Source organism: Nocardioides limicola, from assembly GCF_016827675.1.
GTDB classification, from domain to species: domain Bacteria; phylum Actinomycetota; class Actinomycetes; order Propionibacteriales; family Nocardioidaceae; genus Nocardioides; species Nocardioides limicola.
In genome coordinates, this window is sequence record NZ_JAERJA010000001.1 from 461374 (window position 1) to 576010 (window position 114637).

102 protein-coding genes and 1 other RNA gene (1 of these 103 cut by a window edge) are annotated in these 114637 nt (G+C 69.7%); 38 read left to right on the plus strand and 65 right to left on the minus strand.

The window, feature by feature from the left end:
- Positions 1–27 precede the first annotated feature (27 nt).
- The gene (locus JKG67_RS02290; protein WP_203335620.1) at positions 28–393 is read right to left on the minus strand and encodes a pyridoxamine 5'-phosphate oxidase family protein; all 366 of its coding nucleotides are present in this window, start codon (positions 391–393) and stop codon (positions 28–30) included.
- Positions 394–640: 247 nt separating this feature from the next.
- Between JKG67_RS02290 and JKG67_RS02295 the strand changes: the two genes are divergently transcribed.
- Positions 641–1078, plus strand: coding sequence for a universal stress protein (locus JKG67_RS02295; RefSeq protein ID WP_203335621.1), 438 nt, complete (start codon positions 641–643; stop codon positions 1076–1078).
- A gap of 75 nt (positions 1079–1153) precedes the next feature.
- Here JKG67_RS02295 and JKG67_RS02300 read toward each other — a convergent pair whose 3' ends face one another.
- The 3 genes from JKG67_RS02300 to JKG67_RS02310 all read right to left on the minus strand — a co-directional run bounded on the left by JKG67_RS02300 (position 1154) and on the right by JKG67_RS02310 (position 3696).
- Complete coding sequence (locus JKG67_RS02300) at positions 1154–2605, minus strand: RNA polymerase sigma factor (protein WP_372442032.1); 1452 nt, start codon at positions 2603–2605, stop codon at positions 1154–1156.
- 87 nt (positions 2606–2692) lie between these two features.
- Complete coding sequence (locus JKG67_RS02305; RefSeq protein WP_203335622.1) at positions 2693–3259, minus strand: HhH-GPD-type base excision DNA repair protein; 567 nt, start codon at positions 3257–3259, stop codon at positions 2693–2695.
- Between the two features lie 26 nt (positions 3260–3285).
- Complete coding sequence (locus JKG67_RS02310; protein WP_203335623.1) at positions 3286–3696, minus strand: universal stress protein; 411 nt, start codon at positions 3694–3696, stop codon at positions 3286–3288.
- Between the two features lie 108 nt (positions 3697–3804).
- Here JKG67_RS02310 and JKG67_RS02315 point away from each other — a divergent pair, with 108 nt between their 5' ends.
- Positions 3805–4293, plus strand: a complete 489-nt coding sequence (locus JKG67_RS02315; RefSeq protein WP_203335624.1) for a hypothetical protein — start codon at positions 3805–3807, stop codon at positions 4291–4293.
- Here JKG67_RS02315 and JKG67_RS02320 read toward each other — a convergent pair.
- Positions 4226–5161, minus strand: a complete 936-nt coding sequence (locus tag JKG67_RS02320) for a DUF4192 domain-containing protein (RefSeq protein WP_203335625.1) — start codon at positions 5159–5161, stop codon at positions 4226–4228. The genes JKG67_RS02315 and JKG67_RS02320 overlap by 68 nt on opposite strands.
- Positions 5162–5322: 161 nt before the next feature.
- Between JKG67_RS02320 and JKG67_RS02325 the strand changes: the two genes are divergently transcribed.
- Positions 5323–6633: a DNA polymerase IV gene (locus tag JKG67_RS02325; RefSeq protein WP_203335626.1), complete on the plus strand. Its 1311-nt coding sequence runs from the start codon at positions 5323–5325 to the stop codon at positions 6631–6633.
- 46 nt (positions 6634–6679) lie between these two features.
- Here the strand turns inward: JKG67_RS02325 and JKG67_RS02330 are convergent, their stop codons facing one another.
- From JKG67_RS02330 to JKG67_RS02340, 3 genes are read right to left on the minus strand one after another with little or no spacing between them, the layout of a single operon-like run.
- Positions 6680–7522 carry a 5-oxoprolinase subunit C family protein gene (locus JKG67_RS02330; protein WP_203335627.1) on the minus strand — a complete coding sequence of 281 codons (843 nt, stop codon included), beginning with the start codon at positions 7520–7522 and terminating at the stop codon, positions 6680–6682.
- Entirely contained in the window at positions 7522–8127 is a 606-nt protein-coding gene (locus tag JKG67_RS02335; protein ID WP_307816387.1) for a 5-oxoprolinase subunit B family protein, read from the minus strand. Before JKG67_RS02335 ends, JKG67_RS02330 begins: the two co-directional genes overlap by 1 nt.
- Complete coding sequence (locus JKG67_RS02340; protein ID WP_307816388.1) at positions 8124–8819, minus strand: 5-oxoprolinase subunit PxpA; 696 nt, start codon at positions 8817–8819, stop codon at positions 8124–8126. Before JKG67_RS02340 ends, JKG67_RS02335 begins: the two co-directional genes overlap by 4 nt.
- A gap of 25 nt (positions 8820–8844) precedes the next feature.
- Between JKG67_RS02340 and JKG67_RS02345 the strand changes: the two genes are divergently transcribed.
- On the plus strand, positions 8845–11016 hold the full coding sequence (locus JKG67_RS02345; RefSeq protein WP_203335629.1) for a S9 family peptidase: 2172 nt from the start codon (positions 8845–8847) through the stop codon (positions 11014–11016).
- 223 nt (positions 11017–11239) lie between these two features.
- On the plus strand, positions 11240–12199 hold the full coding sequence (locus JKG67_RS02350; protein ID WP_203335630.1) for a sigma-70 family RNA polymerase sigma factor: 960 nt from the start codon (positions 11240–11242) through the stop codon (positions 12197–12199).
- Positions 12200–12241: 42 nt separating this feature from the next.
- Here JKG67_RS02350 and coaE read toward each other — a convergent pair whose 3' ends face one another.
- Positions 12242–12826 (minus strand): dephospho-CoA kinase, encoded by a 585-nt coding sequence (gene coaE / locus JKG67_RS02355; RefSeq protein ID WP_203335631.1) that lies wholly within the window; start codon positions 12824–12826, stop codon positions 12242–12244.
- A 26-nt stretch (positions 12827–12852) separates the two neighbouring features.
- Between coaE and JKG67_RS02360 the strand changes: the two genes are divergently transcribed.
- Together JKG67_RS02360 and JKG67_RS02365 are read left to right on the plus strand one after the other, a co-directional pair.
- Positions 12853–14142 carry a class I adenylate-forming enzyme family protein gene (locus tag JKG67_RS02360; protein ID WP_203335632.1) on the plus strand — a complete coding sequence of 430 codons (1290 nt, stop codon included), beginning with the start codon at positions 12853–12855 and terminating at the stop codon, positions 14140–14142.
- A 175-nt stretch (positions 14143–14317) separates the two neighbouring features.
- Positions 14318–17566, plus strand: coding sequence for an Ig-like domain-containing protein (locus JKG67_RS02365; protein ID WP_203335633.1), 3249 nt, complete (start codon positions 14318–14320; stop codon positions 17564–17566).
- A 15-nt stretch (positions 17567–17581) separates the two neighbouring features.
- Here JKG67_RS02365 and JKG67_RS02370 read toward each other — a convergent pair whose 3' ends face one another.
- The gene (locus tag JKG67_RS02370) at positions 17582–18166 is read right to left on the minus strand and encodes a TetR/AcrR family transcriptional regulator (protein ID WP_203335634.1); all 585 of its coding nucleotides are present in this window, start codon (positions 18164–18166) and stop codon (positions 17582–17584) included.
- A 108-nt stretch (positions 18167–18274) separates the two neighbouring features.
- Here JKG67_RS02370 and JKG67_RS02375 point away from each other — a divergent pair, with 108 nt between their 5' ends.
- The 7 genes from JKG67_RS02375 to rpsA all read left to right on the plus strand — a co-directional run bounded on the left by JKG67_RS02375 (position 18275) and on the right by rpsA (position 26974).
- Positions 18275–19462, plus strand: a complete 1188-nt coding sequence (locus tag JKG67_RS02375) for an acyl-CoA dehydrogenase family protein (RefSeq protein WP_203335635.1) — start codon at positions 18275–18277, stop codon at positions 19460–19462.
- A gap of 5 nt (positions 19463–19467) precedes the next feature.
- Positions 19468–19959 carry a MaoC family dehydratase gene (locus JKG67_RS02380; protein ID WP_203335636.1) on the plus strand — a complete coding sequence of 164 codons (492 nt, stop codon included), beginning with the start codon at positions 19468–19470 and terminating at the stop codon, positions 19957–19959.
- The gene (locus tag JKG67_RS02385) at positions 19952–20794 is read left to right on the plus strand and encodes an HpcH/HpaI aldolase/citrate lyase family protein (protein ID WP_203335637.1); all 843 of its coding nucleotides are present in this window, start codon (positions 19952–19954) and stop codon (positions 20792–20794) included. The genes JKG67_RS02380 and JKG67_RS02385 overlap by 8 nt, the downstream gene beginning before the upstream one ends.
- On the plus strand, positions 20794–22386 hold the full coding sequence (locus JKG67_RS02390; protein ID WP_203335638.1) for a carboxyl transferase domain-containing protein: 1593 nt from the start codon (positions 20794–20796) through the stop codon (positions 22384–22386). The genes JKG67_RS02385 and JKG67_RS02390 overlap by 1 nt, the downstream gene beginning before the upstream one ends.
- Positions 22387–22391: 5 nt before the next feature.
- A complete protein-coding gene (locus JKG67_RS02395) occupies positions 22392–24389 on the plus strand; it encodes an acetyl/propionyl/methylcrotonyl-CoA carboxylase subunit alpha (RefSeq protein WP_203335639.1) in 1998 nt (665 codons plus the stop codon).
- A gap of 66 nt (positions 24390–24455) precedes the next feature.
- The gene (locus tag JKG67_RS02400; protein ID WP_238997783.1) at positions 24456–25307 is read left to right on the plus strand and encodes a GTP-binding protein LepA; all 852 of its coding nucleotides are present in this window, start codon (positions 24456–24458) and stop codon (positions 25305–25307) included.
- Positions 25308–25498: 191 nt separating this feature from the next.
- A complete protein-coding gene (rpsA, locus tag JKG67_RS02405; RefSeq protein WP_203335641.1) occupies positions 25499–26974 on the plus strand; it encodes a 30S ribosomal protein S1 in 1476 nt (491 codons plus the stop codon).
- 78 nt (positions 26975–27052) lie between these two features.
- Here rpsA and JKG67_RS18785 read toward each other — a convergent pair whose 3' ends face one another.
- Positions 27053–27184, minus strand: coding sequence for a hypothetical protein (locus JKG67_RS18785; protein ID WP_275403236.1), 132 nt, complete (start codon positions 27182–27184; stop codon positions 27053–27055).
- A 93-nt stretch (positions 27185–27277) separates the two neighbouring features.
- Between JKG67_RS18785 and JKG67_RS02410 the strand changes: the two genes are divergently transcribed.
- The 4 genes from JKG67_RS02410 to panB are packed head-to-tail and all read left to right on the plus strand — an operon-like array spanning position 27278 to position 31154.
- Positions 27278–28219 (plus strand): helix-turn-helix domain-containing protein, encoded by a 942-nt coding sequence (locus JKG67_RS02410; protein WP_203335642.1) that lies wholly within the window; start codon positions 27278–27280, stop codon positions 28217–28219.
- A gap of 53 nt (positions 28220–28272) precedes the next feature.
- Positions 28273–29094: a class I SAM-dependent methyltransferase gene (locus JKG67_RS02415; protein WP_203335643.1), complete on the plus strand. Its 822-nt coding sequence runs from the start codon at positions 28273–28275 to the stop codon at positions 29092–29094.
- A complete protein-coding gene (locus JKG67_RS02420; protein ID WP_203335644.1) occupies positions 29091–30308 on the plus strand; it encodes a lipopolysaccharide biosynthesis protein in 1218 nt (405 codons plus the stop codon). The genes JKG67_RS02415 and JKG67_RS02420 overlap by 4 nt, the downstream gene beginning before the upstream one ends.
- 9 nt (positions 30309–30317) lie before the next feature.
- Entirely contained in the window at positions 30318–31154 is an 837-nt protein-coding gene (gene panB, locus JKG67_RS02425; protein ID WP_203335645.1) for a 3-methyl-2-oxobutanoate hydroxymethyltransferase, read from the plus strand.
- Between the two features lie 26 nt (positions 31155–31180).
- Here the strand turns inward: panB and JKG67_RS02430 are convergent, their stop codons facing one another.
- Positions 31181–31477, minus strand: a complete 297-nt coding sequence (locus tag JKG67_RS02430) for a hypothetical protein (protein WP_203335646.1) — start codon at positions 31475–31477, stop codon at positions 31181–31183.
- Positions 31470–31679 (minus strand): SPOR domain-containing protein, encoded by a 210-nt coding sequence (locus JKG67_RS02435; protein ID WP_203335647.1) that lies wholly within the window; start codon positions 31677–31679, stop codon positions 31470–31472. Before JKG67_RS02435 ends, JKG67_RS02430 begins: the two co-directional genes overlap by 8 nt.
- Positions 31680–31735: 56 nt before the next feature.
- Between JKG67_RS02435 and map the strand changes: the two genes are divergently transcribed.
- Complete coding sequence (map, locus tag JKG67_RS02440; protein WP_203335648.1) at positions 31736–32596, plus strand: type I methionyl aminopeptidase; 861 nt, start codon at positions 31736–31738, stop codon at positions 32594–32596.
- 96 nt (positions 32597–32692) lie between these two features.
- Here the strand turns inward: map and JKG67_RS02445 are convergent, their stop codons facing one another.
- Complete coding sequence (locus JKG67_RS02445) at positions 32693–33097, minus strand: tetratricopeptide repeat protein (RefSeq protein ID WP_203335649.1); 405 nt, start codon at positions 33095–33097, stop codon at positions 32693–32695.
- 82 nt (positions 33098–33179) lie between these two features.
- Here JKG67_RS02445 and rnpB point away from each other — a divergent pair.
- The 6 genes from rnpB (at position 33180) to JKG67_RS02475 (ending at position 38965) form a co-directional block, all read left to right on the plus strand.
- Positions 33180–33575, plus strand: an RNA gene (rnpB, locus tag JKG67_RS02450) — RNase P RNA component class A.
- Between the two features lie 83 nt (positions 33576–33658).
- Positions 33659–35284, plus strand: a complete 1626-nt coding sequence (locus JKG67_RS02455) for a FadD3 family acyl-CoA ligase (protein WP_203335650.1) — start codon at positions 33659–33661, stop codon at positions 35282–35284.
- The gene (locus JKG67_RS02460) at positions 35284–36438 is read left to right on the plus strand and encodes an acyl-CoA dehydrogenase family protein (protein WP_203335651.1); all 1155 of its coding nucleotides are present in this window, start codon (positions 35284–35286) and stop codon (positions 36436–36438) included. Before JKG67_RS02455 ends, JKG67_RS02460 begins: the two co-directional genes overlap by 1 nt.
- Positions 36435–37388, plus strand: a complete 954-nt coding sequence (locus tag JKG67_RS02465) for an acyl-CoA dehydrogenase family protein (protein WP_203335652.1) — start codon at positions 36435–36437, stop codon at positions 37386–37388. Before JKG67_RS02460 ends, JKG67_RS02465 begins: the two co-directional genes overlap by 4 nt.
- Positions 37373–38434, plus strand: coding sequence for an acyl-CoA dehydrogenase family protein (locus JKG67_RS02470; RefSeq protein ID WP_203335653.1), 1062 nt, complete (start codon positions 37373–37375; stop codon positions 38432–38434). Before JKG67_RS02465 ends, JKG67_RS02470 begins: the two co-directional genes overlap by 16 nt.
- A gap of 81 nt (positions 38435–38515) precedes the next feature.
- Complete coding sequence (locus JKG67_RS02475) at positions 38516–38965, plus strand: TetR/AcrR family transcriptional regulator (RefSeq protein ID WP_203335654.1); 450 nt, start codon at positions 38516–38518, stop codon at positions 38963–38965.
- A gap of 123 nt (positions 38966–39088) precedes the next feature.
- Here the strand turns inward: JKG67_RS02475 and JKG67_RS02480 are convergent, their stop codons facing one another.
- From JKG67_RS02480 to JKG67_RS02510, 7 genes are all read right to left on the minus strand, one after another.
- The gene (locus tag JKG67_RS02480; protein WP_238997784.1) at positions 39089–39709 is read right to left on the minus strand and encodes a flavin reductase family protein; all 621 of its coding nucleotides are present in this window, start codon (positions 39707–39709) and stop codon (positions 39089–39091) included.
- Between the two features lie 16 nt (positions 39710–39725).
- Positions 39726–40625: an iron-dependent extradiol dioxygenase HsaC gene (gene hsaC, locus JKG67_RS02485; protein ID WP_307816390.1), complete on the minus strand. Its 900-nt coding sequence runs from the start codon at positions 40623–40625 to the stop codon at positions 39726–39728.
- On the minus strand, positions 40622–41497 hold the full coding sequence (gene hsaD / locus JKG67_RS02490) for a 4,5:9,10-diseco-3-hydroxy-5,9,17-trioxoandrosta-1(10),2-diene-4-oate hydrolase (protein WP_203335655.1): 876 nt from the start codon (positions 41495–41497) through the stop codon (positions 40622–40624). The genes hsaC and hsaD overlap by 4 nt, the downstream gene beginning before the upstream one ends.
- Positions 41497–42657 (minus strand): 3-hydroxy-9,10-secoandrosta-1,3,5(10)-triene-9,17-dione monooxygenase oxygenase subunit, encoded by a 1161-nt coding sequence (hsaA, locus tag JKG67_RS02495; RefSeq protein ID WP_203335656.1) that lies wholly within the window; start codon positions 42655–42657, stop codon positions 41497–41499. The genes hsaD and hsaA overlap by 1 nt, the downstream gene beginning before the upstream one ends.
- Positions 42658–42802: 145 nt before the next feature.
- A complete protein-coding gene (gene dmpG, locus JKG67_RS02500; RefSeq protein WP_203335657.1) occupies positions 42803–43873 on the minus strand; it encodes a 4-hydroxy-2-oxovalerate aldolase in 1071 nt (356 codons plus the stop codon).
- Positions 43870–44805, minus strand: coding sequence for an acetaldehyde dehydrogenase (acetylating) (locus JKG67_RS02505; protein WP_203335658.1), 936 nt, complete (start codon positions 44803–44805; stop codon positions 43870–43872). Before JKG67_RS02505 ends, dmpG begins: the two co-directional genes overlap by 4 nt.
- Positions 44806–44824: 19 nt before the next feature.
- Positions 44825–45613: a 2-keto-4-pentenoate hydratase gene (locus JKG67_RS02510; RefSeq protein ID WP_203335659.1), complete on the minus strand. Its 789-nt coding sequence runs from the start codon at positions 45611–45613 to the stop codon at positions 44825–44827.
- 63 nt (positions 45614–45676) lie between these two features.
- On the opposite strand from JKG67_RS02510, the gene kstD reads away from it, so the two are divergent.
- On the plus strand, positions 45677–47326 hold the full coding sequence (gene kstD / locus JKG67_RS02515; RefSeq protein WP_203335660.1) for a 3-oxosteroid 1-dehydrogenase: 1650 nt from the start codon (positions 45677–45679) through the stop codon (positions 47324–47326).
- Between the two features lie 22 nt (positions 47327–47348).
- Complete coding sequence (gene chsH3 / locus JKG67_RS02520) at positions 47349–48227, plus strand: enoyl-CoA hydratase ChsH3 (RefSeq protein WP_203335661.1); 879 nt, start codon at positions 47349–47351, stop codon at positions 48225–48227.
- A gap of 8 nt (positions 48228–48235) precedes the next feature.
- Here the strand turns inward: chsH3 and JKG67_RS02525 are convergent, their stop codons facing one another.
- From JKG67_RS02525 to JKG67_RS02535, 3 genes are read right to left on the minus strand one after another with little or no spacing between them, the layout of a single operon-like run.
- On the minus strand, positions 48236–49405 hold the full coding sequence (locus tag JKG67_RS02525; RefSeq protein WP_203335662.1) for a lipid-transfer protein: 1170 nt from the start codon (positions 49403–49405) through the stop codon (positions 48236–48238).
- The gene (locus JKG67_RS18790; protein WP_203335663.1) at positions 49402–50763 is read right to left on the minus strand and encodes an OB-fold domain-containing protein; all 1362 of its coding nucleotides are present in this window, start codon (positions 50761–50763) and stop codon (positions 49402–49404) included. Before JKG67_RS18790 ends, JKG67_RS02525 begins: the two co-directional genes overlap by 4 nt.
- Before the next feature lie 20 nt (positions 50764–50783).
- A complete protein-coding gene (locus JKG67_RS02535; RefSeq protein WP_203335664.1) occupies positions 50784–52967 on the minus strand; it encodes an acyl-CoA dehydrogenase family protein in 2184 nt (727 codons plus the stop codon).
- Between the two features lie 93 nt (positions 52968–53060).
- Here JKG67_RS02535 and JKG67_RS18795 point away from each other — a divergent pair, with 93 nt between their 5' ends.
- Complete coding sequence (locus JKG67_RS18795) at positions 53061–54263, plus strand: alpha/beta hydrolase (RefSeq protein WP_203335665.1); 1203 nt, start codon at positions 53061–53063, stop codon at positions 54261–54263.
- Here JKG67_RS18795 and JKG67_RS02545 read toward each other — a convergent pair.
- Positions 54247–56358, minus strand: coding sequence for an acyl-CoA dehydrogenase family protein (locus JKG67_RS02545; protein WP_203335666.1), 2112 nt, complete (start codon positions 56356–56358; stop codon positions 54247–54249). The two genes, JKG67_RS18795 and JKG67_RS02545, sit on opposite strands and share 17 nt — an antisense overlap.
- 116 nt (positions 56359–56474) lie before the next feature.
- On the opposite strand from JKG67_RS02545, the gene JKG67_RS02550 reads away from it, so the two are divergent.
- Positions 56475–57131: a class I SAM-dependent methyltransferase gene (locus JKG67_RS02550; RefSeq protein WP_203335667.1), complete on the plus strand. Its 657-nt coding sequence runs from the start codon at positions 56475–56477 to the stop codon at positions 57129–57131.
- A 9-nt stretch (positions 57132–57140) separates the two neighbouring features.
- On the opposite strand, the gene JKG67_RS02555 is transcribed toward JKG67_RS02550, so the two are convergent.
- From JKG67_RS02555 to JKG67_RS02565, 3 genes are read right to left on the minus strand one after another with little or no spacing between them, the layout of a single operon-like run.
- Positions 57141–58277 (minus strand): prenyltransferase, encoded by a 1137-nt coding sequence (locus JKG67_RS02555; RefSeq protein ID WP_307816392.1) that lies wholly within the window; start codon positions 58275–58277, stop codon positions 57141–57143.
- Entirely contained in the window at positions 58267–58998 is a 732-nt protein-coding gene (locus JKG67_RS02560; protein ID WP_203335668.1) for a class I SAM-dependent methyltransferase, read from the minus strand. Before JKG67_RS02560 ends, JKG67_RS02555 begins: the two co-directional genes overlap by 11 nt.
- Positions 58985–60214 carry a glycosyltransferase family 4 protein gene (locus JKG67_RS02565; RefSeq protein ID WP_203335669.1) on the minus strand — a complete coding sequence of 410 codons (1230 nt, stop codon included), beginning with the start codon at positions 60212–60214 and terminating at the stop codon, positions 58985–58987. Before JKG67_RS02565 ends, JKG67_RS02560 begins: the two co-directional genes overlap by 14 nt.
- Before the next feature lie 182 nt (positions 60215–60396).
- Here JKG67_RS02565 and JKG67_RS02570 point away from each other — a divergent pair, with 182 nt between their 5' ends.
- Positions 60397–60999: a TetR family transcriptional regulator gene (locus tag JKG67_RS02570; protein ID WP_203335670.1), complete on the plus strand. Its 603-nt coding sequence runs from the start codon at positions 60397–60399 to the stop codon at positions 60997–60999.
- 4 nt (positions 61000–61003) lie between these two features.
- Here JKG67_RS02570 and JKG67_RS02575 read toward each other — a convergent pair whose 3' ends face one another.
- The 6 genes from JKG67_RS02575 to uvrB all read right to left on the minus strand — a co-directional run bounded on the left by JKG67_RS02575 (position 61004) and on the right by uvrB (position 66518).
- Positions 61004–61759 (minus strand): glucose 1-dehydrogenase, encoded by a 756-nt coding sequence (locus JKG67_RS02575; protein WP_203335671.1) that lies wholly within the window; start codon positions 61757–61759, stop codon positions 61004–61006.
- A 64-nt stretch (positions 61760–61823) separates the two neighbouring features.
- The gene (locus JKG67_RS02580) at positions 61824–62723 is read right to left on the minus strand and encodes a 3-oxoacyl-ACP reductase (RefSeq protein ID WP_238997786.1); all 900 of its coding nucleotides are present in this window, start codon (positions 62721–62723) and stop codon (positions 61824–61826) included.
- A complete protein-coding gene (locus JKG67_RS02585; RefSeq protein WP_203335672.1) occupies positions 62720–62911 on the minus strand; it encodes a ferredoxin in 192 nt (63 codons plus the stop codon). Before JKG67_RS02585 ends, JKG67_RS02580 begins: the two co-directional genes overlap by 4 nt.
- Positions 62908–63387: a pyridoxamine 5'-phosphate oxidase family protein gene (locus JKG67_RS02590; protein ID WP_203335673.1), complete on the minus strand. Its 480-nt coding sequence runs from the start codon at positions 63385–63387 to the stop codon at positions 62908–62910. The genes JKG67_RS02585 and JKG67_RS02590 overlap by 4 nt, the downstream gene beginning before the upstream one ends.
- 1 nt (position 63388) lies before the next feature.
- Positions 63389–64372, minus strand: coding sequence for an NAD(P)/FAD-dependent oxidoreductase (locus JKG67_RS02595; RefSeq protein ID WP_238997787.1), 984 nt, complete (start codon positions 64370–64372; stop codon positions 63389–63391).
- Between the two features lie 61 nt (positions 64373–64433).
- Positions 64434–66518, minus strand: a complete 2085-nt coding sequence (gene uvrB, locus JKG67_RS02600) for an excinuclease ABC subunit UvrB (RefSeq protein ID WP_203335674.1) — start codon at positions 66516–66518, stop codon at positions 64434–64436.
- Between the two features lie 44 nt (positions 66519–66562).
- Here uvrB and JKG67_RS02605 point away from each other — a divergent pair, with 44 nt between their 5' ends.
- Positions 66563–67822, plus strand: coding sequence for a phospholipase D-like domain-containing protein (locus JKG67_RS02605; protein WP_307816394.1), 1260 nt, complete (start codon positions 66563–66565; stop codon positions 67820–67822).
- Between the two features lie 4 nt (positions 67823–67826).
- Here JKG67_RS02605 and JKG67_RS02610 read toward each other — a convergent pair whose 3' ends face one another.
- The 11 genes from JKG67_RS02610 to JKG67_RS02660 all read right to left on the minus strand — a co-directional run bounded on the left by JKG67_RS02610 (position 67827) and on the right by JKG67_RS02660 (position 78329).
- Positions 67827–68348, minus strand: coding sequence for a hypothetical protein (locus tag JKG67_RS02610; RefSeq protein ID WP_203335675.1), 522 nt, complete (start codon positions 68346–68348; stop codon positions 67827–67829).
- 17 nt (positions 68349–68365) lie between these two features.
- The gene (locus JKG67_RS02615; protein WP_203335676.1) at positions 68366–69454 is read right to left on the minus strand and encodes an MlaD family protein; all 1089 of its coding nucleotides are present in this window, start codon (positions 69452–69454) and stop codon (positions 68366–68368) included.
- A gap of 1 nt (position 69455) precedes the next feature.
- Positions 69456–70580 (minus strand): MCE family protein, encoded by a 1125-nt coding sequence (locus tag JKG67_RS02620; RefSeq protein WP_203335677.1) that lies wholly within the window; start codon positions 70578–70580, stop codon positions 69456–69458.
- On the minus strand, positions 70580–71623 hold the full coding sequence (locus JKG67_RS02625) for an MCE family protein (protein ID WP_203335678.1): 1044 nt from the start codon (positions 71621–71623) through the stop codon (positions 70580–70582). Before JKG67_RS02625 ends, JKG67_RS02620 begins: the two co-directional genes overlap by 1 nt.
- Positions 71620–72591: an MCE family protein gene (locus JKG67_RS02630; RefSeq protein WP_203335679.1), complete on the minus strand. Its 972-nt coding sequence runs from the start codon at positions 72589–72591 to the stop codon at positions 71620–71622. The genes JKG67_RS02625 and JKG67_RS02630 overlap by 4 nt, the downstream gene beginning before the upstream one ends.
- Positions 72588–73607 (minus strand): MCE family protein, encoded by a 1020-nt coding sequence (locus JKG67_RS02635; protein WP_203335680.1) that lies wholly within the window; start codon positions 73605–73607, stop codon positions 72588–72590. The genes JKG67_RS02630 and JKG67_RS02635 overlap by 4 nt, the downstream gene beginning before the upstream one ends.
- Positions 73604–74713 carry an MCE family protein gene (locus tag JKG67_RS02640; protein WP_203335681.1) on the minus strand — a complete coding sequence of 370 codons (1110 nt, stop codon included), beginning with the start codon at positions 74711–74713 and terminating at the stop codon, positions 73604–73606. The genes JKG67_RS02635 and JKG67_RS02640 overlap by 4 nt, the downstream gene beginning before the upstream one ends.
- A gap of 9 nt (positions 74714–74722) precedes the next feature.
- Complete coding sequence (locus JKG67_RS02645) at positions 74723–75559, minus strand: MlaE family ABC transporter permease (RefSeq protein WP_238997788.1); 837 nt, start codon at positions 75557–75559, stop codon at positions 74723–74725.
- Positions 75559–76386, minus strand: coding sequence for an MlaE family ABC transporter permease (locus JKG67_RS02650; protein WP_203335682.1), 828 nt, complete (start codon positions 76384–76386; stop codon positions 75559–75561). Before JKG67_RS02650 ends, JKG67_RS02645 begins: the two co-directional genes overlap by 1 nt.
- Positions 76383–77186 (minus strand): SCP2 sterol-binding domain-containing protein, encoded by an 804-nt coding sequence (locus JKG67_RS02655; RefSeq protein ID WP_203335683.1) that lies wholly within the window; start codon positions 77184–77186, stop codon positions 76383–76385. The genes JKG67_RS02650 and JKG67_RS02655 overlap by 4 nt, the downstream gene beginning before the upstream one ends.
- Positions 77187–77381: 195 nt before the next feature.
- Positions 77382–78329: a DNA-3-methyladenine glycosylase family protein gene (locus JKG67_RS02660; protein ID WP_307816396.1), complete on the minus strand. Its 948-nt coding sequence runs from the start codon at positions 78327–78329 to the stop codon at positions 77382–77384.
- A 53-nt stretch (positions 78330–78382) separates the two neighbouring features.
- Between JKG67_RS02660 and JKG67_RS02665 the strand changes: the two genes are divergently transcribed.
- A complete protein-coding gene (locus tag JKG67_RS02665; protein ID WP_203335684.1) occupies positions 78383–79051 on the plus strand; it encodes a TetR/AcrR family transcriptional regulator in 669 nt (222 codons plus the stop codon).
- 30 nt (positions 79052–79081) lie between these two features.
- Here JKG67_RS02665 and JKG67_RS02670 read toward each other — a convergent pair whose 3' ends face one another.
- On the minus strand, positions 79082–80365 hold the full coding sequence (locus JKG67_RS02670) for an acetyl-CoA C-acetyltransferase (RefSeq protein ID WP_203335685.1): 1284 nt from the start codon (positions 80363–80365) through the stop codon (positions 79082–79084).
- 243 nt (positions 80366–80608) lie between these two features.
- Between JKG67_RS02670 and JKG67_RS02675 the strand changes: the two genes are divergently transcribed.
- Together JKG67_RS02675 and JKG67_RS02680 are read left to right on the plus strand one after the other, a co-directional pair.
- Entirely contained in the window at positions 80609–81943 is a 1335-nt protein-coding gene (locus JKG67_RS02675) for a 3-oxoacyl-ACP reductase (RefSeq protein ID WP_203335686.1), read from the plus strand.
- A gap of 1 nt (position 81944) precedes the next feature.
- Positions 81945–82838 (plus strand): MaoC family dehydratase, encoded by an 894-nt coding sequence (locus JKG67_RS02680; protein ID WP_203335687.1) that lies wholly within the window; start codon positions 81945–81947, stop codon positions 82836–82838.
- A gap of 18 nt (positions 82839–82856) precedes the next feature.
- Here JKG67_RS02680 and JKG67_RS02685 read toward each other — a convergent pair whose 3' ends face one another.
- The 7 genes from JKG67_RS02685 to JKG67_RS02715 form a co-directional block, all read right to left on the minus strand.
- Positions 82857–83717, minus strand: a complete 861-nt coding sequence (locus JKG67_RS02685) for an acyl-CoA thioesterase (protein ID WP_203335688.1) — start codon at positions 83715–83717, stop codon at positions 82857–82859.
- Positions 83718–84638 (minus strand): PAC2 family protein, encoded by a 921-nt coding sequence (locus JKG67_RS02690; RefSeq protein WP_307816397.1) that lies wholly within the window; start codon positions 84636–84638, stop codon positions 83718–83720.
- Between the two features lie 118 nt (positions 84639–84756).
- Complete coding sequence (locus JKG67_RS02695; RefSeq protein ID WP_203335690.1) at positions 84757–86013, minus strand: gluzincin family metallopeptidase; 1257 nt, start codon at positions 86011–86013, stop codon at positions 84757–84759.
- On the minus strand, positions 85985–87928 hold the full coding sequence (gene dxs / locus JKG67_RS02700; RefSeq protein WP_203335691.1) for a 1-deoxy-D-xylulose-5-phosphate synthase: 1944 nt from the start codon (positions 87926–87928) through the stop codon (positions 85985–85987). Before dxs ends, JKG67_RS02695 begins: the two co-directional genes overlap by 29 nt.
- Positions 87929–87947: 19 nt before the next feature.
- Entirely contained in the window at positions 87948–88874 is a 927-nt protein-coding gene (locus JKG67_RS02705) for an SMP-30/gluconolactonase/LRE family protein (RefSeq protein ID WP_203335692.1), read from the minus strand.
- Positions 88871–89302, minus strand: a complete 432-nt coding sequence (locus JKG67_RS02710; protein WP_203335693.1) for an NUDIX domain-containing protein — start codon at positions 89300–89302, stop codon at positions 88871–88873. Before JKG67_RS02710 ends, JKG67_RS02705 begins: the two co-directional genes overlap by 4 nt.
- Positions 89303–89343: 41 nt before the next feature.
- Positions 89344–89715: a hypothetical protein gene (locus tag JKG67_RS02715; RefSeq protein WP_203335694.1), complete on the minus strand. Its 372-nt coding sequence runs from the start codon at positions 89713–89715 to the stop codon at positions 89344–89346.
- A gap of 58 nt (positions 89716–89773) precedes the next feature.
- On the opposite strand from JKG67_RS02715, the gene JKG67_RS02720 reads away from it, so the two are divergent.
- Positions 89774–94186 carry an Lhr family helicase gene (locus JKG67_RS02720; protein WP_307816398.1) on the plus strand — a complete coding sequence of 1471 codons (4413 nt, stop codon included), beginning with the start codon at positions 89774–89776 and terminating at the stop codon, positions 94184–94186.
- A gap of 11 nt (positions 94187–94197) precedes the next feature.
- Here JKG67_RS02720 and JKG67_RS02725 read toward each other — a convergent pair whose 3' ends face one another.
- From JKG67_RS02725 to JKG67_RS02765, 9 genes are all read right to left on the minus strand, one after another.
- A complete protein-coding gene (locus tag JKG67_RS02725; protein WP_203335696.1) occupies positions 94198–94503 on the minus strand; it encodes a helix-turn-helix domain-containing protein in 306 nt (101 codons plus the stop codon).
- Between the two features lie 79 nt (positions 94504–94582).
- Complete coding sequence (locus JKG67_RS02730; RefSeq protein ID WP_203335697.1) at positions 94583–95089, minus strand: CinA family protein; 507 nt, start codon at positions 95087–95089, stop codon at positions 94583–94585.
- Between the two features lie 22 nt (positions 95090–95111).
- Positions 95112–97784, minus strand: coding sequence for an ExeM/NucH family extracellular endonuclease (locus tag JKG67_RS02735; protein ID WP_203335698.1), 2673 nt, complete (start codon positions 97782–97784; stop codon positions 95112–95114).
- A gap of 129 nt (positions 97785–97913) precedes the next feature.
- The gene (gene pgsA, locus JKG67_RS02740; RefSeq protein ID WP_203335699.1) at positions 97914–98513 is read right to left on the minus strand and encodes a CDP-diacylglycerol--glycerol-3-phosphate 3-phosphatidyltransferase; all 600 of its coding nucleotides are present in this window, start codon (positions 98511–98513) and stop codon (positions 97914–97916) included.
- Positions 98510–99892 carry a 30S ribosomal protein S12 methylthiotransferase RimO gene (rimO, locus tag JKG67_RS02745; protein ID WP_203335937.1) on the minus strand — a complete coding sequence of 461 codons (1383 nt, stop codon included), beginning with the start codon at positions 99890–99892 and terminating at the stop codon, positions 98510–98512. The genes pgsA and rimO overlap by 4 nt, the downstream gene beginning before the upstream one ends.
- Before the next feature lie 108 nt (positions 99893–100000).
- Complete coding sequence (locus JKG67_RS02750) at positions 100001–101626, minus strand: RodZ domain-containing protein (protein ID WP_203335700.1); 1626 nt, start codon at positions 101624–101626, stop codon at positions 100001–100003.
- Between the two features lie 4 nt (positions 101627–101630).
- Entirely contained in the window at positions 101631–104243 is a 2613-nt protein-coding gene (locus JKG67_RS02755) for an FtsK/SpoIIIE family DNA translocase (RefSeq protein WP_203335701.1), read from the minus strand.
- A 68-nt stretch (positions 104244–104311) separates the two neighbouring features.
- The gene (locus tag JKG67_RS02760) at positions 104312–105181 is read right to left on the minus strand and encodes a M56 family metallopeptidase (protein WP_203335702.1); all 870 of its coding nucleotides are present in this window, start codon (positions 105179–105181) and stop codon (positions 104312–104314) included.
- On the minus strand, positions 105178–105588 hold the full coding sequence (locus JKG67_RS02765) for a BlaI/MecI/CopY family transcriptional regulator (protein WP_307816400.1): 411 nt from the start codon (positions 105586–105588) through the stop codon (positions 105178–105180). The genes JKG67_RS02760 and JKG67_RS02765 overlap by 4 nt, the downstream gene beginning before the upstream one ends.
- A gap of 120 nt (positions 105589–105708) precedes the next feature.
- Between JKG67_RS02765 and JKG67_RS02770 the strand changes: the two genes are divergently transcribed.
- The 3 genes from JKG67_RS02770 to cydD are packed head-to-tail and all read left to right on the plus strand — an operon-like array spanning position 105709 to position 111528.
- On the plus strand, positions 105709–107157 hold the full coding sequence (locus tag JKG67_RS02770; RefSeq protein WP_203335939.1) for a cytochrome ubiquinol oxidase subunit I: 1449 nt from the start codon (positions 105709–105711) through the stop codon (positions 107155–107157).
- A gap of 13 nt (positions 107158–107170) precedes the next feature.
- The gene (gene cydB / locus JKG67_RS02775; protein WP_203335703.1) at positions 107171–108181 is read left to right on the plus strand and encodes a cytochrome d ubiquinol oxidase subunit II; all 1011 of its coding nucleotides are present in this window, start codon (positions 107171–107173) and stop codon (positions 108179–108181) included.
- Positions 108178–111528: a thiol reductant ABC exporter subunit CydD gene (gene cydD / locus JKG67_RS02780; RefSeq protein WP_203335704.1), complete on the plus strand. Its 3351-nt coding sequence runs from the start codon at positions 108178–108180 to the stop codon at positions 111526–111528. The genes cydB and cydD overlap by 4 nt, the downstream gene beginning before the upstream one ends.
- Here cydD and JKG67_RS02785 read toward each other — a convergent pair.
- From JKG67_RS02785 to JKG67_RS02795, 3 genes are all read right to left on the minus strand, one after another.
- Positions 111515–113206: a ribonuclease J gene (locus JKG67_RS02785; RefSeq protein WP_203335705.1), complete on the minus strand. Its 1692-nt coding sequence runs from the start codon at positions 113204–113206 to the stop codon at positions 111515–111517. The two genes, cydD and JKG67_RS02785, sit on opposite strands and share 14 nt — an antisense overlap.
- An 18-nt stretch (positions 113207–113224) precedes the next feature.
- Positions 113225–114124 carry a 4-hydroxy-tetrahydrodipicolinate synthase gene (gene dapA, locus JKG67_RS02790; protein WP_203335706.1) on the minus strand — a complete coding sequence of 300 codons (900 nt, stop codon included), beginning with the start codon at positions 114122–114124 and terminating at the stop codon, positions 113225–113227.
- A gap of 61 nt (positions 114125–114185) precedes the next feature.
- Positions 114186–114637: the 3' portion of a dihydrofolate reductase gene (locus JKG67_RS02795; protein ID WP_203335707.1), read on the minus strand. Its footprint extends 31 nt past the window's final position; only the last 452 of its 483 coding nucleotides appear in the window; the start codon falls outside the window, past its right edge; it ends in the stop codon at positions 114186–114188.

Consider the following 114637-nt stretch of genomic DNA (forward strand, 5'->3'; position numbering starts at 1 on the left):
ACCGAACCTCCACGGGGACCGCCAAGGTCATGCGGCGAGCAGGCGGCGGCCGGTGACCTCCAGGGGGGTGATCCGCACCAGCAGGTTCCGGCCGCCCTCGGCCCACGGGTGTGGCCGGTCGGCCTCCTCCGGCAGTTCGTCGTACTCGAGGCTCTCGGCCCGGCCCCTGATCAGCACGCTCCAGCCGGTGGAGGTGTACTCGTCGTACTCGAAGACCTGGTAGCTCGCCGGCACCTGACCAAGCACCCGCAGCCGGCGGGCCAGGCCGGAGAACGGCGATACTCGGACCAGGATCGCGTCGTCGGCGACGGTGTGATTGACCGGGAAGACCACCGGCCCCTGATCCACGCAGTAGGCGATCTGGCCGACGCTGCGGGTTCTGACGAGATCCAAGCATTCCTCGTTGCCGATCTCACGAAGGTGGCTCGCAAACCATCGCTCGTCCATCCTCATCACGCCTCCTAGTTGCCGACACCCGATCGTCCTCCCCCAAGGATCCCTGGCCGATCGGTCGAAGGACAGGGCCCGTGGCCCCGAGCGCTCCGGGACCTTTGGACGTACCGTGGAAGGTAGGACGCCTCAGGACGCGGGTGGTCCAGATCGGGTGGAATGGAGACAAGCAAGCACGAGGAGGAGCAACATGAACGACAACGCCCCCCAGACCATCGTCGTCGGCGTGGATGGATCGGACGCCTCACGCGCGGCACTCACGTTCGCGGTGCAGGAAGCGCTGCTGCGTGGAGCCAACGTCGAGGTGGTCACGGCCTGGTCGACCCCGACGTATGAGGAGTCCATCCTCGGACTCCAGGCCGCCGCTCTTCGTGAACGTGCCGAGGAGTCCCAGGAGGCGCTGATCAAGGACGTCGTCGGAGGACTTGAGCGCACCCCGGACATCATCCGGACCGTCGAGCACACGGACGCAGGACAGCTGCTCGTCGATCGGTCCGCAGACGGCGCGATGCTGGTGGTCGGCGCCACCGACAAGGGACGACTCTCCCGGGCCGTGCTGGGCTCGGCGAGCACCTACGCAGTGCGGCACGCCAAGGTCCCGGTCGTGGTGGTACCCGACCAGGAGTGATCCCACTCCCACAAGTACGGCGCACCGGCCCCGCGGGGTCGGTGCGCCGTGCCACATCGTGGGCCGGGCTGTGGATCAGTCCAGGTAGTCGCGCAGCACCTGGGAACGGCTGGGGTGCCTGAGCTTCGACATGGTCTTCGACTCGATCTGACGGATCCGCTCCCGGGTGACCCCGTAGACCTTGCCGATCTCATCGAGCGTCTTCGGCTGGCCGTCGGTGAGCCCGAACCGCATGGACACCACTCCTGCCTCGCGCTCCGACAGAGTGTCCAGGACCGCGTGCAGCTGCTCCTGGAGCAGCGTGAACGAGACCGCGTCCGCGGGCACGATGGCTTCGGAGTCCTCGATCAGGTCACCGAACTCGGAGTCGCCGTCCTCCCCCAGGGGGGTGTGCAACGAGATCGGCTCACGGCCGTACTTCTGGACCTCGACGACCTTCTCCGGTGTCATGTCGAGCTCGGCGGCGAGCTCCTCGGGGGTCGGTTCCCGGCCCAGGTCCTGCAGCATCTGGCGCTGCACCCGCGCGAGCTTGTTGATGACCTCCACCATGTGCACCGGGATCCGGATGGTGCGCGCCTGGTCGGCCATCGCCCGGGTGATCGCCTGCCGGATCCACCAGGTGGCATAGGTGGAGAACTTGTAGCCCTTGGTGTAGTCGAACTTCTCCACGGCCCGGATCAGGCCGAGGTTGCCCTCCTGGATCAGATCGAGGAAGAGCATCCCGCGACCGGTGTAGCGCTTGGCGAGGGAGACCACCAGACGGAGGTTGGCCTCCAGCAGGTGGTTCTTCGCCCGGCGACCGTCGTCGGCGATCCATTCGAGCTCGTCCAGCATCTTGGGGCTGATCCGGCCGCCCTTGCCGAGCTTCTCCTCGGCGAAGAGGCCGGCCTCGATCCGCTTGGCGAGCTCGACCTCCATCTCCGCGTTGAGCAGCGAGACCTTGCCGATCTGCTTCAGGTAGTCCTTGACCGGGTCTGCGGTGGCGCCGGCAACCATCACCTGCTGCTCGGGCTCGTCGGTGTCATCGGCGGCGGAGACGACGAAGGCTTCCTTCTCGTCCTCCTTGATCGTCGGGTCCGCGACGACGTCCTTCTCGAACTGCTCGTCGGGGATGTCGGGGAGGATCTTCTTCCCGTCGGGCCCGATGACGACCTCGACCTTCGCCTCGGCCGCGGTGGTGGCCTTCTTCGCCGGAGCTGCCTTCTTGGCCGGAGCCGCCTTCTTCGCGGCCGGCTTGGCGGCCGGCTTGGCGGCCGGTGCCTTCTTGGCTGTCGTGGTCTTGCGCGTCGAAGAGGACGCGGCGGCGGCCGCGGTCGACTCAGACGTCAGGTGCACCTCGAAGCCGAGGCCACTCAGATGCGCAAGGAGTCCCTTGAGGTGCCGCGGTTCCACCGCGGCCTCCTCGCTGGCTCGGCGCACTTCGTCGGGGGTGAGCGCCCTGGCCCCTCCCTCGATGAGGGCCGCGACAGCCGGGTGTGACAACACGCCGGCGGGGAGCTTGGTGCGTGGGTTCGAGGACACGAACACCTCTCGTGAGCGACTGGTGGGCGCGGCAAGGCCCGGTTCCGTCAAGTGCCGCGGTTGGTCATTCTGCCACGGCATCCCAGTGACGCCTCATCCGGTGCTCTTCGCCGCCTGCTTCTTCTGCTTCTTGTAGTCGCGGACCCGCTGCAGGGAGTCCGCGTCGACGACGTCGGCGACCGACCGGTAGCCGTCCAGCGAGTAGTCCCCCGCGGCCTTCTCCCAACCGTCAGGGCGTACGTCGAGTTGCTTGGCGACCAGGGCGGTGAAGATCTGCGCCTTCTGCTTCCCGAAGCCGGGCAGTGCCTGGATCCGCCGCAACAGATCCCGCCCATCGGTGGCCTCGGACCAGATCCGGCTGGCATCGGAGTCGTACTCCTCGACCACGATGCGCGCCAGCTCCTGGAGGCGGGCTGCCATCGAGCCGGGGAACCGGTGGACGGCCGGGGGCGTCGCACACAGGGCTGCGAACTCCTCGGGGTCCGCCGACGCAATGGCGCCGGGGTCAAGCGTTCCGAACCGCTCCAACACCTTCGCGGCGCCCTTGAATGCCTGCTCCATCGGGTACTGCTGGTCCAGCATCATGCCCATCAACACACCGAACGGGGATTCGTCCAGCACCTTGTCGGCGGCAGGCTCCTGGCAGATCTGGAAGTTCATGGGGGCATCGTGCCACGCGGGTCGGGCTATCGGTTGTCGTCGGCCTTGACCGCCATCACCGGGCAGTGCGCATCGAGCAGGATGCGTTGGGCGTTGCTGCCCAGGATCAGCTTGCCCACCGGTGACCTGCGACGCAGACCGATCACGATCAGCTCCGCCTGATTGGCCTCGGCGATCGAGATCAGATCCTCGGCGGGCTCGAACCCGCGGACCAGGGGTCGGATGGTGAACTCGACCCCGGAGTTCTGGAGCTTCTCCTTGGCGGCTGCCATCTCCTGCTCGGCCTGGGAGTGGGCTTCGGCGTCGTAGCCCTGACCGCCTCGGCGCGAGTTCACCACGACCAGGGAACTCCCCCGGAGTTTGGCTTCCGAGACCGCCTTGTCGAGCGCGGCCTCCCCCTCCGGTGTGGCGACATATCCGACGACCACGCTGCCCATGGCAACCCCTTCGTTTCGACGACGCCCTCACGCTAGCGGATCAGGCGCCCCGGGGGTACCTGTGGAAATCGGCGAGCCCCGAAGACCGGCCTCGGGCAGGCTGAGGGCATGGACCCCGTGAACACCCACCCCGACCAGTGGCGCCACCACTGGCGCGAGGTCGTGCTCGGGCTACGCGAGTCCGACGCGCGCCGCACCCGATTCCCGACCACTCTGCACTGCGGTGCCCCCGCGGTCGCTTCCGTGGCACTGGCCGCCCCGCCGCGGCCCGATCACGATTGGTCCGCCGACATCGTCGGTGCGCTGATCGACCGGTGGGCCGCCGGGTCGTCCCTGGTCCCGGCGGTGTGGCTGGTCCGGCCCGGGGCGCTCACCCCGAGCGATGATGACCACCTCTGGTTGTCCGCCACGATCACCGCCTACGCCGAGCGGGCGTTGCCGTCGCCGGTGCCGGGCGTCGACCCGACCCTGGTCGTGGTGACCCGCCAGGGCTGGTTCGACCCCCGGACCGGCGACGGTCGGCAGTGGGTCAGGCTGCGTCGTCGGAGCCCGGCCGTGACATCTCCTCCCACACTGACGGTGGCACCGCCCGGTTGAGCAGGTCGGCGACCAGGTCCGCCAAAGGATGGCTCGGATCGGACCGGCGGCACCTGTCCACCGCACACCAGGCCAGCGCCCCGTTGCCCACGAGCCAGGCCGCCAACGCCAGGATGGCCGCGGGGGTGGCCGCGAGGTCGTCCGGAGCGTGCGCCACCGCATGCGTCCACCACTGGACGGCCCGAGCTGCGTCGGGGCGGTTCAGGGTCTCCAGGACCACCTCTCGTGCCGCGGCGCTGCGCACGGTCACCAGCACCCGTCCCACCACGTCCGGTGTGAGTGCGGTGCCGGAGGCGATGGCCTCGCGGAGCCAGTCGGGGTCGCCCGGCGTCGCGGCCGCGGCCGCTGCGGCCACCTGGGCCCGATGCCCGGGCTCGGCGGCCGACAGGGTGGCGGCGATGTCCTCGCGGGTGCCGACGGTCACCCGCCCTGCGAAGACGGCCTGGGTCAGGAACGGGTGACTGCTCACGTCGTACGCCGTGCCGATGCCGCGCCGCACCCGGGTCGGCCCCAACAGCGGCCACCAGCGTCGCCCGTCGGCGCGTAGCCCGTCGGCGACGTCGATGCCGGCCTCCTCGAAGGCGCGCAGCAGGCCACGGAAGCAACGTTCGGCCAGCCCCCCGTCGTCACTGTGGAGCACGAAGACGACCTGGCGGACACGGTGCTGGAGCGCCGGCGCCAGCAGCACGTCGATCACCTCCTCCAGGTCGTCGCGCCCGGGCAGGTCGACCCGGGCATGGAAGGAGTGTCGGGCGCCGAAGGTCAGCATCGTGATCGAGTCGGTGGGCGTGAAGCCGAGCAGCACCGGCACCATGGCCAGCACGTCTTCGGGGCAACGGGCCCGCATGGTCATCTCTGAAGTGGTCATGGGGAGGTTCTGCCCGGTGCCGCGGCCGTCACACCTGAGAGGTTTCGGCTGTGGACGAAGTGCCCTCCTCCACAGCTCAGCGGACAGAAGCGGTCCGCTTCTGGGGTCGGAAACCTCCAGCGCACGACGCTGGGACTGCTCCGAGGACGTAGGTTTCGGGCATGGTCCGTGCGCATGCCTCCGTACTGCACCTGGACCTCGACGCCTTTTTCGCGTCGGTGGAGCAGCGCGACAAGCCGTCGCTGCGCGGCAAGCCGGTGGTGGTCGGCGGCACGGGTGGGCGTGGCGTGGTGGCCACCGCCTCCTACGAGGCGCGGGCCTTCGGGGTCCGCTCGGCCATGTCCACCCGGGAGGCCAGGGCCAGATGCCCTCATGCAGCCTTCCTGGCCGGACGGTTCCGCGCCTACCAGGAGACCTCGGCGCAGGTGATGGAGGTGCTGCTGGCCGCCTCCGATCTCGTGGAGCCGCTCAGCCTCGACGAGGCCTTCGTGGATCTGGCCGAGGCCGACCTGCCGGATCTGGAGGTGCCCACCGTCACCGCGTTCGCCGAGACGTTGCGCAGCCGGGTCACCGCGGTCACCGGGGGGCTGACTGCCTCGGTGGGCATCGGCACCTCCAAGTTCGTGGCCAAGGTGGCCTCCGATCTCGACAAGCCGGACGGCCTGGTGGTGGTGCCCCCGGGCACCGAGACGGCGCTGCTGCACCCGATGCCGGTCACCGTGATCCCCGGCGTCGGGCCGGCCACCGCGGAGCGTCTCAGGCGCACCGGGGTCCGCACCGTCGGTGAACTGGCCTCCCTGAGTCTCGACGAGTTGGTCCGGCAGGTGGGCAAGGCGCACGGCCATGCTCTGCACGCCCTGGCCCGCGCCGAGGACCACCGTGCCGTCGAGGTGGCCCGCAGCACCAAGTCGGTCAGTGTCGAGGGCACCTACGACACCGACCTCACCGATCGATCGGTGATGGTCGGCGTGCTGACCAGGCAGGCTGCCCAGGTCGCGGCCCGGCTTGCCGAGCACGGTTTGTCGGGCCGTACCGTCTCGATCAAGGTCCGCCGATTTGACTTCACCACACTGACCCGGTCCGCCACCTTGCCCACACCGACGGACAGCGCGAACGTCATCGCGCGGACGGCCGCCGGTCTGCTGGCCGACCTCGACGTCACCGGAGGCATCCGACTGCTCGGGGTGGGTGTCTCCGGGCTGGCTGACTGGATCCAGGAGGATCTCTTCGCGGACCAGGCCGCAGCCGACGCCCCACCCGTCGGAGACGATCCGCCGATCGAGCCCCCCACGGCTCGCGGCAGGGACCGCGATTTCCCTGCCGGTGCCGACGTCGTCCACGACGAACACGGGCCCGGTTGGGTCTGGGGGTCCGGCCGGGGCATCGTGACCGTGCGCTTCGAGACCCGCGACAGCGGTCCCGGGCCGGTGCGAAGCCTGCGGGCCGACGACCCGGCGCTGCACCGGTCCTGAAGCTGCCCGGTCCTGAAGCTGCCCGGTCCTGAAGTTGCCTGGGCGATCAGGCGCGGGCGAAGTTGATGGTCTCGCCGGGGCGTGACTGGGCGGCGACCCAGAGATCCGCCTCGGAGACCACGGCGAGCACCGGGTAGCCCCCGGTCACCGGATGATCGGCGAGGAAGACCAGGGGTCTGCCGTTGGCGGGCACCTGCACACTGCCCAACACCATCGGCTCGCTGTGCATCTCCCCGGTGCGCGCACGGGTCAGGGCCGGACCCTCCAGACGCATCCCGATCCGGTCCGACTCGGTCGACACCGTCCACGGCCGGGTGCAGAGCTCCTCGAGTGCCCCGGGTGTGAACCAGTCCAGGCCGGGCCCGGGATACACCCGCATCGCCGTGGTCGGCCGTGCCGGCACCGCGTCGACGGGTTGCGGCGGTCCCGCCGGCGATCCGATCGGCAGACGTTGCCCCTGTTGGACGAAGGGCGGGCCCACCTGCGCCAGGGTGTCGGTGCTTCGCGACCCCAGCATCGGGGGTACCGCGATGCCGCCTGCGACGGCAAGCATCACCCGAACACCGGCCGGCGGCGTCCCGATCTCGAGCACGCCCCCGTCGGGCAGCCACTCGGGTCGTCCGAACCCGGCGGGCCGTCCATTCACCGAGACCGGGCAGGCCGCGCCCGTGACCGCCACCCAGTGGCCGCCGCTGCCGCGCAGCCGCAGGCCACCCATGACAGCCTCCACCAGGGCCGCCGACTCGTGGTTGCCGACCAGCCGATTGGCCAGGTCGGCGGCCGGCCGATCGAGGGCCCCGGCCCGGGGTACGCCCAGATGTGCCCAACCGGGGCGGCCTCGGTCCTGGATCGTCGTCCGGGGCGGCGCCTGCAACACCTCGAGGGTCATCACCGCACCTGCCGGAACCGCACCCGGACCCCGGGCGCGAGCAGCGCGGGAGGCTGCCGTCGGGGGTCCCAGAGCTCCGCATCGGTATGCCCGATGATCCGCCAGCCGCCGGGCGACGCCTGCGGATAGACGCCGGTCCACTGGTCCGCCACCGCCACCGCCCCGGCCGGCACCCTGGAGCGGGGCGACGACAGCCGCGGCACCGCCCACTCCTCCGGGAGGCCGCTCAGGTAGCCGAACCCCGGCGCGAACCCGCAGAACGCCACCCGATGCTCGAGGTCCGCATGCCTCTGGGCAGCCTCGTCCGGCGCCAACCCCCACAACTGCGCCACGTCGGCGAGGTCGGGCCCGTCGTAGCGCACCTCGAGCTCCACCAGCGGCCCCGGCGTACTCTGCGCCGGCCCGGGCCAGGTCGCCACCTGTTCGGTCACGAGCGACACGTCGGCGATCCCGTCGACGAGGACGCTGCGGGCCGCGGGCACGATGTCGACCGCATCCAGTCGGTCCCGCGCCCACGTGGCCAGCGCGACCGCGGCGTCCGCATCCGCGACCGACACCAGCACCGCGTGAGGTCCGACCGGACGGATCCCGGTGATCGCGTTCACCAGGGCTCCAGGGCGAAGCCCGCATCGCTGAGGGCCCGTCGTACGGCGTGGGCGTGGGCCACGGCATCGGCGGTGTCACCGTGCAGGCACACCGAGTCGACCGAGTCGGCGAGGGCCAGGGCCGCAGTCACGATCTCGGGGGTCGTCTCGATCAGTGCCCCGGGCTCGCCCCGGGGCATCAGCGTGCCGAGGTCCGTGTAGCCCCGGTCGGGGAATCCTTCATGCCCGGTCCGTCGCCCGAGCCCGCGGGCGAGCTTCAGGATCACCGCACCGGGCATCCCCAGCACCGGCAGCTCTCCAGAACCCGCCAGTACCGCCCCGGCCTGATCCTCGTCGATGGCTACGCGGTGATAGAGGGCTCCGTGAGGCTTGAGGTAGCGGACGTGGGTGCCCTCGGCCACAGCGATCTGTTGCAGGGTGCCGACCTGGTCGGCGACCTGTTCGGTGAGCACGCGGGCGGGCACGTCCAGGGCCACCCTGCCGAAGTTCTCCCGGTCCGCGTACGACACCTGGGCGCCGACGGCGACCCCACGGATCGCCGCTTCGGCGCAGACCGCCGTCATCACTTCCCGGCTGCCCGCGTGGTAGCCACAGGCGACGTTGGCGCTGGTGACCACCGCCAGCAGACCGCGATCGTCGGTGATCTCCTCGCCCAGATCGGCGTTCAGGTCAACGCGCCTGCCCTGCTCCACACCCCCGAGGCTATCGTCACCGTCCATGAGCGATGCCGCGTCCGTCACGCCCCCTGTCACCGCACCGCCGATGGCCGACCGCCGCCCGGTGACCAGCACCCATCACGGCCGCACCCGCACCGACGAGTACGACTGGCTCCGGGACAAGGAAGACTCCGCGGTGATCGCGCATCTGGAGGCCGAGAACGCCTGGACGGAGCAGGCCACCGCACATCTGGAGGGCCTTCGGGAGCAGATCTTCTCCGAGATCCGGACCAGGACCCAGGAGACGGACCTGTCGGTCCCGGTACGCAACCGCGGCTACTGGCACTACATGCGGACGTTCGAGGGGCGCGAGTACCCGAGCCAGTGTCGGGTGCCGGTCGCCGATCCGGCTGACTGGACCCCTCCTGAGCCCGACCAGACCGCCGGCCCGGACACCCCGGCACTGCCCGGCGAGGAACTGCTGCTGGACCACAACGCCCTTGCCGAAGGACACGACTTCTTCTCGCTGGGCGGCGCCTCGATCTCTCCGCACACGACGCTGCTCGCCTACGCGGTCGACGTGACCGGCGACGAGCGGTACACCATCCGGGTCAAGGACCTGTCGAGCGGAGGGCTGCTCGACGACGAGATCACCGGGGTGCTGGGCGGGGCCACCTGGCACCCCGACGGCGACGCCTTCTACTACGTGACCGTCGATGAGACCTGGCGGGCCGACAAGGTGTGGCGGCACCAGTTGGGCACTCCTCAGTCCGAGGACGAACTCGTCTTCGCCGAACCGGACGGCCGCTTCTGGGTCGGTGTCGGCCGGACCGCGACCGACCGGTTCCTGATGGTCGTCTCCGGCTCGAAGACCACCACCGAATGGCGCTACCTCGACACCGCGCGTCCGGAACTGGGCTGGCGGACCTTCGCCGCTCGTCGTACCGGGATCGAGTACTCCCTCGAGCACGCCGTGATCGGCGGCCAGGACCGGTTCCTGGTGCTCCACAACGCCTCGGGCGCCGACTTCGAGCTCGCCCTGGCGGGCATCGACCCGACCGAGGAGTGGTCGCCGCTGATCCCCCATGTGGCGGGCACTCGGCTGGAGGACGTGAGTGCCCATGCCGGTCACCTGGTCGTTCACCAGCGCAGTGAGGGGCTCTCTCGGCTCCGGGTGCTGGAGCTCGATGACACGGGGATCGCCCATGACCACCTGGTCCAGTTCGACGACGAGATCTACACGATCGGTGGTGGCAGCAACCCGGAGTTCGGCCAGCCCACCGTGCGATTCGGCTACACCACACTCGCCACCCCGGCCTCGGTCTACGACTACCACGTCGCCACCCGGGAACTGACGCTGCTGAGGCGGACGCCGGTGCTCAGTGGCGGCACCGTCGCCGAGTTCAACGACGCCGACTACGAGCAGCACCGGATCTGGGCGAAGGCCGACGATGGAGTGCTGGTCCCCATCTCCCTGGTGGTGCGTCGCGGCCTCCGCGCCGACGGTGGACCGATCCCGGTGCTGCTGTACGGCTACGGCTCCTACGAGCACTCGATCGATCCAGGGTTCTCGATCCCCCGGCTCTCCATGCTCGACCGCGGTGCGGCCTTCGCCATCGCCCATGTCCGTGGTGGTGGCGAGATGGGACGGCACTGGTACGACGACGGCAAGCTGGACCGCAAGACCAACACCTTCGACGACTTCGTGGCCTGTGCCCGAACCCTCATCGCCGAGGGCTGGACCTCTCCCGACCTGCTGGTGGCCGAGGGCGGCAGCGCCGGCGGCCTGCTGATGGGGGCGGTCGCCAATCGGGCACCGGAGCTCTTCACCGGGATCGTCGCGGCGGTCCCCTTCGTCGACGCGCTCACCTCGATGCTCGACTCGACGCTGCCGCTGACCGTCAGTGAGTACGAGGAGTGGGGGAATCCCGAGGCCGATCCCGAGGTCTACGACTACATGGCCTCCTACGCCCCGTACGACAACGTGGTGGCCCAGGACTATCCGGCGATTCTGGCCGAAACGTCGCTGAACGACACCCGGGTGCTCTACGTGGAGCCTGCCAAGTGGATCGCGCGGCTACGGGCCACCGCGACCAGCCACCAGTTCCTGCTCCGCACCGAGATGTCTGCCGGTCACGGCGGGGTCTCGGGCCGCTACCGGGCCTGGAAGGACCGGGCCTTCACGCTGGCCTGGATCCTGGACCAGATGGGGCTGGCAACCGCTCCCGACTGACGCGGCCGGATGGCCCCACGTCTCCCACCTGTCGCTACCGCCCCAGTCGTCTCGGGGATTCCCCTGAGAACTCCCTGAGAATACACCGGGCCTGCAACTCTCCCGGGCTGCCAGACGTCGTACTGGGTACAGAGAGCGACGAGTCCCCCGGGAATGCCGGGGGCCCCGAAACTCGTTGCACAAGGTGACGCGGTCCGGGCCGCGACTCAAGGAGGGCGGGGACATGGCAAGGACTGGAACCAGTACCAGGGTGAACCGAGAGATCGAGGGACGCGACAGCGTCGGCCTCTACCTCGACGAGATCGCGCGCAATCCCCTGCTGGATGCAGCCACCGAGGTGGAACTCTCCAAGACCATCGAAGCGGGCCTGTACGCCGAGCACCTGCTGCGCACCGGCCGGGTCGGCCGCCGCAAGGGCGGCGCCCCCAAGCAGGCCACGCGCGAAGAGCTCGAATGGCTGGCCGCCGAAGGGCGCAAGGCCGTGGACACGTTCGTGAGCGCCAACCTGCGCCTCGTCGTCTCCATCGCCCGACGCTACGGCCGCTCCCAGATGCCGATGCTCGACCTGATCCAGGAGGGCAACACCGGCCTCATCCGGGCCGTGGAGAAGTTCGACTACACCAAGGGCTACAAGTTCTCGACGTACGCCACCTGGTGGGTCCGGCAGGCCATCACCCGCGGCATCGCCCAGCAGGCGCGCGTGGTCCGGCTGCCCGTGCACGTGGTGGAGGAGCTCAACCAGGTCAGCGGAGCCCGCCGCACCCTGGAGCGTCAACTCGGTCGCGAACCCGACCCGGAGGAGATCTCCGAGGAGTTGGGCATGGATCTCGACCGAGTGCTCGACCTGATGAGCTGGGGCCGTGACCACGTCTCGTTGGACACCCCGATCGATGAGGACGGCGACACCTCACTGGGCGATCTGCTCGCTCAGGAGTCCTCGCCGGGGCCCGACTTGACCTTCCTCGACGTCGAGGCGCGGGACCGGCTCAACACCTTGGTCGAGAAGCTCGACGAGCGAGCCGCCGACATCATCCGCTCCCGCTACGGCCTGTCCGACGGACGGCAGCACAAGCTCGCCGACATCGGCGCCAAGCACGGCATCTCAGCCGAGCGGGTGCGCCAGCTCGAGCGCGAGGCGCTGGCCAAGCTCCGCACCATCGCCGATCCGGATCTGGCTGCCTGACCGGTCCGCGTGCCGGGGCCCCCTCGGCCCCGGCACGCGGGGTCACAGCTGGGCGAAGATCTCCTGCACCTGCGTCCGCAGGTTCTCCAGGTCGCCGGTGTTCTCGATGACGTGGCTGGCCAGCGCCAACCGCTCGTCGTCGTCGGCCTGAGCCGCGATCCTGGCCTTGGCGTCATCTTCGGTCCAACCTCGGTCGCGGACCATCCGCTCGATCCGCAACTCCGGCGGCGCGTGGACGACGAGGACCGCGTCGAAGGTGTGTGCACGACCTGACTCGGCCAGCAGCGGAATGTCGTGGACGACGACTGCCTCCGTGGGGGCACCCTGCTCCAGCTCGACGATCCGTTCGAAGACCAGTGGATGCACGATGGCCTCCAGCCGCTTGCGTGCCTCGTCGTCACCGAAGACCAGCGCACCCATCGCGGGTCGGTCCAGTTCGCCGTCCCCCGTCAGCAGCTCGGAGCCGAACTCGGCGACCACCGCGTCGAGACCGGGGGTGCCCTTCGCCACCACCTCACGCGCCAGCCTGTCCGCGTCGATGATCACCGCGCCCAACTCGGCCAGGATCTCAGAGACGGTGCTCTTGCCTGCGGCGACGCCACCGGTCAGTGCCACTCGGGTGCCCATGACCGGTGAGTATCCCGGATGGGACGATGACGTTCGTGACCGCCCGCCACTCCCCCGCCCCCGCACTCCGCGAGGGCGACCGCGTCGCGCTGCTGGTTCCGGGCTCGCACCAGTACGTCGATGCGGTGCTGTCACTACTGTCGGCGGGGATCTTCCCAATCCCCCTCGACCCTCGGCTGACACCGACCGAACGGGCCCGGATCCTCGGCGATCTGGCCCCCAAGGTTGCGGTCGAGGACGAGGCCGCGCTGCTGGCGCTGATCGATCCGGTCGGGCGGCGAGGGTTGCCACGCGGCCGCCCCATCCATGTGACCAGCGGAACCACTGGGGTTCCCAAAGGTGTCTTCAGCGGCCTGCTCAACGACCGTGCGGCGCGCGCCCTCGTCGCCGAGGAGCAGGACCTGTGGGGGTTCACCGCCGACGACGTGAACCTGGTCCTCAGCCCCCTCTACCACTCGGCCCCACTCCGATTCGCTGCTGGGACTCTGCTGGCCGGCGGCCGGCTGGTGATCCCACCCGGTGGGTTCGACCCACCGGCCGTGACCGAGGCGATCCAGCAGCAGCGGCCGACGACGATGTTCTGCGTGCCCACGCATCTGCAACGGCTCTTCGCCCATTGGGATGCGGTGGGCGTCCCTGATCTGACGTCGTTCCGGCTGGTCGCGCATGCGGGTGCGCCGTGTCCAGCCGTGGTGAAGCGACAGTTGATCGCCCTGTTCCCTCCAGGCACCACCTGGGAGTTCTACGGCTCCACCGAGGGCCAGTTCACCGCGTGTCGCAGCGAAGAGTGGCTCCAGCGGCCGGGCACGGTCGGGCGGGCTCGTCCTGGTCGGTGGCTGACCGTCGACGATGACGGCGCCATCTGGGCCGGCGTACCCGACCATGCACGGTTCAGCTACTTCGGCGACCCGGGGAAGACGGCTACCGCATGGCGCGACACTGCCCGTGGCCCCGAGTTCACGGTGGGCGACCTCGGCCGGCTCGACGACGAGGGGTACCTGTGGCTGGATGGAAGACGCGAGGATCTGATCATCTCCGGTGGGGTCAACGTCTACCCCGCTGAGGTGGAGGACGTCCTAGCCGGCCATCCGGCGGTGCGGGACGTCGCCGTCTACGGCGTCCCGGATCCGGACTGGGGGCAGCGAGTCTGCGCCGCGGTTGTCGGCGACATCGGGGGTGACGAACTCGGCCGCTGGGCACGGGAGCGGCTCGCGCCGCCGAAGCGGCCCAAGGAGTACCACTTCACCGAGGAACTCCCCCGCACCCTCACCGGCAAGGTTCGGCGCGGCGACCTGACCAGCGATTCGCGGCGGTAGCCCGGGGACCTTCGTCCCGGCCCTACCGGCCGAGGTCCCGACTATCGCCGCCAAGGTAAAAACCCGGGCAGGATTGGCGTCACACACCTCACGGGCGTGCGTTCCACCGGCACCCAGCCACGCTCCTGGAGGCTCCCCCGTGCCCTCAGCAGCGTTCATGTCAGGAAGGTTTCTCTTGTCAATTCGCCGTGTCGTCAGTGTCGCCGTCGCCACCCTTCTGGTCACAGGCTCCGCCTCCGTCGCCACCTCGCCGGCGTACGCCGATCACAGCAGCGAAGCGCATTCGGACTCCCGGTTCATCAGCGGCTCGCTGCTGACTGGTGATCTCAGCCCGGTCGTGGGCATCGACGGAGCTGAGGCCAACTACTTCGACGGGCACAGCACCGGCACTGACGATTTCCACAACGCGAACCTCGATGTCACCGCCCTGAGCGCACTGACGGTGTCCCTGCCCGATCTCGAGATCGAACTCGGCGATCTGTTGCAGGTCGGGGTGGTGAACCAGGAGGCGTGGGCAGGGCCCGACGGCGAGTCCTGGGCGGACACCAGCGTCACGGATCTGACCCTGGACCTCACCGCGTTGCTGGGATCGACTGACCTGATCAGCGCTGCGAGCCTGGAGTTGGGGGCAGTCAGTTCCTACGCAGAGATCGACAGCGACGGCGCACTGACCCGCGACTACGCGATCGCCGAAGCCCTGTTGACCCTCGAGTCTCCCGTGATCGGCGAGACGGTGACCGCGATCAACGGCGCCGTCGCTGAGGCCGGAACCGCCCTTGTCGCCCTTGAGGACCAGATCGCCGGCGCGCTGCTCGGGGCAGTCACGGGGCTACTCTCACCGTTGGGCAACCCGCACCTGAACGTGACGATCACCCCAGACTTCGACACCATCCTCGACGGAATCGTCGGCACCCCCATGACGTCGAACGGCGTCACCATCGACCTGGCGACCGGGCAGGTCAGGGTCGACCTCGAACAGATCATCGATCTCAACAACCTCGACCCCAACAGCACCCTGCTGAGCCCCGAGGTCCTCCAGCACATCGCGCAGGAGATCGAGTCACTCCTGAACGAGTTGCAAGCCAACCTGAACAACCTTGTCGTCGACAGCCTGCTCGATGCGGTTGACGTCCAGATGGACGGCTTCGTCTGCGTCGTCACCGTTCTCGGCAGCTGCACCGGCGGACTGGTGATCGGCTACGACGGCAGTATGGCTGACCTTCTGGACGGCACCCAGCAGATCGACCTGAGCGTCAGCGGTACGGGTGGGGTCATCCTCAATCCGTTGCTCGGCACGATCTCCGGCGTGCTCACAACCACTCTGGCCACGGTCGTGGAGCCTCTCGTGACCGGAATCCTCGACACGCTGGGGGCCACGGTCTCTCTCTTGGTTCAGGAACTGACTGAGACCCTGTCTCCGATCCTGGACGTGGTCGCTGACATCGTCGCCGTCAACATCAACGTTCAGAACACCGAGGCGGATGGCATCGACGAACGCGCCTACGTCACCGCTGTTCAGCTCGAACTGCTGGGCGGCTCCGGAGCTGTACTGGACCTGGTCACTTCCGCGGTCGGCCCCAATACGCACCTGCCTCTCGTCCCTGTCCTGGATGCCACCGACGACCCCGTGACCCCGGGGACGGACGCCCCGGTGACCAGCACGGGGTGGCATCCCGACTCCGAGGTGACGCTGCAACTCTTCGATGCCGAGGGCACGCCCGTCGGCGCCCCCTTCACCGTGTTCACTGACGCCGAGGGCAACTTCCCCGAGGGCACCACATTCCCCGTCCCTGCCGGCATCGATGCCGGTGAGTATTCGCTGGTCGGCACGGATGAACTGGGAACGACTGCTGCTGACAGCCTGCTCGTCATCACTCCGACCCTTGATGTCGCCGACGCCCCTGTTGCCCCGGGCGGGAACGCCCCGGTCGAAAGCACCGGGTGGGCACCGGAAAGCGAGGTGTCGCTGCAGCTCGTCGACGCCGAGGGCATGCCCGTCGGCGCCCCCTTCACCGTGTTCACTGACGCCGAAGGCAATTTCCCCGAGGGCACCACATTCCCCGTCCCCGATGGGATCGACGACGGTGAGTACACGCTCGTCGGCACCGACGAGTTCGGCAACTCGGCCGTGGACACCGTGTTCGTCGACGGCACCGCCCCCGTCGTCGCCATCACCTCGCCTGCGGATGGGTCGGTCATCAATGACCCGCTGCCGGTGTTCGAGGGCACCACCGAGCCCGGCGCCCTGGTCGAGGTCTATGTCGACGGCACCTTCATCGGCACCGTGGTCGCCGATGGCGACGGGAACTGGTCCATCCCCTCAGAGTTCGCGCTGGCCGACGGTGAGCACACTGTCACCGCCGTCGCGATCGACGAGGCCGGGAACGCCTCCGATCCGGTGTCCAACACCTTCACCGTCGACACGACCGCCCCCGATGTCGCCATCACCGCTCCGGTGGACGGCAGCGTGACCAGTGACCCGATCACCGAGGTCTCCGGCACCACCGAACCCGGCGCCCTGGTCGAGGTCTTCATCGACGGCGCCTCGGTGGGCACCGTGACCGCCGACGGCGACGGCAACTGGACCCTGGTCCTGGACGAGCCCCTCACCGCCGACGGGGTCTACGAGTTCACCGCGACCGCCACCGACGACGCGGGCAACACCTCCGACCCGGCCACCGTGACCGCCGAGATCGACACCACCGCACCCGACGCCCCCGTCATCACCTCACCGACCGAGGGCAGCGTCACCGGCGACACGACCCCGACCATCACCGGCACCGGTGAGCCCGGTGCGGTGGTGGTGGTCGAGGTGACCGACTCCGAGGGGAACACCCAGGTCCTGGAGACCGTGGTGAACGAGGACGGCACCTGGGCAGTGGAGGTCAACGAGCCTCTCGCCGATGGAGACGTAACCGTGGCCGCGACTCAAACGGACACAGCCGGCAACACCAGTGAGTCCGCCAACTCGAGCTTCGTGGTCGACACCAGCGTGCCCGAGGTGTCGGCGCCGCCTGCCCCGGTCGTGACGTCCCCTGCGGATGGAAGCGTGCTGACCACCGATACGCCGACGATCTCGGGCACCGGCGTACCCGGGGCCACGGTGACCGTCTACCTCAACGGCGAGGTGGCCGGCACCACGACGGTCGGCGACGACGGGACGTGGTCGCTCACCGTGGGCCCGCTCGCGTGCGGGGAGCACACCATCACCTCCACGCAGACGGTCGACGGCGAGACGTCCCCGTTGGGCGAACCGGTCACCGTGAGCCTGCCCTGTCCGCCGGCCAGTGGCGGCCAGGCGCCATCGAAGGATGGCCTGCTCCCCGGGGTGGGCGCGCCGGCCGGTCTGGTGCTGCTTGGTCTGCTGGCGCTGCTGCTGGTCGGTGGCGGTCTCGTGCTCACCCGGAGCCGCCGGACCGCGTGACTCGCAGCTGGCGACTCAGCCAGCGGCATGCAGGGCTGCGACGGCCATCCGCCGCAGCAGCCCTGCCATGTCATCGCCGTCGAGCCGTGCGCTGTGGGGAGTCGAGTTGATGAGGCCGAAGACGGCGTGCGCCGCGGACCTGGCGTGCGGCTCGTCCGTCCCGACAGCTGCGGTGATGGCCGCCACCCAGAGCTCGACATAGCGACGCTGCAGCCGTCGGACGGACCGGCGGTCCGCCTCGGCGGCACTGGCCAGGTCCCGGAACTGCACGGTGATCAGGGCTGGTCTGGTCAACGCGAACTCGACATGCCACGCGATCAGCGCCGCCAGCTCCGCATCCGGCCCGTCACTCCGGGCAGCACGCGCACGGGCGGTCCCCTCGGCCAGCAACGTCTCGGAGATGTCGACCAGCATCGCTCCCAGCAACGCGTCCTTGCTGGCGAAGTGCTTGTACAGGGCCGGACCCGACGTCCCCATCGCCGCGCCCAGGTCGTAGATCGAGACGCCGTGGAAGCCTCGTTCGGCGAAGAGTTCGGCCGCGACCTGGATGATCTGCTGCCGCCGCGTGGGTGGTGATGTCGACTCGTTGACTGCCGTCATGGTCGGAGTCTAGACAACCGGGTTATCGCTTGTTAACCTTCAGACCTAGGTTAGCGCTCGATAACCACGCGTGGCGTCGGGCGTCTTCGGAGAACCACGAGGAGTGAGATGTTCGAGTTGAGCCGCGACCACGAGGACTTCCGAGCCTCTGTGCGGGACTTCGCCGAGAAGGAGATCAGCCCGCATGCGGCCGACTGGGACAAGGCACACCACTTCCCGGTCGACGTGGTCCAGAAGATGGGCGACCTGGGCTTGATGGGGCTGACGGCTCCCGAGGAGTACGGCGGCGCGGACGGCGACTTCGTCTCCCTCTGCATCGCCATCGAGGAGCTCGGCCGCGTCGACCAGGCGATGGGTGTCACCCTCGAAGCCGCGGTCGGCCTCGGCATCAACCCGATCCTCACCTACGGGACACCGGAGCAGAAGGAACGCTGGCTGCCCGATCTGGTCGCCGGCCGCACCCTGGCGGGCTTCGGGCTCACCGAGCCGGGCGCCGGTTCCGACGCCGGGGCAACCAAGACCCGGGCGGAACTCGACGGCGATGACTGGGTCATCAACGGGGCCAAGCAGTTCATCACGAACTCCGGCTCGGAGATCACCTCGGTAGTGACCGTGACCGCACGTACCGGGGTCTCCGCCGACGGTTCCAAGCCGGAGATCTCCGCGATCATCGTCCCCTCCGGAACTCCCGGCTTCACCGCTGAACCGGCGTACGACAAACTCGGCTGGCACACCTCCGACACCCATCCGTTGACGTTCACCGACTGCCGCGTGCCCGCCGACCACCTGCTGGGTGAGCGGGGCCGCGGCTACGCCCAGTTCCTCAGCACTCTCGACGACGGCAGGGTCGCGATCGCCGCGCTCGCGGTCGGCTGCCTCCAGGCCTGTCTCGAGATGAGCGTCGAGTACGCCGGGCAGCGGCAGACCTTCGGGGGCCCGATCGGGCGCAAGCAGGGAGTGGCGTTCCAGATCGCCGATCTCGAGGTGATGCTCCAGGCCTCGAGGATGCTGACCTACCGGGCGGCCGCGATGAAGGACGCCATGGACGCCGGAGCCCCGGGAGCCCCGTCCGTGAGCGAGTTCAAGCAGGCGGCAGCGATCGCGAAGCTCAATGCGACCGAATCGGCGGTCACCGGCACCCGCATCGCCACCCAGGTGTTCGGCGGCTACGGCTTCATGGAGGAGTACCCGGTCGCGCGGTTCTATCGCGACGCCAAGATCCTCGAGATCGGTGAGGGAACCAGTGAGGTCCAGCGCATGTTGATCGCCCGCGGGCTCGGACTTCCGGTTGAGTGACTCCCATGACTGAGGCATCCGACGGCAAGAGGTTCGTGCAGCGCGGCCTGTGGTTCGAGGAGTTCGAGGTCGGTGCGATCTACGAGCACCGTCCCGGACGCACCGTGACCGAAGCCGACAACGTCTTCTTCACCACGCTGACCATGAACACCCAGCCCCTCCACCTCGACCAGGCCGAGAGCGAGAAGCTGCCGCCCTTCCACGACCGACTGGTGAACTCGATGTTCACCCTCTCCACCCTCGTCGGGCTGTCGGTGGGGCAACTGACCCAGGGGACCATCGTGGCCAACCTCGGCTTCTCCGACATCAGCTTCCCCGCGCCCGTGCGCCACGGCGACACCCTGTACGCCGAGACACTGATCACCGACAAGCGCGAGTCGCGCAGCCGTCCGGGCGAAGGCGTCGTGACAATGGAGCACACCGCCCGGAACCAACACGGCGAGGTCGTCGCACTGGCGACCCGTAAGACACTCGTGAGGATGGCACCCGGTGACTGAGCCAGCGACGGAGTGGGTCCCCGGCGCGGCCTGGCTGTTCTGTCCTGCCGACCGCCCCGACCGTTACGGCAAGGCACTGTCGGCGGCTGACGTGGTGATCGTGGACCTCGAGGATGCGGTGGCTCCGGCCGCCAAGGGCGCCGGCCGCGAGGCACTGCGCCAACTGGCAGCCGACGGCAGCCTCGACGTCGATCGCACGATCGTGCGTCTGAACTCCGCAGACACCCCCGATCACCCCCTCGACGCAGCACTGACCAGTGAGCTCGGCATCCGGCGGGTGATGCTGGCCAAGACCGAAGCTGCCGCCGAGGTCACCGCCCTCCCCCACGACGTCATCGCACTGCTGGAGACGCCGGCAGGGATCGAGCGCGCCGGCGAGATCGCCGCTGCCGACAACACGGTGGGCGTGATGTGGGGTGCCGACGATCTGGTGGCCGGGCTCGGCGGGACCAGCAGCCGCTACCCGGACGGGCGCTACCGCGACGTGGCCCGCTATGCGAGGTCGCGGGCACTGGTGGCTGCCAAGGCGGCGGGCCGATTCGCCCTGGACGCGGTGCACATGGACATCGCCGACGTGGCGGGCCTTGCCGCGGCCTGCGAGGACGCGGCGGCGGTCGGCTTCGATGGCGGCGTCGCGATCCACCCGTCCCAGGTCGCCGTGATCCGCGCGGCGTACGCCCCGGACCCCGACCGCGTCGACTGGGCCCGACGACTGTTGGCTCATGTGGGAGACGATCGAAGCGTGACGACCTTCGAGGGTCGGATGGTCGACGGACCGATCTACAAGCAGGCTGAGCGCGTGCTGAGGCTCGCCCGAGCTACAGGAGAGCAGTGATGGCGGAGGACCTCAGGGACGTGACGGCCCAACTGCGTGAGCGACTCGCTCGGGTGCGCAGCGGTGGGGCCGGCGGCAGCGAGGCGGCGCGACGCAAACACACCGACCGCGGCAAGTTGCTGGTCCGTGACCGGGTGGACCGCCTCCTCGACCCGGGCAGCCCGTTCCTGGAGCTGAGCCCGCTCGCGGCGTACGGCATGTACGACGCCGACAACGAGTGGGCCGCGCCGTCGGCGGGCCTGGTCACAGGCATCGGGCGGGTGGCAGGGCGTGAGGTGGTGGTGATCGCCAACGACGCGACCGTCAAGGGCGGCACCTACTACCCGATGTCGGTCAAGAAGCACCTGCGGGCCCAGACGATCGCCGAGCAGAACAGGCTGCCGGTGATCAGTCTGGTCGACTCCGGGGGCGCGTTCCTGCCGATGCAGGACGAGATCTTCCCCGACCGCGAGCACTTCGGGCGGATCTTCTTCAACCAGGCCAGGATGAGCGCCCAGGGGATCCCACAGATCGCCGCGGTGATGGGGTCATGCACTGCCGGTGGCGCGTACGTCCCCGCGATGTCCGACGAGACCGTGATCGTCAAGGAACAGGGCACCATCTTCCTCGGCGGCCCGCCGCTGGTGAAGGCGGCAACCGGCGAGGTGGTCACCGCGGAGGAGCTCGGCGGAGGCGATGTCCACGCCCGCAGATCGGGGGTCGTCGACCACTTGGCAGGAGACGACGCGCATGCCCTGGACATCGTGCGCAGCATCGTCGACACGTTCGAGCGGGGGTATGCGCGAGGTGGTCCCGATACGCTCGCTGGCGCCCGCCACTCGAGCATCGAGAAGAGGGAGTCGGTGGAGCCGCTGGAGGACCCGGAGACCCTTTACGACGTCGTCCCAGCCGACACCCGGACGCCGTACGACGTGCGCGAGGTGATCCGCCGCATCGTCGACGGCTCGCGGCTCCAGGAGTTCAAGCAGCTCTACGGAGAGACGTTGGTGTGCGGCTTCGCTCGGATCCACGGCTACCCGGTCGGAATCGTCGCCAACAACGGCATCCTCTTCAGCGAGTCCGCGCTCAAGGGAGCGCACTTCATCGAACTGTGCAATCAACGGGGCATCCCGCTGCTGTTCCTGCAGAACATCACCGGCTTCATGGTCGGTCGTGAGTACGAGAACGGGGGCATCGCCCGCGACGGAGCCAAGCTGGTGACGGCGGTGGCCTGCTCGGTGGTCCCGAAGTTCACGGTCGTCATCGGCGGCTCCTTCGGTGCCGGGAACTACGGCATGTGCGGACGCGCCTACGACCCCCGATTCCTGTGGATGTGGCCCAACGCCCGGATCTCGGTGATGGGCGGCGAGCAGGCCGCCTCGGTCCTCGCCACGGTGCGGTCCGACCTCGCCACCGAGGAGGAGGTCGAAGCGTTCAAGCAACCGATCCGGGATCAGTACGAGCACCAGGGCTCCCCCTACTACTCCACCGCCCGCCTGTGGGACGACGGCGTGATCGATCCCGCCGACACCCGCCGAGTGGTCGGCATGGGCCTCGCGGTCGCCGCCAACGCCCCGACACCCACGCCGTCGTACGGCGTCTTCAGGATGTGAGTCGCATGGTCTCGACACGCTCGACCGACGAAGCCCGCTCGACCGACGAAGCACGCTCGACCGGCGGAGCACGCTCGACCGGCGGATCAGCGGTCCTGCGGACTGTTCTGGTTGCCAATCGCGGCGAGATCGCGCTGCGGGTCTTCCGGACCTGCCGCGCGATGGGCCTGCGCACCGTCGCGATCTTCACCGACCTCGACGCCACCGCACGGCACGTGCGGGAGGCCGACGTGGCCGTCCGGGTGCCGAGCTACCTCGACATCGATGCCGTGGTGGCCGCCGCCGTCGAGACCGGTGCCGATGTGGTACATCCCGGCTACGGCTTCCTCTCCGAACGCGCGGCCTTCGCCACCGCGCTGGAGAAGGCCGGCATCGTCCTGGCCGGTCCCAGCCGGACGGTCATGGAGCAGATGGGCCGCAAGGACGCGGCCCGGGAGATCGCGGTCGCTGCCGGGGTGCCGGTGGTCCCGTCGTACGAACTGGACGACGACCCGGCCTCGTTCGCCTACCCGGTGCTCGTCAAGGCCGCCGCGGGCGGCGGCGGCAAAGGGATGCGCGTGGTCCGCTCCCCCGGCGAGTTCGCGGAGGCACTCGGCGCCGCACGCCGTGAGGCGGCGAGTTCGTTCGGTGACGACGCCATGCTGATCGAGAAGTACGTCGAATGCGGCCGTCATGTCGAGGTGCAGGTGTTCGGCGACACCCAGGGCTCGGTGGTGCATCTGTTCGAACGTGACTGCTCGACCCAGCGACGGCATCAGAAGGTGCTCGAGGAGGCACCCGCCCCGACCCTCGACGTCGCCACCCGCGACGCGATGACCTCGGCTGCGGTCGCGTTGGCGGCCGAGGTGGGATACACCGGGGCCGGCACGGTGGAGTTCCTGCTCGACACCGACACCGGCGACTTCTACTTCCTCGAGATGAACACCCGCCTCCAGGTCGAACACCCGGTCACCGAGGCGGTTGTCCGCGTGGCGGGTGAGCCGGTCGACCTGGTCGCCCTGCAACTGCGGGTCGCGGCTGCCCAGCCGCTCGGTTTCGCGCAGGCCGACGTCAGCGTCGACGGTCACGCGATCGAGGCGCGGGTCTACGCCGAGGACGCCTTTCAGGGCTTCCTGCCTCAGGCCGGCACGGCGTCCCTGGTGCGCTGGCCGAGCGGCGCGGGTGTGCGGGTCGACCACGCTCTCGAGTCCGGGCAGGTGGTCAGCACCGCCTACGACCCGATGCTGGGCAAGGTCATCGCACACGGCGCCGACCGCGACGCCGCCCGCGCGGCCCTGGTCGCCGCCCTCGACGACACCACGATCCTCGGAATCACGACCAACACCGGGTTCCTGCGCACCCTGGCGGCCGGCGACGCCTTCGCAAAGGCCGCCATCGACACCGCGTGGCTGGACCGCCATGAGGTTGCGGCTCCGGCACCGGACGTGCCCCGGATGCTGGCGGCCTGGACGGTCGCGATGCTGGCCGCGGCCGGGGTCGACCACCCGTTCGCCAGCGATGGGTTCCGGATGGGGGCCGACCCGGCACCGATGCTCGTCGAGCTCGACCGCGAGGTTGTCGTGGACCGGCATCGCGGAACCGTCGACGGCGTCGAGGTACGCCAACTGAGCGCGGCCGATCACGTGCTCGAGCTCCTGGTGTCGGGCGAGCGTGTCCGGGCGGTCATCAACGCCCAGCCCCGCCCGAACCAGCCGCTGCGGGTCGAGGTCGCCTTCGAGGGGCACCGCCACCTGTTCGTCGGCCCCGACCGACTCTCCGACCAGGCGGCGGTCGCCGACGACACCCTCATCGCGCCGATGCCCGGCACCGTGCTCGACGTACGCGTGACCGAGGGGCAGCAGGTCGCCGAGGGCGACGTGCTCGGGGTGATCGAGGCGATGAAGATGGAGTTGGCTCTGCGGGCTCCGCACCCAGGCACCGTGACCGCGATCAACGCTCGCGTGGGCGACCAGGTGGCGCTCGGAGCCATCCTCTTCGAGGTCCACGCCACAGAGGAGCACTGAGCCGGGCCCGGCAATCCGCAGGCCCGTCGGCTCCGAATCCCCTGTGTGATCCCCAGCGCCACACGTTTGTCCCAGCACGTCGATCGCCTCGGTGTCGAACACCCACCGATCGATCTGGCCTCAGTCGACTACACGGTCCACCAGCCCGAGGAGCTCGCCCAGCGGTTCGGCGGCGTACTCGACTACATGGCCCGCACTGAGCTGGAGGTGGAGCGCAATGTCCTCGAGCTGGCGACGCTGCTGCCCGACCCGCCCGAGGTGGACCGGCGGTTCTACTCCCAGGTGTGGCTCCCCCAGGAGACCCATCACGGGCTGATCCTCGATGAGCTGCAGGTCCGGATCGGCCGTCCGCCAGCGGACACCAACCTCGACCGGGTCTCGGCCAAGATCCGGGTGGTCGGCGTCTTCGCCCATCTGCCACCGGTGCAGGACGTGGTGCGGATGCTCTACTACCTGACCGGAATGACCACGGAACGCTCGGCGCTGCTGGCCTACAACCGACTCCTCGACGGCGTCGTGGAGATGGGTGAGGACGCGGTCGCGCACACGATCATCATCCCGATCCGACGCCAGGAGCCGGGCCACCACGCCTACTACCAGATGGCCGCCCGGATGCTCTGGCGCAACCTCGGCTCCTGGCAGCGGTGGCTGGTGCGCCGACTGCGCGCGGTCTCCTTCTCCCCGGTCGGTGCGGGCGATGCCGACCAGCGGGCGGATGTCGGTGACATGATGCTGGCGCTCGGGATGACCGATGCCGAGGAGGCCGCGGCCTTCGCCGGCCAGGTGGCGCGGGTCGAGAGAGACCTGCTCTTCGCCGAGGAGCAGGGCCTCGCCGTCCCGCCGTACGTCACCCGGTCGTTCCGGGAGTGCGTGGAGCTCGCGGTGGCCCGGGCCAGCAACCGCCCCGGTGAGCACTAGTCGGGCGGTTGGACGTCGAGGGGGTCGGCGGCGTATCCTGACGGCTGCGTCAGAGGTCTGCCCAAGTTCCAGACGGAGCGGACTCCGGCTCGCTATCACCAGCCCGGATCGGCGGGCCGTTCGATCGGTAGTGAAAACGGGCCTCAGGCGTGCCCGCACGACTCCATCCATCCAAGGAATCCACTTCCCTCATGACGAGTAGCACTATCGACCGGACCGACTTCGACGCGCCCCAGGTGGCGATCAACGACATCGGCTCCGAAGCAGACTTCCTCGCGGCGATCGACGCGACCATCAAGTACTTCAACGACGGAGACATCGTCGAAGGCACCATCGTCAAGGTGGACCGGGACGAGGTCCTCCTCGACATCGGCTACAAGACCGAAGGTGTCATCCCCTCCCGCGAACTGTCGATCAAGCACGACATCGACCCGAGCGAGGTCGTCACTGTCGGCGACAAGGTCGAGGCCCTGGTCCTCCAGAAGGAGGACAAGGAAGGCCGGCTCATCCTCTCCAAGAAGCGCGCCCAGTACGAGCGCGCCTGGGGCACGATCGAGCAGGTCAAGGAGGCCGACGGCGTCGTCGAAGGCACCGTGATCGAGGTCGTCAAGGGTGGTCTCATCATCGACATCGGCCTGCGCGGCTTCCTGCCTGCCTCCCTCGTCGAGATGCGTCGTGTCCGGGATCTGCAGCCCTACGTCGGCCAGACCCTCGAAGCGAAGATCATCGAGCTGGACAAGAACCGCAACAACGTGGTCCTGTCGCGTCGTGCGTGGCTGGAGCAGACCCAGTCCGAGGTTCGCCACGGATTCCTCACCCAGCTCCAGAAGGGTCAGATCCGCAAGGGTGTCGTCTCCTCCATCGTCAACTTCGGCGCCTTCGTGGACCTGGGTGGCGTCGACGGCCTGGTGCACGTCTCGGAGCTGTCCTGGAAGCACATCGACCACCCGTCCGAGGTGGTCACCGTCGGCGACGAGGTCACCGTCGAGGTGCTGGATGTGGACATGGACCGCGAGCGTGTCTCGCTGTCCCTCAAGGCCACCCAGGAAGACCCGTGGCAGCACTTCGCCCGGACCCACCAGATCGGCCAGATCGTCCCGGGCAAGGTCACCAAGTTGGTGCCCTTCGGGTCGTTCGTCCGTGTCGAGGAGGGCATCGAGGGCTTGGTGCACATCTCCGAACTGGCCGAGCGCCACGTGGAGATCCCCGAGCAGGTTGTTCAGGTCAACGACGACGTGATGGTGAAGATCATCGACATCGACCTCGAGCGTCGCCGGATCTCGCTGTCGCTGAAGCAGGCCAACGAGACCGCCACCGCGGCCGATGTGGATGACTTCGACCCGACGCTCTACGGCATGACCGCCACCTACGACGCCGAGGGGAACTACGTCTACCCGGACGGTTTCGACCCCGAGACCGGCGAGTGGCGTGACGGCTTCGACGAGCAGCGCGCGGCCTGGGAAGAGGACTACGCCAAGGCTCACGCCCGCTGGGAGGCGCACGTCAAGCAGCAGACGGAGGCCAAGCAGGCCGATGTCGAGGCTGGCGAGGCACGCACCTACTCCTCTGCGGAGACCGCCGAGGTCGAAGGCGACACGGGCGGCTCGCTGGCTTCCGACGAGGCGCTTCAGGCGCTTCGCGAGAAGCTCACCGGCGGCGGCGCCTGAGCTCCACGCAGCAATGCCCGTAGGGCCCGGTCACCCCAGGGGTGGCCGGGCCCTCGGCATTCGGGACCGCGGTTGGCCTCACCGGCGGCGAGGGGCGAAATCGTCCTCGGGATGGGAGGCGGGCGGGGATGTGAACCGCGGCTCCGTGCGCACCACGACCGCGACCGCGATGCCGACCAGCAGGATCAGTAGCACTGTCAGAATCGTCATGGCAGCAATCCTGCGCCCGACTTGTTCCTGCCACCAGTGGCAGGAATGCCGTTGTTCGTTGATTTCGTGCCAACAGTGTGTGAGGGTGGCCGCATGCTCACCAACGTCGCGGTGCCCGTCTACGACGGGGTGACACCGTTCGAGCTCGGGGTGCTGTGCGAGGCGTTCGGACTGGACCGTAGCGATCAGGGGGTCCCCACCCTCGACTTCGCCGTCTGCGGAGCCGCACCCACCGCTCGCACCACCGGAGGATTCTCGATCACCGTCGACCACGATCTGGCCCGGATGGTCGAGGCAGACCTGATCGCGATCCCGGCCATCCCCCGCGATCGGCACATCCCCCCCAGCGTCGTCGACGCCGTCCGCGCCGCCTTCGACCGCGGCGCGCGCGTCCTCACCGTCTGCTCCGGTGCATTCGTGGCGGGGGCCGCTGGCCTTCTGGACGACCGGGAGTGCACCACCCATTGGCTCTACACCGACGAACTGGCGGCCCGGTTCCCCCGTGCGACGGTGATCCCCGAGGTGCTCTACGTCGACGCCGGCCAGGTGGTGACCAGCGCCGGCACCGCGGCCGGCATCGACGCCAGCCTGCACATCTGGCGCCAGGAGTACGGCGCCGACATCGCCAGCACGATCGCCCGTCGGATGGTCATCCCACCTCAACGCGACGGCGGCCAGGCCCAGTTCATCACCCGACCGGTCCCCGAGTGCCACGCGGAGACGCTCGGCCCCCTGCTCGCCTGGGTCACCGAGAACCTCGACCAACCGCTCGACGTGACCACGCTCGCGGCGCGAGCCCTGATGTCGTCACGCACCTTCGCCCGCCGGTTCCGTGACGAGGTCGGCAGCACACCGCACGCCTGGATCACCCACCAGCGGGTGATCCGGGCCGAGCAACTCCTGGAGCGCTCCGACCACTCCGTCGACCGGATCGCCCGCGACGTGGGCTTCGGCAACGCCGCCACCCTGCGCCACCACTTCACCCGCCTCCGGGGCTTGAGCCCGCAGGCGTACCGGCGCTCCTTCGCGCACTGAGTCCAGGGCGGGCACCCGCCGACGTCACCCGGGAGCCGCATAGGCTCTTGGACGTGGAGCCACCTACTCACCCGCCGTTCAATGTGGAGCGCCGCGAGGTTGACGAGCGCGACTCTCGCGTGGCCAACCGGCAGGACTGGGATCGCTACGCCGACGAGTACCAAGCCACCCACGGGCAGTTCCTCGGCGACATCGGCTTCGTCTGGGGACCTGAGGGGTACACCGAGGCCGAGGCGCGGATCCTCGGACCGCTGACCGGCCGGCGCGCCCTTGAGGTGGGCTGCGGGGCCTCGCAATGCTCACGCTGGCTGATCGGGCAGGGGGCCACCGCCGTCGGCCTGGACCTGTCCTTCCGGCAGCTCCAACACTCCAGGCGCATCGACGACGCCACCGGGATCCCGGTGCCCACGGTGCAGGGCACCGCCACCTCGTTGCCGTTCCAGGACTCGAGCTTCGACATCGTCTTCTCCTCCTTCGGCGCCCTGCAGTTCGTCCGCGATCTCGCCGAGACGATCGCCGAAGTGGCCAGAGTGCTACGCCCGGGGGGACGGTTCGGCTTCTCCATCACCCACCCGACGCGCTGGATGTTCCCCGACGATCCCGGCGAGGACGGGCTGCTCGCCAGTCAGTCCTACTGGGACCGCACCCCCTACGTCGAGGTCGATGAAGCCACCGGTGAGGTGAGCTACGTCGAACACCACCGCACCCTCGGAGACTGGGTGGACCTGCTGGCCGGCCACGACTTCCGGATCGTGCGCCTGGACGAGCCTCAGTGGCCACTGGGCCACGACCGGGTCTGGGGAGGCTGGTCGGGCGTCCGTGGCCAGTTCACGCCCGGCACCGCGATCATCGCTGCAGACCTGGACCCGCGGTGACCGCATCCCCCACATTCCGAAGCCTGCTGCGCAGCGGCACGGTCGTGGCTCTCGCGGTCGGCGTGATGAACGTGACCACCTACGGCTTCGTGCTGGCGGCCGCCCGCCTGCTCGGCCCCGAGGAGTACGGCGTGGTGGCCAGCCTGATGGGCCTGCTGCTGATCGCCGGCGTACTCTCGATCGGTCTCCAGGCCACCTCAGCGCGGCGCGTCGCGGCGCATCCGGAGCGGCGTGACCAGGAGTCACAGCTGCTGAGCGTCACCCGGACGGTCGCCCTCGGCCTCGGGGCTCTGTGCCTGATACTGGTGCCGCTGGTCCAGTGGCTCCTCGGCCTCCCGACGCCCGCTCCGGCCCTGCTGGTTGCGATCACGGTGGTGCCGTTGACCCTGATGGGTGGCCAGGCGGGCATCCTTCAAGGCGAACGCCGCTGGCTGCCGCTGGCCTGGATCTACCTCAGCTTCGGCCTCGGGCGGCTGCTCATCGGGGCGGTGGCCATGCTCTGGTCCCCGACCGCGACCGCCGCGCTCCTCGGGGTCGCGATCGGGGCCTGCCTGCCGGCTCTGGTCGGCGGCATGATGCTGCGTCGGCGGCCCGTCCACCACGACGTACCGCCACGGATGGCGGGCGAACGTGGGGAACTGATCCGGGAAGTGGCCGGAAACTCCCACGCACTGTTGGCCTTCTTCGTGCTCGCGAATGTCGACGTGATCCTCGCCAGGGCGCTCTTCGACCCCCAGCAGGCGGGGATCTATGCCGCGGGGTTGATCCTCAGCAAGGCCGTGCTGTTCCTGCCCCAGTTCGTGGTGGTGATCGTCTTCCCCGCGCTGGCGTCCGCCCAGACCGGCCGCGTGCACCTGAAGAGTCAGATGGTGATCGCCGGCGCCGGCGGCGCGGTGATGGCGGCCAGCTGGCTCCTCTCCGGGTTGGCCGTGCAGTTCATCGGCGGCGCCCAGTACGCAGCGGTCCGCGACTGGTTGTGGCTCTTCGCGTTGACCGGGACGCTCCTGGCGATGCTGCAACTGGCCGTGCACGCGTCAGTGGCACGGCAGCGGCGCCGCAGCGCGCCTCTGTCGTGGGCAGGGGTGGTCGGCCTGGTGCTGCTGGGCTGGTGGGCGGAGGACGGGCGCGCACTGGTGCTGACGGTCGCTGTCATCCTCGGTGTGGTGCTGGTGGCGAACCTCACCCTGGCGACGCGTCGCGGCCAGGCCGAGTAGCCTGCCCCCATGAGCGAAGAGGTCGACGCACCGTACGGGCCCACCATCAAGCGGGTGCGCACCCATCACCTGCAGGAGATGAAGCGCCGCGGGGAGCGCTGGGCCATGCTGACCGCCTACGACATGTACACCGCCCAGGTCTTCGACGAGGCCGGCGTCGAGGTGCTGCTGGTCGGCGACAGCGCGTCCAACAACGTCTTCGGCAACGAGACTTCGTTGCCGGTCACGGTCGAGGAGATGCTGTCCCTGACCCGGGGGGTGAGCCGGTCGGTGACCCGGTCGCTGGTCCTCGGCGATCTGCCGTTCGGGTCGTACCAGGCGTCCGCGGAGCAGGGCTACCTGACGGCCACCCGCTTCATGAAGGAGGCCGGAGCGCACGCGGTGAAGCTCGAGGGTGGCCGTGAGATGGTCCCCCAGATCGAACGGATGACCCGCGGCGGGATCCCGGTCTGCGCCCACATCGGGTTCACCCCGCAGAGCGAGCATGCCCTGGGCGGCTACCGGATCCAGGGCCGCGGCGAGACCGCGCAGCGGATCCTCGACGACGCCAAGGCGGTCCAGGACGCCGGCGCGTTCGCGGTCGTGCTGGAGATGGTGCCCGGCGATGTGGCGGCCCGGGTCACCGAGGAGCTCGAGATCCCCACCGTCGGGATCGGGGCAGGTCCGGAGTGCGACGCACAGGTGCTGGTCTGGCAGGACGCCTTCGGGCTCCGGTCGGGGCGGCTGCCGAGGTTCGTCAAGCAGTACGCCGACGTCCGCACTGTCCTGCTCGACGCCGCCACGGCGTACACCCAGGACGTGCGGAGCGGGACCTTCCCCGGACCCGAGCACACCTTCGAGACCTGAGCGGCATCCCGCGGCTCGACTCCGACTCAGGCCCAACCCAGCCAGCGGGCCGACGCGATCACGAAGCAGAACCAACCCACGCCGGCCACGGCCGGCACGACGGCCACGAACACCGGCCGGGTGGTGAACCGTCGGGCAGCGGACATGAACAACGCCAGCCACAGCAGGAGCAGCGCGGTGATGGCCCACCAGGGCGCGTCCAGGATCACCGGCGTGGCGGCGAAGAGGAAGAAGACGCACGCCATCCCGATCATCCCCCAGATCGCGAACGGTGAGGCGGGGGTCGGTGCTGGCTGGCTGACGGATCCGGTCGGGTCAGTCATCGGTCTCCCCGGTCGGCAGGTCGTCGTTCCAGTCGGGATCGTTCTCCCACGCCTCGTTCCTCTCCGCGACCCGATCCAACGCACGTTCGGCCTCGGCACGGGTCGGGTAGGGGCCAAGGCGATCGGCCCCCTTGCAGCCGTGGAAGGGCTCCACGACGCCGTGCCGGAGGCACCAGAACCACTGGTCGTCCCGCTCGTCCATGGCCTCGAACCTACACCTCGCCGGCTCGCTCGGCGTCGCTACTAGACTTCGAGACGATGACCACCACCCGCACTCCCCTCGTCCCGGGCACTGTCTCGCCCCGTCGGCCGGTGCCGGCGCACATCCCTCGCCCCGAGTACGTCGGCAAGCCCTCACCGGCGCCGTTCACCGGCAGCGAGATCAAGGACCTCGACACCATCGAACGGATGCGGGTGGCCGGACGGCTCGCGGCCCAGGCTCGCGAGCTGGTGGGCAGCCACATCGTGCCGGGTGTCACCACCGACGAACTGGACCGGATCGGTCACGAGTTCCTCTGTGATCACGGCGCCTATCCGTCGACACTGGGCTACCGCAACTTCCCCAAGTCCTTGTGCTCCTCGGTCAACGAGGTCGTCTGCCACGGGATCCCGGACTCCACGGTGATCCAGGACGGCGACATCGTGAACATCGACATCACCGCCTATCTCGATGGCGTCCACGGCGACACCAACGCCACGTTCTGTGCCGGCGAGGTGGCGGAAGAGACGCGGCTGCTGGTGGAGCGGACCAGGGAGGCCCTGGAGCGCGGGATCCGAGCCGTGAAGCCGGGCAGGCGGGTGAACGTGATCGGCCGGGTGATCGAGGCCTATGCCAGTCGGTTCGGCTACGGCGTGGTGCGCGAATTCACCGGCCACGGCATCGGCACCCACTTCCACTCGGGTCTGGTGATCCCCCACTACGACGACCCGCACTACGCGGACCTCATCGAGCCCGGGATGACGTTCACGATCGAGCCGATGCTCAACCTGGGCACCGCCGAGTGGGACATGTGGGATGACGGGTGGACTGCGGTGACCCGCGACCGTCGTCCATCCGCCCAGTTCGAGCACACCCTGCTGGTGACCGACTCCGGCGCCGAAGTCCTCACCCACCCCTGACGAGGTGGGGTTTGTGGCCACCCGAAGTGGGGTTTGTGGCCGTGCGCGGCGGCCACAAACCCCACCTCGACCGGCCACAAGGCCCACTTCGCGGGGTCAGGGGGTGGTCAGCAGGCGCTCGACGCGCAGGACCGCGGTCTCGTGCTCGGGGTCGCCTGTCATCGCGGCCGCCAGGCGCAGGTGCGGCAGCGCCTCAGCGAACCGGGACTGTCGCTCCAGGACGCGGCCGAGGGTGTGCCGAGCCCAGTCGTCACCCGGGCAGTCCTCGACGAGCTTGGTCAGTTCGGTCTCCGCCGGACCGAGTTGAGCGCGCATGAAGTAGGCCCAGGCGCGCAGACTGCGCAGGCCGGTGTTGCCGGGCTCGACCTCGAGGCCGGCCTCCAGCACCTCCAGTGCCTCCCGCGGCGCCCGACGCGCGAGCAGGTCGTAGGCGATGCGGTAGGGGCCGGACGACTCCTGCTGTCCGGGGAACACCACAGCGGGGGCTTTGATCTGCTCCATGTGCGAAGGAACGCCCCGAGCAGCCCCGACATTCCGAAGACTCTCCGCGCGGACCGACGTACCCCTATGCTGGTCTCGCGGACGGGCCGGCCGGGCGACCGCGTCGGTTCATCCAGAGCCGCCGAGGAAGGTCCGGGCTCCACAGGGCACGGTGGTGGGTAACACCCACCCGGGGCAACCCGCGGGACAGTGCCACAGAGAACAGACCGCCACTCCGGTTCGCCGGAGCGGCAAGGGTGAAACGGTGGTGCAAGAGACCACCAGTACGCCGGGCGACCGGCGTAGCTTGGCAAACCCCACCCGGAGCAAGGTCAAGAAGCCACGCAAGTGGCGCGTGTGCGTCTGAGGGCTGCTCGCCCGAGTACACGGGTAGACCGCTGGAGGCGGCCGGCAACGGTCGCCCTAGATGGATGGTCGCCAACCGTCACCCCGCAAGGGGCACGGTGAACAGAACCCGGCCTATGAGCCGGCTCGTCCGCACCCACCTCCCCCTCGACTGTGCCGCGCCCTGGCCGCGCGCACGTGGTAACCTACCAAGCACTTGCTTGGTAGGAGTTTGCCGTGTCCGAACTGTCACTGCCCGCCGCGCTGCGACGCGCGGCTCTCGAGCATGCCGACCGCACCGCAGTGGTCGACGCCGGGACCACGATGACCTTCGCCGAACTGCACGAGCGGGTCCGTGCCTGCGCGGCCGGATACGTGGCTCTCGGCCTCGCCCCCGGTGACCGGGTCGGAGTCTGGGCCCCCAACAGTTGGCAGTGGCAGGTCGCCGCACTGGCGGTCAGCTACGCCGGCGGCGTCCTGGTGCCGATCAACACCCGCTACACCGGCCATGAGGCAGCCGATCTGCTGCACCGCACCCAGGCCCGGCTGCTGATCGTCCACGACGGCTTCCTCGGTCGGGACCAGGTCGCCGAACTCCGCGCCGCGGCCGACACGAGCATCGAAGGACCCGTCGTTCCCGGCCTGCCCGAGCTGACCGCGGTGGTGTCCCTGGTCGACACCCCGGGGCTGACCCCGTGGGCGGACCTGGACGACCACGATCGGGATCTGGCCGCCGCGGAGGCACGCGCCGACGCGGTCGACCCCGACGACATCGCTGACATCCTCTTCACCTCCGGCACCACCGGCCGCTCCAAGGGGGTGGTCACCGCCCACCGGCAGACCATCGCCGCCGCCGCGGTCTGGGCCCGCATCGCCCAGATCACCCCCCACGACCGGTATCTGGTGGTCAACCCCTACTTCCACTCCTTCGGCTACAAGATCGGTCTGGTCGTGTCGTTGCTCACCGGTTGCTCGGTGGTGCCGATGCCGGTCTTCGACGTCGACGTGATGCTGGAGCTCGTCGAGTCGGAGCGGATCACCGTCCTCCCCGGCGCTCCGGCCATCTTCGGCGCCCTGCTTGAGGCACCAGGCCGATCCGCAGCAGACCTCTCCTCGCTGCGGATCGCGGTCACCGGGGCCGCGTCGATCCCGGTGCGGCTCATCGAGCGGATGCAGTCCGAACTCTCCTTCGACACCGTCCTGACGGCGTACGGCATGACCGAGTGCGTCGTGGCAACCATGTGCCGCCCCGGCGACCCCGACGCGCTGGTGGCCGCCACCTGCGGCCGCGCCGTGGCCGATCTGGAACTGCAGGTCACCGACCCCGAGACCGGAGCCCCGCTGCCCGCCGGCACCGAGGGAGAGATCCGGATGCGCGGTCCGATGGTGATGCAGGGCTACCTCGACGACCCCGAAGCCACCGCCGCGGCGATCGATCCGGACGGGTGGTTGCACAGCGGCGACGTCGGCACCGTGGACGAGCACGGCTACCTGCGGATCACCGATCGGCTCAAGGACATGTACATCTCCGGAGGTTTCAACGTCTACCCCGCCGAGGTGGAGCAGGCCCTCGCCCGCCTCGACGGCGTGGTCGACGTGGGCGTGGTCGGGGTCCCCGACGAGCGCCTGGGTGAGGTCGGCTGCGCCTTCGTGGTCCGCCGCCAAGGCACCGAGCTGAGCGAATCGGACGTGATCGCCTTCGCCCGGCAACGACTCGCCAACTTCAAGGCGCCCCGCCAGGTGGTCTTCGTCGATGCACTCCCCCGCAACCTGGCCGGGAAGATCCTCAAGAACGACCTGCGAGCCCTCACGTCCCCGGGCGCTGGCCGGGAACACCGCGCAGATCCCGCGAAGGAGAACTGATGGACCTGGACCTCACTCCCGACGAGGTCGCGTTCCGCGACGAGGCCCGTGACTGGCTGGCCAGGCACGTACCGGCGACGCCGCTGCCGTCGATGGACACCGAAGCAGGCTTCCGCGCCCACCAGGAGTGGGAGGCACAACTGTCCCAGGCCCACTGGTCCGTGGTGAGTTGGCCGACCGAGTTCGGCGGCCGAGAGTCGTCCCTGACCGAGTGGGTGCTCTTCGAGGAGGAGTACTACCGAGCCGGTGCCCCGGGTCGGGTCTCCCAGAACGGCATCTTCCTGCTCGCCCCGATCATCTTCGAACACGGGACGCCAGAGCAGCAGCGCCGATTCCTGCCGTCGATGGGCTCCGGCGAGCGGATCTGGGCGCAGGCCTGGTCCGAGCCAGAGGCCGGATCGGACCTGGCCTCGCTCTCCTCGACCGCCACTCGCGACGAGGACCGTGGTGGCTGGGTCCTGAACGGGCAGAAGACCTGGTCCTCCCGAGCGGCGTACGCGCACTGGGGCTTCGGTCTCTTCCGTTCCGACCCCACCGCAGCCCGGCACGCCGGCCTCACCTACTTCCTCTTCCCCCTCGACGCCGCCGGAGTGACGGTGCGGCCGATCCCCCAACTCGACGGGGAAGCAGGTTTCGCCGAACTGTTCTTCGACAACGTCTTCGTGCCCGATGCCGACGTGCTCGGCGCGCCGGGCGACGGATGGCGAGTGGCGATGAGCACCGCAGGGAACGAACGCGGCCTCTCCCTCCGCTCACCGGGCCGGTTCTGCGCCGCGGCCGACCGGTTGGTCGAGCTGCATCGGACCTCGGACGTCGGCCGCGCCGAACACGCGGGCCGGGTCGCGGACGCGTGGATCAAGGCGCGCGCCTATCAACTCTACACCTGGGGCACCGTCAGCCAGCTCGTCGACGGCGGCGACATCGGTGCGGCCGGATCGGTGAACAAGGTCTTCTGGTCCGAACTCGACGTGGCGCTCCACGAGACCGCCCTCGACCTGCTCGGACCGGCCGGTGAAGTCGAGTCGGGCTGGACCGACGGGTACCTCTTCTCGCTGTCCGGGCCGATCTATGCCGGCACCAACGAGATCCAACGCAACATCATCGCCGAGCGCATCCTCGGCCTGCCCCGCGAACCCAAGGGAGAGCGCCGATGAGGTTCCTGCCCACCGAGGAGCACCGGGGTTTCGCTGCCTCACTCGATCGACTCCTCACCGCCGCCGACGTGCCGACCGTGGCCCGTGCGTGGGCATCAGGTGACGTCGCTCCGGGGCGGAAGCTGTGGTCCCGTCTGGTCGACCAGGGCGTCACCGCCCTGCTGCTGGCCGAGGAGGACGGCGGCGCGGGGGCGACGATGGTCGACGCCACGATCGCCTTCGAGCAGTTGGGACGTCACCTGGTCCCCGGCCCCTGGATCGAGTCCGCCGCCTATCTGCCCGTCCTCGGCGTACCGCTCGATCCGGAGCAGATGACCACGGTCGCGGTGCCACCGCTGACGCCGTACGCCGTCGACGCGCAGGTCGCCGACCGCGTCCTGGTGGTCACCGGGGACGCCGTGCACACGGGCGTCGTCGGTGCCGCGCTGGCCTCGATCGACACCACGCGTACGTTGCACGAGGTGACCCCGGACGGGGCCCCGGTGACCCACACTGGCGATCCGGCCAAGGCGCTGGACGCCGCCGTGCTGGCCTGTTCGGCGCAACTACTCGGCCTGGGTGAGCGGATGCTCCACGAGGCCGTGGGCTACGTCAAGCAGCGCCGCCAGTTCGGTCGCGAGATCGGCTCCTATCAGGCCATCAAGCATGCGCTCGCCGATGTCAGGATCGGGCTCGACTTCGCCCGGCCGTTGATTGCCGGTGCCGCGGTCGGGTTCGACGGCCCCGAACGCACCCGGGACTGTGCGGCTGCGAAGGTCGGTGCCGCCGAGGCCGCCGACCGGGCGATGCGCACGGCCCTGCAGGTGCACGGCGCGATCGGCTACACCGCGGAGCTCGACCTGAGCCTGGCACTGTTGAAGACCCGGGCACTGGTCGGCGCCTGGGGCAACCCCACGCACCACCGTGGCGTGGTCCTGGCTCGACTGGAGGCGCCGTGTACTTCGGCCTGAGCGAGGAGCAGCGCGAGCTCGCCGCCATCGTCGGCACCCTGCTGGAGCGGCGCGGGGACTCCCAGGCGGTGCGGGCCGCGCTTGAGTCACCGGCAGGGTTCGATGTGGACCTGTGGCGGACGCTGTGTGAACAGGTCGGCGTTGCGGCGCTGGCGATCCCCGAGGAGTACGACGGTGCAGGGTTCAGCCTGTTCGAGACGGGGCTGGTCCTGGAGGAACTGGGTCGCGCGCTCGTCCCGTCGCCGCTGCTGGCCACGGTGCTGGCCGCCGAGACGCTGCTGGCGCTCGGCGACAGCGCGGCCTGCGCCCGACTGCTGCCCGGACTCGCCGCTGGAACGGTCGGCACCATCGCTTCCGGAAGGGTGACCGGCGGGGAGGAGACCGTGACCGCCGTCGGCGACCGGCTGACCGGCACCGTCGCCGTGGTCCTGGACGGCCTGGCCGCCGAGGTGCTGCTGGTCGCGGCCACCAGCGAGGACGGTGTCGGGCTCTTCGAGGTCGACCCGTCCGCGGCCCGACTGGCCCCCGTGCCCGGCATGGACCCGACGATGCGCTACGCCCAGCTCACGCTGGAGGCCACGCACGCACGCCGGTTGCACGGCGATGCCGGGGCAGCGCTGGAGCACCTGTCCCTCGCCGGCTCCGCGATGACCGGCTGTCTGCAACTCGGGGCCGCCCGTCGGGCGCTGGAGATGACGGTGGGCTACAGCAAGGAGCGGGTGCAGTTCGGTCGGTTGATCGGCTCGTTCCAGGCGCTGAAGCACCGGATGGCAGACATGCTGGTGGCGGTCGAGATGACCCGCTCGGGGGTCTGGGCTGCGTCGTACGCCGTGGCGAGCGGCGCTGCCGACGCTCCGGACCTGTGCGCGGCAGCGTCGTCGTACGCGGGCGACTCGTTGGCCCACCTGGCCGCGGAGACGGTGCAGTTGCACGGCGGCATCGCGATCACCTGGGAGCACGACGCGCATCTGCTCTTCAAACGGGCCCATGCGCTGAACCAGTTGTTCGGTCAGCCGCACACCCTGCGCGCCCGGTTGCTCGCCTGACCGGATCCGAGCCGCCGGTGGTGACGAGCGTCTCCCCCATGCTGGCTACGCGCCGGCTCTGGACCGTGTCAGGCTGACTCCATGTCCCCGGAACCAGACCGCATCGAGCGGAGGCTGCAGCGGTTCTTCGACCTGTGCGAGAGCCCGAGGACCCGTGAGCGGGCGCTGGCGCTGGTGCGGGCCAGCGCCTCCAACTCGACGTCCGGGCGGCGCTTCTACACGTTCGTGAGCCGCCTGGTGAGGAACCCGGTCGGCCGGTCCTTGGGGATGGACGCGTCGGCGGTCCGGTTGGAGTTGGTCGCGGCCCAACTGTTGGGTGTGGCGACGATGCGTTACGTCCTCGAGGTGGAGCCGGTCGCCTCGATGTCGGTGCAGGACCTGGTGGCCAAACTGGCGCCCTCGGTGCGTGCGCTGCTCGCCGACGATCTGGTCGAGGGCTCCGGCTGGTCCCCGGTCGAGGCCGAGTGGGACCCGGGGATCGACGCCGAGGCGGACCACCTCGCCACCCTGGTGCAGCTCTACCCCCTCTGATGGCCTTCTGATGGCCCCTGCGGAACACCCTGATGTCAGGGACTGCTGACTGTTGTCAGGGGTTGCAACCCCTGACAACGTTCGGAACACCCTGATATCAGGGTGTTCCGGGCGGGCAGGGGGTCAGGTGGTGGTGTGGTAGCTGCCCCGGTAGTACACCAGCGGGTCCTGAGCGTCACCGACGGCAAGGTCGAGGACCCGGCCGACGACGACGTAGTGGTCGCCGGCTTCGTGGACGGCTTCGATCGAGCAGTCGACGTAGCCGACGACACCGGAGAGGAGCGGCGCGCCGGAGGTGGCCGGGGACCAGTCGACGCCGGCGAACTTGTCGATCCCCCGGCTGGCGAAGGTGTTCGACAGGTCCTGTTGGTCGGCGGCCAGGAAGTTGACGCAGAAGAAGCCCGCCTTGCGCATCTGCGGGAACGCCCGGGAGCTCTTCGCCGGGATGAACATCACCAGCGGCGGGTCCAGGGAGACGCTGGAGAACGACTGGCAGGTCATCCCGACCGGTTGCCCCTCGGCCACCGACGTGACCACGGTGACGCCCGAGCAGTAGCGGCCGAGCACGTCCCGGAACCGTCGTGCCGCAGCCTGGGCCGCCTCGTCGTCCACCGGGATCCCGACGTCCTCGCCGGGCCGGAACTCGAAGTCGAAGGTGCCCAGGAAGGACTCGATCAGCTCCTGCGGTGGCCAGGACTCACGCGCATCGGTGTGCATCCCGGGCGGGATGTCGGACTCTGCCATGCGGCCCATTGTCGCCTCAGGCTCCGCCACCGAAGTCATGACCCCAGTAGGAGACCGCGGTGGACTCCCGGGCCACCCAGCGAGCGTCGTCGACCTGCAGCCCCTCGGTGCCGAACTCCACGTCGAATCCTCCCGGCGACCGGACATAGAACGAGATCATCTCGTCGTTCATGTGCCGCCCCAGCGTCGCCGACAGCTTGACGCCGTGCTTCTTGACGCGCTCCAGGGCGCGGCCCACATCGTCGAGACGGTCCACCTCGAGCATGATGTGCACGCACTTGCTCGGGTTGGGCATCGGCAGGAAGGCCAGCGAGTGGTGACGGGGATTGACGCCGAGGAATCGCAGCCACACCTTGGAGCCGGGCTCCTTGCCGACGAACTCGCCGGGCATGCTCATCGAGTCGCGCAGCCGGAAGCCGAGTACGTCGGTGTAGAACCGGAGCGCTTCCACGTCGTCGCTGACCGGGACCACGAGGTGGCCCATCCCCTGGTCACCGGTCACGAAGGTGGAGCCGTACGGCGGCACCACCGGACGCGACTCGTAGCTGATCCCGTGGAAGAGCTCGAAGACGTTGTCGAACGGGTCGGTGAACGTGATCAGTTCCTGCACCCGGCGCTCCGCGCAGTCCGCTGCGCTGCCCTCGGTCCAGTCGACCCCGGCCTTGGTGAGGTGCTCGCGGGCCTCCTGGAGCGCTTGATGGTCGGCAAGCTCCCAGCCGGAGCAGGCCAACTCGTCCCGATCGGCGGGGAAGACCACCAGCCGCGCCGAGACCTCGTCGATCCGGTAGTACAGGTGTGACGGATCCGGACCACGGCCCTCGCCCAGGCCCAGCACCTTGCCGGCGAAGGTCCGCCAGGCGTCCAGGTCGGTGCTGGCCACCCGGACGTAGCCCATGGACTTGATGTCGATGGTCACGGCTTCCGCCTCCTGGTCAAGAACTCGGTGGTGATGGCCGCGAACTCCTCCGCAGCCTCGATCTGGGCCCAGTGACCGCAGTTGGGGAAGACGTGCAACTCGCCCCGGGGCAGCAGTTTGAGCGCCGCGAGAGCGCCGTCGAGGGGGTTCACCCGGTCCTCGCGGCCCCAGGTCAACAGCACCGGCTTGCGCAACCGGTGCGCCTCGCGCCAGAGCATCCCGTCCTCGGCGGTCTCCGGGTTGAAGAATGACCACCCCATCGACTTCATCGCCTCCTGGGCTCCGGGAGCCGTGGCGGCGGCGAAGCGCATCTGCACCAGTTCGTCGGTGACCAGGGACTGGTCGACCACCATCGTGGAGATGAACGCCCGCAACGCGTCGGGGGTCGGGTTGCCGCTGAACTCCATCAGCCGTTGCACACCCTCGGTCGGGTCGGCGTGGAACAGGTTGAGCGAGAGCCCGCCCGGGCCCATCAGCACCAGCTTGCCGACCCGCTCCGGGTGGCTCAGCGCCAGCCGCATCGCGGTCCCGCCGCCGAGGCTGTTGCCGAGCAGGTGCACCTTGTCCAGCCCGATCTCGTCCATCCAGGCGACCACGTGCTCGGCCGAGAACCGGTAGTAGTTCCCCTCGACCGGCGGCTTGTCGGAGTCACCGAAGCCGGGCTGGTCGACCGCCAGGGTGCGGAACCGGGGCGCGAAGTGGTCGAGCGCCGGCCCGAAGTTGGACCAGGCCGAGGCGCCCGGGCCTCCGCCGTGCAGCATCACCAGCGGCAGCGCGTCGGCCTCACCGTCGGGCGGCACTCCGGTGTCGTAGTAGTTGAGGGTGAGCTGCCCGGCCTTGGCCGAGCGCTGCACGGCGGACCTGTCGACCATCAGTACATCCCCGGGTCGATCTTGTGGCCGAACTCCAGGTCACCGAACATCTTCAGCGCCCGCTCGGGGTCGTTGGCGGCGTGCACCCGGCCCGCGTGCGCGTCGCGCCAGGCGCGCTGCAACGGCGTACCCTCGGCCAACGCTCGTCCGCCGGAGGCCTCGAAGAGTTCGTCGATGGCGTCGATGGCGCGCTGGGTGCCCAGCACCTGGTCCCGGCGCACCTTCAGCCGCAGGGACAGCGGGATCTGCTGGCCCTTGGCGACCAGCGCCTGCTCGGCGCGGATGTTCTCCATCAGCAGCGCCCAGGCGGCGTCGATCTCGGAGCCGGCACGAGCGATCCGTACGGCGGCGAACGGGTCGGAGGAGGCCTTCTCACCGAGGTAGGCGGCACGGACCCGCTGCTGCTGCATCTGCACGTGCTCGGCGTAGGCACCGGTCGCCATCCCCACGATCGGGGTGGTGATGGTGGTGGTGAAGAGCGAGTGGAACGGCAGCTTGTAGAGGTCGCTGGTGTTCACCGCCTGGCCGGGACCGAAACAGCGCCCGGTGTCCGACATCGACAGCGTGAATGCGTCCGGGACGAAGGTCTCGGCGACCACGATGTCGTTGGAGCCGGTGCCCCGCAGCCCGACCACGTTCCAGACGTCGACGATCTCGTACTTCTCCCGCGGGATCAGGAAGGTCTTGAAGTCCACGACGTTGCCGCCGTCGAAGACCAGCCCGCCCAACAGGACCCAGCTGGCATGAGCGGAGCCGGAGGAGAAGGACCACTTGCCGCTGAGCAGGTAGCCGCCCTCGGTGACCTGCGCCTTGCCGGTGGGCGCGTACGACGAGGAGACCAGGGTTGCTTGGTCCTCACCCCACACCGCCGCCTGGGCGGTGTCGTCGAAGAGCGCGATCTGCCACGGGTGCACACCGAGCACCGACGAGATCCAGCCGGTGGATCCGTCGGCAGAGGCGATCTCGCGCACCGCGGTGAAGAAGTCGATCGGGTCCGACTCCAGGCCGCCGTAGCGCTTGGGCTGCAGCATCCGGAAGAAGCCGGTCTCCTCCAGCGACTTCACCGAGGCCTCGGGCACCTGGCGGAGCCGCTCGCCCTCCTCGGCGCGCTCGGCGAAGAGCGGCAGCAGGTCGCGAATGCCGTCGAGTACCTCGGTCATCTGTGTGCTCCGATCATGTGGGGCGAGCCTGTCGGTTCCTCGCGTACGCCGAGGCCCGAGGGTGGGTGGTGGCGGACCGGGGAACTCATGCCCACCATACTAGAACACGTTCTAGTTCTCTGTCGAGTGTCGACACGCCTGCGTCTCAGTTCCCGTCCCGCAGTTTCAGGGCGATGTCGATCAGCTGGTCCTCCTGGCCACCGATCAGCTTGCGTCGGCCGGCTTCCAGCAGGATCTCGGCGCCGGAGACGCCGTACCGCTCCGCGGCGTTGCCGGCGTGCTTGAGGAAGGAGCTGTAGACCCCGGCGTAGCCCATCATCAGGGTCATCCGGTTCAGGGTGCACTCTTCGGGCATCACCGGGAGGATGACGTCCTCGGCCGCGTCGACCACCTTCAAGAAGTCGACCCCGGTGCGCCAACCGAGCTTGTCGGCGACCCCGATGAACGCCTCCAGCGGCGTGTTGCCGGCCCCGGCGCCGAAGCGGCGCACGGACCCATCGATCTGGGTGGCTCCGGCACGGGCCGCGATCACCGTGTTCGCGACGCCGAGGCCCAGGTTCTCGTGACCGTGGAAGCCGACGTCGGCCTGGCCCCCGATCTCGGCGACCACTGCGGAGACCCGATCGGCGACCTGCTCCATCACCAGAGCGCCCGCGGAGTCCACCACATAGACGCACTGACAGCCGGCGTCGACCATCACCCGGGCCTGCCGGGCGAGCACCTCGGGCGGCTGGGTGTGACTCATCATCAAGAACCCGACCGTCTCCAGACCGAGCTCCCGGGCCAGCCCGAAGTGCTGGATCGAGGTGTCGGCCTCGGTGCAGTGGGTGGCGATCCGGCAGATCTGCCCACCGTTGTCCTGAGCCTCACGGATGTCGTCCTTGGTGCCGACGCCGGGGAGCATCAGGAAGGCGATCTTCGCCCGGGTCGCGGTCTTGGCCGCGAGCTTGATCAACTCCTGCTCGGGCGTGGCCGAGAACCCGTAGTTGAAGCTGGAGCCACCGAGTCCGTCACCGTGGGTCACCTCGATCACCGGGATCCCGGCACCGTCGAGGGCGGCCACGATCGCCTCCACCTCCTCCGGCACGAACTGGTGCCGCTTGTGGTGGGAGCCGTCTCGCAGGCAGGTGTCGGTGAGCCTGAGGTCCAGGTCGCCCCAGGGGTCGCTGCCGTGGTCGGCCGACCAGGTACGGGGAAGTGCGTTGATGTCGGTCATCGAGAGGCTCCGATCAGGGTGCGGGCGATGCCTTCGCCGACCCGGGCGGCGGCGGCGGTCATGATGTCCAGGTTCCCGGCGTACGTCGGCAGGTAGTCGCCGGCGCCGGCGACCTCGACGAAGATGCTCACCTTGGTCATCTGGCCGGTGGCGTGGCTGGGGTCGTCGAACTGGGGTTCCACCAGCAGCCGGTATCCGGGCACGTACTCGGCCACCGCGGCCTGCATGGCGTGCACCGAGGCGGTGATCGCCTCCCGGTCGGCGTCCGGCGGCACGGCGCAGAAGATGGTGTCGCGCATGATCATCGGCGGCTCGGCGGGGTTGAGGATGATGATCGCCTTGCCGCGCTGAGCACCGCCGATGCTCTCCACGCCGGCTGCCGTGGTCCGGGTGAACTCGTCGATGTTGGCGCGGGTGCCCGGTCCGGCCGAGGCGCTGGAGACCGACGCCACGATCTCGGCGTACGAGACCGGTGCCACCCGGGAGACGGCGGCCACCATCGGGATGGTCGCCTGTCCGCCACAGGTGATCATGTTGACGTTGTCGGCACCGGTGTGGACGTCTCCATTGACCGGCGGGATCACCGCAGGGCCGACCGCGGCCGGTGTCAGGTCGATGGCCCGGGTGCCGGCCTCGGCATAGCGGGGCGCGTACTCACGGTGCACGTAGGCCGAGGTCGCCTCGAAGACCAGGTCGGGCAGGACGTCCTGCTTGAGCAGCCAGTCCACGCCCTCATGGCTGGTCTCCAGGCCCTTCTCCGCAGCCAGCCGCAGACCCTCGGACGACGGGTCGACGCCGATCATCCAGCGCGGGTCGATGAGCTCGCTGCGGAGCAGTTTGTACATCAGGTCGGTGCCGATGTTGCCGGGCCCCACGATCGCTGCGGTGACCTTGGCGGCGTCCCCGCCGGAGGCCGGGTTGGTCGAAGCCATGCTGGTTCCTTTCACGTGCTCAGGCGGTGAAGTCGAGTCGGACGGAGCCGAGGCCCTCGAAGCTGGCCTCGAAGGTGTCACCGGCGGCCGCGTCGATGGCGCGGTGCACGCTGCCGGGCAGGATCACGTGGCCCGCCTCCAGGGTGACGCCGAAGGCGGCCACCTTGCGGGCCAGCCAGGCGACCGCGACCGTCGGGTCGCCCAGCACGGCGTCGGAGCGACCCTCGGCGACCTGGTCGCCGTTGCGGTGCAGCACCGCCCGGATCGAGGTCAGGTCGATATCGCCGGGTTTGACCCGCTCGTCACCCAGCACATAGCCGGCGGAGCTGGCGTTGTCGGCGATGGTGTCGCCGATCCGGATGTTCCAGTTCTCGATCCTCGAGTCGATCAGCTCGATGGCCGGCGCGACGGCCTCGGTGGCGGCCAGCACGTCGGCTTCGGTGCAGTCGGCGCCGGGGAGCGTGGCGCCGAGGATGTAGGCCACCTCGACCTCCACCCGGGGCGTGCAGTACGCCCCGGCCGAGACCGGCGTCCGCTGGCTCAGCGCCATGTCGGAGAGCAGGTGTCCGTAGTCCGGTTCGTCGACCCCCATCATCTCCTGCATCGCCTTGGAGGAGAGGCCGACCTTGTGGCCGTGGATCGTCACTCCGGCCGCGAGTCGGGGCCGGATGTTGAGCAGCTGGATCTCGTAGGCGTCGACCACGTCCAGGTCCGGGTAGGTGTCGCGCAACGGGGGGATCGGCCTGCGGTCGCGCTCGGCAGCGGCCAACGCGGCAGCCGCCTCGCGGCGAGTATCGTCGGAGAGCATGACGCCATACTAGAACCTGTTACAGTTTCTGTGAAGCGTAGGTCCCATTCGGCAGGAGTGGCAGTGAGCGAAACGTACGACGTGGTGGTGGTCGGCGCCGGCGGTGCGGGGATGACGGCAGCGCTCCGCGCAGCGCATCACGGCCTCCAGGTGCTGCTGGTGGAGAAGAGCGAACACTTCGGTGGTTCGACCGCCCGCTCCGGAGGCGGTGTCTGGATCCCGGGCAACTATGCGCTCCGTGACGCCGGGCAGGCTGACGACCCGGCCGACTCCAAGACCTATCTCGACTCGATCGTCGGGGCCACGGTCACCAAGGAACGCCGGGACACCTACATCGACCGCGGTCCCGAGGTGATGGACTTCATCAAGGAGACCACCCCGGTCCGGTTCGCCTGGGTCCCCCAGTACTCCGACTACCACCCCGAGGCCCCCGGCGGCCGCGCTGCCGGGCGCAGCGTGGAACCGGTCCCGCTCGACGGGCGGGTCCTCGGCGACGAGATCGAGCGCCTGCACCCGCCGTACTCGAAGGCCCCCGCCAACCTGATCGTCACCCAAGCCGACTTCCGCAAGATCAGTCTGGGCATGCGCACCTGGCGGGGACCGGTCACGATGCTCAAGATCCTGCTCCGGCGGATGTGGGCGATGCTGACCGGCAAGAACCTCTACGCGATGGGCAACGCCCTGGCCATCGGGCTCCGCAAGGGCCTGGCCGATGCCGACGTCGAGGTCCGCTACGGCACCGAACTGGTCGATCTGGCCCTCGAGGGCGGCCGGGTCACGGGCGTGGTCGTCAAGGACGGCGACACCACCACGACCATCCATGCCCGCCGCGGTGTGGTGCTCGGCAGCGGAGGCTTCGAGCGCAACCTGGAGATGCGGGAGAAGTACAGCCCCGCCCCCACGTCGGTCGACTGGACCACCGGCTCGGCCTACAACACCGGCGGGGGCATCCTGGCCGGCATCACCGCCGGGGCCGAGGTCGCCCTGATGGACGACGCCTGGTGGGGTCCGACCATCCCCCTGCCCAGTGGCCCGTGGTTCTGCCTGGCGGAGCGGAACCTGCCCGGCTCGATCATCGTCAACGGCGCCGGCGAACGCTACATGAACGAGGCCCTGCCCTACGTCGAGGCGGTGCACGAGATCTACGCCGGCGAGGCGACCGGAGTGCCCCACGTGCCGTCCTGGATGATCATCGACCAGCGGTACCGGAACCGGTACATCTTCGCCGGGCTCTCGCCCAGGCAACCCTTCCCCGGACGCTGGTACAAGAACGGCACCATCAAGAAGGCCGCCACCCTGGCCGAACTGGCTGCCGAGATCGAGGTGCCCGCCGAGGCCCTGACCCGGACCGTCGAGCGGTTCAACGGCTTCGCCGCGACCGGCGTCGACGAGGACTTCAAGCGGGGCGAGTCGGCCTACGACAAGTACTACTCCGACCCCACCGTCAAGCCGAACCCGTCGCTGCACTCCATCGACCAGGCGCCGTTCTACGCGGTCAAGATCGTTCCCGGGGACCTGGGCACCAAGGGCGGCCTCGTCACCGATGAGCGCGCCCGGGTGCTGCGCCCGGACGGCTCGGTGATCGCCGGCCTCTACGCTGCCGGCAACTGCTCGGCGGCGGTGATGGGCAACACCTACGCCGGCCCCGGCGCCACCATCGGCCCGGCCCTCACCTTCGGCTATCTGGCCATCGAGGACATCGTCTCCCCCTGAGAAGTACCGAAAGGATCACCCGATGCCGATCAACCCCGAAATCGCGATCGGCGCCGACCTGGGCAGCCGGACCTTCAGCTGGACCTCCTCCGACGTGCTGCTCTACCACCTCGGCGTCGGTGCCGGCTCCCGCGCGGGCGACCATCTCTCCCCCACCGCCCTGCGGTACACGCTGGACTCCGACGAGTTGCAGGTGCTGCCTTCCTTCGGGGTGGTGGCGCCGACCTTCCACGAGACCGACCCGCCGCCGCTGGACCTGCCCGGCTGCGACATCAACCTCGCTCAGGTGGTGCACGGCTCCCAGGAGATCGCTGTGACCGGCCCGCTGCCCACCTCGGGCACCGCGACCGTGTCGACGACCCTCACCGACATCTGGGACAAGGGCAAGGCTGCGGTCATCTGGCAGGAGGGTGTCGCCCGGTCGACGAGCGGCGAGGAGCTCTGGCGGGTGCGCTCGTCGATCTTCGTCCGCGGTGAGGGCGGCTTCGGCGGGGACCGGGGGGCACCGACGGCGATCGAGCTGCCCGAGCGAGCCCCCGACCTGGTCACGTCGTACGACGTCACCGAACAGCAGGCGCTGCTCTACCGGCTCTGCGGGGACCGCAACCCCCTGCATGCCGACCCCCAGTTCGCCCGAGCAGCCGGCTTCGCCGCCCCCATCCTGCACGGCCTGTGCTCCTACGGCATCGTGCTGCGTGAGCTCACCGACGGGCTGCTCGCCGGCGACACCGCGCAGGTGGGTGGCTTCGCGGCCCGCTTCGCGGGCGTGGTCTTCATGGGCGAGACGATCCGGATCGACGGCTGGCGTGAGGACGACCGAGTGGTCGCCTCCGCCAGCATCGCCGGCGGTGACCGAGACGGTGCCCCGGTCCTCGCCGACTGCGTGCTGCCGCTGCGCTGACGCTGCCCTCAGCCGCGGGCCAGGATCAGCCCGGAGGTGGGCACCCCGGTGCCGGCGGTGACCAGCACATGGTGCGCGTCTGGGACCTGGTTGACCGCGTTGCCGCGCACTTGGCGCACCGCCTCCGCGATCCCGTTCATCCCGTGGATGTAGGCCTCGCCCAACTGCCCGCCATGGGTGTTGATCGGCAGTCGGCCGCCCAGTTCGATGGCACCGTCCGCGATGAACTCCTTGGCCTCGCCACGCCCACAGAAGCCGAGCTCCTCCAACTGCATCAGCACGTACGGCGTGAAGTGGTCGTAGAGGATCGCGGTCGGTATCTCGGACGGCCCCAGGCCGGACTGCCGCCAGAGTTCCCGACCGACCACGCCGATCTCGCCGATGCCGATGTCGTCTCGGTAGTAGGAGGTCATCACGAACTGATCCACGCCGCTGCCCTGCGCCGCCGCGGCGACGTACGCCGGCGGGTTCGGCAGGTCGGCGGCCCGTTCGGCCGAGACGATGACCAGCGCCACCGCGCCGTCGCTCTCCTGACAGCAGTCGAGCAGCCGGAGCGGGTCGGCGATCAGCCGGGACGCCTGGTGGTCGGCGAGCGTGATCGGGCGGCCGTGGAAGAAAGCCGCCGGGTTGCTGGCCGCGTGCCTGCGGTCCGCGACCGCCACCCGGCCGAAGTCCTCGCTGGTCGCGCCGTAGGCCTCCATGTAGCGGCGGGCCTGCATCGCCACCGTGGCGGCCGGGGTGGAGAGACCGTGAGGGTACGTCCAGGCGTTGTCGAGGCCGTTGGTGTTGACCTGGCTGGCGGCCCAGTTCTGGACCTGCCCGTACCGCTGACCCGAACGTTCGTTGAAGCCGCGGTAGGCGACCACCACGTCGGCGACGCCGGTGGCCACCGCCATCGCGGCCTGCTGGACGGTCGCACACGCCGCGCCGCCGCCGTACGAGATCCGGCTGAAGAAGCGCAGCTCCCCGATCCCCAGCTCGCGGGCGACCGCGATCTCGGAGCTGTTGTCCATCGCGAAGGTGACCAGGCCGTCGACGTCGGCCGGCTGCAGGCCGGCATCGGCCAGCGCGGCCAGGGTGGCCTCGCAGGAGAGTTGCAACTCCGAGCGACCCGACTCCTTGGAGAAGTCGGTGGCGCCGATGCCGACGATCGCGGCGCGGCCGCTGAGCCCGTTCATGCGACCTCCTCCCCGGCGAGCGCCACGGTGACCCGGGCTGTGACATGGTCACCGACGGGCACGCTGCCGACGACGTCGACCACCACCTGGGCGTGGTCGCGGTCGACCACGGTTCCGGTGAAGGTCATCGTGTCGCCGGGGTAGGCGGGTGCGCCGAGCCGCAGCGCGCACGAGGTCACCCGCGCGGCCGGGTCGCCGACCCATTCGCCGACGTACCTGTGCACCAGCCCGGTGGTGGTCAGGATGTTCATGAAGATGTCCTTGGAGCCTCGCGCGATGGCGAGGTCCCGGTCGTGGTGGACGTCCTGGAAGTCGCGCGTGGCCAAGGCACCGGCGACCACCAGCGTGGTGGTCACCGGCAACTCCCAGGCCGGCAGCGTCTCGGTGTCGTCGTCGGCGTCCTGTTCGGCCGGCGCCAGGCCCGGCCTGGGCACGTCGAGCTCCCAGACCGGCAGCGTCAGATCGTCGTCGATGCACTCGAAGGCGACCGCCACCGGGTCGCCGATCCTCCACTGGTGATCGGGCGCCGCCATGAGTTCGCCGACCATCCGCACCCCTTCGGGCAGGTCGACCAGACCGATGGTCACCGGCAGCTTCCGTCCGGGGAGCTGCGGTGCGTGGTGCACCGTGAAGGAGTGGAGTACGCCGGTGCCCTCGGCCACCACGTAGCCCCGGTTGCTGGCGTGGCAGCGCGGGCACATCGGGCCGGGTGGGTGCCGTAGCGCGTCACAGCTGCCGCATGACTGGATGCGGAGCTCGCCTGCGGCGGTGCCTTCCCAGAAGAAGTCGGTGTCGGCGTTGCGTTGCGGACGGGTGATCCGGGTCCGGTCCACCCGGGGGGCGGGCTTGAACTTGAGCACTCGGAACATCATCGTGGCCACCTCCTCGTCACCCACCCGCCAGGTGCTGCGGGTGGTGACGAAGTAGCCCTCGCCGACACCGGTGCGCTTGGGACCCACCACCGACTCGAGCCGGGTGGTGATGCTGACCCGTTCACCCGGGTGCAGGTGTCGCGCATAGGTCTGATCGCAGTTGGTGCCGAGCACCGAGGTGAAGCCGGCCTCGTCCAGCAGTTGCATCGTGCCGTGCAGCGGGTCGTGGGCGGGGCGGTGCGGGTCCAGACCGAACATGGTCCATACCTGGGCCATCGCCGGGGGCGCCACCGGTCCGCCGTGCAGCCTGGTGGCGGTGGTCGTCTCCCGATAGACCGGGTTGGGATCGCCGATGGCCTCCAGCCAGGTGTTGATCTGGGGCAGGTTGACCGGGTCCCGGGCCAGCCGAGGCGCGGTCTCGCCGCGGGACATCATCGTGTCCACCCGCTGCATCAGCGCGTCGTGGTCGAGGGTCGAGTCGTCCATGCGTGCCTCCCTGAGGCTGGTCATCGCGGCACCCGTGGCAGTCCGAGGCCGAACTGGGCGATCAGTTCCCGCTGCACCTCGTTGACGCCGCCACCGAAGGTGAGCACCAGGTTCCGCTTCGCCTGGCCGTCGAGGTAGGCGGCCAGTTCGCCGGTCGCCGGGTCCGCCAGGTCCCCGTAGCGATGCACCACGTCGGCCAGCAGTCGGCCGATGCGCTGCACCTGTTCGGAGGCGAACACCTTGGAGGCCGAGGCGTCGGCGACCGACATCGCGCCCGCGGCTGCAGCCCGGGCGACCTCCCAGTTGAGCAGTTCGTTGACCCGCATCACCGCGGTGGCCTCACCCAGCGCTGCGAGCACGTCGGGTCGTGTCCGCACACCGACGGCCTCCGACCAGGCGGCCACCCGGTCGCGCAGCCCCTCGATCCGCCCGGCAGGGCCAAGCATGACTCGCTCGTGGTTGAGCTGGGTGGTGATCAGCCGCCAGCCCGCGTTCTCCTCCCCCACCCGCATCGACACCGGCACCTTGACGTCGTGGTAATAGGTGGCGTTGACGTGGTGGGCTCCGTCGCAGGTGATGATCGGGGTGGACGAGAAGCCGGGGTCGGTGGTGTCGACGATCAGGATCGAGATGCCCCGGTGCTTGGGTGCTTCCGGGTCGGTACGGACCGCCAACCAGACGTAGTCGGCCGCGTGGCCTCCGGTGGTCCACATCTTCTGCCCGTTGACCAGGTAGTAGTCGCCGTCCGGGTCCTGCACCAGCCGGGCTGAGGTCCGCAGCGAGGCCAGGTCGGTGCCTGCGTCGGGCTCTGAGTAGCCGATCGCGAAGTGCACCTCACCGGCCAGGATCGGTCCCAGGAAGCGTTCCTTCTGTTCCTCGGTCCCGTGCACCTGAAGGGTCGGACCCACGGTCTGCAGGGTCACCGACGGCAGGTGCACATCGGCACGCTGAGCCTCGTTGGCGAAGATGGTCTGCTCGACCTCGCCGAAGCCCTGACCGCCGTACTGCACCGGCCAGCCGACCCCCATCTGGCCGTCCTTGCCCATCTGCCGCACCATCTGCTTGTACGCCGGGCCGTGGCGGTCCTTGGCGATCTCGTGGTGCTCAGCGGGACTGACCAGGCCGGTGAAGTAGTCGCGGAGCCGGGCCTTGAGTTCGCGCTGGGCCTCGGTCAGTTCCAGGTTCTTGCTGGCCGGGTCCTCGATCTGGACGGCCTGGGCGGTGGCTGCGGCTCCGCCGAGGGCCCGACCGAGGTCCTTGACCATCGAGTAGTAGCGGTGCAGGGGGTAGGTGTCGTCGACCCCGACACCACCGTGCAGGTGGTGGCAGGTGTGCAGCGCGACCGGCGCCTGGGCGGCGAACCAGTACGACGCCACGGCGAGGTCGTCGGCGGTGGGCACCTGATGACCCAGGCGCCACACCAGGTTGTCCGCGGCCAGGTCCAGGGTGCGGCTGATGATGAAGGCGTCGGCGATCTGCTGGGCGACGGCCTGGAACTCGGCGAGCCGGCGACCGAACTGCTCTCGCTCGCCGATGTAGTCGGCGGTGAGCCGGGTGGCTCCGGCGACCAGTCCTGCGCCGAGGGTGCAGATCGCTGCGCCGTGGTGGGCGGTGAGCAGCGGCACCGCCTCGGCGTCGCCGAGCTGCTCGGCCGGGGCTCCGTCGAGGTGCACGGTGTGCTCGCGGGCGCCCGAGGAGGTCGGCGAGGCAACGAGTTCGATGCCGGGTCCGCGCGGATCGACGACGACCACCACGGGGCCGTCGGGTCCGGTGGCGGTCACCAGTATCGCGGTGGCGTCGGCCGCGTCGACCACACCGGTCTTGGCGCCGGTCACGGCGGCGCCGTCGAAGGTCGTGGGCCGGACCTCCCGCAGGGCCGCGGTGAGCCGGGTGCGCCCCTCGGCGACCCCGTCGAGGAGGCGGGCCTGCTGCTCAGCGGTGCCGCAGGCGACCACCGGCAGTACTCCGGTGATCAGCGTGGCGCCGATCGGCAGGTCGACGGCGCGGCGTCCGGCCTCGCGAAGCAGCATGCTGACCTCGGCCAGGCCGAGGCCCTCCCCGCCCAGCTGGGTGGGGACCGGCAGTGCCAGCAGGCCGGCGTCGGCCAGGTCCTGCCAGCTGGCGTCCCGCTCGAGCGCCTCGACGGCGACCTCCCGCACCGCAGCTGCGGTCTCGGTGAGCGTCGGGTGCGATTCGCTGGACATGCGTCCTCCTGGCCTCGGGGTGGTGACCGACCGTCATCGAAAACTATAACGTGTTCTACCATTGCTGTGCGCTGCGCGCTACCATCACTCTCCGTGGGATTCCTTGCACGTCAAGTCGCCATCGCCGCCTTGACCGCCAACGCCGTCCGCCCCCGGACCAGCCTGCGGGCCGGGATCGGCTCCTTCGCAGCCGGCTGGCCGGCCGGTGAACTGGCCCCCCAGCTCGCCGCCGTGACCGCTGCCGACGCACTGCTGCACCTGCCCCGGGCCCGCGAGCACAAGCTCGGACTCGCACTGGCCGCAGCCAGCACCGCGACGCTGGCGACGGTGATCAAGCAGAGCCTGGACGTGGGCACCGTGCTCGACGACGCACTGGCTCATGTCGAGGGACCACTGAGCAATGCGGCGCCACTGCCGTGGAGGACGATCGCGCGACCGTTCAAGCTCCGCGACGCGACCCTGCGGGTGGTCAGGGACGTCCAGTACGCCCCCTGGGGCGGTCGCGGCCAGTTGGACGTGTACCTGCCCCCGGAGCCGGTCCAAGGCGCCCCGGTGCTCCTTCAGGTGCACGGTGGGGCGTGGCTGATCGGCGCCAAACACCAGCAGGGCCTGCCCCTGATCCGGCAGATGGCCACCAAGGGCTGGGTGTGCGTGGCGATCAACTATCGCCTCGCCGGTCGCGATCCGTTCCCGGCCCAGGTCATCGACGTCAAGCGCGCCATCACCTGGATCAAGGAGAACATCGCCGACTTCGGAGGTGACCCCGGCTATCTGGCTATCACCGGCGGGTCCGCCGGTGGGCACCTGAGCTCGCTCACGGCGCTGACGGCGAACGACCCGGCGTACCAGCCCGACTTCGAGGACCTGGACACCTCGGTCGATGTGGCGGTGCCGCACTACGGCGTCTACGACCTGGCCGGCGCGACCGGCCTGCCGTCGATGCTGGCGATGCGGGACCGTTTCCTGGCCCCCCGCGTGATGCACCGCAGTTACGAGGAGGCGCCCGAACTCTTCGAGGCGGCGTCGCCGATCCTGCGGGTCTCCCCCGACGCTCCCGACTTCTTCGTGCTGCACGGCGCCCGGGACTCACTGGTCCCGGTCAGCCAGGCGCGGCTCTTCGTCGAGGAACTACGGCGAGTCTCCCGACGTGACGTCACCTATGCCGAGCTTCCCGGTGCCCAGCACGCCTACGAGATCTTCAACTCGATCAGGTCCGTGCACGTCACCCGAGCCGTGGACCGCTACCTCTCCCAGCACTGGGCGAAGCGCCGGGCCAAGCTCACCGTGGCAGCCTGAGGATCCGCTCGGCGATCACGTTGCGCAGCACCTGAGTGGTTCCCCCGGCGATCGACAGACACCGGGTCAGCAGCATCTCGTGGGTGGCCGTGGCGATCTGGTCGCTGCCGGTCACCGCCGCCGCACCCAGCAGGTCGACGACCAGTTCCGACGCCTGCTGCCGGTTGCGCACCCCCAGCAGTTTGGCGACGCTGGACTCGGCACCTGGCCCCTGCCCGGTCAGCGACCGCAACGTGGTCCGGGTGGCGAGCAGGGCACAGACGGTGGCCAGCGCCACCTGGTGACCGACGCGGGCCAGATCCACCGGATCGCTCCCGGCGGCCACCAAGGAGACCGCCTCCTCGGTGCTGGCACCCAACCGTGAGGTCGCCATCGCGACCCGTTCGTTGGCGAGGGTGGTCCGGGCCAGCGCCCAGCCCCCGTTCACTTCGCCGACCACACAGTCGTCGGGGACGAAGACCGAGTCCAGGAACACCTCGTTGAACATCGCGTCGCCGGTCATCTCCCGCAGCGGCCTGATGTCGAGGCCGGGGCTGCGCATGTCGACGAGGAAGTAGGTGATCCCGCGGTGCTTGGCCACCTCCGGGTCGGTGCGGGCCAGGCAGATCCCCCAGTCGGCCTCTCTGGCCAGCGAGGTCCACACCTTCTGGCCGGTCAGCCGCCAGCCTCCGTCGACGCGCTCAGCGCGGGTGCGCAAGGAGGCCAGGTCCGACCCCGCCCCCGGCTCACTGAAGAGCTGGCACCAGGACAGCGTCCCCTGCAGCGTCTGCTGGACGAAGCGTTGTTGCTGGGCAGCGCTGCCGTGCTCGATCAGCGTCGGCACCGCCCAGGCACCGATCTTGAGATCCGGCAGCACCACACCCGCGGCGGCCAGCTCCTCGTCGATGACGAGTTGATGCACCGCGTCCGCGGCCAGTCCGTGCGGCACCGGCCAGTGCGGCGCCAGGAAGCCTGCTTCCGCCAGCGCCGCCCGACGTTCCGCGGCGGGCAACGCCGCGATCGAGGCGACCTGCTCGCGCACCTGCGGCCTGATCTCGGCGTCCCGGCCGGCCAGATCCACGGCGATGCTGCGTCGTACGCCGCTGACGGCCAGCTCCGCGAGGCGCGCCGCGTGCCGGTCGCCCGACCCGAGCAGGGCACGCAGCGCGGTGGCCCGACGCAAGTAGAGGTGGGCGTCATGCTCGAAGGTGAACCCGATGCCCCCGAGCACCTGGATGCAGTCCTGGGCCACGGCGACCGCACCGTCGGTGGCCACGGTGGCGGCCACCTCGGTCGCGAACCGGCGTTGGGTCGCGTCGTCGCCCTGGTCCCAGGCCGAGGCCGCGTCCCAGGCGGCCGCGGTCACCGCCTCTGCGGTCTCCAGCATCTGCGCACACAGGTGCTTGATCGCCTGGAATCTCCCGATCGGGGCGCCGAACTGCTCACGGACCCCGGCGTACTCCACCGCCACCTGCACGCAGCGTCGCGCCAGTCCGGCAGCTTCGGCCGCGGCCAGGGTGATGGTCATCGCCAGCACCTCGTCGGTGGTCACCTGCACCGGCTGCGGTCGCTGGCTGCTCACCCTCACCTGGCCGGTACGTCGGGTGAGGTCGAGGCCTGCGTGCCCGGTGACCTGGACGTCGGCGGCCGGGACCCACCACCAGTGAGCCTCGCCGTCGTCAGTGCTCGCCACCAGGAATGCGTCGGCGCCGACGGCATCGATGACCACCTCGACGGTGCCGGTCAGGCCCTCGTCGTCCCTGCGCAGTGACGGCGTCAGGCCCACTCCGACGGCGAGGCCGTGCACGGGCACCTGGCGTCCACCCAGCAGCGCGGCCGCGACCGCGGTGCCCCAGAGGCGGCCCGGCACCAGATGGTGGGCGCACGCCTCGAGCGCCACGGCGAGGTCGAGCACGGTGCCGCCGCCACCCCCGTGCTCCTCGGGGACCGAGATCAGCGGGATGCCCATCTCGGTGAGCTCGGACCACACCGGTGCGAACGTCGCGTCGGCGTCTCCCTCGGCCTCACGCGCCAGCGCAGGGCCCTTGACACTCTCGGCCCAGCCGCGGACGGACTCGGCCAGGGAGCGGTGGTCATCGTTGAGCCCGATCGACACGCCAGACACCTCCGAAGAAACTAGAACGTGTTCCACATCATAGCGAGGCATCGGCGCGGTGAACAGCCGCGACCCCTGGGCGGAACGGTCCCGAGTCTGCGGATACGGTGACGCCCATGGATGCCGACCTGCTGCAGATCGCCCGGAGCACCAAGGGCTTCATGCCTGAGGACGAAGGGCTGGCCCTGCACCGCCTGGCCTGCCAGCAACTCCCCCACGGGCCGGCGCTCGAAGTGGGCAGCTACTGCGGCAAGTCCGCGGTCTACCTCGGTGCCGCCGCACGTCGGACCGGCCCGGAGTGCGTGGTCTTCACCGTGGACCACCACCGGGGATCGGAGGAGAACCAGGCCGGCTGGGAGCATCATGACCCCGAGGTGGTCGACCCGGAGACCGGCCTGATGGACACCCTGCCCACCTTCCGCCGCACCATCGCCAGCGCCGGGCTGGAGGCACAGGTGGTGGCCGTCCTGGGCACCTCGGTCACGGTCAGCCGCCACTGGCGGATCCCGCTCGCGCTGCTCTTCATCGACGGGGGCCACGGCGTGCAGCCTGCCCGTGACGACTTCGCCGGGTGGCCGCATTGGGTGCAACCCGGTGGTCTGCTGGCGATCCACGACGTCTTCCCCGACCCCGCTGAGGGTGGACGACCGCCGTACGAGCAGATCTACCTGCCCGCCCTGGCCAGCGGCCACTTCGAGGAGGTCGAGGCCGTCGGGTCCCTGCGGGTGCTACGCCGGGTGGCGGGTCAGGCCGGGGAACGGCTCCCGGCCTGACACCTGCGGTCAGCGGACCGAGGCCCGCTCCGGCTGGGGGCAACCGCATTCGAGAGCGATCTCGGCGAAGTGGGGTGCCAATGAGGTCCCGCGCATGATCGAGGACCCCGGCGTCGCATGCCCGTAGCTCTCGCCGAGGGCATCGACCGCCAGCACCACCGCCGCTGCCGTGTAGGTGGTGTGTTCGTAGGGCCAGTAGACGTCCACCGGCTCGTCGGCCGGCTTCGGGTGGGCCGGGTCGGCGTACACCCACCCGGTCCAGTAGGCGCCATCGGCCCCTCGGAGGTGCTGCATGTCCGCGACCAGGCGCCGGGCACCAGCCGGATCCCCGAGGGCGTCCAGGGTCATCGCCAGCTCGCAGGTCTCCGCCCCGGTGACCCACGGGTTGGTGTCGACGCAGAGGATGCCGAGCCCGGGGCGCACGAAGTCGTCCCAGCGTGACTCCAGCAGCATCCGGGCGTCATCGCCGCGGACCGCGCCGCCGAGCACCGGGTAGTACCAGTCCATCGAGTAGGTCGACTTGTCGGCGAAGAGGTCCCGGTGCTCGCGGATGGCATGGCCGAGTCGACCCCCGGCAAGTTCCCATTCGGGTTGCGGGTCGTCGAGCAGGTCCGCCAGCGCGACGCCGGCACGGAGGGAGTGGTAGATGCTGGAGTTGCCGGTGAGCAGGCAGAAGTCGTCGACCGGGGTCCAGTTGATGCCTCCGAAGGCCTGCTGCAGGCTCACCACCCAGTCGAGTCCGGCCCGGACCGAGGGCCACAGCTCCTGCACGAACCGGATGTCGCGCCGCACCAGCCAGTGGTGCCACAGGCCGACCGCGAAGTAGGCCGACATGTTGACCTCGCCGCGGGCGTCCTCGACGGTGTTGTCGACGATCTTCATCGGCCACGAGCCATCCGGACGCTGCATCGTCGGGATCCATCGGTACGCCCGCTCCGCGGCCTGGACCTGCCCGCCGACCAGCATCGCCATCGCTGCCTCGACGTGGTTCCAGATGTCCACGTGCTCGCCGACGGTCCACGGCACCGCCCCGCACGGCTCCTGCATCGAGGCGATCGAGGCTGCCGTCTCGGCGACCTGTTCCGCGCTCAACAGCCCGTCGACGTAGGGAAGCCTGGCCAGCGACACCTCGGGCTCAGCCGTCACTGGTCCCGGGCTCCGGCTTGACGAAGTAGAGAACCATGCTCTTGCCGATCAGCGGGTCCAGGACCTTGCCGGCCAGGCGCAGCGCTCGCGGCTGCTTCATGATCTCCCAGACCAGCAGCTTGTGGTAGGCCTTCGCGAGCGGGTGGTCGTCGTTGGTGACGCCGACCGCGCACTTGATCCACCAGTACGGCGCGTGCAGGCCGTGCGCGTAGTCCTTGCCGACGAACTCCATGCCGGCCTTGGTCACCTTGTCGATGAGCTCGGCGTCGGTGTAGATCCGGATGTGTCCACCGGGGGTGTTGTGATAGTCCGCCGAGAGCTTCCAGTTGATGATCTCGGGCAGCCACCGTGGCACCGAGACGGCGAGGGTGCCTCCCGGACGCAGCACCCGGACCAACTCATCGATGGCCTGGATGTCGGCCGGCACGTGCTCGAGGATCTCGGCCGCCACGATCCGGTCGAACTCGTCCGCCGCGAACGGCAGCGCCAGCGCATCGCCCTCCTTGATGTCGGCCTCGGCGCCCTCGGGGACCTCGCCTGCCTCGCGCATCGCCACGAACAGGTCGCGCACGTTCGACAGTTCGTCGGCGTCCTGGTCGAAGGCGATGACGTCGGCACCGCGCCGGTACATCTCGAAGGCGTGCCGTCCGGCTCCGCACCCCATGTCCAGGACCCGCTCGCCCGGGCGCAGCCCGAGCCGGTCGAAGTCAACGGTCAGCATTGATTACCTCCTGATACGCGGCCGCGGTGGTCTCAGCGACCGCGCGCCAACTGAACCTCTCCAACGCCCGCGCCCGTCCCGCAGCGCCCATCCGGGCGGCGCGCTCGGGGTCGTCGAGCATCGCTTCGATCGCCTGAGCCAGCTCGCCCACGTCGCCGGGGGTGACCAGGTCGGCGCATTCACCGTCCGGCCCGACCACTTCGGGGATGGCGCCGGCCCGGGAGACGACCAGGGGCGTGGCGCACGCCATCAGCTCGGCGGTGGGCAGCGAGAACCCCTCGTAGAGGGAGGGCACGCAGGCCACGGCCGCCGAGCCCATCACCGCGACCAGTTCGGCGTCGCTGATGCCGTTCACGAACTCCACGTGCTCGGCGATGCCCAGCCGCTCCACGAGCCTCTCGGTGCGGCCGCCGGGCTTGGGCTTGGTGACCAGCACCAGGGACACGTCCCGCTCGGTGCGCAGTTTCGCGAAGGCCTCCAGCAGCGTCGCGATCCCCTTCATCGGGGCGTCCGCACTCGCCATCGCCACGATCCGGCCGGGCACCCTGGGCGCTGTCGGCGGCTGGAAGATCTCGTCCACACCGAGCGGAATCACCTGGATCCGCTCCGGCCGGACGCCGAAGTCGGTGGCGATGTCGCGAGCGCTGGACTCGGAGACGGTGAGGATGTGCCGGGCAGCCCGGGCGACCTTGCCCTGCATCCGCAGGAAGCCGTACCAACGCCGGGTCGAGATCCGCTTCCGGATCCCCCGCGCAGCCATCAGGTCGATGCGCCGGTCGAAGGTGATCGGGTGGTGGATGCTGGTGATCACCGGCATCCCCATCTTCTCGATGTCGAGCATCCCGTAGCCGAGGACCTGGTTGTCGTGGACGATGTCGAAGTCGTCGAGCCGCTCCTTCAGCAGCCGCGCGGCGCGGGTGCTGAACGTCTTCGGCTCGGGGAACCCGGCCACGCACATGGTCAGGAACTCCTCCACGTCCACCAGGTCCCGGAACTCCGAGGGCCGCGGCACCCGGAACGGATCGGGATCGCGATAGAGGTCCAAGCTGGGAACCTCGGTGAGGCCGACGCCTTCGTCGAGGATCGGATAGGGCTGGCCGGAGAAGACCTCGACGTGGTGGCCCATGGCCACCAGCTCCCTGCTGAGGTGCCGGATGTAGACACCCTGGCCCCCACAGTGAGGCTTACTGCGATAGGACAGCAGTGCAATCCGCATGCCGGGCCCCTTTCTGGTCGTGTCGGCGACTCGCCTGCGCCCGGACACGCCGAGGGCGGACATGGTGGAACGTGTTTCTACCATGGCGTAGGCCTTGCTAGCCTACGTGTCAACAGCAAGGGAGCGCCAATGGACGAGAATCGCCCCGGGACGCCCTCCCTGACAGATACGAGGAGTTCACGGTGAGCAACGACGTCCTGGCCATCGACGAGGTCGGCTCCGCAGCGCAGCGTGAGCGCCGCCGCCGGATCCTCGACGCCACCGTCGAGTTGGCCTCGGCCGGCGGCTTCGACGCCGTCCAGATGCGCGAAGTCGCCGACCGTGCCGACGTGGCGCTGGGCACCCTCTACCGCTACTTCCCCTCCAAGATCCACCTGCTCGTCTCCGCCCTGGCCCTCGAGTTCGAGGCCAGCCGGAAGATCATCTCGGCCAAGCAGATCCCCGGCGACAGCCAGGCCGAGCGGGTGATGTACGTGCTCCGTCGGGCCACCCGAGGACTGCAGAAGGACCCGAACCTCACCGAGGCCCTCACCCGCGCGTTCATGTTCGCCGACGCCAGCGTCAAGGACGAGATCCACGTGGTCGGGATGCTGCTGACCGACATGCTCACCAAGGCGATGGGGCACCGCGAGGAGCCGACCGCCGAGGACGTGGCGGTGGCCCGAGTGATCGGTGATGTCTGGCTCGCCGCGCTGGTCGGCTGGGTGACCGGCCGCAGCAGCGTGGGCGACGTGATCGACCACATGGACATCGCCGTGCACCTGCTGCTGCGCGACGCAGCCTGACACCTCAGCCCCCGAAGGCGTGGGTGGCGGTGACGCCACCGTCGATCGCGAGCTCGGCACCGGTGACGTAGCGACTCTCGTCACTGGCCAGGAAGACATAGCCCGGAGCGATGTCATCGGGTACGCCGACGCGGCGCATCGGGATCTTCGTGGCTCCGAAGTCCATCGCGTCCTGGCCGCCGACGTCACGGGTCATGGGCGTGTCGATCATGCCGGGGTGCACCGAGTTGACCCGGATCCCATAGCGGCCCAGCTCATGCGAGGCGGCCTTCGTCATCCCTCGGATCGCCCACTTCGAGCCGCAGTAGGGCACCACCGACCCCATGCCGCCGAGGCCCTCGATCGAGGAGGCGTTGATGATCGAGCCGCTGCGCTGCTTCTTCATCGTCGGGACCACGGCGCGCATCCCGAGGAACACTCCCCACTGGTTCACCCGCCAGATCGCCTCGACGTCACTCAGCGGCGCCGTGTCGATGTTGCCGAAGCGCAGGATCCCGGCGTTGTTAGCCAGCACGTCGATCCGCTCCCACCGCGCCAGCAACCCCTCTGTCAGCGAGGTCCAGGAGCTCTCCTCGCCGACGTCGTGGGACACGAAGTAGGCGGCCTCACCGAGGTCGTCGGCCAGCGTCTTGCCGGCATCCTCGGCGATGTCCGCGATCACTACCCGAGCGCCTTCGGCGACGAAGGCGCGAACGATCGCCTCGCCCTGCCCCTGCGCACCGCCGGTGACGATCGCCACCTTGCCGTCGAGTCTTGCCATCGTGTTCGTGTCTCCTCATAGAAGTTCATCGCCGGGCTCTCCCGGCGGAGCGTGAGGGCTGGGTCTAGACGGTGAGCTGCATGACCGCATCGGCAGCGAAGCCGACCGCAGGGTCACGAGTGTCGAAGTAGCCACCGAGCTGGGCAGCGAGATCGGCACCGTCCCAGAGGTCACCCTTGGCATCGAAGCGCTGAGCCACTTCGGGGGCTGCCAGGACGGCGACCATGCCGCCGTACACCACGAAGACCTGCCCGGTGATCCGGGCCGCTGCCGGTGAGGCGAGATAGGCGACCAGCGGCGCCACGTGCTCGGCCGAGTACGGGTCCACCGTCTTCCCGGAGGTGTCCTCGCCGAAGACCTCGGCGGTCATCGCGGTGCGGGCGCGGGGACAGATCGCGTTGGCGCGCACTCCCATCCGAGCCAGGCCGCGGGCACTGGACAGCGTCAACGCGGTGATCCCGGCCTTCGCGGCGGCGTAGTTGGCCTGCCCCGGCGAGCCGCCCAGGAAGGCCTCACTGGCGGTGTTCACGATGCTGGCGTCCACCGGCTGTCCGGTCTCCTTGAACCGGCCACGCCAGTACGCCGCAGCATTGCGGGAGAGCAGGAAGTGACCGCGCAGGTGCACCCGGATCACCTGGTCCCAGGACTCGTCGTCGAGGTTGAAGATCATCCGGTCGCGGGTGAAGCCCGCGTTGTTGACCACGATGTCGAGTCCCCCGAACTCCTCCACCGCTGCCGCGACCATCGCATCCGCGGTGCTGCGCTCGCCCACGTCCCCGGCCACCACCGTGACCTCGTGGCCCCGGGACCGCAGTTCCTCGGCCGCCTCGTCGGCACCGCCGGGGAGGTCGTTGAGCACCACCCGGGCACCGGCTGCGGCCAATGCGGTCGCCTCGGCGCGGCCCAGGCCCGCGCCGGCACCCGTGACGACGGCCACCTTGCCGTCAAGTGATCCCGACATCATTCCTCCAGGCTGATGGCCGCGCGCGGGCACGCCGCGACGGCACGTCGTACGTTGTCCAGTTCCTCGGGTGAGACCTGCTCGTCGAGGATCTGGAGGTAATCGTCATCGTCGAGCTGGAAGTGTGCCGGCGCCATCGCCTCACACAATGCGTTCGACTCACAGGCGTCGAAGTCGACCTTGATCTTCATGAGTAGCCCTTTCCGGTGAGTTTTCCGTGGTCCCAGGTGGCGACCTTCTCGGGCTCGACCACCACCACCACGCGCTTGGTGGCCTGTCGTTCGACCTCGTCGCGGCCAAGCTCTCCCAGCTCCGCGAACGAGGACACTCCGGTCATCCGGACGGCTACCGCCGCACCGATCCGGAACTTCTCCTGATGGTCCTCGACCAGCCGCCCACGGCCAGTGATGGAGACACCCCGCAGTTCGGAGTACTCGGTGCCGTCCTCGACCAGCACCGAGATCCGCGGATCGCGCCGCAGGTTGCGGATCTTCTGCGAGGAGCCGTAGGTCCAGAACGCGATCCGGCCGTCGTCGACGACGTAGAAGAGGGTGGTCAGGTGCGGGCTGCCGTCGGCGCCCACGGTGGCGACCTGGACCTTGATCTGGTCCTGGAGGAACTCGGTCACCTCGACGTCGGTCATCGCGACCGCTGCACGCTTGCTCATCTCAGGAGTCCTCGCTGGAGTGGCCGGGGAAGACGTGCGCGGTGGGGTCGATCACGACGGCGGCGTTGTTCACGGCGGTCGCGGCCTCCCCGAAGCCGACGGCGATCAGCCGCACCTTGCCCGGGTGCTCGGTCACGTCACCGGCGGCGAAGACCCGGGGCAGGTTGGTGCGCATCGACGGATCGGTGACGATGTGTCGCTTGTCCAGGGTCAGCCCCCAGTCCTTCAGTGCGGACAGGTCGGCCACGAACCCGAGCGCGGCGATCACCGCCTGTGCCTTGAGCACCCGCTCCTCGCCGGCCACCTCGAGGGTGACCCGCTCGATCCGGTCACCACCCTCGATCGCGGTGACCTGAGCGGGGGTGATGATCTCGACCGAGGAGTCGCGCACGGCATCGACGGTGCGCTGATGTGCCCGGAAGGCATCCCGTCGGTGCACCAGCGCGACCGAGCGAGCGATCGGCTCCAGGCTCAAGGCCCAGTCGAAGGCGCTGTCACCGCCGCCGACGATGACCACGTCGGCGTCGGCGTAGGGCGTGAAATCGGGGACGAAGAACTCCAGTCCGCGGCCCGACCAGCCCTCGCCGGCGGGGAGCGGCCGGGGAGTGAAGCGCCCGATCCCGGCGGTGATGATCACTGCCCCGGCATCCACCCAGGTCCCGTCGTCCAGGCCGATCCGCACCCCGGCGGCACGCTCCTGGTACCGCTCAGCGGTGCGTCCGAGCAGGTACGTCGGGTGGGCGGTGGCGGCCTGCTCGACCAGGCCTGCGACCAGGTCGCGGCCCTTGATCGTCGGGAAGCCGGCCACGTCGAGGATCTGCTTCTCGGGGTACATCGCGGTGATCTGGCCGCCCAACTCGGGCAGGGAATCGACCACGGCGACCCGAAGCCCCCGGAAGCCGGCGTAGTAGGCGGCGAAGAGGCCGGTGGGACCGGCGCCGATGATGAGGATGTCGGTCTCGACGGACATGGGTTCGATGCTCATGGCGTCGATCCTCTCCTGTCGGTGACCACAATCACACCCTAGTGGAACGTGTTCTAGTTTTTCAAGTTCTGTCGGCCCCCGCCTCCAACATCTGCCGCAACTCCTTCTTCAGATCCGAGATCTCGTCGCGAAGGCGGGCGGCCAACTCGAACTGGAGCTCCGCTGCGGCCGCATGCATCTGCGCCGTCAGGTCCTGGACCAGTTCGGCCAGGTCCGTGGTCGGCATCCCGGCGACCGTGGCCCGGCGCCGCGCAGCGGTCTCCTGGTGCCCGGCGCCCTTCCAGGTCTCCAGCAGCGCCTCGGTGGTCTCGTCCTCCCGGGCCAGCATGTCGGTGATGTCGGCGATCTTCTTGCGCAGCGGCTGCGGATCCACCCCGTGGGCCTGGTTCCAGGCCACCTGCTTGGCGCGCCGTCTGTTCGTCTCGTCGATCGCCGCCTCCATCGACGCGGTGACCTTGTCGGCGTACATCAACACCTGCCCGGAGACGTTCCGGGCCGCCCGGCCGATGGTCTGGATCAACGACTTCGCCGACCGCAGGAAGCCCTCCTTGTCCGCATCGAGGATCGCCACCAGGGAGACCTCGGGGAGGTCCAGCCCCTCCCGGAGCAGGTTGATCCCGACCAGTACGTCGTAGCTGCCCAGCCGCAGGTCGCGCAGGAGTTCGATCCGTTTGAGGGTGTCCACCTCCGAGTGCAGGTACCGGGTCCTGATGCCCGCGTCCAGCAGGTAGTCGGTGAGGTCCTCCGACATCCGCTTGGTGAGGGTGGTGACCAGGACCCGCTCGGACCGGTCGGTCCGGGTCCGGATCTCGTCTATCAGGTCGTCGATCTGGCCCTTGGTCGGCCGCACCACCACCTCGGGGTCGACCAGGCCGGTCGGGCGGATGATCTGTTCGACCACGTCACCGCCCACCAGCTCCAACTCGTAGTCACCCGGCGTGGCGGAGAGGTAGATGGTCTGGCCGATCCGCTCCAGGAACTCCTCCCAGCGCAGCGGTCGGTTGTCCATGGCGCTCGGCAGCCGGAAGCCGTGATCGACGAGGTTCCGCTTCCGGGACATGTCGCCCTCGTACATGCCGCCCACCTGGGGCACCGCGACATGGGACTCGTCCACCACCAGCACGAAGTCCTCGGGGAAGTAGTCCAGCAAACAGTTCGGAGCACTGCCTCGTGCCCGACCGTCGATGTGCATCGAGTAGTTCTCGATCCCCGAGCAGCTGCCGACCTGGCGCATCATCTCGATGTCGTAGCTGGTCCGCATCCGCAACCGCTGGGCCTCGAGCAGCTTGCCCTGACGTTCGAAGAGCGCCAACTGGTCAACGAGCTCGGCCTCGATGCCGGTGATCGCCCGCTCCATCCGCTCATGGCCGGCGACGTAGTGGGTGGCCGGGAAGATGTAGAGCTCGGAGTCCTCGGTCACCACCTCACCGGTGACCGGGTGCAGTGTGGTCAACCGTTCCACCTCGTCGCCGAAGAACTCCACCCGGACGGCGAGCTCCTCATAGACCGGGAAGACCTCCAGCGTGTCGCCACGCACCCGGAAGGTGCCGCGGGTGAAGGCGATGTCGTTGCGGGCGTACTGGATCTCCACCAGCCGCCGCAGCAACTGGTCCCGGTCGTGCTCCTCCCCCACCCGGATCCGAATCATCCGATCCACGTACTCCTGAGGGGTGCCGAGCCCGTAGATCGCCGACACGGTGGCCACCACGATCACGTCCCGACGGGTGAGCAGCGAGTTGGTGGCCGAGTGCCGGAGCCGCTCCACCTCCTCGTTGATCGAGGAGTCCTTCTCGATATAGGTGTCCGTCTGCGGGACGTACGCCTCGGGCTGGTAGTAGTCGTAGTAGGAGACGAAGTACTCGATCGCGTTGTCGGGGAAGAGTTGCCTCAGCTCGTTCGCGAACTGGGCGGCCAGAGTCTTGTTCGGCTGCATCACCAGCATCGGTCGCTGCACCTGCTCGGCGACCCAGGCCACCGTGGCCGTCTTGCCGGTGCCGGTGGCCCCCAACAGCACCACGTCCTTGGTCCCGGCCGAGAGCCGGGCACTGATCTCGGCGATGGCGCCGGGTTGGTCGCCGGCCGGCTGGTAGTCCGAGACCACCCGGAACGGAGCGACACGACGTTCAAGGTCGGTGACGGGCCTCATGCGCTCAGACTACGACCCGACCGGGCATGCCCTAGGTTTGACCCGTGAGCATCATCCGACCTCGCAGCGTGCGCACCCTCCGCTTCCTGCGTCGCCTGCTGATCGCCCTCCTCGGCAGTCAGCTCGCCCTGGCGATCGGACTCACCCTGGTGGACTCCTACCGGCGCCGGGGCAAGAAGCCACGGCCGTTCCCGGTCACTCCACCGAGCCCGGTCCAGGTCGGCGACGGCACCGTGACGACGTACACCTTCGGGCAGGACCTGTACGACGACATGCTCGAGGCGATCGAGAACGCCGAGTACCAGGTGCTGCTGGAGACCTATATCTGGAAGGCGGACGAGGTCGGGTTCCTGTTCAAGGACGCACTCGCCCGGGCCGCGGACCGGGGCGTGGAGGTGCACGTCATCTATGACGCGTTCGCGAACCTGGTGGTGCCGCCGTCGTTCAAGCGGTTCCCGTCGAACGTCAAGGTGCTGCGCTACCCCGTGTACAACGCGGGCTGGAAGTTCTTCGACCTGCGTCACTACGGCCGTGACCATCGCAAGATCCTGGTCGTCGACGACAAGGTCGGCTTCGTCGGCGGCTACAACATCGGCACCGCCTACGCCACCGAATGGCGCGACACCCACGTCCGGATCACCGGCTCGGGCGTCTGGGACCTCAAGCGCACCTTCGCGGATTTCTGGAACCTCCACCGGCGCCGCGTCTTCCGACGCTCCGAGCGGCCGCTGCTGCTGGAGACGGCCTCCACCTGGGACTCCCAGATCCGCTTCCACCGCAACGTGCCACGACTGTGGATGTTCCCGATCCGGTCGATGTACCTCGAGGCGATCCACCGCGCGTCACGCCGGATCTGGATGACGCACGCCTACTTCATCCCCGACCAGGACTTCGTGGACGCGCTCAAGGAGGCCGCCCAGCGCGGCGTCGACGTGCGGCTGCTGATGCCGCACAAGTCGAACCACATCGTCGCTGACTGGATCTCGCGCGGCTACTTCTCGCAACTTCTGGAGGCCGGCGTCCGGATCCTCCGCTATCGAGACTCGATGATGCACGCCAAGACCGCGACGATCGACGGCAACTGGTCGACGGTGGGCACCGCCAACGTGGACCGGCTGAGCCTGCAGGGCAACTACGAGATCAACGTCGAGATCATCGACACCGGGATGGCCGAGGCGATGGAGGAGATCTTCCGGGTCGACCAGTCGAACTGCCTGGAGCTGCGGATCGACGAGTGGGAGGCGCGGGCCGGCCACCGCAAGTTCACCGAGTTCGTGCTGGCCCCGCTCCGTCCCCTGTTGTAGCGGCTCAGTTGGTCAGCACGTTGTTGACCTGGACCTGATCCACCAACCAGACGCCGTCGACCTTCTTCATGTGCATCGTCACTCGGGGCTGGTCCACCCGGGGAGTCTCCTCGTCACGACTGAGGATCTCCTGGTCAACGTGCAGCAGCACCCGGACGTGGTCCGCGTCCTCATAGGCCGCGGCCGAGTCGATCACCTCACCGGTGGCGCGGGCCTGGATCGTCTTGATGTAGTCGATCGCATTGTCGGCGGTGCCTTCGAAGTAGTCGCGGAACTTGACGGTGCCGGCGTCCTCGACCCAGGTGAAGTCCTCCTCGACCGTCCGGTGGTCGTAGGTGGTCATCGCCAGCACGGCCGCGATCGCAGCCTCCTCGGCTTCGGCCGTGGCCGTCTCGGCGGCCCTCAGTGGGGCGTAGTCGCGCCACGTCAGCGCCAGCGCGACCGCCAAGGCCACCACCAGCGCGAGCAGCACGATCACCAACCAGGGGCGCGCACGCGTCGTCTCGGGTGTCTTCGGTTCCTCCACCACGTCAGTATCCACGGTCACCGGACCGGGCCGGGCGCGTGGGCGGCGCCGCGCTGCAGGGTCGTGAATGAGGCCGCACAGCTCTCGTTCAGGACCAGGTCGCGACGCGTGGTGTTCCGGGGGTTGCGCCGGGTGGTGTCATAGCGACACCGCTCGGAGCGCTGCGCCAGGATGTCGACGTGCAGGTGTCCGTCGCGCAGCACATGGGTGACGGTGTCGATGCCCCCCGCGTAGGTCTGCAAGAGTCGACGCAGATGCGGGTCGTGGGCGACCAGCATGTCGGTCAGGCTGACGCCGGTGTCCAGGAACTCGGGGAACACCTCGCCCGCCTCGGCCACCAACTGCTCCCACTCCTTCATCTGCGACGGCCCTTCGGCCAGGGTCCGACGCAGCTCGGGGTCGTACTCGCGCAGGAACCGGGCGAACTGCTTGGCCGAAGCGCCGAACTGGGCCAACTGAGGAGCGAGGTCGACGGGCACGTCGAGCACCCGGTCACTGGTGACCAGCAGGCTCTCCGCAGTCGGCCAGATCGCGTCGATCTCGTCCATCAGGGCCTTGGAGTTGTCGAGCAGGCTGCGGATGTCGGTGCTGGTGCCGGCGAGAGCGGTGCTCAGCTCGCCCAGGACCGCACTCAGCTTGTCGTCGTCGATCTGGGCCAGCACATCGCTGACCGAGACCACCATGGTGCCGAGGCTGGTGGGGATATCGGTGGCCGTCGCCGGGATCACGTCACCGTCCTCCAGCACCGGGCCACCGGTGCTCCGCGGCTGGAAGTCGACGTACTGCTCACCGACCGGTGACAGGCTGCGCACCCGGGCCACCGAGTCCGAGGGAATGTCGATGCCCGAGGTCAGCGAGACGATCGCCTCGATGCCCTCGGGTCTCATGTTGACCGCTGTCACCTTGCCGACCTTCACACCGCGGTAGGTGGCGGCCGAGCCGGTGTAGAGACCTCCCGAGCTGCTCAGCTCGACGGTGATCTGTTTGGGCCGGCTCAGCAGCGGCTGGTTGAGCACTCCGCTGAAGAGGTACGCCAACGCGACCAGGAAGGTGGCCACGATGCCGACCGCGCTCAGGTAGAGCTTGTCCTTGAGGAAGTTGGGCATCTCAGTTCCCTCCCAGCAATCCGCCGATGGTGCCCAGCAGCCCGGAGTCGCCGGTGATGGTGTCGATGACGCCGCCGAGTCCGAGATCGGGCAGGGCGAGCTCCGGCGGCAGTTGCGGGTCGTTCAGGATCGGTGGCAGGTTCGGCAGCGGCACCGGGACGGGACCCAGATTGAGCGAGTCGAGTGCCAGCTTCAGTCGCAGGTTCAGGTAGTCGCCGGGGAAGACGTCGTCGAGCACCACTGCGGCTCGGGTGATCTGGTCCAACGACGGACCGAAGGCGTCTCGGTTCGCCGCGAACTCACCCAGCACCGGCTCCACCTCGTGGATGATGGTGAGCAACTGCTCCCGGGTCAGCCGCACGGTCTGATTGGCGGTGTCGGAGAAGTTCTCGACCTCGGTGAGCAACTCCACCAGGTTCGAGGTGTTGTTGCGGAGCACACGCGAGGCCGGTCGCACGTCGCGGATGGCCTGGTTGATGGTGGCTTCCCGGGCGTTCAGCGTCTGCGAGACCGACGACAGCGACCGCATCATCCGGTCCAGGTCCGCCGTGGTCGCATTGGCCTGGCCGAGGAACTCGTCGGTGCGCCGGAACACCCGCCTGACCGTCTCCTCACGCCCACCGAAGGCGGCGTTGAGCTCGTCGGCCACAGTCTGCAACTGGGCCAGGCCGCCGCCGTTGATCAGCAGTGACGCCGACGCCAGGGTGTCCTCGACCGAGGGAGCGGTGTCGGTCCGGGCCAGCGGGATCAGGTCGCCGTCATCCAACGCCACCCCGTTCGAGGGGTTGGTGATGTCGACGAAGAGCTCACCCAGCGGGGTCGTGTAGCGCAGTCGGGCAGTGGCCCCGTCGCGGACCTCCACCGAGCTGAGCACGTCCATCGACGCCTGGGCACGGAAGTCCGAGACGGTCACTTCGCCGACCTTGCCGCTGTCGACACCGTTGACCTTCACCGGTGCCCCGACGGCCAGGTTCAGTGCGTCGTCGAAGTCGGCCAGCAGCGTCACGGTGTCCCCCGCTACCGAACTGCCGGGCAGTGGCAGGTCGGCCAGAGTGGTCCCGCAGGCGGACAGCCCCAGCGTCAGGGCCACGGCGGGCAGCGCCGTTCGCAGCGTCCTCAAGCGCATCACAGCAGGCCTCCCAGGAGCTGTTCGAGCAGCGGCGGCGTCAACGAGAGGTTGTCGCACAGGTCAAGCGGCAGGACCGCACAGATCTGGTCCAGCTCAGCGGCCAAGGGCGTGATCAGCGTCGGGTTGAGACGCACCACGAGTCGGTCGTTGCTGACCGCCCGGGGAATGTTCTCGAACGCCAGCGGCAACACCTGGAGCACTTCGGTGAACTCATCCTGCCGAGCGAGAACGATCTCCATCACATCGCTCGATCTGTTGACCGCGGTGATCACCTCGTCGCGGTTGTCGACCGCGAACTCGGCCACCACGGTGACGGCCTCGTCCAGGGCGGTGAGGGCGGCGCGGAAGTTCTCCCGCTCGTCGGCGAGCAGTTTGGTCGCCGCGGAGACCTGAGAGATGAACTCGCGGGTCTCCGTCTCGTGCTCGGCCAGGGTGCCGACCAGGCGGTCCATCGCCGTGATCGACGAGGAGATCTGCTCACGCTGCGACGCGACCCCGTTGATGGCCTGACTGAGCGAGGTGATGCTGCGGTTGATCAACGCACCCTTGCCACTGAACGTCCGCGCGCCGACGTCGATGAAGTTCTGTACGGCGTTGATCCCGTCAGCCGATCCGGAGATGCCCTGCGCCAGCTCGTTGATGGCCGCCAGCACATCGTCGAAGTCGACCGGGCTGGCCGTACGCTCGAGCGGGATCTCGCCGTTCTCGGGGAAGGTGTCCCCGCCCCGATACACCGGGGTCAGCTCGAGGTAGCGATCGGTCGCCACCGACCGGGCCACCACCACGGCCTGCAGGTCGGCCGGCAGTGTGCGGTCACCGGAGACGCGCATCTCCACCCGGACGTGCTCACCGACCGGTTCGATGTGGGTGATCTTGCCGACCGGGACACCGAGGATGCCGACCTCGTTGCCCACGAAGAGTCCGGCGGAGTCGGACAGCAGAGCGGTGATCCTCTGGTCTCCCCCGATCAGGGAGCAGCCACTGATCGTGACCGTCACCGCGGCCGCGAGCAGCGCGGCCAGCACACGTCGCGCGTTCATGAGCAGTCCCCCAGTCGGCACTTGGCATCGTCGGCCGGCAGCAGCGGATCGTTGGCCCACAGGTCCAGCCACGGGCCGTTGCCGGTGGCGTTGGCGACGTAGCGGGCCGCGGGGGCCATCAGCTCGAAGAGATCCTTCAACTTGGTCTCCTGCGCTTTGAGCATCCCCAGCGTCCGGTTCAGGTTGCGCAGTGCCGGCCGCAGGTCGTCACGGGTCGATTCGACGATGGCGGTGAGGCTCTCGGACAGCCGGGTGGTCTCCACCAGCAACTGGTGGATCGCCTGGCGTCGGGCGGTGATCTCGGCCATCACCAGGTTGGTGTGCCGCATCAGCACTGCGATGTCGCCGGTGGAGGACTCGAGCTGGTCGGAGACCTGCTCGACCGACGCCAGCAGCTCACCGATCTGGCCGCTCCGGGTGGCCACGACCACCGAAAGGCGGTTGATGCCCCGCAACGCCGGCTCGAGGTTCGCGTCCGCGGCCTCCAGGGTGGAGGACATCTGGTCGATGGCTCTGGCCAGGAGTTCGGCATCGAGCTCCTCGAGAGCCTTGGCGCCCTCGTCGATCACATCCTGCAGGTTGTACGGGACGGACGTGCGTTCCAGCGGGATGGTCTCCAGTGATCCGGAGCCGGCGGGGCTCACCTCGAGGTAGTGGGTGCCCAGCAGTGTGGCCACCTTCACCGCGCCCCGGGTCTGGTCGCCCAGCTCGATCTTGCGGTTCACCACGAAGCTGACCCGCACGTCAGTGTCGGCGAGCTCGATCCCGGTCACTTTGCCGACCGGCACGCCGGACACCTGGACGTCCTCCCCCACGCGGAGTCCGGCCGTGTGCTCGAGCACCGCGCTGTAGCTCTTGGTGCCCACGTTGACCACACTGGCCAGCACGATGAGGGCACCCACCAGAAGGCCGACACCGAGGGTGACCAGACCCAGTTTGTGCGGGTCACGGGTAGCGAAAGGCTTCACTTGCACACCTCCGAGAACGGGCCGCTGTTGCTGCCACCAAGGTTGAGTGTCTGTCCGGCGGCGGAGACGATCGCCGAGCACACATAGACGTTGAGCGCGTTCTCGTAGCTGGTCGCTCTGCCCAGTGCTCCGAAGACCTGGGCGAAGGAGTCCAGAGACGTGGTCATCTCGTCGCGACTGTCGGCGAGCATCTTGGCGACGGTGCGGAACCTGCGGACGGCCTGGGCGGAGGGCTCACGGGCTTCGGTGAGCAGATCGGAGGTGGAGACGATCAGTTGGCTGACCCCGTCGATCGAGGTGCCGATGGTCTCCCGCTCCGCCGCCAGGCCCTCCATCAAGGCGGTGAGCTCGGCCACGCTCGCGTCGATCTCGGGACCCTGGGCGGTGATGTTGTCCAACACCGGCGTCAGGTTGACGATGACCTCTTCGATCAGGGCATCCCGATCGGCGACGTAGTTGGTCAGCTGCGCGGTCTGGCCGAGCAGGCTGTCCACCGTGCCGCCCTCGCCCTGGAGCACCGCGATCAGCGTGGTGGCGAGCTCGTTGACGTCCGCCGGGTTGAGCACCTCGAAGAGGGGCCGGAACCCGTTCAGGAGCTCGGTGAGATCGAAGCCAGGGTCGGTGCGGTTGTGGCCGATGGTGCTGCCGGGCTCCAACTGGTCTCCCCGTCGGTTCGGTTGCACCAGCGCCAGGTATCGCTGGCCGACCAGGTTCTGGTAGCGCATCACGACCCGGGTGTTCGCCAAGAGCGGCTGTTCGTCACGGACCTCGATGCCGACCCGGGCACCCTCGCCCGGAGCCACATCGATGCTGGTCACCCGGCCCACCCGGACGCCGGCGGCCCGGATGTCGTCGCCGACCCGGAGCCCGCTGACATCGTGGAACATCGCCTGATAGTCCTCGGTCTTGCCCGGGACCGGGTTCAGCATGGTGTTCAACAGGATCACCACCAGGATGATCGAGAGCGTCGCGAAGAGGGCGAACTTGACGATGATCTGCTTCAGACCGGCGATCACTGGACGTCACCTTCCTGGGCCTCGTCGGCCTCGGCCACCATCCCGGCCAGGCTGGCCCGATTGGCACTGCCACCGCCATAGCTGGGCCGCTGCGCACGGGTGTAGTAGGGCGGAATCTGGCCGGTCCCGGTCCGCAACGTGGCGTCCACATCAACGAATCCGTGCTTGTGCGCCGCCTCAGCCACCGGCCCGATCCGGCGGTTCGCCCGGATCGACCCGGTGATACCGACGCGGCGGTTCTCATAGACCGCGTTCAGGACCGTGGCGGTGTTGTTGATGAAGCCGACCAGACGGGTCTGGTTCTCGTCCAGGAACTCGTCCGCAGTGGTCACCAGGCTGGTGCCGCCCAGGATGAGGGCGGTGATCTGGGCCTCGTTCGTCGCGATCGTGTCCAGCGTCACCAGTCCATCCTCGGTGGCATCGAGGAGGTCCGGGGCCACTCGGGCCACCACCTCCATGGCGGTGGCCAGCTTGCGGACGTCGGAGCGGACCAGATCCATCCGCGGGTTGATCCGACCCAGCAGCGCGTCGAGCTGGTCGAACATCTCTCCTACCTGGGCTCCTCGGCCCTCCAGGGCCAGAGCGCTGGAGCCGATGGCACTGGCCAACTCGGCCGGGCCGAGGGCCTTGACCAGCCGGTCGATGTCGTCCAGCGCCTGCTGCAGCTCCAGCGTCTCCTGGGTGCTGTCGGCGGCGATCCGGTCACCGGCCACCAGCGACGTCGGGGACGCGGCCCCGTGGGTGATCAGCTCCACGAAGGTGGTGCCGAAGGCGGTCGCGGGCAGGATGCGGGCCACCACGTTGTCGGGGACCTGCTCCAGCTGATCGGGCTTGACGGCCAGATCGACCTGGACACCCTCCACGTCGCCGTGGCTGATCCCCGAAACGCGCCCGATGATCACCCCGCGCACCTTGACGTCGGAGCCGACCCGCAGCGCGCCGCCGGCGTTCTTGAGGTCGGCGGTGACCACCGGGTCTCCGCCAACGATCCCGCTCCCGCTCAGGTAGGTGAAGCCGAGCAGCAGCCCGAACACCCCGAGCAGTGCGGCGCCACGCTTGGCGAGGTCGTTCCGGGTGAGTTCCCGGCGTACCGAGTTCTTGGCCATCTGTCCCACCTACCCTGAGATCCGGAAGCCAGGATCCCCGCCCCAGAAGATCAGGGTGAGGATCATGTTGAGGATGATGACCACGACGATGCTGGCTCGGATGGCCGCACCGGTGGCCTCGCCGACCGCCTGGGGCCCACCACCGACGCGGAAGCCGTACCAGCAGTGGATCAACGCGACCGCGACGGCGAAGATCAGGATCTTGATCACCGAGAAGAAGATGTCGCGGCCCTGGATGAACGTGGAGAAGTAGTGGTCGTACTGACCGGCGGACTGCCCGAACAGCAGCACCACGGTCGCCTCGGAGGCGAGGTAGGAGCCGATCAGACCGATCAGGTACAGCGGCAGGATGGCCAGCATGCAGGCCACGACCCGGGTGGTGGCCAGGTAGCGCATCGGGTCGACCGCCATCACCTCGAGCGCGTCCACCTCTTCGTGGATCTTCATCGAGCCGAGTTGGGCGGTGAAGCGACATCCCACCTGGGCAGCCAGCGCCAGGGCAGCGATCAGTGGCGCGAGCTCACGCGTGTTGGCGCTGGCGGAGATGAAGCCGGTGAGCGGCGACAGGCTGACGAGCTCCAGCCCGTTGAAGCCCTCGATGCCCAGCGAGGTGCCGGCCGAGATCGACAGCAGCACCATCACGCCGATGGTGCCGCCACCGACGATCAGGGCGCCGGAGCCCCAGGCGATGTCCTTGAGCTGGCGGAGCATCTCCTTGTGATACAGACGCATCGTGATCGGAATCGCCGCCAGCGTCTTCCAGGCGAAGGTGGCGAAGGAGCCGACCTCCGCGAGGCTCTTCATCGTCGAGTCGGTCACCGCGGAAGCGACCTTCGGACCGGCCATCAGGAGACCCCCTGTGGAACGAGCATCACGTAGGCCTGCGTGATCGCGACATTGGCCAGAGCCAGCATGATCACGCTCAACACCACTGCCTGATTGACCGCATCAGCGACTCCCTTGGGCCCTCCGCGGGCACTCAATCCCTTGTGTGCCGCCACGATGGTGGCGATGAAACCGAACACCAGGGCCTTGAACTCCGCGAGCAGCAGGTCCGAGGTCTGGCTGAACGCAACGAACGACTGCAGGTAGGCGCCCGACGAGATCGAGCCACCGCCCACGTTCATGATGTACGCCGTGATCATCGCGGTCATCGCCACGATGACGGTCAGGAAGAGGGCCACCACCAGGGCCGCCACCACACGTGGCGCGACCAGTCGTTGCACTGGATTGATGCCCATCACCTTGAGGGCGTCGATCTCCTCACGGACCGTCCGAGCGCCCAGGTCCGAACAGATCGCCGAACCCACCGCCCCGGCGATCATCAGCGAGGTCACCAGCGGCGCACCTTGGCGCAGGATGCCGATGCCGTTGACGGCCCCGCTGAAGGAGGTGGCCCCGATCTGGTTGGCGACCGCACCGATCTGCACCGAGGTGATGATGCCGAACGGGATGGCCACCAGGATCGTCGGCAGCAGCGACACCCGGGTCATGAACCAGGCCTGCAGCATGAACTCCGACCAGGAGAACCGCCTGGAGATGATGTCGGTCACCGCGAAGCGGGAGGCCTCCACGGCGAGGATCACCAACTCTCCGGTGGTCCTGATGCCCTGGTTCATGCGGCCACGCATCGAGTTCAAGCTGGACCGACCGACGGTCAGTACCGCGCTCATCCATGCACCTCCTGCTTGCTGGACGGAAAGTTGATGACTGCACTGAGCAGCAGGGCCTTGCTGCGGTCACCACGGATCTTCAACTGCCCCCGCAGCAGACCGGCGGCCGGGCTGAGGTGGCTGGTGGCGAGGCGGAGCAGGTCGTGACCGGCGATGGTCACCCGCGCATCCACCGGGCCGCGACCGTCGAACGGCTGCGTGCGCGCGTGGCCGCGGTCCACCTCGACCAGCCATTCGCTGTCGGGACCGGGGCCCCCGGTCACAGCGAAGGCGACCCGGAGACGCAGCCGAGCCGAGCGCCGGACATCGAGGTAGCGGGGCAGACGGTCGAAGATCCCGGCGACCACGATGCCGTGCACCTCCGAGGCCATCACCGCCTCGAGGTGGGCCGGGTCAACCCCGTCGATCGCGATGGCGACCTTGACCGGGTCGAGGTCGGTGGGGTCCACGCGATCACCGGTCGGCCCGACGAAGATCCCGCCGATGCTCAGCGCCAGCAACTCGTCGCCGTCCACCGCGACCCGGCCGGCCAGATACTCCAGACCCAGGTTCGCGCGGCCGGTCAACAGGGCCAGCATCAGCGCCTCGTCGCCCGTGGTCAGTACCACGTCCGGGTGTCTCTTCCCGTCATCGAGCAGGGTCACGGTCCGGCCGTCGAATCGCACGGTGTGGCTGCGGTGGCCGACGACCTCTAGGCGGGCCACGCCGTTCACCTGGGCCAGTCCGGCCGGGTCGGCGAGCTCGGTGAGCCGGGCGAGTGCGTCGGCGACGGCACCAGTGCCGGTGGAGCGTTCAGCCATGGACGTGTGTCCCATCCGCACTCTCCACCTCCTCGACTCTCGTCCGGCCGATCCCACGTCGCCGTGTCCGGTGCTGCGACAGGCGGATCCACGCATACCCGCCACCTGATCTGCAACGACGGGTGTAACCGTAAGTTACGCAAGTCACATTTCGGGCGTGTCTCAAGGACTGATGGCGTGTCGCCGGGCCTTTGGTCACTGTGGGAGATGTCGGCGCGGCGCCGGTCGCGGTGAAGTCCTCGCCGGAGCCGGGAAAGCCTGCCGGACCAGCGCCTGGACGCGGTGGCGGTGTGGTCGCCAGGGTTCGAGGAGCTCGGCCAGTTCCTCGTCGTCGACGGGGCGGCCCACCAACACCAGCCCGATCTGTCGCGGCACGTGGAAGTCACCGAAGCTCACCGCGTCCGGCGAGCCCAGGGCACGGACCCGCGTCTCCGCACTGGTCCAGACGCCGATCCCGGGAATGGAGCGGAGGCCGCGGTCCAGGGCCTCGTCCCCGTGCTCGACAAGGCGCTCCAAGGAGTCAGCGACTCGGGCAGCGGCCACCGCGGCCCGCGACCGGGCTGGGTCGATGCCGCACTGCAGCCAGGCCCAGGACGGCACCGCACGCACCTCGTCCGGGCCCGGCGGCACCCACAGGTCCTCGGCTGCCTCGGGTGGCCCCGGAGCCTCGGTGCCGTAGCTGGTCACCAGGCGGCGGTACCCGGCGTACGCCTCCTGTCCGGTCACCTTCTGTTCGATGATGCTGGGGAGCAGGGCGTCGAAGACCAGGCCGGTGTGCCCGATCCGCCAGTGCCGGTGCCGACGCCAGGCGTGCACCAGAGCGGGGTGTCGAGGCTCGAAGCCTTCCGGGTTGTCCTCGGCGCCCAGCAGCGCGGGCAACCGCTCCAGTGCCCAGGCGGCCCCTGGTCCCCAGGCCCGGGCGTACACGGCTTCGTCCGCCCTGGTCAGCACCAGGGTCGCGGGGCCGGTCGGTGTCCGCAAGGCCCACCGGTGCCGGTCCGGGCGGTCCCGGCGCAGGGTGGGGTCGCCAGCCCCGCGGCGATGCACGGACACGATCGCGTCCACCGGGCAGGGCCACTCCGGTCGCCAGCGTCGCTCCAGGTGGTGCACGCGGAACACGGTACGCCGGGGGGTCTCAGTCACAGGTGAGTAACTGGGTGTTACCCAACCTGTGTCCCAACACGTACGATCGGGCCATGTCAACCTCGGAAGGCCGCCGCAGCGCCACCATGGCTCGTCGCCGCGCCCGCGAGCGCGAGATCCTGGCGGCCACCCGCGCCCTTTTCGACGAGCGGGGGGTCCGGGACGCCCAGATCGAGGACATCGCCCGTGCCGTCGGGGTGAACCGGGCGATCGTCTATCGGCATTTCACGGGCAAGGAGGAGCTGTTCGCCCTCACCCTGGTCAGCTATCTCGACGAACTGCGTGATCGCCTCAGCGCGGTCCCGGAGAGCGGTACGCACTCGGAGCGACTTGCCGGGATGATCCGGGCGTTCGTGGACTTCGGCTCCACCTATCCCGCGTTCGTCGACTGCGCCCAGACGCTGATGCGGCGCCCGGGCCCGGAACTCCTCGACGAGATCAGCGAGGGCGCCCTCTTCCGGCTGGGGCGGGGCATCTCCGAGTCGCTGGATCAGGTGGTCCGCGTGCTGACCGAGGGGACGGAGCAGGGCGAGTTCAAGGTCGCCGACCCGCTGCTGCTGGCCAACACGCTGTATGCCAGCGGCCTCGGCGCGCTGCAACTGGCCCGGATCGGCCTCCTGGTCAAACAGAGCAGCCCGGGGATCCCGAGCATCGTGCCGGTCTCCGCCGACCAGATCTGCGACCAGTTCGTCGCCACCGCGCTCGCTCTCGCCCGCGGCTGATCCACTCCACCCCACCTCGGCGGAGGGGGGTCAGGGACGCTCGACGATCGCGACCACGCCCTGGCCGCCAGCAGCGCAGACCGAGATCAGTGCCCGGCCCTTGCCCTTCTCGGCCAGCAACTTCGAGGCCACCGGCACGATCCGGCCGCCGGTCGCAGCGAACGGGTGTGCCGCGGCGAGCGAGGAACCGTTCACGTTCAGCTTGGCGCGGTCGATCGCGCCCAGCGGCTTGTCACGGCCGAGGCGCTCGGAGCAGAACACCGGGTCCTCCCACGCCGCGAGGGTGGAGAGCACCTGGGCCGCGAACGCCTCGTGGATCTCGTAGTAGTCGAAGTCCTGCAGCGTCAGCCCGGCGCGGTCCAGCATCTCCGAGACCGCGTACGCCGGGGCCATCAGCAGGCCCTCGTCGCCACCTACGTAGTCGACGGCGGAGGTCTGGAACTCGGTCAGGTAGGCCAGGATCGGCAGGCCCTTCTCCTTGGCCCACTCCTCCGAAGCCAACAGCACCGCGGAGGCGCCATCGGAGAGCGGCGTGGAGTTGCCCGCAGTCATCGTCGCGGCCTCGCCCTTGCCGAAGACGGGCTTGAGCTTGGCCAGCTTCTCCACGGTGGAGTCCGGGCGCAGGTGGTTGTCACGCTCGACACCGCGGAACGGGGTCACCAGGTCGTCCATGAAACCTTCGTCCCAGGCGCGGGCCAGGTTCTGGTGCGAGGCAGCGGCCAGCTCGTCCTGCGCCTCGCGGGTGATCCCCCACTCGAGCGCGGTCAGCGCCTGGTGGTCACCCATCGAGAGGCCGGTGCGCGGCTCGCGGTTCGCCGGCGGCAGGATGCCGATGTCGCCGGGACGGATCGCGGCGACCGCCTTCAACCGACCCTTGGTGTCCTTGGCGGTGTTGGCCTTGAGGAGCTTCTTGCGCAGCTTCTCCGAGATCGCGATCGGGGCGTCGGAGGTGGTGTCCGAACCGCCCGCGATGCCGGACTCGATCTGGCCGAGGGCGATCAGGTTGGCGACGGTGATCACCGCCTGGAGGCCGGTGCCACAGGCGATCTGCATGTCCAGGGCCGGCGTACGGGGGCTCAGCTTGGAACCGAGCACCACCTCGCGGACCAGGTTGAAGTCACGGCTGTGCTTGACGACTGCTCCGCCGGCCACCATGCCGAGTTGCTCACCGGCAAGGTTGAAGCGGTCGACCAGCCCGTCGACAGCAGCGGTCAGCATCTCCTGGTTGGAGGCGTCGGCGTAGACGGTGTTCGACCGGGCGAACGGGATGCGGTTGCCGCCGACGATGGCGACACGGCGAGTCTTGGCCTGCATGGAGGGGTCTCCTGATCTGCTCAAGCAAACGTGGTCACGCACATCCTGCACCCCCGGCGACTGCCTGGGAACCGAGTGAGTGTCACGTCACTAATTGTGGACAGAGAGTTACACAAAGAGTTACATAATGCCGGACACGGACGTTCACGTGGGCCCGGATTGCGCATATCCTTGCCCACCGTAGGCGAGTGAACAGTTTCCGCCGCCCCAGCAACGCCACCAATCTATGGAGGACATCGCGCCATGAGCGACAAGTACCAGGGTTTCGTGCAGACGCCGATCGGCAAGCTGCTGGTGAAGAACCTCGGCCTGCCCAACCCGGTCACTCTGGACCGGTGGACGCCCGGCGCTCCGCTGGTCGACGGCACCGTCGTGGTTGGCGGGTCCGGACGGCTGGCCGAGTCGCTGCCCGGTGCCCTCGGCGCGCTCGGCATCACCGTCGCCACCGATGTCGTCGAAGGCAGCAAGGCCAAGGGCCTCGTCTTCGACGCCACCGGGATCACCGACGCCGCGGGCCTGAACGCGCTCCGCGACTTCTTCACCCCCAAGATGCGCAGCCTGCAGGCCTGCTCCCGGCTGGTCGTGATCGGCACCGACCCCAGCAAGGTCTCCGGGTCCGAGCGGATCGCCCAGCGCGCCCTGGAGGGATTCACCCGGTCCCTGGGCAAGGAGGCCGGCCGCGGCACCACCGGCCAGCTCGTGTACGTCGCTCCCGGGGCCGAGGGTGCCTTGGACTCGACGCTCGCCTTCCTGCTCTCGCCGAAGTCCGCCTACGTCTCCGGCCAGGTGATCCGGATCGGGGCGACCGGGACCACCAAGGCGGTCAAGGTGCCCGACTGGGAGCGCCCGCTAGACGGCAAGGTCGCCCTGGTGACCGGTGCCAGCCGGGGCATCGGCGAGCAGATCGCCCGGGTGCTGCACCGCGACGGCGCCCTGGTGATCGGGGTGGACGTCCCGCAGGCCGCCAGTGACCTCAAGGTGCTGATGGATGAACTCGGCGGCGACATGATCACCCTCGACATCACCGGCAAGGACGCGGCGAAGCGGATCGCCCACCATGTCAAGGAGAAGCACGGTGGCGTCGACGTCGTCGTGCACAACGCAGGCATCACCCGTGACAAGAAGTTGGCGAACATGGCCGAGGACCGTTGGGACTCGGTGATCGCGGTCAACCTCACCGCCCCCGAGCGGATCACCCGGGAACTCCTCGACGCGGGCGCCATCAACGACAACGGCCGGATCATCGGCGTCTCCTCGATCGCCGGCATCGCCGGCAACGTCGGTCAGACCAACTACGCGGCCTCCAAGGCCGGCGTGATCGGCCTGGTGGACGCCCTGGCCGGCGACCTGAAGAAGGGGATCACCATCAACGCGGTGGCCCCCGGCTTCATCGTCACCCAGATGACGGCCGCGGTGCCGTTCGCCACCCGCGAGGTCGGCCAGCGCCTCAACGCGATGTCCCAGGGCGGGCTGCCCGTCGACGTGGCCGAGACCATCGCCTGGTACGCGAACCCCGGCTCCACGGCCGTCAACGGCAACGTGGTCCGCGTCTGCGGCCAGATGATGCTGGGTGCGTGAGATGACCGACTATCCCACCAAGGAGATCTCCGGGTCCGGGGCTGGTGTCGCCGGCCTGCTGAAGGCGGCGCTGCCCTCCATCCCGGGAGTCAACGCGCTGCCCGGTGTGGCCAAGGCATCGGTGTCGTCGTACGCCGGCCTCACCTACACCCGGCCGCCGGTGACCATCAACGCCGCCCACGTCAAGGCCTACAGCGACGTGTGTGGCTTCCCGGTCAAGGACGAGGTTCCCCTCCCCTATCCGCACATGCTCGCCTTCGCGCTGCACATGGGGATCATGCTGGATCCGAGGTTCCCGTACCCGGCCATCGGTACCGTCCACCTCGCCAACTCGATCACCCGGCATCGGGCGATCCGGGTCGGCGAGACGCTGGAGGTCTCCGCGTCGGTGGCGCCGCCGTACGCCCACGCCAAGGGGGCGCTGCTGGAGTTCGTCACCACCGTCACCGCCGACGGGGACACCGTCTGGGAGTCGACGTCGTCGTACCTGCGACGAGGCAAGGCACCCCAGGATGCCGCCCCGGCACCGGAGGGACCCGCCTTCAACGACGTCGCCCCCGGTACCATCCCGTGGAAGCTGCCGGCCGACCTCGGGCGCCGCTACGCCGCGGTCTCCGGTGACCACAACCCCATCCACCTCTACCCGCTGACCGCCAAGGCCCTGGGCTTCCCACGGCAGATCGCACACGGCATGTGGAGCAAGGCGCGCTGCATCGCAGCGATCGAGAACCGCCTGCCGGACGCCGTCCGCGTCGACGTGCAGTTCCGCAACCCGATCCTGCTGCCCGGCACGGTGGCGTTCTCCAAGGCCGAGAGTGACGGCCGGATCGACTTCACCCTCACCGGCGCGAAGTCGGGCAAGACGCACCTGCTGGGCCAGTCCGTCTGGCTCTGAGCACGCGGCCCAGGAGGGTCAGGTCCGCAACCGGATCAGGCCCTCCTGGGCCACCGTGGCGACCAAGGTCCCGTCCGCGGTGAAGACCCTGGCCAGGGCCAGCCCCCGTCCACCCGAGGCACTCGGGGAGACCTGGTCATAGAGCCACCACTCGTCGGCCCGGAACGGCCGGTGGAACCAGATCGAGTGGTCCAGTGACGCGGCCTGCATCCCCGGGCTCGACACGTGCAGTCCGTGGGGCACCAGGGTGGCGCTGATCAGCGTCATGTCGCTGGCATAGGTGAAGGCCGCGACGTGCTGCACGCGGTCGTCGCTGAGCCGGCCGTCCACTCGGATCCACAACCGGGCCTGCGCAGGGTGCCTCGGGTCGGGATCGAGACCGCGTTCGGAGTTGCCGACGTAGCGGACATCCAGCGCCGCCCACTCACGCTCCCACTTCCCGGTGGCCGCATCCGCGCCCCGCTCGGCGAAGATCTTGCCGAGGTCCAGCGCCTCCTCGGGGGCGATCACGTCAGGCATCACGTCCTGATGCTCGAGGCCCTCCTCGTGACTCTGGAAGTTCGCGGTCATGTAGAAGATCGGACGTCCGTGCTGGCGGGCCACCACGCGTCGGGTGGTGAAGGTGCGACCGTCCCGGAGACGCTCCACGTCGTACACGATCGGGACCGCGGTGTCACCGGGCAGCAGGAAGTACGAGTGCAGCGAGTGCACGGCATGCTCTGCGCCGACCGTCTTGGTCGCCGCCAGCAGGGCCTGGGCGGCCACCTGCCCGCCGAAGACCCGCTGCAGCAGGGTGTCCGGCTGTCGTCCGCGGAACAGGTTGGCGTCGATGGTCTCGAGGTCGAGGAGGTCGGCAAGCTCCTGGGCGTTCGCGGGCATTCAGCTCTGCTCTCCGTCGGGCCGGTCCAGGCCGGCGAGGAACTGTTCGAACTGGTGGCCGATCTCCTCGCCGGTGGGCAGCGGGCGATCCTCGGCCAACAGGCTGTGACCGGCCTCTTCCGCTTCGGCGAAGGAGTCGTACTGCTGCTCCAGCCCGGCCACCACCTCGCTGACCTCGACATTGGCGGCCAGATAGCGGGCGATCTCCGCCTCGGTGTCGGCCGCGTCCGCCTCCAGCCCGGTCAGGTCGAATCTGAGTCCGGTGGCGCCCGAGACCTGCTCCAACAACGCCACCGCCGCCTTCTGGTAGTCGATATGCGCGATGTAGTGAGGCACGTGGGCGACGAAGCCCTGCGCCGGATGGCCCCACTCCCCCAGCCTGATCTCCAACATCGCCTGAGCACTCGAGGGAACCCGCAACTCCCCCTGCCACCGGCTCGGCCCGGTCAACAGCGACGGGTCATTGGCGTGCGGGGTGATCGCGATCGGCCGGGTGTGCGGCACCGCCATCGGCACCGAACCCATCGAGACCACCAGCCGTACGCCGAGTCGCTCCACCAGGTGTCGCACGGCGCCGGCGAAGGCCTCCCACTTGTTGTCCGGCTCGGGACCGGTCATCAGCAGGTACGACGTGCCCGCCGCGTCGACCACGGACCTGACCACCAGACGGGGCGTCTCATAGCCCTGGTAGTGGTCACGCATGAAAGTGATCGGTGGCCGCCGCGCCCGATAGTCGTAGAATTCGTCCACCTCGAACGTGGCGATCACCGGATCGTTGTCCCAGAGGTGGCCGGCCGCCAACTGGCCCGCATGCCCGGCGTCGAGGAAGCCGTCCAGAGCCATCACCAGCACCGGCCGCCGGGTCGGGTCCACCTCCGCGAGCTCATCGATGATGTGCACCAGCTTGCGCGGTTTCGACACCGGCCCCTCCTCCATGTCACGACTGTCCGGACCAAACTCCCGACTGGGTCAACCATAGAGAACCGCCACCACGGCCGTGGTCTTCCCGCCGCCCGACACTCCTGGCGTGTTGTCGGTCTCAGCCGAAGGTTGCCACGATCCGGCGGGCCGCGCGGGTGGCCAACGCCGCCTCGTCGTAGCCGAGGACGCGACGCAGCACCGCGTCGCCGTCGGCGTCGGAGCCGGCCGCCGCGAACGCGTCGAAGAGCCGCCACAGGGCCTGCTCCCCGGCGGTGGCCACGATGTGCTCGCAGGCCCACCAGGCCAGCCCGTAGTTGGCGGCGGAGTCACCGGTGTTGAACTCCTCGTCGCTGGGGAAGCCGTCGACCCCACGGCGGGCCAGGGCCAGCGCCTCCCGGGCGATCATCCGGGACTCCCTCGGGATCGGTTGCACCGAGATCCACTCGGCCAGCCCCTCGTTCAGCCACAGCGGCACATGCCGGTCATGGCCACCCAACGCCACGTGGGTGAGTTCGTGCCGGATCAACCGGTCCCGGGCCGCCCCCTCACGATCCAGCATCCGCGGGTGCAGCATGAACCGGTACGCCGCCATCTGGTGGCCCCCGGGGCGGGCCGGGACCGCGAACGTGACCCCGTCGAGACGCTCCGGGTCGCCACCGGGCAGGTTCGGCAGGGATTCGAAGAAGTGGGTGTCGGAGAGGGCGTAGACCACCACCCGGCGCGACCACGGCTGCGGCACGTGCGCCGCCACGACGCCCATCCCTGCCTCGACCGCGGAGAGCACGGGCAACGCCTGCCGTACCGAGGCGGCGTCGAAGATCCCCAACACCCCGCTGCCTTCACGAACCATCACCGGACCCGCGTCCCAGGGCGCGACGGCGATGCCTGAATCTCCCACCGGGGTGACCCCCGACAACCCCAAGCTGCTGCCGACCCGGGTGAACCGCAGCCGCTGCCGCATCACCACCGGCCTGGTGTCGTACTCACGCAACTGCACCCGCAGTACGGCGGTCATCGTCACCTCGGCGCCCAGATCGGTGACCGTGTCGGCCACCGGCAGGTACCGGAAGCGCTGCAACGGGAACTGGGCGAGGTTGTCGAACCAGACCCCCTGCTCGGCCCGGAAGTCCCGGTCCTCGACCAGGCCGGCCAGGAACGCGGCCCGGTCTCCGGTGCGGACCACCTGGGAGCGGTCGGCGAGGGCCTGCTCGACCAACGCGAGCGCGGAGGCACCGGTGCTGCCGGAGCGCTCCGGCCGGTCGGGGGCCAGCAGCTGACAGGAGGCCATCGGGACGGCCAGCAGCGCCACCAGTGCCGCACGCCGCGATGCGACGATCAGGCCCGGGTCAGAAGGCTCCTCTGCTGTTGTCGGCATCAATGAGAGAACGACCCTGGTCGAGTGCCGTTACGTCCTCCACGACGTCCCTGGCCAGCGTCTGGGCATCCAGCCCGGCCCGCTCCAGGATGACCGCGCGCTTGGCGTGGTCGAGGAACTGCTGCGGCACCCCCCGCACCCGCAGCGGCGTGTCCACCCCCGCGTCGCTGAGCGCCTGCAGCAGCATCGCTCCGCAGCCGCCGACCCGTCCGTTGTCCTCCACACTGACCACCAGCCGATGCTCGGCAGCGAGCTCGACGAGGCCCGGGTGCACCGGCTTGACCCAGCGCGGGTCCACCACGGTGACGCCGATGCCCTGGTCGACCAGACGCTCGGCCACTTCCACCGCGGTGCCACACATCGCCCCGACCCCGACGACCAGCACGTCCCGGCGTCCGGTGCGCACCAGAATGTCGGGCGGGCTGGGGGCGGTCGAGCCGTCGGCATCGGCGGCGAGCCGGCCCACCGCCTCGATGTCGGCCGGTGGCGGGCCCTTCGGGAACCGCACCACGGTCGGTCCGTCGTCGACGGCCACCGCTTCGTTCAGCAACTCTCGCAGCCGGGTGGCGTCGCGGGGAGCCGCGATCCGTAGCTTCGGGACCACCTGGAGCACGGACAGATCCCACATCCCGTTGTGACTGGCTCCGTCGTCACCGGTGACACCGGACCGGTCCAGCACGAAGGTCACCGCACAGTCGTGCAGCGCGACGTCCATCAGGACCTGGTCGAAGGCGCGGTTCAGGAAGGTCGCATAGACCGCCACCACCGGGTGCAGGCCACCCATCGCCAGCCCGGCCGCGCTGGTTGCGGCGTGCTGCTCGGCGATGCCCACATCGAAGGTGCGCTCGGGGAATCGGGACGCGAACCGATCCAGACCGACCGGGTGCATCATCGCTGCGGTGATCGCCACCAGGTCGGGGCGCCGCTCACCGATGGCGACGATCTCGTCGGCGAACACATCGGTCCAGATCCGACCCTTGGGGATCTCCTCACCGGAGTCGACGTCGAAGGCACCGGGGGCATGGAACTGGTCGGCCTCGTGCTGCTCGGCCGGGTCGTAGCCGAAGCCCTTGCGGGTGATCGCGTGCACGATCACCGGGCCGTTGAAGCGCTTGGCCTGGCTCAGCACCTGCTCCATCGCGGCACGGTCGTGGCCGTCGACGGGGCCGACATACTTCAGGCCGAGATCCTCGAAGAGGCCCTGGGGCGCGATCGCGTCCTTGATGCCCTTCTTCATCGCGTGCAGGGCGTCGTACGCCGCGTGGCCGACGCCGGGCACGGCGGTGATCCGGCGCTTCACCTGCTCCAGTGCCTGCTCGTAGCGTGGGTTGGTGCGCAGCGCGGTCAGCGCGGTGGCCAGCCCACCGATCGTCGGCGTGTAGGAGCGGCCGTTGTCGTTGACCACGATCACCAGCCGGCTGTCGGTGGCGATGGCGATGTTGTTCAGGGCCTCCCAGGCCATCCCCCCGGTCAGGGCGCCGTCACCGATGACGGCGACCACGTGCCGGTCCTCGCCGCGGATCCGGAACGCCTTGGCCAGCCCGTCGGCGTAGCTGAGCGCCGTGGAGGCATGGGAGTTCTCGACCAGGTCGTGCTCGGACTCGGCCCGACTCGGATAGCCACTCACCCCACCCTCCTGACGGAGGTTGGCGAAGCCATCGACCCGGCCGGTCAGCAGTTTGTGCACGTAGGCCTGGTGCCCGGTGTCGAAGACGATCCGGTCCTTGGGCGAGTCGAAGACCCGGTGCACGGCCATCGTCAACTCCACGACACCGAGGTTGGGGCCCAGGTGCCCGCCGGTCCGCGAGCAGGTCTGCACCAGGAAGTCCCGGATCTCTACCGCGAGGGTCTCCAGTTGTGCCGACGACAGGTCACGCAGGTCCCGCGGGGACGAGATCGACTGGAGGAGGCCCATGATCGGCGAGTCTAGCGCCTCACTCCCCATCGAAGACGGCCACGGCGGGCTCGTGCAGGCTGCCCATCCAGACCCGTCCGTCGTGCTCCCGGACGCCGGTCACCATGTGGAAGTGCGGGTGGTCCAGGTCGAGGTCGCGGACCTTCACCCCCGCGTCGTCGTACGCCTGCACCCGGATGGTGCGCTTCGGCTTCGGCTGCAGCCGTTCGGGGACCTTGGTGACCTGCTTGCGCAGCCACATCGGGCCCTGTTGCACGCGTTCGACGATCGGGTCGGTCGGCGAGGCGAGGGTGACCCAGATCAAGCCGTCGCTGCCGCGGGCGATGTTGTCGGGGTAGCCGGGCAGGTCCTCGACGAGCAGGTCGGTGGTGCCGGACCGCTCACCGGAGAGCCAGTGCCGGACCACGGTCCGGGCAGCGGTCTCGGCGACGGCGACAAAGGACTCGTCGGCGGCGAGTGCGACCCCGTTGGCGAAGCCGAGCCCGGTGAGCACGACCTGCGGCTCCCCGTCGCCACCGAGGCAGAGCAGCCGTCCGGTCCGGGTGTTCTGGACCAGATCGTCCTTCCATCGTTCGATCCCGTACTGCAGCGACGAGTCGGTGAACCAGATCTGGCCACGGCTGCTGATCGCCGCGTTGTTGCAGAACTTCATCGGCACCCCGTCGACGGCGGCCAGCACCGGCTCGATGCCCCCGGTGCCGACGTCGACCCGGAGCAGGCCGCGGTGGGCGTCGCAGACCAGCAGCCGTCCGTCACCGTCGACCTCGATGCCGAGCGGCCGCCCGCCGGTATGGGCGATGCGGTCGATCTTGCGGCCGTCGTGGGACAGCCGGAAGATCGCACCGTCCGCGGTCCCGGTGAAGACGGCGCCCTCGTCGGCTCCGGTGAGACCGACGACGACGTCCTCGGCTCCGTGGGCAGGGACCTGGTGGACGGTGAAGCTCATCGGGCCTCCGTGAGTCGGCGGTACTGGTCTGAGCCGAGGAAGTCGGCGAGCGCCAGGGCGGCGCTGCGGGTCAGCGGCAACTCTAAGGCCCGCTCCGGCGACACGAACACCATCTGGCGCCCCTCGTGGCACTCGATGTCGGCGTCGCTCAGGTCCAGCCCACAGACGAAGAGAGCCACCCGTCCGGCAGGCTCGCCCTCCCGGTAGGTGACCCGGTCCTCCCGCCACCACGCCAACCCGTCGGTGAGCCGGACCCCGGTCTCCTCGGCCAACTCACGATAGGCCGCGGCCAGGTCCGACTCCCCCGCGTCCACGTGGCCGCCGGGGAAACCCCAGGTCTCCGGGTCGATCCTGGCGTGCTCGTCGCGCTCCTGCAGCAACAGCCAGCCCCGACGGTCGACCGCGATCACGGAGGCGAAGCGTTGCATGGCGCCGAATCTACCGGGACGGCCGCGGTCGGCGTCGCCCCTCAGAGCCGGGGACGGAAGCGGCGCCCCCGCAACGCCTCCTCGACCAGCCCGACCTCCCGGCGTACGCCGGCGAGTCGGGCCTCCTCGATCTGCCAGGTCTGCACCGCGGCCTCCACCACCGCGGCGGAGGCGACGTCGGCCAGGTCGATCCGGGTGTCGCGCAGCCCTCGCCTGGCCGCGGTCTGACCGGCCTCCACCTGGAGCACCGCGAACCGGGCCAGCACCACCGGGTGCCGGCGCAGGCCCGGGTAGTGGCGGAACCCGGGTGGGCACAGGTCCAGCAACCAGTTGACCGCGGTCCTCTCCCAGTCCGGTGCGTCGGGTGGCCGGACCTGACGCGGCCAGCCCGGCGGCGCAGACTGTGCGAACATGTGTTCGAGTCTACTCGTGGGTGAGGAGTGCTGAGGACGGGTGCGCGAAGATGACCGGGTGACGGATCCGCTGGCGCAGTTCACCGAGCCCACTCGGGCCTGGTTCACCGCGTCGTACCAGGCACCGACGCCTGCCCAGGCCGCGGCATGGCGGACCATCGGGGCGGGCGAACACACCCTGGTGGTGGCCCCGACCGGCTCGGGGAAGACGCTGGCTGCGTTCCTGTGGAGCCTGGACCAACTGCTGTCCGGCACCCGCCCGGAGGACCCGCAGCGACGCACCCGGGTGCTCTACATCTCGCCCCTGAAGGCGCTGGCGGTGGACGTGGAGCGGAACCTGCGAGCACCGCTGGCCGGCATCCGGCACGCGGCGGCCCGCCAGGACGCGGTGGAACTGCCCGAGATCCGCATCGGTGTCCGGTCCGGGGACACCCCGGCGGCCGACCGGCGGCGGCTGGTCCGGACCCCTCCGGACATCCTGATCACCACCCCGGAGTCGCTGTTCCTGATGCTCACCAGCGCGGCCAGGGAGTCGTTGCGGGGCATCGACACCGTGATCGTCGACGAGGTGCACGCGCTGGCCGGCGGCAAGCGCGGTGCGCACCTGGCGCTCTCCCTGGAACGTCTCGACGCGCTGTTGGACTCCCCCGCGCAACGGGTCGGACTCTCCGCCACCGTCCGCCCACACGACGAGGTGGCACGCTTCCTCGGCGGCGTCGCCCCGGCCCGGGTGGTGGCCCCGGCGGCTCAGAAGGAGTGGGACCTGCAGGTGGTCGTCCCGCACCCAGACATGAGTGAGCCGGACAACGACGAACGGTCGGTGTGGCCCCAGGTCGAGGAGCGGGTCGCGGACCTGGTCACCGGGCACCGGTCCACGATCGTGTTCACCAACTCGCGTCGCCTCGCCGAGCGGCTGACCAGCCGGCTCAACGAGATCGCCGACGAGCGGGGCCTCGGCGTGCTGGCCCGGGCGCACCACGGCTCGGTGGCCAAGGAGCAGCGGGCCGCGATCGAGGACGATCTCAAACGGGGGCTGCTCCCCTGCGTGGTGGCCACCTCCAGCCTGGAGCTCGGCATCGACATGGGTGCGGTGGACCTGGTGGTGCAGATCGAATCACCACCGAGCGTGGCCAGCGCCCTGCAACGGGTCGGTCGGGCCGGGCACCAGGTCGGCGAGGTCTCCGCCGGGGCACTGTTCCCCACCCACCGCAGCGATCTGCTGCCGACGGCGGTCACGGTACGGCGGATGCGCACCGGCGACATCGAGGCATTGCGGGTGCCGAGCAACCCGCTCGACGTCCTGGCCCAGCAGGTGGTGGCCGCCTGCGCGTTGGAGTCCTGGCAGGTGGACGACCTGTATGCCCTGGTCACCCGCAGCGCCCCGTTCGCGGCGCTCCCCCGCAGCGTCTACGAGGCCACCCTGGACCTGCTCGCCGGCCGCTATCCCTCCGACGACTTCGCCGAGCTGCGGCCGCGGCTGACCTGGGACCGGGTCACCGGCACCCTCACCGGCCGGCCGGGCTCCCAGCGGCTGGCCGTGACCAGCGGCGGCACCATCCCGGATCGGGGCCTGTTCGGCGTGTTCCTGGACGGGGCATCGGCGACCGGCTCGGCGACGGGCAGGCGCGTGGGTGAGCTGGATGAGGAGATGGTCTACGAGTCCCGGATCGGTGACGTGTTCACGCTCGGCACCAGCGGCTGGCGGATCACCGACATCACCCATGACCGGGTGCTGGTGGTGCCGGCACCGGGAGTGCCGGGGCGGCTGCCGTTCTGGAAGGGCGACACCCCGGCCCGCCCGTTCGAGTTGGGGGCGGCGATCGGGGCCTTCGCACGCGAGCTCGAGTCCGCCGACGATCCGGTGGCGATCGCCACCGGGTCCGGCCTCGACCAGCACGCGGTGGCCAACCTGATCGGACTGGTCACCGAGCAGCGTGAGGCGACCGGCTCGTTGCCGACGGACCGACGGATCGTGGTGGAGCGGTTCCGTGACGAGTTGGGCGACTGGCGGCTGGTGGTGCACTCGCCGTACGGCGCTGCGGTGCACGCTCCGTGGGCGCTGGCGATCAACGCCAGGCTCCGGGAGCGGTACGGCATCGACGGCCAGGCGGTGGCGGCCGACGACGGGATCGTGGTGCGCATCCCGGACACCGAGGCGGAGCCCCCCGATGGCCACCTGGTGCTCTTCGACGCCGACGAGATCACCGCGCTGGTGACCACCGAGGTGGGTGGCTCGGCGCTCTTCGCGGCGCGGTTCCGCGAGTGCGCCGCCCGTGCCCTGCTGCTGCCGCGCCGCGACCCCGGTCGACGCAGCCCCTTGTGGCAGCAGCGACAGCGCGCCTCACAGCTGCTGGAGGTGGCGGCCAAGCACCCCTCGTTCCCGATCGTGCTGGAGACGCTGCGTGAGTGCCTGCAGGATGTCTACGACCTCCCCGGCCTGATCGAGGTGTTGCGACGGATCGGGTCTCGCCAGGTGCGGGTGGTCGACGTCGTCAGTCACGCCCCGTCGCCGTACGCGAAGAACCTGCTCTTCTCCTACGTCGCCCAGTTCATGTACGAGGGCGACTCGCCCATCGCCGAACGTCGTGCCGCCGCCCTCACCTTGGATCAGGGGCTGCTGGCCGAACTCCTGGGCACCTGCGAACTGCGGGAGCTGCTGGACCCGGCGGTGCTCACCGAGACCGAGGCCGAACTTCAGCGCACGGCCGTGGAGCGTCGCGCTCGCGACGCCGAGGGCATCGCCGACCTGCTGCGGCTGGTGGGCCCCCTGTCGATCGCCGAGGTCGCCGCCCGGGCCACCCTCGACCCGGCGCCGGCCGTGGCGGCCCTGCAGACGGCCCGTCGGGTGGTGCCCGTGCGCATCGCCGGCGAGGAACGGTGGGCGGTCGTCGAGGACGTCGCCCGGATGCGGGATGCGCTGGGCGTCCCGGTGCCACCTGGGACGCCTGCCGTGTTCACCGAGCCGGTCGACGATCCGCTCGGTGACCTGATCGGTCGCTATGCGCGCTGCCACGGACCGTTCACGGCCGCCGAGGTGGCGACCCGGTACGGCCTCGGCGCTGCGGTGGTCGATCCGGTGCTGCGGCGGCTGGCTGCCGGTGGCCGACTGGTCTCCGGCGAGTTCCGCCCCACCGGCGCCGGGGTCGAATGGTGTGACGCCGACGTGCTCCGGCGACTGCGTCGCCGCTCCCTGGCCCGGCTGCGCCGCGAGGTCGAACCTGTCGACCCTCAGGTGTTGGCGCGGTTCCTGCCCGCATGGCACCACGTCGGTGGCCGGTTGCGGGGGGTGGAGGGCGTGCTCACCGCGGTGGAGCAGTTGGCCGGGGCGGCGCTGCCGGCCTCGGCGCTGGAGTCGCTGGTGTTGCCGGCGCGGGTGGTCGACTATGCGCCATCGATGCTGGACGAGCTGACCACGGCCGGGGAGGTGCTGTGGGTCGGCGAGGGTGCGCTGCCGGGCAACGACGGCTGGGTGTCGTTGCACCTGGCCGACTCCGCGGCCTGGACGCTGCCCGCGCCGGGCCCGGTGGAGACGCCACTGGCACAGGCCGTCGCCGACCGGCTGGCCCCGGGCGGCGGCTGGTTCCTGCGACAGGTGGCCGACGGGTTCCCCGACGCCGGTGACGGTGAGGTCGCCGAGGCACTGTGGCAGCTGCTGTGGTCGGGGCGAGTCACGGGTGACACCCTGGCGCCGCTGCGCAGTCGGCTGGCCTCGGGCGGGACCACGCACCGGTCCCGGTCCGCGCCGCCGCGGGGGCGAGGGGTACGCCGCACCCGCGTCTCACTGCCGGTCCGCCCCGACGCGGTGGGCCGGTGGTCGGCCCTGCCCGCCGCCGACGGGGACGCCACCCGCCGCAGCCATGCCCTGGCCGAGAGCCTGCTGGAACGGCACGGGGTGGTGACCCGGGGTGCGGTGACCAGCGAAGGGCCGACGGGGGGCTTCGCGGCCGCCTACCGGGTGCTGTCCGCGTTCGAGGACGCCGGACACTGCCGCCGTGGCTACTTCGTGGCCGGGCTGGGCGCTGCCCAGTTCGCGACCACCGGGGCGGTGGACCGGCTGCGCACCTTCACCGAGGCAGCCTCCGGGGGCGACCCGGTCCTGCTGGCCGCCACCGACCCGGCCAATCCCTACGGCGCCGCGTTGCCGTGGCCCGCGCGTCGTCCCGACGACGAACCCGCCGGCCACCGGCCCGGTCGCAAGGCCGGCGCGGTGGTGGTGCTGGTCGACGGAGCCCTGGTCCTCTACGTCGAGCGGGGCGGCCGGACCCTGCTCACCTGGAGCCACGACGAGGAGACCCTGGTGACGGCCAGCACCGCGTTGGCGGCCGCGGTACGACGTGGCGCCCTGGGTCGGTTCACGGTCAGCAAGGCGGACGGGGCGCCGGTGCTGGGAAGCGGTCAGACAGCGCTGCGCAGCGCGTTGGAACGCACCGGCTTCATTCTGACCCCGAGGGGTCTGCGGCTGCGCGGTTGAGCGAGCCGGCGTCAGGCGGCCGAGGCGACCGGGCCGCGCAGACCGCCCACCGGGATCGGGGTGGCCGCGACCAGGGCGGCGTGCTCCTCGATGGCCACCGCGTGACTGACCTCGCGGAGCACGTCGGAGAGCGGCACGTCCAGCGCCGAGCAGAGCGAGGCGAGCAGCTCCGAGGAGGCTTCCTTCTGGCCGCGCTCGATCTCGGAGATGTAGCCGAGGCTGACCCGGGCTTCCGCCGAGACCTCACGCAGGGTCAGGCCGCGGAGCTGGCGCTGCTCCCGCAGCACGTCACCGAGCAGTCGCCTGAACAGCACCATGGCGGACCCTTTCACGTCGTGTTCTCGTCCTCGTGGGGTCAACGCTACCTGAGTGCCGAACCTTCCCGGCGGGTACGGCTCACTGGGTGGGCCCCGTGTCGACTCCGAGTCGCTGCAGCAGACACGCCAGGGCCCGGTCGCAGGCGACCGTCCGGATCCGGCCACGGTCCCCGGTCAGGCCGAGTTCGACGGCCCCGGCGCCGTCCGGGCCGGCGTACCCGAGGAAGACGGTGCCGACCGGCTTCCCCTCCTGCAGCTCCGGTCCCGCGACCCCGGTGGTGGCCAGTCCCCAGTCGCTGCCCAGCAGCCGGCGCACGCCGGCCGCCATCGCCTCCGCGCACTCGGCCGAGACGACGCCCGGGCCGGACACCACCGACTCGGGCACGCCCAGCACCTCGACCTTGACCTCGGTGGCGTAGGCGATCACGCCGCCGCGGAACATCAAGGATGCGCCGGGGGCGCTGGCCACCGAGGCACCCAGCAGTCCGGCCGTCAGCGATTCGGCGACGGCGAGGGTGAGACCCCGGTCGGTGCAGGTGCGGACGGTGAGGGTGGCCAGCTCACTGACCGCGGCCGGATCGCGCATGTGTTTCAGTCTGCCCGACGGCTCAACGCCGGCGGCCGCGGCAGCGTTCCTGACCCGGCGGTGACACGTGCGCCGGCCGACCCAGCGCCCGACCGCATCCCGCGCTCGTCGTCTCGGCGAGCAGACCCACGATGATCGGATCGTGGTCGGAGGAACGGAACGGGTCGGGCCGGTGGAAGTCGGTGGCGTGGTAGTTGTGCCGGCTGTACTCCAGGGCCACCGACTCGCCGGAGTTGATGTTCCAGATGTCCACGCCGGTGGAACGCTGCTGGGCGGCCTGGTTCATCAGCACGTGGTCCAGTGACCCGGATCGGCCGCCGAACGAGTAGGAGTACTTCTCCAACTGATGGTGGCGGGTGGCGTTCACGTAGCCGGCGTCGTAGAGGACCTGCAGCGGGTCCTCCTCCGTGTAGGAGTTGAAGTCACCGACCAGCAGCACCGACTCCACCCCGGCGGTCACCTCCGGGATCCAGTCGCGCAGCGCTTCGGCCTGCAGCATCCGGGAGGCCACCGAGGAGCCCTGGCCGTCGCCGGTGTCCTCATCGCCCGGATGCGGCCCCGGTGATCCCTTCGACTTGAAGTGGTTGACGACCACGAAGAACGGCTCGCCGCCGCCGACAGGCACGAAGGCCTGGCCGATCGGCTCACGGGCGTTGCCGAAGGCCTGACCCGGCTCGCTCTGGTCACCCAGCGCCCGCGGTTCGCCGGTGGGCACGACCGCGGCGGGCTTGTAGATCAGGGCGTTGGTGATCACGTCCTGCAGCCCGACGTCCGGCAACTCGGTCGACGACGGCACCGCCGCCCATACGCCGGCACCCTCGGCCTCGTTCAGTGCGGCCACCAGTTGCTCGGTGGCCTGATCGGCGGGGTTGCCCATCCGGGCCGAGTTCTCGATCTCGATCAGGCCCAGAACATCCACGTCCATGGCCGTGATCGCGGCGACGATCTTCTCCTGCTGCCGCTCGAACTGGGCCGCACTCCAGGCGCCCCGCTGCGGGCAGCCGGTGCGCACCGTGGACCCGTTCCCGGCGCGATCGTAGTAGGGCGCGCACGCCGGGTCCGACTCTCCCAGGGTCGGGAAGTAGTTGAGGACGTTGAAGGCGGAGACCTGCAGGTCCGCCGCGCCGATCAGCGCCTGATCGGGTGCGTCGGTGCGGGTGTCGGCGACGGTGATCGGCGCGGTGCTGTTGTCGGGGCCGGTCACGGTCCGCAGCGGCTGGAAACGGTACGTCGGGTTGCTCGGCGAGCCGCCCTCGGTGAGGATCACGTCCTCGGTGAAGGTCACTGGGGCGCCGACCCGCACCGGCTGATCGGTGGAGATCCAGGCCGGAGTCAGGTGGCCGTTGACCAGGCACGGCACCGGGCGCGGCATGCAGGTTCCGGCGCTGAAGCTCTGAGCCATGTAGTTGGCGCTGGAGCCGTCGTCCAGGACGATGACCCGGGCCTCGTTGTCCGCGGCCACCGCGGCCGCCTCGGCACTGCCGGGCCGGGCCACCTCGGTGGGTTGGATCAGCGGCTGCTCGCCCACGGCCAGCCCCAGCTCGCCGAACTGTTGGGTGAGGTAGGTCTCGGTGACCGTGAAGGTCCCCAAGGGGCTGACCAGCATCCCCTCCAGGCTCTCCTTCTCCGCTGCGGTAGCCGGCCAGGTCGCGGTGATGGCCGGCAGCACCGCGGCTGCCTCCTCGTCGAGCACGCTGACCTGACCCGCGGAGACCGAGATCTGGGTGGCTCCGGCGTACTCCGAGGCCAGACCGGTCACCTGCACGTGGTCGCCCGGCTCGACGGTCACCGGGAAGCAGCCGGCGTCGCAGTTCTGGTAGACGAAGATGCCGTCGGATGCTTCGTGACCGGCCAGGTCGATGGGACCACCGGTGCCGGCGGTCTGCAGGTAGAAGCCGAAGAACCCTCCGGTGGGGTAGGCCGCAGTGACGACGCCGCGGGTGGTCACCTGCTGGTTCAGGTACGGGGTGGTGAACCCGGTGCCCTGGATCTCGGCGATCGTCAGCTGCACCGGCTCCGCCGGGGCCGGGAGTGTCTCGCCGGATGAGTTGGTCGGGGTCATCTCGGTGGTGGTGCGGAAGTCGGCGGCGTTGTCGTCGGTGTCGGTGCCATGCGCATCGCGGGTCAGTGAGGAGGCGGCCGAGTTGGCCGGCGCGGCGGCGCTGCCCTCGTAGCGGGCGGCCGAGCCATAGCCGACGAAGTCGATCAGGTCCGCGACCGGGAACTCGTCGTTCCCGGGGCCATCGGGGTCCAGCGGTGTGGTCACCCTGGCCAGAAAGATCTGGCCGTTCGCGATCGCCATGTTGATGGAGGAGTAGCTGGCGTCGGCCTCGACGGGCAGGGCGGTGCCGTTGCCGCCACCGCTCTGCAGCTGGATCAGGTAGTGGCCGCCGCCCGGCACCTCGTCGTCGGGGAGCACGAACACCTGGCTGCTGCCGGGGGCGCCGGTGTTGCCGGCGGCGGCGTACTGGAGGCTGAGCCCCGCCAGCGAGATCGGCTCCTGGCTCGGGTTGTGCAACTCCAGCCAGTCGTGGGTCCAGACGGCGCCACTGTTGCCGCCGGCGGTGTAGAACTCGCTGATCACCAGCTCGGTGCCGTCAGGGCTGGCCTGGGCCGTGGAGATGGTGCCGGCGGCCAGGCCGGACGCGACCAGCATCAGCATGGACAGGCGGATGACGACACGAGACAGAGACACCGAGGGCTCCCGAGGACAGCGAGTGGATGGTGGACCTCAGCCTGCCACAGCTGCTCGCCCTCCCGGGCGAACTCGGCGCGACGTCAGCGCGACGTCAGGGCAACGATCGCGACAACGTCGGGTGTCGGATCAGCGGCCGCGGATCTGGTCGCGCTGCCGCCACACGTCGCGGAAGAACTCGAAGCCGGACCAGAGCGTCATCGCCACCGCCGCGGCCAGTGCCACCTGGGCGGCGTAGAAGACGACCAGGCCCGGGGTCTCCAGGACCCCCTCGACCTGTCGCAGCGGCAGCACCAGCAGCCCGAGCGCCAACGCCTGCAGCGTGGTCTTGATCTTGCCGCTGTTCGCGGCCGCGATCACCACGTTCTTGAGCACCGAGAGTCGGAGCAGGGTCACGCTCCACTCACGCAGCAGGACCACGATGGTGACCCACCACCAGATGTCGCCGACCAGCGAGAGCGCGATGAAGGCCATCCCGGTGATCGCCTTGTCCGCGATCGGGTCGGCGATCTTGCCGAAGTTGGTCACCAGGTTGTGCTTGCGAGCCAGGTCGCCGTCGATCTTGTCGGTGATCATCGCCACCGCGAAGATCGCGAAGGCGGTCAGTCGCCATCCCACCGAGTCGCCGTCGTCCATCAGCAGCGCCACCGCGAAGAAGGGCACCGCGACGATCCGTAGCGTGGTGAGCAGGTTGGGCACGTTCCAGTTCGAGACGGCGGTGTCGGTCATCGGGTTCCCACTTCCTCGCCCGCAACCGGGGTGGCGATCAGATCGATCCCGTCGGTGTCCACCACACGGGCCCGGACCAGGTCCCCCACCGCGTGCCCGGGGCCGATCCGGGTGCTGCCGTCGACCTCGGGGCCCTGGAAGCCGGCGCGTCCCTCGCCGTCGGCCGACTCGACGAGCACGTCGATGACCTCGCCGAGTCGTTCCTCGGCTCGCTGGGCGGTGAGCTCCTGCACCAGGTCGTTCGCGTGCGCGACCCGGGCCCGGATCTCGTCATCGTCGAGCTTGGTGGACGCCTCGAAGCCTGCGGCTTCGGTGCCGTCCTCGTCGGAGTAGCCGAACACGCCGACCACATCCATCCTGGCCTCGACCAGGAAGTCACAGAGGGTCTGGAACTCGTCCTCGGTCTCGCCGGGGAAGCCGACGATCACGTTGGACCGCACTCCGGCCTCCGGGGTCAGCGCGCGGACCCGGGCCAGCAGGTCCAGGAACGAGTCGGGGTCGCCGAACCGGCGCATCCGACGCAGCACACTGGCGCTGGCGTGCTGGAACGAGATGTCGAAGTAGGGCACCACACCCTCGGTCTGCGCGATGACCTCCAGCAGGCCCGGCCGGATCTCGGCCGGCTGCAGATAGGAGAGGCGCACCCAGTCGATGCCGTCGACGGCGGCCAGCTCCGGGATCAGTGACTCCAAGAGTCTGAGGTCACCCAGGTCCTTGCCGTAGGAGGTGGTGTTCTCGCTGACGCAGAAGATCTCCCTGACCCCCTGGTCGGCCAGCCACCGTGCCTCGGCGAGGACGTCGGTCGGGCGGCGGCTGAGGTAGGAACCGCGGAAGCTCGGGATGGCGCAGAAGGTGCACCGTCGGTCACAGCCGGACGCCAGTTTCAGCGGCGCCATCGGCCCGGTCTCGAGTCGCTGTCGGGCCGGCGCGTGGCCGGGCACCGTCACCCCCGCCTCAGCACGGTCGACGGGGCTGATCGGCAGCAGCAGCCTGCGGTCGGTGGGGGTGTGGGACTGGTGCTTCTCCCCCGCCACGATCGCACGCAGCCGACTGGCGATGTCGGGGTAGTCGTCGAAGCCGAGCACCGCGTCGGCCTCGGGCAGGGCGTCGGCGAGTTCGGCGCCGTACCGCTCCGCCAGGCAGCCGACCGCGACCACCGCCCGGGTCCGGCCGTCGTCCTTGAGGTCGGCGGCCTCCAGCAGGGTGTCGACGGAGTCCTTCTTGGCCTGCTCGACGAAGCCGCAGGTGTTCACCACCACGGTGTCGGCATCAGCGGGATCGGTCACCAGCCGGAACCCGTCGGCGGCGAGCCGGCCGGCGAGTTCCTCGGAGTCGACCTCGTTGCGGGCACAGCCGAGGGTCACCATGGCCACCGCCAGCGGGGTGTCGGCAGGGGTGGAGGCGTCAGTGGTCGTCATGATCGCCCCTGAGTATGCCGGTAGAAGCCGCTCCCGACCCAACCCTGACCCCGCGAGGTGTCGCGGCGGTCAGCGGTTCACGAAGGTGCCGCGTCCGGGCACCCCCGACTCGCCGAGGGTGCCGCGGTTGCGACCGGCCACCTGGATCTGCACCGCGCCCGCGTCGCTGGCCTCCAGCCGCACCGGCGGGACCACGCTCAGGTTGTGCGCGTCCCCGTGCGCCAGCGTTCCCTCCCAGACGAGTTCGCCGGCGCCGTCGTGGACAACGACGTGGGCTCCGCCGGCCACGGCCTTGAGGCGCACCGGGACCGGGTCGGCCGTCTGATGGATGCTGCCGATACCGGCCGAGCCGTTGAGCACCGGTTGGGTGAGTTCGACGGGCGCGTCCATCAGGAGCCGGGCGAACGACCAGACCAGCACCGCAGCCATCACCGCGGCGACCAGCACCGACCAGTTCGGGCCGCCGCGCGTGCCGCGGATCGACCCTCCCGAGGCCAGCTCCGCTTCGAAGACCCGTCGCGGATCGATGGGTGCGTCCGCGTACCGGTCGTCATAGGAGGTGATCAACCCGTTCGCGTCGATGCCGAGGATCCGGGCCAGGGTGCGCAGGTGTCCGCGTGCGTAGAAGTCGCCACCGCAGGCGGCGAAGTCGTCGACCTCGATCGCCTCGATCACGTGCGGCCGGATCCGGGTCCGTTCGGCGAGCGCGTCCACACTCAGTCCGAGCCGGGTGCGGGCTGCCGCCAACTCCGGTCCGATCACCGGGTCGTCGGCCGGTTCGGGCGCCAGCTCCTCCAGATCCAGCGGCGCCACCGGCTCCCCGGGGCGCGCGATCGGCAGCACCCGTTCGCCCCAGGTCTGGATGTCCTCGACGAGGCTCACGCCGCCCTCGTGACGGCGGTACTCACGACCGCCGGTCTCATCGATGACCGGGGCGACCACGGTCGCCTCGGCGCGCACCGCGTCGCGCAGCCGCCGGGAGGGCTCCGGAGTTGGCGAGGGGGCCACCTCCGGGTCACCCTGGCGACGGGCGGCGAGTCGGCCGGCCAGCGCGCCGATGACGGCCGCCAGCAGCGGACGGGGGTCGCGCAACCGGCGGCGGGGTTCGACCACCGGCGTCAGTGGTTCGCCGTCGACCAGCACGGCGGTCTGTCCGGCGAGCAGCCGCAGCGCGTCGCCCAGTTCGGCGCCGGCCTCGACCCGGGTGCTCAGGCCCAGCGGCACCGCGAGCGGCGCTCCGTGCAGTCGTCGGCTCCACGCAGCATGCCTGCCGGCGGCGGGCTCGAGCTCGGCCAGCACCCGGTCCAGGTTGTGCGGGACCAGGACCAGCCGGGCGTCGGTGAGCCGGTGGCGTGGCAGGAGCTCCACCGCCTGCAGGGCACCCCACGGCAGCCCGGTCCAGGCGCGTCCCAGCCGGAGCCGGACCCCCTGGGAGTCCGCGATCAGCAGCGGGGTGCGGGCGTCGGCGAGGCTGCGCAGGTGCGCCACCGCGATGACGGCCATCGATCCGCCGACCAGCAGGTCGACCAGGGCACCGGACGACAGGCCCCGGCCCAGCCACAGCGCCGCCACCACGCCTGCGACCAGTCCGATCAGCCCGGCGGTGCGGCCGTTCCGACGTACCTCGACCGGCTCCGGCGCCAACGACAGCGGTTCGGTGTCCTCGATCTCGGCCCAGTCGCGTGCCTCGCTCATGCCTTCACGCCTCTCCGGTCAGTGTTGCGATCACGTCGTCGACCTCGTCCGGCTTGACCAGCACGTCCCGGGCCTTCGAGCCTTCGCTCGGGCCCACCACGCCACGACTCTCCAGGATGTCCATCAGTCGGCCGGCCTTGGCGAACCCGACCCGCAGCTTCCGCTGCAGCATCGAGGTGGAGCCGAACTGGGTGGAGACCACGAGTTCGACGGCCTGGACGACCAGGTCGAGGTCGTCACCGATGTCGTCGTCGAGCTCCCGCTTGCTCGTCTGCGGGGCGGTGACGTCTTCGATGTACGTCGGCTCGAGCTGCTGCTTGCACGCCGCGACCACCTTGGCGATCTCGGCCTCGGTGACCCAGGCCCCCTGGACCCGGATCGCCTTGGAGGATCCCATCGGCAGGAACAGTCCGTCGCCCTGACCGACCAGCTTCTCCGCGCCGGGCTGGTCGAGGATCACCCGGCTGTCAGCCAGAGACGAGGTGGCGAAGGCGAGCCGGGAGGGCACATTCGCCTTGATCAGTCCGGTGACGACGTCCACGCTCGGCCGCTGGGTGGCCAACACCAGGTGGATGCCGGCGGCTCGGGCCAGCTGGGTGATCCGCACCACCGCGTCCTCGACGTCGCGCGGGGCCACCATCATCAGGTCGGCGAGCTCGTCGACGATCACCAGCAGATAGGGGTACGGCGCCAGGGTGCGTTCGCTGCCCGGCGGCACCTGCACCTTCCCGGCGCGCACTGCCTTGTTGAAGTCATCGACGTGACGGAACCCGAAGTTGGCCAGGTCGTCGTAGCGCATGTCCATCTCGCGGACCACCCAGGCCAGCGCTTCGGCTGCCTTCTTGGGGTTGGTGATGATCGGGGTGATCAGGTGCGGGATGCCCTCATAGGCGTTCAACTCGACCCGCTTCGGGTCGACCATGATCATCCGGACCTCGTCGGGAGTGGATCGCATGAGCACCGAGGTGATCATCGAGTTGATGAAGCTGGACTTGCCCGAGCCGGTGGCGCCGGCGACCAGCAGGTGCGGCATCTTGGCCAGGTTGGCGACCACGAAGCCGCCCTCGACGTCCTTGCCGAGCCCGGCCACCATCGGGTGCGGGTCGCGACGCGCGTTGTTGGAGCGGAGCACGTCGCCGAGGGAGACGATCTCCTTGTCGATGTTGGGGATCTCGATACCCACCGCGGACTTGCCGGGGATGGGGCTGAGGATCCGGACGTCCGAGGAGGCCACCGCGTAGGCGATGTTCTTCTGGATGCCGGTGATCTTCTCCACCTTGACCGCCGGGCCGAGCTCGACGATGTAGCGGGTGACCGTCGGCCCCCGGGTGTAGCCGGTGACCGCGGCGTCGATGCCGAACTCGTCGAGCACTCCGGTGAGCCGGTCGACGACGTCGTCGCTCGCCTTGGACCGTGCCTTGTGCGGTGAGCCGGGCTTGAGCACGTCGCTGGCGGGCAGCGTGTAGGCGATGTCGCCGGAGAGCGCCAACTGCTCGACCCGCTGCGGGAGTTGGGCGTGCGGAGGCGGCTCGATCTCGACCTTGTCGTCGGCGTCGGCCTCGGGCGAGGCGAACTTCTTGGTGGGCCTGTCCTCGGGCGTCTCCGCGGTCGCCGCGGTCTCCTCGGTGGCGGCTCGGCGCTTGCGGCCTCGTTTGGTGTCGACCTCGGGGTCGTTGCCCTCGTGGTAGTCGATGAGCGGAGTTTCGTAGGCCTCGTCCCCTTCGGGCAGCAGGTCGTTGCCGCGCTTGCCCCGCCCCTTGGATCGGATCGGCTTGGTCGGCAGTCCGTCGGGGCCGAGCTCCTCGTCATCCCCGGCCGCGGTGCGACCCAGCACCCGGTCCCGCAGTGCGGCGAGCCGCTCGGGCACTCGATAGACCGGAGTCGCGGTGATCACCAGGAGGCCGAAGACGGCCAGCAGCACCAGCAGGGGCACCACCACGAAGGGGGTCCGCAGCAGGTCGAGCAGCAGGCTGGCGACCACGTAGCCGACGGCACCACCGGCCTCCTGGAGGATCCGGGAGTCGCCGAGCTCGGGCTGAGGGTTGCCGTTGGCGATGTGCACGATGCCGAGCACGCCGAGCCCGAAGGCGCCCCACCCGATGACCTGGCGGCCGACCGGGCCGTTGCGTTCCGGATCACGCATGTTCCGCCAGCCGACGTAGACCAGCAGGAACGGCGCCAGCCAGCCGACCTTGCCCATCATTCCGGTGACCACGGTGCGGACGAAGTCCATCACCGGGCCGGGCAGTTGCCACCAGACCGCTGCCGCAGAGACCATCGCCATCCCGAACAGCAGGAGTCCGAAGCCGTCCCGCCGGTGCTCGGGCTCGAGGTCGCGGGCAGTGCGGCCGATGGACCGCAGGGTCGCGCCGAGCGCGTGCGCAAGACCCATCCAGACCGCAGCGATCCCGGCTCCGAGGGCGGCGAAGAAGCGGTAGACCGGACCGGGTCCGTTGCGCACCGCCCTGGGCGCCGGCCGGCGGGCGTTCTTGGCTCCGGTCCGACTGTTGCCGGACCGGCTGTTGGCTGCACTCCGGGGTCGGGTGCTCGAACTGCCCTTGGGCTTGGACGTGCTCGAACTCCGCGACCGCGGCGGGGAAGACGTACGGGTCGCCATGGTGATGACACTAGATCACCAGTCACACCAGCATCATGCTTCACAGCCGCGTGTCGCGACCGCGCTGCTCAAACGGCCCACAGCGAGAGCAACCACGGAAGCACCACCAGCGCGGTCGGCAGCACCACCACCAGGACCGCGGCGACCAGCACCAGGACGGACTGGAGACGGTGCGGATCCGGGTCGGCCAGCAGGTCCACCCGGGTGACCAGCCCCGCTCCCCCGGCCGGCAGCGCGGCCGCCGGCACCCGGCTCTCGGCCAGCGCCACCAACGCCCGACCCAGGTGTCTGGGATCGCGGCCTCGGACGGCTGCCCGGTCTGCCATCACCTCGACGAGGAGCTTCACCTCGTCCAGCGCCGCCCGGCTCGAGACCCAGCGGGGGAAGGCACGGTGGAGCACGCTGAAGGCCTCCAGCAGCAGGTCGTGGCGGGACCGCAGGTGGGCGCGCTCGTGGGCCAGCACCGCAGCCACCTCGTCCTCGGTGAGCCGGTCCAGCATGCCCGCCGACACCACCACCCGGCTGCCGCCCAGCGCCGGCAGGCAGTAGGCCACCGGTAGGTCGTGGTCGAGCACCTCGACCCCCCGCTCCCGGTGGGCGAGCAGGTCCAACTGGGCCCGGTGCCGTCGCCGCAACTGCCGCAGCGTCGTCCCGACCCGATGGCCGCTGAGCAGCAGTCGGGCGGCGACGAGCGCGGTCACCGCCAGCGCCACCACCGCGATCACCCGGCCGACCCAGTCCCGCTCCGGAGCCCACACGTGTGCGGTGGTCAGCGACAGGCCCGCACCCAGTGCCGCCAGTACCGCGGCCGCTGCCACCGACTGCCACAGCACCAGGCTGGCGCCCGGACTGCGGCGCAGGCGTGGCCACCGGGCCAGGAGTGCCGGCACCGGCCCGGCGAGCAGCACCGCCAGTGCGCCGAGGAGCAGCGGGGTCATTGCTCCAGCCGACTCAGCGCGGCCCGGAGCGCCTCGACCTCATCCGCACTCGCCTCGGCCACGAAGGCCACCAGCGCTCCCGAGCGGTCCGCCGACCCCACCTCGTCCAGAGCCGCGTGCATCAGTTCCGCGGTGAGCTCGCCGCGCGAGGCCCGCGGGCGGTAGGTGTAGGCACGCCCGTCCTTGGTCTGGTCGACCAGGCCCTTGCGGGCGAGCCTCTCCATCACCGTCATCACCGTGGTGTAGGCGATCGACCGAGACTCCGCCAGCGACGCGTGCACGTCGCGCACGGTCACCGACCGGTGATCGGGTAACGCCCACAGCACCTCCAGGACGCCGCGTTCGAGTTCACCGAGGGTGGCTCGGCCCAGGTTGCGGGAGGAGGACGGGAGTTCGGCGTTGTTCACACGGCCGATTGTACCAACGACCCCTTGTCGTACTACATTGCATCGTAGATACTACGATGCGTAGTAATCACTGGCCGAGTGCGACCCGTACAGGTGCACTGCGTGAGCGGAGGCAACACCGTGGAAGTCCTGGATCTCGCCCGACTCCAGTTCGGCATCACCACCGTCTATCACTTCCTGTTCGTGCCGATCACCATCGGCCTCTCCGCGCTGGTCGCGACGTTCGAGACCCTGTGGCTGCGCCGCAAGGACCCGGCGTACCTGCGGCTGACGAAGTTCTTCGGCAAGCTGTTCCTGATCAACTTCGCCATCGGCGTGGTCACCGGGATCGTGCAGGAGTTCCAGTTCGGGATGAACTGGTCGGACTACAGCCGGTTCGTCGGCGACGTGTTCGGCGCCCCGCTGGCCATCGAGGGCCTGCTCGCCTTCTTCCTCGAGTCGACGTTCCTGGGTCTGTGGATCTTCGGCTGGGACCGACTCCCCCGGGCGGTGCACGCCGCCTGCATGTGGCTGGTCCACATCGGCACCCTGTTCTCGGCGTACTTCATCCTCGCGGCCAACTCGTGGATGCAGAACCCGGTCGGTCACACCTACAACCCCGAGACGGGACGGGCCGAGCTCACCGACTTCGCGGCCGTCCTGTTCAACCCGGTGCAACTGGTCGCCTTCCCGCACGTGGTGGCCGCCTGCTACATGACCGGCGGCGCGTTCGTGCTGGGCGTCAGCGGCTGGCTGTACCTGCGCAACCGGCACAGCGACGACGACCGCGCTCTCTACCGCAAGGGGCTGCGCATCGGTGCCGCGGTGACGCTGCTGGCCGGCATCGGCGTCGCGATCACCGGAGACGTGCAGGGCAAAGTGATGACCGAGGTGCAGCCGATGAAGATGGCCGCCGCCGAAGGGCTGTACGAGACGGCCGAGGAGTGCGCGCCGTTCTCGATCCTGACCATCGGCAGCCTCGACGGCACCGAGGAACGCTTCTCGATCACCATCCCGTGTCTGCTCTCCTACCTGGGCACCGGCAGCTTCGACGGTCAGGTCGAGGGCATCAACGACCTCAGGGAGAGGTACGTCGCCGAGTACGGCCAGGACCCCGGCCAGACGTACTACAGCCCCGGCGACTTCACCCCCAACATCCCGGTCACCTACTGGACGTTCCGGCTGATGATCGGCCTGGGTCTGCTCGCCGCCGGCGTCTCGGCGCTGCTGCTCTGGGTGACCAGAGGCGGCCGGATGCCCCGACGCCGCGGATGGGGGGTGGTCGCCCTCTCGGTGCCGGTGGTCACCGTGCTGGCCAGCAGCTTCGGGTGGATCTTCACCGAGATGGGCCGGCAGCCGTGGGTCGTCTACGGCCTGATGACCACCGAGCACGGCGTCTCACCCAGCGTCAGTGTCACCGAGGCGGCGATCTCGCTGATCACCCTCACCGGCCTGTACGCCGTGCTCGCCATCGTTGAGATCGGGTTGCTGGCCAAGTTCATCCGCGCCGGGGCCGATCCGTTCGTCGAGCCGCCGGACCCCACCCACCCCGACCACGACGACGACGCGCCGCTCGTCTTCGCGTACTGAGCAGGAGACCGTCATGGAGCTCACCACCATCTGGTTCCTCGTCATCGCCTTCCTCTGGGTCGGCTACTTCGTTCTGGAGGGGTTCGACTTCGGGGTCGGCGCACTGCTCCCGGTGCTGGCCCGCAACGACCGCGAACGACGGGTGATGATCAACACCATCGGCCCGGTCTGGGACGGCAACGAGGTGTGGCTACTGGTCGCCGGCGGAGCCACTTTCGCGGCGTTCCCGGAGTGGTACGCCACTCTCTTCAGCGGCTTCTACCTGCCGCTGTTGCTGATCCTGCTCGCCCTGATCGTCCGCGGCCTGGCCTTCGAGTACCGCCACAAGCGTCCCGAGGACAGCTGGAAACGGAACTGGGATCTGGCGATCATCGTCGGCTCGGTGGTGCCGGCCGTGCTCTGGGGAGTCGCCTTCGCCAACATCGTCGCCGGGGTGCCGATCGACGCCGACTTCGAGTTCACCGGCAGCATCTTCACCCTGCTGAACCCCTACGGTCTGCTCGGCGGCGTCACCATGCTGCTGCTCTGCGTCACCCACGGTGCGATGTTCGTGGCCCTCAAGACCGACGGGGAGATCCGGCACCGGGCGCGACTGCTCGCCGTCCGGGTCGGCGCCGTCACCTTCGTGGTGGCCGGCGGCTTCTGGACCTGGACGCAGACGGCCCACGGTTCGCTCGCGTCGGCCCCGGTGCTGGTCGCGGCCGCACTGGCGCTGCTCGGTGCACTGCTCGCCGCCGCCAGCGGCCGCGAGGGTTGGGCCTTCACCGGCACCTTCGCCGCCATCGGCCTGATGATGGTCGGGCTGTTCACCGCGCTCTTCCCCGACGTGATGCCGTCGAGCACCGATCCGGCGTACTCGTTGACGGTCACCAACGCGGCCGCGACCCAGTACACGCTGCGGATCATGACCTGGGTGGCGGTGGCGTTCACACCGATCGTCCTCGGCTACCAGGCCTGGAGCTACTGGGTGTTCCGCAGGCGACTCACCGTCGAGCACATCAGCGCAGACGCCCCGGCCCGATGAAGCCCCTGGACCCCGCACTGCTGCCCCACCTGCGGCCCGCCCGGGGCTGGCTGGGGTTGGTCGTCACCGGCAGCGTGCTGGGTGGACTGCTGGTGGTCGGCCAAGCGTTCGCCGTCGCCGCGGTGATCGTCGGGCTGATCCGGGGCGACGACCCGCTGACGCCGGTGCTGTGGCTGCTCGGACTCGCCGGCGGCCGCATGCTTCTCAGCTGGACGGTGGACGTGGCGGCGGCCCGGGCCGCCGCCGCCGTGGCGGCCGGGCTGCGCCGCCGGGTGCTGCACAGTGCCCTCGCACGCACCAATGGCGACCCGCGCACGACCGGCGAACTCACCGCTCTCGCCACCCGCGGGGTGGCCTCGATCGAGCCCTACCTGACGCGCTACCTGCCCGCCCTGGTGGTCGCCGCCGTCCTGCCGGTGCTGGTCGTGGTGGCGATGGTGAGCCAAGACCTGATCGCGGGCCTGCTGGTCGTGGTGACGCTGCCGCTCATCCCGGTCTTCGCGGTGCTGATCGGCCTGAACACCCGGGACCAGGCCGACCGGCAGTGGCGGGCGATGGCCGACCTGGCCGGCCACTTCCTCGACATCGTCCGCGGCCTGCCGACCCTGGTCGCGCACCGACGCGGCGCCGCCCAGGCGGAGACCATCCTCACCGTCAGCCATCGGCACCGGCGGGAGACGCTGCGCACGCTGCGGCTCGCCTTCGCCTCCTCCGCGGTGCTGGAACTGGTGGCGACCCTGTCGGTGGCCCTGGTCGCGGTGATCGTCGGGCTGCGGCTGGCCACCGGGGGGCTGGAGCTGCAGGTCGCGCTGACCGTCCTGCTGTTGGCGCCCGAGGCCTACTGGCCGCTACGACGCGTGGGCGCCGAGTTCCATGCGGCTGCCGAAGGCACCGCGACCTTCACCGAGGTGAACGCGCTGACCGACCCCGTTGCCCCTCAGGCCACTGGCCGGACCGAACTGCCCGGACCGATCCGCCTGAACGGGGTCGGCCTCACCTGGCCGGGCCGCGACGATCCGGCCGTGCAGGGCCTCGACGCCGTCGTCGCCCCGACCGGGATCACCGCCATCCGCGGCCCGTCCGGCTGCGGCAAGAGCACCCTCCTCCAGGCGCTGCTCGGTGAACTGACGCCCAACAGCGGCAGCATCACCGTGGGTGACCTGGTCCTCGGCGCCGACCTCGACGCGGCGGACTGGCAACGCCACGTGGCCCAGGCCCCGCAACGGCCCTGGCTCACCCCCGACACCATCGCCACCAACCTGCGGGTCGGTCGCCCGGATGCCGACGACCCGGCGCTCTGGGACGCGCTGGCGAGGGTCGAGCTCGACCAGGTCGTCCGCGCCCTGCCCGACGGCCTCGACACCCGGCTCGGTGATGACGGCGCCGGCCTGTCGGCGGGCCAACGGGCCCGGCTCGCGCTGGCCCGGGTGGTCCTCGCCGATCGCCCCTGGGTGATCCTCGACGAACCGACCGCCCACCTGGACGCGGCCAGCGAGGCGACGATCCTGGCCACCCTCACCAGGCTGGCCGAGGATCGAGCGGTGATCGTGGTCGCGCACCGGAGCGCCGTCGTGGAGGCGGCTGACCAGGTGATCACCCTGGCTGCGCGGCCATCACCCACCCCGGCTCTGCAGTACCGGGCCGGGCAGTACCGGGCCGGGGAGCACCCACGGCCTGAGCCCACCCCCGCGCCTCGACCGGCGCCGTCGGCCTGCCCGGACACCGATCCCACCCCCGATCACCGCACCCGGGGCCGCTGGGTGCTGGCGATCGTCCTCTCGGTACTGGCCACCATGTCCGGGATCGCCCTGGCCGCCACCGCGGGCTGGCTGATCGTGCGGGCCGCCGAGCAGCCACCGCTGCTGACCCTCACCGTGGCCATCGTGGGGGTGCGCACCTTCGGCATCGCCCGGCCGGCGCTGCGCTACGTCGAACGACTGCTGGCGCACGACGTGGCGCTGGCCGGACTCGCCCAGCACCGCAGCGACGTGTACCGCCAACTCGTGCCGTTGGTGCCCGGACGCCTCAACGGTCGGGCGGACAGCCTCACCGCGGTGGTCGACGACGTGGACGCGCTGGTCGAGGACCGACTCCGTGTCCGACTGCCCCAGTGGACCTGGCTCGGCGTCACCGTGACGACCACCGCACTGGGCTGGCTGATTCTCCCCACCGCGGCCGGAGTGCTGCTGGCCGTCTGCCTGACTGGCCCGGTGGCCTACCTGCTCGCCCGCGCTACCGGTGCCGCCACCGAGACCTCCGTCCTCAACGCCCGAGGGGACCTGGGCCGCCGCGTGCACCAGGTGATCGTCGACGGCCGGCAGGTGGGACTGTGGCAGGCCGAAGAACGAGCCGTCGCCGGCGTCGACGAGGCCGGCAGGGCATTGGCCCGCACCCAACTCAGGTCGGCGATGCTGACCGGCGCCGTCCGAACCCTCCCACTGCTGGCCGCCACCGCTGGCCTGGTGGCGATGGTCGGCCTCACCCGAGCCCCGTACGCGGCGGGCGCCCTCAGCGGCCCGGTGGTGGCGCTGCTGGTGCTCACCCCGCTGGCCCTGCTCGACCTGCTGACGCCACTGGCCGACGCCGGCAGCCTCCGGGTCCGCACCCGCGCGGCCCGGGCACGACTCGACCGACTGGTCCGGCAGCGTCCGGCCGTCACCGACCCGCTCACCCCTCGGCCGCTGCCACAGACCCGACTCGACGTCACCCTCGATCAGGTGTCGGCCAGCTGGGACGACCAGCGTCGGGCACTCACCGACTTCACCGTGTCACTGCCCCCGGGGGCACACGTCGGCATCACCGGCCCGTCCGGATCGGGCAAGAGCACGGCCGCAGCGGTGCTGATGCGCTACCTGTCCCCTACCGACGGCAGCCACCGTGTCAACGGCATCGACGCCCGGTCCGCCACCTTGGCCGAGGTCCGGGAACGCGTCGCCACCGTCGACGACGACCCGTACATCTTCGCCTCCTCGGTGGCCGAGAACGTCCGGTTCGCCCGGCCCGGCGCCGACGACGCCGAGGTGGCCGCGGCGCTGACCGATGCCCACCTCGGGGACTGGCTCGCGGAGTTGCCACACGGGCTGGCGACCCGGGTCGGCGACGGTGGACTCGCCGTCTCCGGTGGTGAGCGGACCAGGATCGGGCTCGCCAGGGCACTGCTGGCCGATCCCGAGCTGCTGGTGCTCGACGAGCCCACCGCGCACCTGGACGGTGACACCGCCCGAGCGGTGGTCGCCGACGTACTGGACCTGTTCGAGGACCGGTCCGTGGTCTGGATCGCCCACGACCGGGTCGGCCTCGACGCGATGGACACCGTGCTGAGCACCGCGCCGGCTACGCCTCGATGACGATCGGGATGATCATCGGCCGGCGCCGGTGGGCCCGGTTCACCCATCGGCCGATGGTGCGGCGGATGGTCTGCTGAAGCTGGTGGGTGTCGGTGGCACCCTCGGCGATCGCCTTGTCGATCGCATCCACGATCGGCTGCTTGATCACGTCGAAGGCCGAATCGTCCTCGGCGAACCCGCGTGCGTGGATCTCCGGGCCGCCGGACACCTTGCCGGTCACCGAGTCGACGATCACGATCACCGAGATGAACCCCTCCTCGCCCAGGATCCGGCGGTCGGTCAGGGAGGACTCGGCGATGTCGCCCACCGACTGCCCGTCGACGAAGACGTACCCACACTCGACCTTGCCGGTGATCCGGGCCAGGCCGTCGATGAGGTCCACGACCACCCCGTCCTCGGCAAGCACCACGCGTTCGGCGGGCACGCCGGTAGCCCTGGCCAGCGCCGCGTTGGCCTGCATGTGCCGCACCTCGCCATGCACCGGCAGCACGTTCCGTGGCTTGACGATGTTGTAGCAGTAGAGCAGTTCCCCGGCGCTGGCATGGCCGCTGACGTGCACCAGGGCGTTGCCCTTGTGCACCACCGTGGCACCGACCCTGGCCAGGCCGTTGATCACCCGACCGACCGCGTTCTCGTTGCCCGGGATCAAGGACGAGGCGAGCACCACCGTGTCCCCCTCCTCCAGGTGCACGAACTGGTGGCTGCGTTGCGCCATCCGACTCAGAGCGCTCATCGGCTCCCCCTGGGAGCCGGTCGAGATCAGCACCTGCTTGTGCGGAGGCAGGTCGGCCAGTTCCTTCGCGTCGACGATCACGCCCGGCGGCACGGTCAGGTAACCCAGGTCCCGCGCGACGGCCATGTTGCGGACCATCGAGCGACCGACGTAGGCGACCTTGCGGCCATGGGCCGCAGCCGCGTCGAGCACCTGCTGGACGCGGTGCACATGGGAGGCGAAGCAGGCCACGATCAGCCGCTGGTTGCAGCGGTAGAACACCTGGTCGAGGACCGGGCCGATGTCGCGCTCGGAGGTGGTGAAGCCGGGGACCTCGGCGTTGGTGGAGTCCACCAGGAAGAGGTCGACACCCTCCTCGCCGAGCCTGGCGAAGGCGCGCAGGTCGGTGATCCGACCATCCAGCGGCAACTGGTCCATCTTGAAGTCACCGGTGTGCAGGACCGTGCCGGCACCGGTCCGGATCGCGACCGCCAACGCGTCCGGGATGGAGTGGTTGACGGCGATGAACTCCAGGTCCCAGGGCCCGAAGGAGATCCGGTCACCCTCGACCACCTGGTGCTTGACGGTGCCCTTGATCCGGTGCTCGCGCAGCTTGTTGTCCAACAGCGCCAGGGTGAGCTCGGAGCCGACCAGCGGGATGTCGGCACGTTCCCGCAGCAGGTACGGCGTGGCCCCGATGTGGTCCTCGTGCCCGTGGGTGAGCACCAGCGCCTCCACCGCGTCCAGGCGATCCCGGATCGCGGCGAAGTCCGGAAGGATCAGGTCGACGCCGGGGTGGTCGTCCTCGGGGAACAGCACGCCACAGTCCACGATCAGCAGCCGGCCGTCGTACTCGAAGACGGTCATGTTCCGGCCGACCTCACCCAGGCCACCGAGCGGAATCACCCGCAGCCCGCCGGCGGGGAGTTCGGGGGGCGCGGACAGTTCGGGATGGGGGTGGCTCATCGGTCTCCTTCAGTGGGGTCAGAGCAGTCCGGACGCGGTCAGCCCGGCGCGCAGCGCCGCAACCTCGTCCGCGTCCAGGGGCACCAGCGGCGACCGCACCTGGCGGTTGCTGATCACCCCGAGCAGTTCCAGTCCGGCCTTGGCGGTGGTCGCGCCGTAGTTCGGCGCCCCCATCACCGCGTGCAGGGCGGGCTGCAACTGCGCATTGATACGTTGGGCGGTGGCCAGGTCACCGGCCAGGAAGGCGTCGACCATGGCCTTGAGCTGGTCGCCGGCCACGTGGCCGAGCACCGAGACGACCCCGCAGCCACCGTAGGCCAGGAAGCCGAGGGTGAGTGCGTCGTCTCCGGAGTAGACGGCGAAGCCGAGACCGGTGAGCAGCACTGCCTGGGTGGGGTCGGCGGCCGCGTCCTTGACCGCCACCACCCGCTCCCAGTCGGCGATCGTCTCGAAGGTGGAGGGCGCCAGCTTGGTGCCGGTGCGGCCGGGGATGTCGTAGAGCATCACCGGCAGGTCGGTGGCGTCCACGACCTGCCGGAAATGGTGGAGTACGCCGGCCTGGGACGGCTTGTTGTAGTACGGGGTGACCAGCAGCAGCCCGTCGGCGCCGTTGGCGGCCGCCTGCTCGGCCAGTTGGATCGAGGTGCGGGTGTCGTTGGTGCCGCAGCCGGCGACGATGGTCGCCCGGTCCCCCACGGCCTCCTTGACCGCGCGCAGCGTCTCCGCGTCCTCGGCCACGGTGGTGGTCGCCGACTCGCCGGTGGTGCCGGAGACCACGAGCCCGTCGTTGCCGTGATCGACGAGGTGTGCCGCCACCTTGGCGGTGGCCTCCAGGTCGACGGAGCCGTCGTCGGCGAACACGGTGGCCATCGCGGTGAGCACCCGACCGAAGGGCGCATGAGGAGCGGCGGAGGTCATGGGGGTCAGGCTATCGCGGCGGAGGCCTCGGCCCGTCGGCTGGGAGTCGTGTCCGACTCCCTCAGCCGATTCGTTCCCACCACACCCGGTCGAAGCCGTCGTGGCGCTCACGCCGGCCCTGCCGCCAGTCGGCGCGGTCGAACTCCGGGTAGTGGACGTCACCCTCGGGTGTCAGGGGCACCTCGGTGAGCACCTGCTGGTCGGCGTGCGGCAACGCCGCGGCGTACACCTGCGCGCCGCCGACGACCATCACGTCGCCGGGGAGTTCCTCGGCCAGGGCCAGCGCCCGGTCGAAGTCGGCCGCGACGAGCACCCCGTCATGTCCGGGCCTCCACAGCGGGTCCCGGGTGAGCACGATGGTGGTGCGCCCCGGCAGCGGCCGGCCGATGGACTCGTAGGTGGCCCGGCCCATCACCAGCACATGCCCCAGGGTCAGCTCCTTGAAGAGCCGCTGCTCCCCCGGCAGGTGCCAGGGGATGTCCGGGCCGCGACCGATCACGGCGTTGGCCGCCA

Excerpts from the sequence above, each read along its gene's own strand:
- JKG67_RS02295 (WP_203335621.1), top strand. The coding sequence starts at position 641 with ATGAACGACAACGCCCCCCAGACCATCGTCGTCGGCGTGGATGGATCG.
- JKG67_RS02305 (WP_203335622.1), bottom strand. The coding sequence starts at position 3,259 with ATGAACTTCCAGATCTGCCAGGAGCCTGCCGCCGACAAGGTGCTGGAC.
- JKG67_RS02310 (WP_203335623.1), bottom strand. The coding sequence starts at position 3,696 with ATGGGCAGCGTGGTCGTCGGATATGTCGCCACACCGGAGGGGGAGGCC.
- JKG67_RS02315 (WP_203335624.1), top strand. The coding sequence starts at position 3,805 with ATGGACCCCGTGAACACCCACCCCGACCAGTGGCGCCACCACTGGCGC.
- JKG67_RS02320 (WP_203335625.1), bottom strand. The coding sequence starts at position 5,161 with ATGACCACTTCAGAGATGACCATGCGGGCCCGTTGCCCCGAAGACGTG.
- JKG67_RS02325 (WP_203335626.1), top strand. The coding sequence starts at position 5,323 with ATGGTCCGTGCGCATGCCTCCGTACTGCACCTGGACCTCGACGCCTTT.
- JKG67_RS02330 (WP_203335627.1), bottom strand. The coding sequence starts at position 7,522 with ATGACCCTCGAGGTGTTGCAGGCGCCGCCCCGGACGACGATCCAGGAC.
- JKG67_RS02345 (WP_203335629.1), top strand. The coding sequence starts at position 8,845 with ATGAGCGATGCCGCGTCCGTCACGCCCCCTGTCACCGCACCGCCGATG.
- JKG67_RS02350 (WP_203335630.1), top strand. The coding sequence starts at position 11,240 with ATGGCAAGGACTGGAACCAGTACCAGGGTGAACCGAGAGATCGAGGGA.
- coaE (WP_203335631.1), bottom strand. The coding sequence starts at position 12,826 with ATGGGCACCCGAGTGGCACTGACCGGTGGCGTCGCCGCAGGCAAGAGC.
- JKG67_RS02360 (WP_203335632.1), top strand. The coding sequence starts at position 12,853 with ATGACGTTCGTGACCGCCCGCCACTCCCCCGCCCCCGCACTCCGCGAG.
- JKG67_RS02370 (WP_203335634.1), bottom strand. The coding sequence starts at position 18,166 with ATGACGGCAGTCAACGAGTCGACATCACCACCCACGCGGCGGCAGCAG.
- JKG67_RS02375 (WP_203335635.1), top strand. The coding sequence starts at position 18,275 with ATGTTCGAGTTGAGCCGCGACCACGAGGACTTCCGAGCCTCTGTGCGG.
- JKG67_RS02380 (WP_203335636.1), top strand. The coding sequence starts at position 19,468 with ATGACTGAGGCATCCGACGGCAAGAGGTTCGTGCAGCGCGGCCTGTGG.
- JKG67_RS02390 (WP_203335638.1), top strand. The coding sequence starts at position 20,794 with ATGGCGGAGGACCTCAGGGACGTGACGGCCCAACTGCGTGAGCGACTC.
- JKG67_RS02395 (WP_203335639.1), top strand. The coding sequence starts at position 22,392 with ATGGTCTCGACACGCTCGACCGACGAAGCCCGCTCGACCGACGAAGCA.
- rpsA (WP_203335641.1), top strand. The coding sequence starts at position 25,499 with ATGACGAGTAGCACTATCGACCGGACCGACTTCGACGCGCCCCAGGTG.
- JKG67_RS18785 (WP_275403236.1), bottom strand. The coding sequence starts at position 27,184 with ATGACGATTCTGACAGTGCTACTGATCCTGCTGGTCGGCATCGCGGTC.
- JKG67_RS02410 (WP_203335642.1), top strand. The coding sequence starts at position 27,278 with ATGCTCACCAACGTCGCGGTGCCCGTCTACGACGGGGTGACACCGTTC.
- panB (WP_203335645.1), top strand. The coding sequence starts at position 30,318 with ATGAGCGAAGAGGTCGACGCACCGTACGGGCCCACCATCAAGCGGGTG.
- JKG67_RS02430 (WP_203335646.1), bottom strand. The coding sequence starts at position 31,477 with ATGACTGACCCGACCGGATCCGTCAGCCAGCCAGCACCGACCCCCGCC.
- JKG67_RS02435 (WP_203335647.1), bottom strand. The coding sequence starts at position 31,679 with ATGGACGAGCGGGACGACCAGTGGTTCTGGTGCCTCCGGCACGGCGTC.
- map (WP_203335648.1), top strand. The coding sequence starts at position 31,736 with ATGACCACCACCCGCACTCCCCTCGTCCCGGGCACTGTCTCGCCCCGT.
- JKG67_RS02445 (WP_203335649.1), bottom strand. The coding sequence starts at position 33,097 with ATGGAGCAGATCAAAGCCCCCGCTGTGGTGTTCCCCGGACAGCAGGAG.
- JKG67_RS02460 (WP_203335651.1), top strand. The coding sequence starts at position 35,284 with ATGGACCTGGACCTCACTCCCGACGAGGTCGCGTTCCGCGACGAGGCC.
- JKG67_RS02465 (WP_203335652.1), top strand. The coding sequence starts at position 36,435 with ATGAGGTTCCTGCCCACCGAGGAGCACCGGGGTTTCGCTGCCTCACTC.
- JKG67_RS02475 (WP_203335654.1), top strand. The coding sequence starts at position 38,516 with ATGTCCCCGGAACCAGACCGCATCGAGCGGAGGCTGCAGCGGTTCTTC.
- JKG67_RS02480 (WP_238997784.1), bottom strand. The coding sequence starts at position 39,709 with ATGGCAGAGTCCGACATCCCGCCCGGGATGCACACCGATGCGCGTGAG.
- hsaD (WP_203335655.1), bottom strand. The coding sequence starts at position 41,497 with ATGGTCGACAGGTCCGCCGTGCAGCGCTCGGCCAAGGCCGGGCAGCTC.
- hsaA (WP_203335656.1), bottom strand. The coding sequence starts at position 42,657 with ATGACCGAGGTACTCGACGGCATTCGCGACCTGCTGCCGCTCTTCGCC.
- dmpG (WP_203335657.1), bottom strand. The coding sequence starts at position 43,873 with ATGACCGACATCAACGCACTTCCCCGTACCTGGTCGGCCGACCACGGC.
- JKG67_RS02505 (WP_203335658.1), bottom strand. The coding sequence starts at position 44,805 with ATGGCTTCGACCAACCCGGCCTCCGGCGGGGACGCCGCCAAGGTCACC.
- JKG67_RS02510 (WP_203335659.1), bottom strand. The coding sequence starts at position 45,613 with ATGCTCTCCGACGATACTCGCCGCGAGGCGGCTGCCGCGTTGGCCGCT.
- chsH3 (WP_203335661.1), top strand. The coding sequence starts at position 47,349 with ATGCCGATCAACCCCGAAATCGCGATCGGCGCCGACCTGGGCAGCCGG.
- JKG67_RS02525 (WP_203335662.1), bottom strand. The coding sequence starts at position 49,405 with ATGAACGGGCTCAGCGGCCGCGCCGCGATCGTCGGCATCGGCGCCACC.
- JKG67_RS18790 (WP_203335663.1), bottom strand. The coding sequence starts at position 50,763 with ATGGACGACTCGACCCTCGACCACGACGCGCTGATGCAGCGGGTGGAC.
- JKG67_RS02535 (WP_203335664.1), bottom strand. The coding sequence starts at position 52,967 with ATGTCCAGCGAATCGCACCCGACGCTCACCGAGACCGCAGCTGCGGTG.
- JKG67_RS02550 (WP_203335667.1), top strand. The coding sequence starts at position 56,475 with ATGGATGCCGACCTGCTGCAGATCGCCCGGAGCACCAAGGGCTTCATG.
- JKG67_RS02560 (WP_203335668.1), bottom strand. The coding sequence starts at position 58,998 with ATGCTGACCGTTGACTTCGACCGGCTCGGGCTGCGCCCGGGCGAGCGG.
- JKG67_RS02565 (WP_203335669.1), bottom strand. The coding sequence starts at position 60,214 with ATGCGGATTGCACTGCTGTCCTATCGCAGTAAGCCTCACTGTGGGGGC.
- JKG67_RS02575 (WP_203335671.1), bottom strand. The coding sequence starts at position 61,759 with ATGGCAAGACTCGACGGCAAGGTGGCGATCGTCACCGGCGGTGCGCAG.
- JKG67_RS02580 (WP_238997786.1), bottom strand. The coding sequence starts at position 62,723 with ATGATGTCGGGATCACTTGACGGCAAGGTGGCCGTCGTCACGGGTGCC.
- JKG67_RS02585 (WP_203335672.1), bottom strand. The coding sequence starts at position 62,911 with ATGAAGATCAAGGTCGACTTCGACGCCTGTGAGTCGAACGCATTGTGT.
- JKG67_RS02590 (WP_203335673.1), bottom strand. The coding sequence starts at position 63,387 with ATGAGCAAGCGTGCAGCGGTCGCGATGACCGACGTCGAGGTGACCGAG.
- JKG67_RS02595 (WP_238997787.1), bottom strand. The coding sequence starts at position 64,372 with ATGAGCATCGAACCCATGTCCGTCGAGACCGACATCCTCATCATCGGC.
- uvrB (WP_203335674.1), bottom strand. The coding sequence starts at position 66,518 with ATGAGGCCCGTCACCGACCTTGAACGTCGTGTCGCTCCGTTCCGGGTG.
- JKG67_RS02615 (WP_203335676.1), bottom strand. The coding sequence starts at position 69,454 with ATGCCCAACTTCCTCAAGGACAAGCTCTACCTGAGCGCGGTCGGCATC.
- JKG67_RS02620 (WP_203335677.1), bottom strand. The coding sequence starts at position 70,580 with ATGCGCTTGAGGACGCTGCGAACGGCGCTGCCCGCCGTGGCCCTGACG.
- JKG67_RS02625 (WP_203335678.1), bottom strand. The coding sequence starts at position 71,623 with ATGAACGCGCGACGTGTGCTGGCCGCGCTGCTCGCGGCCGCGGTGACG.
- JKG67_RS02640 (WP_203335681.1), bottom strand. The coding sequence starts at position 74,713 with ATGGCCAAGAACTCGGTACGCCGGGAACTCACCCGGAACGACCTCGCC.
- JKG67_RS02645 (WP_238997788.1), bottom strand. The coding sequence starts at position 75,559 with ATGGCCGGTCCGAAGGTCGCTTCCGCGGTGACCGACTCGACGATGAAG.
- JKG67_RS02650 (WP_203335682.1), bottom strand. The coding sequence starts at position 76,386 with ATGAGCGCGGTACTGACCGTCGGTCGGTCCAGCTTGAACTCGATGCGT.
- JKG67_RS02655 (WP_203335683.1), bottom strand. The coding sequence starts at position 77,186 with ATGGCTGAACGCTCCACCGGCACTGGTGCCGTCGCCGACGCACTCGCC.
- JKG67_RS02665 (WP_203335684.1), top strand. The coding sequence starts at position 78,383 with ATGTCAACCTCGGAAGGCCGCCGCAGCGCCACCATGGCTCGTCGCCGC.
- JKG67_RS02670 (WP_203335685.1), bottom strand. The coding sequence starts at position 80,365 with ATGCAGGCCAAGACTCGCCGTGTCGCCATCGTCGGCGGCAACCGCATC.
- JKG67_RS02675 (WP_203335686.1), top strand. The coding sequence starts at position 80,609 with ATGAGCGACAAGTACCAGGGTTTCGTGCAGACGCCGATCGGCAAGCTG.
- JKG67_RS02680 (WP_203335687.1), top strand. The coding sequence starts at position 81,945 with ATGACCGACTATCCCACCAAGGAGATCTCCGGGTCCGGGGCTGGTGTC.
- JKG67_RS02685 (WP_203335688.1), bottom strand. The coding sequence starts at position 83,717 with ATGCCCGCGAACGCCCAGGAGCTTGCCGACCTCCTCGACCTCGAGACC.
- JKG67_RS02695 (WP_203335690.1), bottom strand. The coding sequence starts at position 86,013 with ATGCCGACAACAGCAGAGGAGCCTTCTGACCCGGGCCTGATCGTCGCA.
- dxs (WP_203335691.1), bottom strand. The coding sequence starts at position 87,928 with ATGGGCCTCCTCCAGTCGATCTCGTCCCCGCGGGACCTGCGTGACCTG.
- JKG67_RS02705 (WP_203335692.1), bottom strand. The coding sequence starts at position 88,874 with ATGAGCTTCACCGTCCACCAGGTCCCTGCCCACGGAGCCGAGGACGTC.
- JKG67_RS02710 (WP_203335693.1), bottom strand. The coding sequence starts at position 89,302 with ATGCAACGCTTCGCCTCCGTGATCGCGGTCGACCGTCGGGGCTGGCTG.
- JKG67_RS02715 (WP_203335694.1), bottom strand. The coding sequence starts at position 89,715 with ATGTTCGCACAGTCTGCGCCGCCGGGCTGGCCGCGTCAGGTCCGGCCA.
- JKG67_RS02725 (WP_203335696.1), bottom strand. The coding sequence starts at position 94,503 with ATGGTGCTGTTCAGGCGACTGCTCGGTGACGTGCTGCGGGAGCAGCGC.
- JKG67_RS02730 (WP_203335697.1), bottom strand. The coding sequence starts at position 95,089 with ATGCGCGATCCGGCCGCGGTCAGTGAGCTGGCCACCCTCACCGTCCGC.
- pgsA (WP_203335699.1), bottom strand. The coding sequence starts at position 98,513 with ATGACCGACACCGCCGTCTCGAACTGGAACGTGCCCAACCTGCTCACC.
- JKG67_RS02750 (WP_203335700.1), bottom strand. The coding sequence starts at position 101,626 with ATGAGCGAGGCACGCGACTGGGCCGAGATCGAGGACACCGAACCGCTG.
- JKG67_RS02755 (WP_203335701.1), bottom strand. The coding sequence starts at position 104,243 with ATGGCGACCCGTACGTCTTCCCCGCCGCGGTCGCGGAGTTCGAGCACG.
- JKG67_RS02760 (WP_203335702.1), bottom strand. The coding sequence starts at position 105,181 with ATGACCCCGCTGCTCCTCGGCGCACTGGCGGTGCTGCTCGCCGGGCCG.
- cydB (WP_203335703.1), top strand. The coding sequence starts at position 107,171 with ATGGAGCTCACCACCATCTGGTTCCTCGTCATCGCCTTCCTCTGGGTC.
- cydD (WP_203335704.1), top strand. The coding sequence starts at position 108,178 with ATGAAGCCCCTGGACCCCGCACTGCTGCCCCACCTGCGGCCCGCCCGG.
- JKG67_RS02785 (WP_203335705.1), bottom strand. The coding sequence starts at position 113,206 with ATGAGCCACCCCCATCCCGAACTGTCCGCGCCCCCCGAACTCCCCGCC.
- dapA (WP_203335706.1), bottom strand. The coding sequence starts at position 114,124 with ATGACCTCCGCCGCTCCTCATGCGCCCTTCGGTCGGGTGCTCACCGCG.